The sequence below is a fragment of the Peribacillus sp. NPDC097197 genome, from assembly GCF_050278025.1.
Classification (GTDB): Bacteria; Bacillota; Bacilli; order Bacillales; family DSM-1321; genus Peribacillus.
This window is the reverse complement of the sequence record NZ_JBNNST010000003.1, coordinates 115,343-230,685: the sequence shown is the minus strand read 5'-3', so window position 1 is coordinate 230,685 and position 115,343 is coordinate 115,343. Positions and strand designations below refer to the sequence as shown.

The following is a 115,343-nucleotide window of genomic DNA, read 5'->3' as shown; positions in this document are numbered from 1 at the left end:
AATTAATCGTCACAATGGTCGAATTAAGCTCATTTTTGAAGGGATGGTCCTTCAAAGATGAGCTTTTTGTTCGTACATGCTCTATTTCCTAACACAATCCAAAGTGTAACAGCTTGATTAAGGTTAAAAGTGAGATATATCACTGCAATTGAGCCCGACTACCAACCACTTATGGCGATAGTCCACGTCCTAGCAGTAAAAAGACGGAAGGCATGATCTGCTTTCCATCTCGTTCATTTTTAATCAGAGCCAGTCTTTAACATAAGCAACTAGCCCAACTACCGCACCTATTCCCATTCCAAAGAAAACAGGAAGAACAAGACTGGATTTATTTACCAACTTAGGCCTATCCAATAAAATACCTCCTCTGTAAATAATTTATAATAGATAGTACGGAAAGAGTGAGGAAAAGTTTCAACTTTCTTGTTGTTAATAATAATCCCAAGCTCTTTCATATAAGTCGAGAAGGTCGGGTCTATTTAATGAATTAACGGGGATCTCAAAATGCTTACCCTTGATGGTTATATCTTGATCTTCATCTTTGCCGAAGTAAAAGAGAGATGGAATCATTTCATCCCCAAGATAGGTAGTTTCCACTTTTAGTTCAGCAGTTTCAATATCAAACTTTTCCCTGGAGGCTAATGTGAAACCCCAATTACCAAACGAAGGAATATCTAAATGATAATTATCCACATATAACCCTGTCGATTTCACGGTGTTACTGATCGTCCAGAAAGCCGCTGTAGCAAATACAGGGGAAGTCGATTGAATAGAAGTAAAGCCAGTTGGTGTCAGGTGGTTCCTAACTAAGCTATAGAATTCCCACGTATAGAGTTTATTCAAGGACTCGTTATTCGGATCTGGTAAATCTACAAGGATGACATCATATACGTCATCGGCATTCTTCAAATAACTAAAGGCATCTTCATTAATAATATGAACTTTTTTAGAGTGAAAGGAGTTTTGATTCAACTTCGTCAAAAGTGGGTTCTCTTTGGAAAGGGTCGTCATTTCAGGATCCAAGTCTACCAGGGTAATGTTTTGAATCTCTTTATACTTCAATAATTCCCTTGTCGCCAACCCATCACCACCACCAAGGACCAGTACATTCGTTTTCTTGTCGGAAAGCGACATTGGAATATGAACCAGCGCTTCGTGGTATCGATGTTCATCTGATTCAGCGAACTGAAGCTGTCCATTTTGGTATAAACGTAAATCTCCTGTATCTTTCGTCATGATAATCTTCTGGTATTTCGTATCTTTGGAAAAAACGATGGGGTCTCTATAAAGTTTCTGCTCCAATGTATGGGCATACTGTTCCCCATATAAAAAACCTAAGCCAATCACGATGGTTAATAAGATCCCCGTCAGTCTGATATACGTTTGTTGAATCTCTTTTTTAAATGCAAAGCTTATCCAGAGGGCCACGATGATATTGATAAAAGCGATAAAAAATCCGGTCTTGATCAGTCCCAGCATCGGTTTTAGCCAAAAAGCAAAAGCCACGGTCCCCAATAGACTACCAACATAGTCCCATCCCAGTACATTAGCAGTCGATTCCTTTAAGTCGGCATCAATTTCTTCGGATTTCCGAATAAGTAGGGGCACTTCCAATCCTGTAAGATAACCGGTGATAATGATGATGGCAAATAAAAAGACCTTGGATGTTCCATCCCCGAAATTTGCTTGTATGTAAAAAACGGAGAAGATGGAGAAACCACCGATTAAGGCAATCAAATATTCCGTTATCACGAATTTGGACATCAAGTGGCGATGGAATTTACCGCTATGCATGGCCCCAATGCCCATCCCGCTCAAAAACAAGCCAATGGTTAAACAATAGAATAATGTGGAATCCCCGAAAAGATAGCCACCAGCGGCTCCATATAGTACCTGGTACACAATCCCACATATAGAAACAATCCCGGAAGACGTGAAGATTCTTCTTTTTTGAATGTGGCTTGCTCTTTCTGACATACTGTTCTCTCCTTCACAATCTATAATGATCCATCAAAAAAGAACCTGAAAGAACTCAGATTCTTCATGTTAGTCCGTCTTATGAAATGGCACCTGAAATGATAAAGGCGATAGCGAGGGATATAGCGGCTGCAATGATTCCAACCGATACTTTCCCTTTTTCAATCTCTTTTCTCACATCTAATTTCGGTGTAGCGATCTCAAATATAAAATAACCGATCATCATCAAGATAAAGCCGATGATGCCCCATATTGCGGCACCCAGTAAGGAATTATTTGTGTCAACGGCAGTACTCATGATATAGGTGATACCCAAGATTTTCCCCGCAAACTGAATAGCGACCGCACTGTTCCCGTTTCTGATCAGTTCAAAATCATTGTACGGTGTGATTTTTTCGAAAATCCACATACAAACAATGGATACTACACCCAATACCAAAAAGTAATAGATTGTTAGTAACACTTCCTGTACGTCTATAATGTTTTCAAACATTTCTTATATCCTCCTTGTCATTTCCCGGTCCCCGGACCGCCACCACGTACAACATCACCATTTCGAATGCTGTCCGGATCTGATGATTTTTTCACATTGCCTGTCCCTCTATAACCGCTACCCGTGTATGAAGATCCGGATTCGTCTCCCTCTTCATCCTCCATCAAAGAATTAGTGGGGATACTAGTGGAGTTATGATTTCTAAACGCGTTAACATAACCCTTATAGCCCAGCCGTTTCTTTAATGTTTTCGAGTCTACTTGATTCCAGCCATACAAAGTGGTAGCCACACTTAAAACGCCGAGTGTTTCCATAAGAGGAAAGTCATAGCTATTTTCGGCAAAATCCTCTTCGACGACTTCAATGATCGTATTAGCTGGGTTTAGTTCATCTTTCATAATATGTATGACTTCATCTGTTGAGTCTTCTGGATAGAGGAGAAACATCTCTTCCTCACTGCTTACTGAAGCATGATCGGGTTCTGTGTCCGTCCGGATCTCACTAGCAACCTCTGAAACACTTTTACTATAAGCCTGATAAACCGTTCCATGATCCCCTAAGTCATTTTCAATCGTATCAATTTCTTGATATTGAGAAGAAATAAAGGAATTTCCACAAGCAGCTAAAAATACAGATAACGAAGTAAGTATGACGGCCATTTTCTTCATGACTTTCCTCCTTGATTGTTGTCTTTAATATAATAGTATATTTTAGTGAAAAATTGTAAAAAATAATAAATGGGAAGATGTAGGCATCGTTTTTTTTTAGCGTATTGGTTGTAAATTAGTTCCTTTTTATGGTAAATAAAAGAGAGGAATTATAATCAATAGATAATAAAGATACCCGTTGAGAAATGGAATAGGGGGATAAGATGTGCATAGGTGTAAAAGAGTAATGATTGGATGGCTGATGATAGGTAGCCTTGTTGCATGTGAAGAACCAGCCATCCAAGAAGGAAAGTTCCAAGTGCAAGAAACAAAAGAGGGGAAAGACTTAGTGGAAACGAGCGATGTTCCTTCTTATAAGACCCCTAAGTATTTTGGTAGCCAATTGTACAATTATTGGATATCGAATGACACGTACCTTATTATCATGAGGGATGAAATCAGTACGTATACCCTTCAGAGAATCACAAAAAACGAGATTGATCCACTTAGGCATTTTGAAATCGTGAATCCGACTGGTTCCACAATCACGGGTATCCTATATAATGAAGAAAATCGAAATCGCACTACCCTTTTCACTTTGAAATTAAGCGAAGATAAAAGGAAACTAACCATTACGATGCCAAATGAAAAGCCGATTACGTACAAAGAAACGGACCTGGACCCGAATGAATTTAACCCTCGTTTTATTTGGGAAGACATTAAGTTTGAGTAAGTAAGTGTTTTAACGTTTAATAGAATGCGGCTGGCTTGACTTTAGTGCAAAAAGTGCAAGATAAAGTCTGAAATCATTTACTGACAAGAGGCGGCCTAATCACAACTCTTCTCGAAATGTTTCCCTTCACTGGGGCTTTTTCCTTCTGGTGGCGACCAAGAGCCTTGGCACAACTCATTGCTCAAGGAATACGAATACGTCCACCCTTTTTCGTTTTCAAATTCTACATTTACGTGATACGGATTATAGTTTCTCCCAATGTCCCTACTGAATTGCCATCTTTGATTCGGATATTTGTCCTCAAGATAGTGGTTGAGTTGTTCAGTCTTCTTGGATACTTGATAATCAACCCAATAGGGGCGAATAACAAAGAATGCAAGCACGAATACGGTAATGGAAGAGGCCATTAGTAAACTCAATTTCCTGATCTTTTGTGGCAATAATAAGGCAGTGGCATACAGCATAACTACAAAAATAGTAGACCCTATAATTTCTAATACTGTTTGTGGATACAAGGGAAATCACTCCTTCAAGGAACTATTATTTTTGTGGGAAATCATTGAATATATAAAAAAGACGAAAAAGCACCTTTGCTTTTCGTCTTTTTTTTCATTTATAAGAAACGCTTCCTGATACTTGGTGAAGGCAACATGCAGCTTTCTTCCTTTTTCCCGAACCATTTATAACGGTTTTTGGCAATGAAATCATAAGCGGTGTTCCGAATGAAACGTGGGACAATGACCAAGCCATAAAACAGCTTCCAAGCGCCTTTCAAATGGCTACATATCCTTAGTGCTGCAGTCGATTTATAGTAGGCCTTGCCATTCTCAAGCAAGACGATGCTATCGATATTCCCGGGAACCTGATACTTCTTCTGAAACTCTTGTCCAGTTGGACTTTGAAGGGAAGCAAAACGAAACAGCCCCTTCGGATCGCGCTTTATGATGAATTGGACACTCGAATCGCAAAAGTTACATTCACCATCAAATAAGATGACAGGATTCATGAACTTTCCTCCTCAAAAGAGACGTGTAGAGAATGCCTCATCCTTTCTCTACCCACATTACTGTGATGGAAACGTCTTTGGTTTTCGATGTTCTTTCTTTTATTTTACATGATTTATTCCATATTTACGCATTTTATGAAAAAGTTTTACCCGCCATGCTACTTTTCCCGCTAAAAAGTTTATATAGAGTGTGAAAGGGGGTGAGCGACATGGCAAACCAAATCAAATTATCGACAACGTTACGATTGGATTTCGAAACGGGCCTCAATGAAAAAGGCGAGATCGTTTTTAAACGTAAATCCTTTTCTAACATTAAAACGAATGCACTGGTCGATCAATTATCGGCGACAGCCAAGGCCATTGCGAGTGTGCAGAATTATCCGATGGGTGAAGTGAACCGCGTCGATACGAACGCCATCATCGGGTAAGTAGTGTGATGTCAAAAAAAGAGGGAGGTGACAGATATGGCTAAAGCATTGGAAATGATCTTTGTAACAGAAGAAGGAAAGTCGTCGACGATTTCTGTGGATAATCCAAAGGAACCGGTGGACGTGAATCAAGTGAAACAAGCAATGCAGCAAATCATCGCGCAAAATGTTTTCATCACCTCTTCAGGAGATTTCGTTAGCATCAAGGGAGCACGCGTGGTCGAGCGTAATGTCGAGGACGTTGAAGTGCTTTAAAATTAGTAACGGTTGAATTACCTCTTGTGACGGTCGAATTATCCGTCGTAACGGTTGAATTAATGCCCACAATGGTCGAATTATTTGCTAATGTGGTTGAATTCATGGTGATTCAACTCCATTCAGAGGCAGGCTCATCTTGAAGGACAAGTCCGGAAGCGGTGAGCCTGTCCTTTTTGATTAAAACTACTCAAGGCAGGTGAATAAAAGTGGACCAAATCCTACCGTTTGTCAGCGATATCGGGTTTCCCATCATTGTAACCTTGTACTTGCTTCACCGGATCGAAACAAAGCTGGATACATTGAACGAAACCATTGTCGAGCTGCCAGAACGCTTGCGAGAAGGATTCCAAAGTCAATTCAAAGGATAAAGGGAAACACCGTGGATGATTGCATTCACGGTGTTTTTATAATTGTTCATTGGAAATGCCATATAAACGAATATCCATCACCAAGAAAAAACGTTACTCATCCTTAATTTTCCATTATACTTAGACAAAAAGGGGTGGCGGCATAAATGGATATATTCATAGAGGAGTTACGAGATTCAGATAAGGAAGAGTTGTTAGCGTTCGAACTGGAAAACAGAGCTTTTTTTGAAGAAATGGTCCCGTCTCGTGGAGATGATTATTATATCCCTGCTAATTTCAATAAAAGGCATAAAGCGTTACTCGGTGAACAAACACGAGGAGCTTCATTTTTCTATTTAATCAAGGATAACAGCCATTCCATTTTAGGAAGAATAAATGTAGTAGATATCGAAGGAAATCAAAGAATAGGGCATCTTGGTTATCGAGTGGGGCAAATGCACACGAGAAGAGGGATTGCCAATAGGGCTCTGCAATTATTACTAAAGAAAATCGTCGATAAAGATATCAAACAAATCCATGCAAAGACGACCACTACTAATATTCCCTCCCAAAGAGTTTTGGAGAAAAACGGCTTCAAGAAGGTGGCTACCAGTGAAGAAGGCTTCGAAATGAATGGACAGAATCTCCATTTCGTTTATTATACGTTGACCATCTTGTAGAAAGACTGTGTGGATCAGTTCAGTTTTATATATATTTCTAAATTCTCATTTGTCCATAAATAATTACTAATAATTACTAATAGTTATCAATGTGAACTCAGTCTTTCTCATTTATATTCACTATAGAACCCAAGAAATAGGATGAAATACAATTCTCGTTTCACCCTCCGATATAGCCTTCTATGGTATAGGTTTTTATGTTTAAACATTCCGGTTAAAGGAGACCTATGATGAATACTGGCCAATTCTCAACTAATAAACTATTAGATATGGTTTTTGAAAGTGCATATTATGGAACTGTAATTGTCGATAGTAATGGGAAAATACAATATATTAGCAATAAATATTGTGAATTCTTAAATGTTGAACGCAATACAGTGATTGGTGAACATGTTACAAACGTAATTGAAAATACTAGGCTACACTTAGTAGTGCAAATAGGCAAATCAGAAATCGCAGATATACATTTTATTCGTGGTGATTTTGTTATCGCTAACCGTATTCCTATCATCGAAAACAAGAAAATAATAGGTGCAATTGGGACAATCATGTTTCGTGATATTGATGATTGGAATAAAACGAATAGTCACATTAAGGAGATACTGACAAAACATAATTTTTACAGAAGTGAAAAGGTTGTTACAAATGGAGTAAAGTATTCTTTGCACAATTTAATTGGAAAATCTAAACAAATACAACAGTTAAAAACACGTGTGAAAAGTGTGGCTAGAGGTGATATCTCTGTACTAGTTAGAGGGGAAAGTGGTACAGGCAAAGAAATTATAGCACATAGCATTCATCAGTTAAGTGAGAGAAGCGACAAACCACTTGTGAAAATAAATTGTAGTTCAATCCCAGAACATTTATTAGAATCTGAACTTTTTGGGTATGAAGAAGGTGCTTTTACAGGGGCAAAGAAGGGAGGTAAAATAGGAAAGTTTCAACTTGCCGATGGGGGAACTGTTTTCCTTGACGAAATTGGTGATATGCCTCAGCAAATGCAAGTCAAGTTATTAAGAGTCCTTCAGGAGAAAGAAATTGAGCCTGTAGGTTCGCTTTACCCTAAAAAACTAAACGTTCGAGTGGTTGCAGCAACAAATCGTCCTTTAGAAAAATTGGTAGAAGAAAAGGAATTTCGTGAAGACCTATTTTATAGAATTAATGCTGTCCAATTATTTGTTCCTCCCTTATGCGATAGAACGGAGGATATCCCTTTACTTGTTGAATATTTTTTAAAAAAAGTTACCGCTAGAATAGGGAAACGAGTAACCTCTATTCACCCTGAGGTACTATCATTAATAGAGCAATATAACTGGCCAGGAAATGTAAGAGAATTAGAAAATGTGATAGATGCAGGTGTTCACCTATCAGATGATGAGGTAATGAGAAAAGACTCTTTACCTGATTATCTAAAGTGTTATAAGGCAAAAATAAAAGAAGCAAGTTTAAAGGACAGTGTGGAGGAGGTTGAAAAGAAGACAATCGAAAGTGCTTTAAGGAGGTTTAAGTTCGATAAAAAAAGGGTTGCTGAAGCTCTTGAAATAGGAAATTCTACCCTTTACGATAAAATTAAAAAATATAAAATCAATCAATAAAAAAATAAATCCGAGATTTCGGAATTCATTCCGATATTTCGGATTTATTTTTACCCCTGTATTCCTCCACTTTAATCCTACCTCAGCTTCTTTTTCAAAAAAAAATTTTCTGAAAAGCAAGAAAATATTTCCCGTATATATTTAAAGAACTAAGTATTATAGGGCTTTTTTTTTGGTATGAATCTTGCATTGATAGTTAGTAATCCATTAGAAGAAAGGAGAAGATCAATCAATAAAGACTTTTGCTATTGATTGGAGCGTTTTGTATTAACCTGCATCTCAAATTTTATAAAGGGGGAATTTCATTGGATATCGGTTTTATTACAAGAAAAATGGCTACTGATTTAAATAATATAAATCCTAGAAAGATAGCGATAAAAGAAGAAGTAGGAAAGTCATGGACATACATGGATCTCCACTTAAAATCAAATGCGTATGCAAATAAGCTTTCCGAGTATGGAGTAAGAAAAGGGGATCGTGTTGGTATTTTGCTTTACAACTGTCTTGAATATTTTAGTTTATATTTTGCCATTGCAAAAATAGGTGCAATAGCTGTTCGGCTTAATTTTAGGCTTTCAAGTTCTGAGCTTGAGTATGCACTAAATGATTCACAGACAAAAATATTGTGCTTCCATTCGAACTTAGCCAATCATCTGGAACCAATTTGTAGTCATGTTTCTGTTGAGAGTTATTTTTGCCTTCCTCATAAACAGGGCTCAATCCCAAAGTGGTCCAATTCATGGAGTGTCTTAGAGAGTGGTTCAGTAGATGAGGTCAAAGTCGATAACATTAGATTAAATGATCCCGTCATGCTTATGTACACCTCAGGCACAACGGGAAGACCTAAAGGTGCGATTTGGACTCATGATACAACTTTTTGGTTTTCTACGATTCAAGCACTCAAATGGAAATTTACTGGGCGAGAAGTTGCGATGACAACAGGCCCACTATACCATGTTGGGGCATTGGAAGATATCGCACTTCCCATTCTTATGATGGGGGGGAGCGTAATCATTACAAAAAGCCAAGAGTTTGAGATTGAAAGAATTCTTTCCGTTATTGAACAGGAAAACGTGACCGATTCTTTTTTATTTCCTTTTATGATTTATGAAATGCTAAATTCGCCTAAAATTAATGAGTATCAGTTAAAATCTTTAAAGACCATTTATACAGGTGGTGACCCTCTAATGCCGTGGGCTTTAGAACAATTAAAAAAGAGATTTCCTCATATTGGAGTTGTTCAAGTTTACGGGTTAACTGAAGGACAACCAATTGCGGCTTCACTTGAACCACATGATGCTTTTACAAAAGGTCATACTGTTGGTAAGCCAATGCCACTTACAGAAATTAATATTATTGATGAAGATGGGAAATGTTTACCTGTTGGTGAAATCGGTGAAATTTCAATTAAAAGTCCAGCGGTTTCTGAGGGTTATTGGAGAAAACGTGATGCTACAATGGAAACGTTTGAGCATGGTTGGTGTAAAACTGGAGATATGGGAAAATTCGATCACGATGGGTATCTAACAATTTCTGGTAGAAAAAAAGACATGATTCGAAGCGGTGGTGAAAATATTTACTCAGCGGAAATTGAAGATGTATTATACCGGCATGAGGCAGTGAAGGAAGTCTCTATAATCGGTATACCAGATCCGAAATATATTGAGGCTGTATGTGCTGTTATTGTAAAAAAAGAAGGGGCTAAACTTACGGAAGAAGATGTTATTAATTACTGCAAAAAGCATCTTGCTAGCTACAAAAAACCTAGAAAGGTCACGTTTGTTGATCAAATACCACGCACTCCATCTGGTAAGGTTCAAAAGTTCATACTTAGAAAACAATATAGTGGTATGGAATAAATGGTGACTTTTATGAGGTTAATATAATCCTTTTTCTATTAAATCATGTTTCACTTTGTTTCTATGGGTTTCGAAAGTTACCTACTGATGCTTTTAATAATACCAGAACCTCGGAAGTGAAGGAGGAAGGTCAATGAAGAATAAAGTTGTTTCGTGGTCAAAACAGAATAATATTGCAACAATTATTATTGATAATCCACCTGTTAATGTATTAAGCGCAGATGTTTTAGAACAGTTGAATCTTGTGGTCAGTGAAATTGAAAACGATTTCAGTGTGAAAGTAATTATACTTACTGGGGAAGGTGAAAGAGCTTTTGTTGCTGGAGGGAATATAAAAGAATTTCCAGCATGGATTGGAAAAGGAGTGGAAGAAGGAAAGGGGAAATCACTCTGGCTTCAGGAACCCCTTAATAAAATTGAACGCTTAACTCGACCAACTATTGCTGCTATCAACGGATTAGCATTAGGTGGAGGATGTGAAATTGCCCTATGTTGTGATATTCGAATTGCAGAGGAACAGACGAGGATTGGGCTTCCTGAAATTAAATTAGGTTTGTTTCCAGGTGCAGGGGGAACTCAAAGACTTCCTAGATTGATTGGTAAAGCCAAAGCAAAAGAAATGATCTATACTGGCGAGCCATTGAACGCAGAAGAGGCCAAACAAATAGGACTTGTAAATCATGTTGTTCCAAAGGGAAAATCTTTAGAAAAAGCAATGGAACTTGCAAAATGTATCTGTAATTATTCTTTACAATCTTTAACTTTTGCAAAACATTCTATCGATTACGGTTTTGAACAAACACTTGAAGATGGACTCGTGATTGAAGCAGAAAATTTTGGTCATGTTTTTCAGACGAAGGATGTTAAAGAAGGCGTTGAAGCCTTTATTAATAAAAGAGAACCGAATTTCGTTGATCAGTAATCCTATACGACCTTAAACCGGCCACAAATGCTAATATATAAGGCTTTGAGAAAAAGGGGGAAAGTTTAATGGATGTAATGATAATTTTTATATCACTAGGTTTACTAATGTTTCTAGCATATCGAGGATTTTCTGTTATTCTTTTTGCACCATTGTGTGCATTATTTGCTGTATTTTTAACAGATCCTAGTCATGTTTTACCCTTCTTCTCTAACGTTTTTATGGTTAAGTTAGTTGAATTTGTAAAATTGTACTTTCCGGTTTTTTTATTGGGTGCTATTTTTGGGAAATTGGTTGAAATAAGCGGTATTGCAAAGAGTATAGCCAAAATTATTGTCCGTTTTATCGGGGCAAAGCAAGCCATTCTTGCAATTGTAATAATGGGTGCAATTCTGACTTATAGCGGAGTCAGTTTGTTTGTTGCAGTGTTTGCCATCTATCCATTTGCTGCCCAGCTATTTAGGGAGGCGAATATCCCTAAGCGTTTAATTCCGGCGACAATTGCAGTTAGTGCTTTTACCTTTTCTATGGATTCGCTTCCAGGGTCTCCCCAAATTCAGAATGTCATTCCAACAGCTTTCTTTAATACTGATATCTATGCTGCACCAGTACTGGGGATTATTGGGGCAATATTTATCATTTCCTTGAGTCTATTATATTTAAATTACTGTCGACATAAGGCAGCTAGAGATGGAGAAGGGTATTTTGGAGTAGGCGATAAAGCTATTGATAGGGAAGCTGCTGAAGAGGAAATGGCTGCTAGTTCTGCTATGCCCGTAGAAGTGAGTAATAAGGTAGGTATGAATTCTCAAAAAAATATAAGTAAAAAAGACTGGCTTGCTTTTATTCCATTGGTGTTAGTGGGAGTGATGAATAAATATTTTACTGAGTCTTTTCCACAATGGTATGATAAAGGATTTGACTTTGCTAATATTGGGTTAAAAGATTATGGAAATGTTGATATGTCTAAAGTTATCGGTGTTTGGTCCGTAGAGATGGCTCTTATTCTTGGGATAATAGCAGTCATCATATTGAATTTTAAAGCAGTCAAATTGAATTTCAAATCTAGTATGAACGTAGGCATTAATGGGGCACTGCTTGCAACCATGAATACCGCAACGGAATATGGTTTTGGGGGTGTGATTGCAGCTTTACCAGGTTTTACTGTGGTACAAGACTATCTCACAGGGATGTTTTCAAATCCTTTAATTAATGGAGCAATTATGACAAATGTATTATGTGGAATTACTGGTTCTGGATCTGGTGGGATGAGTATTACGTTGAGTTTAATGGCGGACACCTATATACAATCGGCTGCTAATTATGATATCCCGTTAGAAGTTTTGCATCGTGTCATTGCAATGTCAGCAGGAGGGTTTGATACTTTGCCGCATAACGGAGCGATAATAACTCTTCTAGCTGTTACAGGACTCACTCACCGCCAGGCATATAAGGATATTTTTGTTATTACTATTATAAAGACCCTTGCTGTATTCTTTATAATTGGAATATTCAGTATCTTTTCTATTGTTTAAAAATGTGTTGCTGAGTGTGTGGGAACATCCATCATTCTTAATGAAGAACTTTTATTCTGAATCTGTCATTATTATTCCTAATTATTATATAAAAGGAAATCTGAATTTTCGTCTGGTGAATAAATCCTAAAAAAAGGAGGATGAAATAATGTTTAATAAATATTTCCACCAATATGAATTGGGAGAAACATGGGTATCGAAAGGACGTACTATAACCGAAACAGATTTAGTAATGTTTTCTGGATTTAGCGGTGACTGGTTTCCACTCCACACTGATAAGGAATATGCGGCCAATTCACAATTTAATCAACGGATAGCACACGGAATGCTTATACTTTCGGCGGCTACTGGCTTATTTCAATTTGAACCAGGGATTGTTGTTGCATTTTATGGTATGGAGAAAGTTCGATTTACTTCCCCTACCTTTATAGGGGATACGATACACGTAAAATTAAAGGTAATTGAACTAGTTGAAAAGGGCTACCAAGGGATTGTAACCGTTAACCAAGAAATAAAAAAACAAAACGGAGAAACTGTGACCATAGCAAATATGAAAATTATGGTCAATTGTAATGGTGATTCTTAGGAGCACATGTAAATATGTAATTCACGTAATTAAGACTACTCTCCCTCTATATATTTCATCTTATCTATACTATCTATCCTAGATTTAAAATATAAGATGAAATATAATATTATTAGAATATTCAAAAAAATAATTCAGTCCACATCATGACGCTTCTCTCCATCTCATCCGTTTGTTCCTCAACTAGGTCCATTGCAAAAATATGATAACGCTTCCAACCATTTGTGATTCTTTTAATAGGAGGAATGGATCGTGAAATCAATGACTAAGAAAAGCTGGCCAAAAGGTGTTTTGGAAACCTTGCATTACCGCTTAGGGGAAAAGCCGCTTCATGAGTACTTGATGGATAATGCGAAGGAACGTCCGGAGGAAACGGCGTATGTGTATTATGGGAACAATCTGACTTGGAGCCAGCTTCAGGATGACACGGGGAGGCTTGCCCAGTTTCTCAAAGACCAAGGTGTGGGTAAGGGTGACCGGATCGCTTTGTTCATGCAGAATTGTCCGCAATACCTCATTGGACATTACGCCATCCAAATGCTTGGTGCTATAGTGGTTCCCTTGAATCCGATGTATAAAGAAGCGGAACTGGAATATTTGATCAATGAGGCGGATATAAAGGCCGTGATTGCCGGCCAGGAGTTATATCCAACTATGGAAGCGGTGAAAGGCAAGGCAAAATCTTTACAATTTATCATCACCACCCATTACGCTGACTTTCTTTCGGAATCTCCCACTTTGCCGTTGCCAGTCGAGTTTTTGGCGGAGAAAGTGACAATGGAAGGAACGTTTGATCTTCTTGAAATTCTCTATACGAATGAGGTTCTAAAAGAAGTGGAAGAAGTGAATATATGGGAAGATGTGGCCTTGATGGTCTTCACTTCGGGTACGACGGGGAGGCCGAAAGCGGCGATGCTTACATATGGGAACGCGTTGTTCAAAACGGCAGCGACTGCTCAGAGTTCTTTCATCACGCACAGCGACAAAACGCTGGCAGGCGCTCCATTTTGCCATATTGCCGGGATGGTGATGGGCGTCAATATTCCTATATATAGTGCCTGCATGTGTGTGGCATTGACAAGGTTTGAGCCAGAGGCGGCAATCAGTGCCATAGAGACGTATAAAGTGAATAAATTATATACGGTCGCCCCTATGAATGTAGCCATCTTGAATACTCACGGTATCGAAGGAAGAGACTTAACTTCACTTGAATTGAATTTCGCGACTAGTTTTGGCATTCCGGTCGATGAAAAGCTTGCAAAGGCATGGGGGGAATTGACCGATGGTTGTCTTTTGTATGAAGCCTCGTATGGGTTAAGTGAAACGCATACATGTGATACATTCATGCCGATTGATAAAATCAAGTTTGGTACTTGTGGCATTCCGACATTCGATACCGAAATTTGCATCGTTGACATCGAAACAGGAGAAGATTTACGGCCGGGTAAACGAGGGGAAATCGTGTTGAAGAACCCTGGCGTATTCAAAGGATATTTGAATAGGCCAGACGCGACAGCCGAAACATTAAAAAATGGCTGGGTCCATACAGGTGACATTGGAATGCTGGATGAGGAAGGTTATCTGCATTTTCTTGGCCGTACGAAAGAGATGATTAAATCCTCCGGATACAGCATTTTTCCAGAAGATGTGGAAGTCTTGATGAAAGACCATGAAGCGATTTTACAAGTTGCCGCAGTTGGTGTGCCAGATGGGATCAGGGGCGAAAGCGTGAAAGCCTTCATCGTATTGAAACCGGAGTACAAAGGGAAAATCAGCGAGGAGGAGATCGTCGATTGGTCAAGAAACAGGATGGCGTCCTATAAATATCCCCGCTACGTTGAATTCCGAGATAGCTTGCCAACAACCAGTTCAGGCAAGGTATTACGGAGATTATTAAAAGAATGATAGAAAGCCGATAGCGGCAAGTGGCTATCGGCTTTGTTTTGTAGTGAATGTTGAATTAATGGTGTGAATGTTGAATTATTGCCACGAATGTTGAATTAATGAGGCTGAATGTTGAATTAATGCAAACGAACGTCGAATTAAACTATTCTAGTAAAAGGGCATATTGTTATTAGCATAATGAGGTATGATTCCACTATCATCTTGGTATAAAATGGATAGTGAAGGGAGCTGTTTTAATGAGTAATATTGGGGTACCAGGAATTATTTTGATGATCATCGTATTTGCACTTATCGTTTTATTCTTCGTCTCATTTTCTGCGTTTATCAGTAGGCTGCTTAAGAATTCAGGCAAGAATCATAATCAATCGGATATAGATAGTAGGCTCACACGGATTGAAGATGAACTCCGGTCCATTAATAAGAAAATGGATCACCGGGATAGTTGATTGAAAGAGGGTGCAACCGAAATAGCGGGGGGCAAAATGAAGATATTACAAATAATCATGCTTATTATTTTTACCCCAGTCATTGTGCTGGATTATTTCCCGAATCTATCGTTTGTATGGGTGATTCCAGATGGTATTTTCCTATGGCTGATGTTCGTCATATATGTGATCAGTTTTTTGTTTAAGAGATTCAGTGATGGGAATCCTAGGGAATGGCTCCAGTGGCAAGTGCTTTCCCTCTTTTATTTACTCTCATTACTAGCTTTGTTGACCATTCTCGGAGGCCAATCGCCTGCGGGAATTGCATTTGATAGTCCTTTCCTATGGCTGATTCTATTGATGTCGTGTTTGGATATCTATTCCCGGTGGAAGAAATTGAAACAGGAACAAGCTGCTCATTAGAGGAGGACTAGAATGATAAGTGCATCGACTTGGTTTAATCCTTACGTCTTAGAAGTGCTTATCCTCCCGATTGCTTTTGTAATAGGAACAGGATCAGCGTTGGTTACAAAGAAGTGTATAGTAGGACCCATCATTCATGTAATCATATCCGTGCTTTTCTATTGGTGGAATTTCACTTATTTTCACGACGAGGATTACCATTATAATAGGATTGATTCTGAATGGATACTTATTGACTTAATCTTTGTAGGAATTACAGGCTTGTTATCTTGGGGGTTACTAAAACTCAGGAGGAAATAGCTCATATCATAAAATCTTACTCTTCTTATTTAATAATAGAAGGGTAGGATTTTTTTTATTTTCATGTATAGAAAAGTAAAATCCAGTTAATCATGAGAGTAAGAGAAGGGAGAGGGGAACGGTTCACAAAAAACGATGTCTTACTACTAATGTATATTTTTAAGAAAACATAAAGAATGATACTAATTTTCAAGTTGTCCAATATAATAGAAAAAAGGTGAAGGAGTTGGTTTCGAATGGAGAAGCAATTGCCTATAACACCACTAGAACCTGAGATGATGGAAACGTTGGCAGAAATGGTACTTATCAAGGCCCTCAGTGATTACCGGAAAACTCAAATCGAAAAAGAAATCGATCATTCGTTGGAAACCCGTGATAAGCAGGAATTTATAAGATTAACCAATGAATTGAAGAGTCTCTGTTAGATTGGCCTTATGAATCAGGCTTTTTAATATCTGTATATAATGAAGGACCAATCTTCTATTGAAATTGGTCCTTTGTTTTTCTTTATTTTAATTGTCCCTGATAGGAAATCTGTTATGCATAGCTAAAATCACATTCTGATAAGCTATAAAAAAATAACCTTCAACATCCCATAAATAGCATAATAAATCATAAGGGAAGCAAGTAACTGTAAAATAAGGGCGATTAGAAACAAAAACTTTCGAACAAACCAACTATATTTGCTAAGCCTTAGATAAATGTAGTAACCGGAACCAACGAGAAGGAACATGAATAAGTTTATGAATTTTTGATAAGGGCTACTAGGTTTTTCATAGATGGCTAAAGCGTAAAAGCTGGTCATCGTTCCTTCTAATAAAAAATACAGAAGCCATAGGTAAGTTGTATGGTTAGATAACCTGCTAATAAATTTCTTATCTCTTCTATAATGCTGTATGCCATTCTCATCTTCTCCCTAACATGAACGGTACTTATAAAAATATAACTTTCAAAACCCCATAAATGGTTTTATAAATCAGAACAGAAGCGATTGCCTGTAAAAACAGGGCAACCAGGAATAATAATTTTCGAACAAGCCAGCTGTAATTTCTAAGTCTAAGATAAATATGATAGCCTGAGCCAATCGTTATCAACATGAAGAGATTCGTTATTTTTTGAAAAAGATTATTAGGCGGTTCATAAATACCTAAAGCATAGAAGTTGGACATGGTATTTTCTAATAAAAAGATGGAGAAGCCATATGCAAGTTGGATTGAAAGTAAATATGCTAATATGTTGCCGAATAACTCTAAATTTCCTGATGACATGTAGGTCCTCTTTCTAAGATTATAGGAATATACCTTTCAAAGCCCCATAAATAACGTAATAAATCAGAACAGAAGCGATTGCCTGTAAAAACAGGGTAAATAGGAAGAGAAACTTCCTAATAAACCAATTGTATTTTCTGAGTTTGGTGTAAATGTGATAGCCTGAGCCAATCGTTATCAACATGAAGAGATTCGTTATTTTTTGAAAAAGATTATTGGGCGGCTCATAAATACCTAAAGCATAGAAGTTGGTCATGGTTTCTTCGAACAAGACAATTAAGAATCCATACATCAGTTGTCCTGAAAGAATACATAATAATAAAATTCTTATACCTTGAATGATGTCGTGCACATAATCTGCCTCTTTTCAAAACGAAAGGCCAATCTCTATTGAAATGGCCCCTCCGCTTTACTCAATCTATTAACTTTTTTATATTGATTGTCCCTGATAGGCGGCCAAGTCACCTATGCCAGATAATGTGGCTTCCCATTCATCATGGTTGGCTAAATGGATATGTACAGGGGTTTTTGGATCATCCGTATATTCTGCAAGCCATATTCCACGATCAGAGGGTAAAAAGAATAGAATGTTCTCTAAGTATGCTTCTTCTTCATAACTCGTTAAACTAAAGTTGGAAATGTTGAACAGAGTCCAGTCATAAGTGCGCAGGTCATCAGAGAATAAGTAGAAACTGTCTTCTTCTTGCTGGGTAAACTTGGACTTCTTCCGTACTTTATCAACTTTTTTAGGATTACTTAACCAATCAAATGCTTGCTCGGTCAGAGAGAAAGCTTCCTCACCTTGATATTTGTCAAAGGAGATTCCATAATATTCTCTAATAATCATCTGGATTTCAGAAGAGGGGATAATCGCGAATTCATGAATGATATCTCGATCGATCAAATGGAAAAGCCATTCATCCTCTTCAAAGTGATGAAGCATTAATACGGACTTTTGAGGGAAATTGGAGCAGCGAATCATTCGTTTTGAGCCAATATACTTTTCGATGAAACGCTGAGTTTCCTGCGTTAATGGTACTTCTTCCCGAGATTCTTGCTCCTCACTCCACATGTTTTTCATGATCAATTGATTTTTCGTCACTTCAAGAATGGTCAACCACTCTTTTTCGGACTTATCCCCAATAGCCGTTTCGGCAATACCTTTTGCGATTTCATGATGTCCGGCAACACTCACCATCAAGGCTAATTCTTCAGTCGTACAGGTTAACAAATGATTCATTATGATGTCACGTCCTTTTAAGAACTATGGTTATGTATCCGCTTTTTGATAAGTTATAGAAAGATAGCTTTCACTGTCCCATAAATGATCTTGTAAATAATAATGGAAGCAATTCCTTGTATAATAAGAGCGATAAGGAAGAAAAATTTCCGTACAAACCAATTGTATTTACGAAGTCTGAGATAAATATAAAAGCCGGCACCCATCATGGCATACATGCAAAAGTTCACGGTTTTTTGATAAAGGTTACTGGGTTTCTCATAAGTTCCTAAAATATAATAGTACCTGATCATGGCGCTTTCGAATAAGAAGATTACAAAGCTAGATCCCCATTGGATTGAGAGGAGATATAGTAATAAAATTCCTATCCATTCAATTGTACTGTATGTCATTATTGTCCTCTTTCAAAAAAATGGAATGTAACCCTTATAGAAAAATAGCTTTCAACGTCCTATAATAAATGATGTGATAAATAATAATAGAAGCAATTCCTTGTGAAATAAGGGCGATTAAAAATAAGATTTTCCGAATAACCCAATTGTATTTGCTGATTTTAAGGTAAAGGTTGTATCCAATCCCGGTTAAAGTGAACATAATAAAATTAATGGACTTTTGAAAAAGGGTAGAAGGTTCTTCGTAAGTCCCTATCGTGTAAAAATTAATCATTGCTCTTTCTAATAAAAAAATGGAGAGACTGTAAGCAAATTGCGTTATAAGAATACATAATAATAAAAGTCTTATACCTTCTATTATGCTATATATCATGGTTCTCCTCTTTCTAGGTATAAAAAATAAACCAGTTGTTACCTCCTGAATTTAGGAGGTTTACTATACAAACTATAAAAGTAATTGTATAGAAAATCACATGCTATCCTATAAATTGTGTTATGAAATATATTTATATAAGAATTATTGCTTCTAGAATACGAAGCAAGGCTATATAAATAATAACGGACACCAGTGCTTGTAAAACAAGAGCAATAAGAAATAAAACCTTTCTTACCAACCATTTATGATTTCTAAGTTTAAGATAAATGTGATAACCGGTACCCACGGTAACAAGCATGAAAAGGTTTGCGAACTTATGGAAGAAATTATTAGGTTTTTCATAGGTTGCTAGAGCATAATAATTCGTCATAGTACTTTCTAATAAAAAGATTAAAAAACCAAACATAAGTTGAATGGAGAGTATGTATCCAATTAAATTGCTAATTATTTCAGATGTTCCTGGTGACATTTTATCCTCTTTCTAAAACTATAGAAAAATAGCTTTCAACATCCCATAACTGATTTTATAAATAATCACGGAAGCAATTCCTTGTAAAAGAAGCGCTATTAGGAATAGAAGTTTCCTAACAAACCAATTGTATTTCCTGAGTTTTAGATAAATGTGAAATCCAGTACCAATTAAAGTGAACATGAAAAAATTCACGAATTTTTGATACGGAGTACTGGGTTTTTTATAAGTTCCCATAGCATAATAGTTGATCATCGCACTTTCGAATAAGAAAATAGAACAGCCAAATGTAAATTGTGTTGAGAGTATACATGTTATAAAGATCCTGATGCCTTGAATTATATCGCCTACCATGACATTCCTCTTTTTAAGTTATAGAAAAATAGCTTTCAACGTCCTATAAATGATTTTATAAATAATCACGGAAGCAATTCCTTGTAAAAGAAGGGCTATGAGGAATAGAAATTTCCTATTAAAATTCTCATACCTATTAGTGCAGGGTTTTACTATACAAATTTCACAATTTTAAAAAGCCAGTGTACAGAAAATAACACGCTATGAGAAAAAATATGACTGTGGCTACGTTCGCTATAAAATTTTTAATGTGTTTTCTCATTTTAAACTCTCCTAAACCTTTTAAGTAATTTTATTCTTCTGCAAAGACATACAGTGGATAGCCGCCGTTATAGAAAAATAGCCTTCAACGTCCCATAAATGATTTTATAAATAATCACGGAAGCAATTCCTTGTAAAAGAAGAGCTATTAAGAATAGAAGTTTCCTTAAAAACCAATTGTATTTCCTAAGTTTAAGATAAATATGATAACCTGAACCAACGAGAAAGAACATGAAAAAGTTTACAAATTTTTGATAGCGGTTACTGGGATTCTCATAAATGGCTAGAGCATAAAAACTTGTCATTGTACTTTCTAGTAAAAAGATGGTGAAACCATACGAAAGTTGAGTTAATAGAAAACCTGTTAATAATACTCTTATGCCTTCAATTATGTTGTATACCATTATTTTCCTCTTTCTATTAATCAGAATATAAATTTGAGAATACTAAAATTCCTCTTATTTAGATGAGAATTAGAAAAGTGTATTAAATTCTTTGGATATGGTTTTTTAATTTTAATTAAACCAACTAGAAACCGAATTTTTAATATTACTACCAATGTCATCAACTAATGCACCTGATTTTTTGATAACCTTTCCAGTAACTTTTCCAACTTTTCCTCCAACATCTTTGATTTGATCACCAAAAGTAGAGCTTACTACACCGCCAGCTAAGCCTCCTACTGCACCGCCTATAACGATTCCCACCGGACCGCCAATACTGCCTATTGTAGCTCCTATTTTAGCGCCACTACCAATAGCAACCATATCTGTCGTGAAACCAAATGCGAATCTTCCAGCATTTTCAGAGAAGGATTTATTTGAGTTTTCTGGATTAGCAAACTCACCGAGATTAGAAGCAGCTGATATTGGAATTCCGACCAATGGAATCCTTTTAGCGGCAGATGTTAATCCTCTAGCTCCTGCTGCTTTACTTAATAGGCCTGTTGTACCATTTGTTTTTATTCTTTCAGTTGTTCCCTTAACTAAGTCTTTACCGGTTGATCGTTCGAAGTTTTTCGGGAAACCGGCCAGGTGTTTTAACATATGGGAAGGACTTGTGTAAGAAGCAGCAAATTTCTGTAGTTTCTGCATCACTGGATTAGTAGGTGTGGATCTGGAAAAGTCCAAGAGCCATTTAGAAACCTTTGAACTATGTTTTCCTTTTGATGTCCAAGATGGATCTGACTTTACAGAAAACTCATAGTTTCCTTTTAGTTTTTGCCATAGTGTCGGTTTACTACCAAAGTAATGGATACTTAATTTTTTTGACAAATACATGGTAGATATAGAGGAAGCCGCTTGATACCCTACTAAGACATTATCGCCAAAACTCATTTTCCCGTTAATATAGGCAAAAGGAGAGGTAAGCATTTGTCCAAATGTCATCTTATCTTCTGAAGCTACTTGCTTTTTTACCTCTGAAAATGTCGGCTTATCCTTTAATTGATTCACATCATAGTTCTGAATGTTGAAGTTTCCGCTACTGAACATCCCTAGAATTTCATTGAGGTATTTGTTCATCAATTGTATGTCATCCTCTACGGATGCTAGTTCTTTTGTTTGGCTTGTATCGAACGTACCCAAGTTATCAATCGTTTCCTTTATTCTAGAAGTAGCCCTTTGATAATGGGTGAGAAATGTCTGGTCATTGAGCTTTTCGATGGCAACGATATCACGTACCTCATCCAGGGTAGTGTTGGCTTCATCGACTAAATCAATCGTGACATTATGTGCATTTTTTAAGCCTGTCGTGAGTTCGCCTTCAAGAAAACTTTGGCGGATAAAACCGCTTGAATCAGACTCCAGTTGAGTAGAAGCCTCTTTAAGAGCCGTCAGGACTACTTCATAGTTTTTAAGAGAAGAGTCATAGAATGAAAGGAAAGGGATATGCCAATCTTGATAAAAGGCGCGTATCGCTGAACCACCTTTTCCTTTTAAGGAATCATCGAGATTGGAAAATTCATGAATAACCTTCTCCAATTCATTCGCCTGTTTCCTTTGGGCTTTTACTTTGCTTAGTAATCCATCTATTCCACTATGTAAAGATTGAGAATGAAGTGTCCTCATTGTATCCTCCATATTCTAATGTGCGTTTATAGAAGTTGAAAGCTGTTGGTCAACCTGTTCTACCTCTTGTATGGCCGTTCGTACGGATTGGTTATTAGCTTTTAAGATTTCTTTATAGGTTTGGCCAATCTTTTCTAATTGATGGTTTAGTTCCTTGATTTTTTTTACAACGTCTAATTCATTTCCGGCTGCGAAATCTTCGGTTAATTTCGTTTTGAAGGATTCCATTGTACGGTCCATTTTCGAGATGGCTGATTTTACATCTTCACCATTCACTTTTATTTCTTGACTCAAACCATTCAATCCTTTCTTAGCTTTTCTTGTCTTCGTTTTTCTTCTTCTCTAGCAAGTCGTTCGATTTCAGCCGTAATCCTGGTTTCTAATGAAGTAATTTCTGATTGAAGGCTCATTATTTTATTTTCGATGGCCGTTATCGCTGCATTCAACTGAGATTGAGATAGATCTTTATAGGCTAATTCTAGGTCTTCACGAACTTCCGTAAAATCAGTGGCTAAGGTTCCATGCCATGTTTGGGAAGAGAGCGCTGGTTTCGTTACTACTCTTTCGTTCTGAAGGAATTCTCCTTGTAGACTGTCTAATTCATGCTTGCAGGTTTTTAACTTTTCGACTTGTTGTTTCTTCAGGGTTAATTCGGATTGCAAATCGGTTAGGTAGGACAATGTTTTCAGCCCCTTATGCTTATAGGTATGGTGATAATAGTCACGGTATCTATATGGTAACACGTGGAAAATAACTTAATAAATGGGTATATATTACCTAAAAAAGTGTGAGTATAGTCAATTATTCCTGCATTAAATTGTTTTTGAATGGTGATGGAACAAGTTGCATTAGTTCATATTCTTAAAGCAGCATGCTAGGGTTTTCAAGATTCCGTTTCTTTTTTAACATTCTTATGGTGGAATAGTAAACTTTTATTATAATGGAAATTCCTGCTTGATAGATGGGCGGCAAAAACAAAGAGGCGAGGGGAAGTTTTGAAAAAGTTCATGATCGTATTAGTGGGGGCTGTTTTGTTGGGTGGTTGTAACCTGGACAACGATGCCAATTCAGAGGCAGTAGATCGTGCAGAACATGTCGATAGTACTGACAATACTATAGAAGAAACGGGGAAGGAAGAAGTCCATTCAAGTTATACGGTTGCCGACTATATAAAGTCCGTAGAAGGTAACCTTGAGGCGAATTCGGATGATTTGATCGAAAGGCTTAAAAAGGTACAAACATACAACTTTTACTCTGAAGTGGAGCTCTTGGATTTCGTGGCTGATCGGAATGATTTTTATTTATCCATCACGATGTTTTCCATGGATCGAGTAGCTAATGAGGTCTTTTATGAGGGAAAGGATTCTAGCATTTTTTCAGGTAGTGTGGGAATTGTAGAAGATGTACCATTTTCTATCGTCTTAGGTAACGAGATAGATGATTTTTGGAGTTTTTACGAGGAGAACGATGAAGAACTGGATACATTAGAGAAACAAGCCATCACACAATGGTTTGCAGAGTGTTGGGAAAAAGCGAATGGACAAATGATTGAGTTGCCTTCCTACTTTTGTTTCCACGATGAGTATGAGTCCTTTGATTTGAAGAAAAGAGAACAGATTTCCGATGATGAGAAATGGGCTGAATGAGACGCAAAGAAGGTCACCAATGCGACCTTCTTTTTTTCGTTTTCTGTTAGAAGTACCATATCAACCCGGCAATGCCTAATGACAGTATGCCCATAATCCCGGTATACAATAATCTGAACTGCCGATGTTCACTCGTTTCCGAATGGAAATTAGCTCTTTGTTCAGGCCCGGTCGTCCAGGCCCCTATAAATATTCCTGAAAGGCTTATTCCTACCACACCAATAATCATGAATAACTTTAGCAATCGCCCCACCCCTTATTCATCTTAGGTAACTCTATGTTTCAAAAGGTAAATGGTTCCAATTATTCAAAAAAGGTAGAAGTGCCCAACAAATGGGGTACTTGAAGGGAGGAAGAGGTTCTTTATTCTTCCATAAGGAAACACCTAAGAAATGAAAGTTGTGCGCAATTCCTTCATGACAAGGTGTTTTTTGTTGTCTCCTTAGATTTCTTTTTCTAATAGGCGCAGGCAGGTGTTGACGTTTTCCTCGAATTGTTCCATTTCTTGTTTGGACTTGGAGGCATATTGGGTCTTTATAACATGGAGTAAGCTTTCTATTAAAAATACCCGTGGCTTACTGGTTTGCATCAGCTCTTCTTGAATGAAGTCGATTAGTTCATTTGCTTTTGATTGATCTTCTCGACAAGGGAGCGATCTGTGTGTTGCCTTTTTTAGGGCCAAGGTGGATTTCATTAACTCATTATGACATTGATGTAAATTATTTTTAGAGGTTGGAAGCCATGTATTGATTAATTCCGGATTAAGTATTTGTTCTTTGCTTTTGGCTACTCCGTCAACTAGATCGACGATCCGGTTCATGCAATAGCGGATGACTTTAATTTCTGGTGTAACGGTATCTTTGGCATGGAAGCTGAAATAACTCATATGGGCCATCATTCCGTTAAAGAGAATGGCGGTATCCAATAAATAAGGTTTTTTACTTTCCCCAAAGATATCGATAAAACGACCATACATCCAACGTATGCTTAATAATTGGATGCGCTTGATGAATCCTTTCAATTCTTCGTCGTTTGATACACGTACTTCTTCAATTAAGACGAGTAATTTACTTTGTATATTCACCGTCATTTGTATTTCTAGCTGTTTAATGAATATTTCAATATCCGCCAAATCCTGACCAATCAATAGTTCTTCCCGGTCATAGCGGATCTTTTTATAGAAGGAACTGAAAATGGCCATAAATAATTCTCCCTTGGAGGGGAAATAATTATAAAATGTACCTTTGGAAATGCCACTGCCATCTAAAATATCTTGGATGGATGTCGCTTGATAGCCTTTTTCAATAAACAATTTATGAGCTGTATCGATGACATTCTGCTTGCGTTCATTCATATGATCACCCTTAGTCAATTATAATGCCTGTATAAATGTAATCGTATACTATTTTCCATACCAGCACAAACCCAATATTCACGTAAGAAATTTATATTGCAAAATATGGGCGAGGAGTATATTATATATTTTATGCAGAAAGTTAGACTTACCGTATAAGAAAATGAACCAACAGTTTGAATGGAGGAATAGATAAAAAGTGAGTACTACTCAAACGATAGAAAAAAAGGCCCCTTATGGCATTTTAGCCATCTTGATGATCGGGGCATTCATATCCATACTTAATTCAACTCTTTTGAATATTGCACTACCATCCATATCAAAAGATCTTGAAATCGAGACGGCAACCGTCCAATGGTTGGCAACGGGATATATGCTGGTGAATGGTATCATGATTCCTACAACAGCCTTCTTAATTAGAAAATATTCTGTGCGGAAGCTGTTCTTGACAGCGATGTTGCTATTTTCAATCGGGACGATTGTTGCAGGTGTAGCACATGTATTCCCATTGTTATTAGGTGCACGGATGGTTCAGGCGGCTGGTTCAGCGATCATGATGCCATTATTAATGAACGTTCTTTTAACGTCATTCCCTGTTGAAAAGCGTGGATCGGCAATGGGGTTATTCGGTTTAGTCATGATGGCTGCCCCTGCTATCGGACCAACGCTATCCGGATGGATCGTGGAACATTATGACTGGAGAATGCTTTTCCACTTTATTACTCCACTTGCGTTACTAGTTCTTATTCTTGGCTTCTTTAAACTGAAAGACAAGAAAGAAAAAGTAGATATTCGAATAGATATTCTGTCTGTCATTCTATCTAGTTTAGGTTTCGGCGGATTGCTGTACGGCTTCAGCTCAGCGGGTAGCAAGGGCTGGGATAGTCCTTGGGTATACGGAACATTAGCCGTCGGTGCCGTTACACTGGTTCTTTTCATTGTACGCCAGCTTAAAATGGAAACGCCGATGCTTGAATTCAGGATTTTTACCCATCCAATGTTCGCCTTATCAGCGGCCATTTCCATTGTCCTGAATATGGCAATGTTCTCGGCCATGATCTTGATGCCGATGTATATCCAAACGCTTCGTGGCATTTCACCGTTCGATTCGGGACTGTTGATGCTTCCAGGAGCAATCATCATGGCACTCATGTCACCAATTACCGGTAAGCTATTTGATAAGTTCGGAGCACGCGTTCTTGCTGCTGTTGGTTTGCTTATCACCGTTGTTACCACTTATTACTTTAGCGAGTTGACTATGGAAACATCGTATGGAAATATTATGGTTCTGTATTCTGTACGGATGTTCGGGTTGTCCATGGCAATGATGCCTATCATGACAAATGGTTTAAACTCATTGCCGGCCCGTATGAATCCACATGGTACTGCGATGAATAATACACTTAATCAAGTTTCAGGTGCAATCGGAACAGCATTGCTCGTTACGGTCATGTCTAACCGAGCCACTTCGTCTGGCGAAGACCTAATGACTGCTGCCATGAGCAAATTAACAAGTCAGCCTACAGCTGAGATGATGGCTCAAATGCAAGCGCAAGTTGGTATGCAAGCGATGTTAGATGGCATTAACTTCTCTTTCCTTGTATCAACCTTCATCGCTGGATTGGCGCTAATCTTAACATTCTTCATTAAGCGTGCTTGGCCTGCAGAAGATAAGCTAGCTAAAAGGGAAAAACAAACATCATAAGATAATAAAAACGTGATCATGGTCATCTCCTTTTGGGGGAGAGGCTAATGATCATGTTTTTTTATTTTTTTATGGTAAAAATAGGATAATTGCAAATTGATGTAGAAATATCTAACAGGTATCCAAAAAGGAGCTATTAAAGGAGGAGTACATGAGTAAATATGGATTGATTGGAAAGTTCATTGTGAAAGATGGCGAACGTGACGCAATGGTAAATATTTTGTTAGAAGCAGCAGAATCCCTAAAGAGCCTGGACGACTGTGAAATCTATCTCGTCAATATTTCCGAAGAAGAGCCTAACTCTGTTTATGTGTATGAAGTGTGGAACGATGAAGGTGCCCATCAAGCATCCCTCGGTCTTGAAGCGACTCAAACATTAATAAAACGAGCAAAACCAATCATGGCTGGAATGGAGAGGATCGGTACATTACAAACAGAGGGAGGGAAAGGCTTATTGGACTAAATGTGTGAAAGTGAAATTATAGGGTTTCTAAAGGTCCTTCTTTATCCTGTTAGAGGTGTTATCTGATCGTAAATACCAATTGGATAATAAATACTCAAGGAGGGAATCAATGATTTATGAAATGACCATACAAATTCGGGTTACCGATATAGAAGAAGGACGCCAGTGGTATGAGTCCTTCATAAAACGCAAACCTGACTTTATGCCTCATGAAGGTTTTATGGAGTGGGAACTCATTCCAGGGAGTTGGCTACAAGTATCGGAAGGAACACCATCAGAAGGATGTGGTCCGTTACGTATAGGTGTGGTTAGTCTGGAAAAAGAACGGGAAAGAGTCATGCAAGAACTTGGAGTGGAATTTTTTGAGATTCATTCAAGAGCGGAGGTTCCAGTTAAGTGGGGAACGTTTAGTGATCCTTGGGGCAATAGGCTTGGCTTCTTTGAATATGTAAGTAAAACGGAAAAAGCATGAAGTGTGGATATACGTTTTGGGCTTACCATTCGTAATCACAAAAGGGTAAGCAAGGTGTTTTGAAAGCTAAACGGTAAGAATGGGTTGTGTTTCGAAACCTGACTTTTCAAATAAAAGAGGATGGGCATGCTTCTAGATTGTAGAAGAACATGACCCATCCTTTTTCATATTCGATTCGACATTAGTTCATATCTACATGGGGTGGTGTTTTTTCAATGTTGATTTTGGACAATTTCATTCCTTTATACGATGTGATGCAAGGAACCAAACATAAGATGGCCATTGGGACGCAATAAAGAATGTAGAAGTGTCCTCCTTGTTGTATAAAAGGTAAATAAGCAAGTGCTATGCAAAGCAATGCAGCGAATATGATTAAGAAGATTCCGAAAGACTTATGATAAAATGAATAGACAGCTTCTCTTTCTACGCGCTGTTTGTATAAGGTCTTTGCAACTTTATCAGTGCGGATAAAGAAGTATAAGGACACTAAAAGAAATACAGCCGAGAACGGTAAGGCTAGGGCAAAGTAGGAAACATCAAGAATGCTGAGATAGAAGCTGGTTAAAAAAAACACTTCCGATATACCTAATGCAAAACCATAATTGAAAACGCTTACTTTTGAAGGTTGCTTAATCATGGAAATTCCTCCCTCTTTATATATATATTAAACGATATCCATCTTGTTCACAAGTTAGACACATTTATTTTTTGAAAAATAATCCATTTGGCAGGGGTTTTTGTGGGATACAAAGTTTCCTGGGGAATATAAGTGACGAACAAAAAAGTGGCGGGGTGTAAGTAATACATGAAACTCGCCATCCTTAATTGGAACGGCGAGTGTGGGTGTTCTTATCCAAAGCCAGGGTGGCGATAATGGGGTAATGGTCAGATCCTGGAGTATAAATCACTTTCGCTTGAGATGTTTTTATCTCCTTTGAAGTGAAAATATAATCAATCCTTTTGGGGATGCCCTCAGCATCATAAGTATAAGCATCGTTTTGTTCGGCGAATGTATCATGAAAATGAGAGGCAAGAGTTTTCATTTCCGTGCTTTGTGGTGTTGTATTCAAGTCACCCATGATGACCTTGTGACCTTTTTTTCTATTTGAAATTTGGATGATTTCGTTCAATTGAATGTGACGCTCGTTAGCAGTTAAAGCTAAGTGTGTATTATAGATGTTGAGTTTATGGCCTTTTATATCGAGGGCAATTTCCAATAGTCCTCGTTGCTCCGATTCGCCAATTTTCGTAAGAAGGTAATTTTGCGCTTGAATGATTGGATATGTGCTTAATATGGCTGCCCCATATTGTCGGCGGTTTTTTCTTGATTTAAATGGGGGACGATCGATATTGGCCATATAGATATAATGCATGTCGAGACGCTTAGCCAACCAATCGGCTTGATCTTCAAAGCCACTTCGTTCTGACCAATGATTGTCCACTTCTTGGAGTCCGATGATATCGGCGCCCTCGGCTTCTATTATACTGGCAATCCGTTCCATATCCAAAATCCCATCCAAACCTACAGCATGATGGATATTGTAGGACATGACCTTCACGTTTTTCACTTTCTGCTTGGTGAACAACCGTCCAAAAGGAAGACCTTCCCGCAAAACGAACACTCCTTTCCGTTCATTATTACCTATTAGTATACCTTTTGAAATCATAATATAAAGTGATTCGGATTATTCAAATCCTAGACAAGTTGGTGAAAGGGGAAGTGGTGTATCATTTTTCCCCAAGTGAAAAAGCACAAAAGTTGTAAGACCAACATTTCTGGCTTTCATTCATTTATTCAATCTTCGTGCGGAAGGTACTTTATCTTTTTAATGTAATCTTAGCCGTCAATGGGAGATGGTCAGAAGCTAGGGTGGATATGATTTTTGGATTTGATATTTTAACGTTTTTTGATGCGAAAATATAATCAATTCTTTTAGGAGTGCCATCCGCGGAGTAGTACGTATACGCATCATTCAGATTGGCAAACGCATCATGAAAAGAAGAGGAAAGCGTCGCTATTTCTTTACTTTCTGGGGTTGCATTCAAGTCGCCCACTATGAGCTTGGGCCCTTTGGCTTCAAGGGAGATAGCGATGACCTCATCCACTTGTTTTTGTCTTTGTTCCGGAGCTAAGGCCAAGTGTGCATTATAAACAGTAAGATGGTTGCCCTTCACTTTGATTGTAGCTTCTAATAACCCACGCTGCTCTGTATTTCTAATCTTCTTAAAGAAATGGTTTTGTGCATGAAGGATTGGATACTTACTTAATATGGCCGTTCCATATTGACGTCGGTGTTCCCCTGGATTCAAAGGATCACGTTCCAAGTTGGCCATGTATGCATAATGCATATTCAAGCGTTTGGCCAACCATTTTGCTTGATCTTCGAAAAGGCTCCGCTCTGACCAATGATTGTCCACTTCCTGTAACCCAATGATTTCGGCATGTTCTCCTTCGATTGTCTTCGCGACCCGGTCTATATCCAGAACCCCATCGATTCCAACAGCATGATGGATGTTGAAGGTTAGAACTTGTATGTCCACTGTCTTTCTCTTACCATGCGGCTGTTCACCAGCCAAGATATGACGTGCGGGATCCATGGTTACAAGAAAGAGCAATATCGTAATGAAGCCAATTATCTTCCTCAAACTATCACTCCTTTATGAAACGAATATTAATGAAGATATCATTTGACTATTTCATGAACTTTATTAGTCATTCCTCTTTTCGATCCAAGTATAGAGTTAGTCCTTAATACAAATAGTATTAGGAAAGTTAGGGGGAGGGATTTCATGACAAAAAAGATCGTGAAAGGAGCACTGTTTGTATGTCTATTATACGTCCTTTATGCAGTGGCTACGGCGGTTATTCTGTTCTATTTTCCTTTGGATAAAAAAGGGGAGGCACCCCCTAATGATATAAGTGGTTTTATGGGGCAGGGAGATTCTTCAGATCGAGTGTTGCTCCTGGAAAATGGGTATGAATCGGGACGTGCACGGATGCAAATGATTCAGGAAGCCACTGATACGATTGATATCGCCTATTATTCGATAGCAAAAGGTAAGTCGACCGAGCTGATTCTTGGTGCCCTTATTGATGCGGCGGACCGGGGCGTTAGGGTCCGGGTCCTTTTGGATGGGATTAGCCATGGTCTGCGATTTAAAATGAGTGATGCCCGTTTCGCCTTGGTAACGCATGAAAATATTGAATTAAGGTATTATGAATCGTTCAAGATATTCAAGCCTTGGACATGGAACAACCGGCTTCACGACAAAATCATGATGGTCGACGGCCGGTTGGGCATCATTGGAGGGCGAAATATAGCCGATAAGTATTTAGCGAAAAAACCACCTAAGAATTTCGTCCATGACCGTGATGTCATCATCTTTCATGCCACACAATCTGGAGAAAGCGCGATTGTTCAGATGAACAAGTATATGAATGAATTATGGAACCATCCATACACGAGCGACCCCTTCTCGGACCTTTCAAAAAGGCAGAGTACTAAAGGGAAAAAGGAAAAAGATAAGCTAACCCGTCAATACAAAACCGCCATTCAAGAAAATGAACATTTTGTTTCACCATCGATGAACTGGATGGCCATCACCACCCCAACAAAACGGGTGAGCTTTTTGCACAATCCGATCGAGCGCTTCAAAAAACAACCCGTTGTCTGGCAAACGCTTATTGATATCTCGACGGAAGCGAAGAAGTCCGTCCTGATTCAGAGTCCATATGTTGTCCCTACAAAAGAAATGAAGGGATATGTACCAGAAAATATGAATTCGACTGCCAACTGGACCCTACTCACCAATTCCGTGAAATCCACTCCCAATGTTATGGCCTTCTCAGGATACTTGGATTTGAGAGACGACATTATAAAGACTGGGGTAAGACTTTATGAATATGCCGATAAGCATTCCTTACATGCTAAATCGGTGGTCTTTGATCAACGGCTAAGTGCAGTTGGTTCCTTCAACCTTGATTCACGATCATCGGTTTTAAGCACGGACTCGATGGTGATCATAGATAGCGAGGAATTCGCGGTACAGTTGACAGAGGCTATTCATGACAAAATCGATAAAAGCACGTTAGTGGCGGATAAGAAAAAGAAGATAGACACGCCTAAAGATGAGAAAAAGGACAAGTCTTATCGGGCTATTCTATTAAATGCACTCTCGAAGGTGTCCATATTATGGAGAGGATTGGCGTAACTGGTTTCGGAATCGAATATAACCATGAGCATTTTTTTACAAAAGGGAAATTACTCCAACTTATTCTGCGAATATTGTGATATTCTATTGTGATATCATCTAGAAAGTTTGTGGATTGGTAGGAGGATTCTTGAATGGAGATACAAAAAACCGTTGTTCAAAAACAAAAAAAGTCATTATTCTTATTTTTTTTCACCATGGGAATCGTTCTTGTTGCCTTCAATTTACGCCCAGCCATCACTTCAGTGGGACCGTTAGTCGGGGTGATTCAGGCTGATCTTGGACTTGCCCATTGGAGTGCAGGGCTTTTGATGAGCGTTCCATTAATTACGTTTGCCATCATGTCGCCTATCGTTCCGAAAATCGCCAATCGCTTAACAAACGAGAAGACATTGTTGTTGGGGTTGTGCGTTCTTCTGATCGGGGTTTGCATTCGGTCGGTTTCGATGTCATTCTTTCTCTTTTTTGGTACCGTTTTCATTGGTATGGGAATCTCCATCGGAAATGTTCTTTTGCCTGTCGTGATAAAAGATAAATTCCCGCAGAAATTCGGTTTGATGACCAGTATCTATTCTACGTCCATGGGGTTGGTTGCTTCTCTGGCATCAGGACTCAGCGTACCATTAGCCAGTGGTTTGAACCTTGGTTGGCAAGGGGCTCTGATTGTCTGGGGAATCCCGGCCGTCTTGGCCATATTGATCTGGGTGTACCTCATCAGATTAGATCAAGGAAAAGGTAATCCCATTAAAAGTGTGAGCTTAAGCGCTACGAAGATCTGGCGCTCACCACTTGCTTGGCAAATCGCGTTATTCATGGGATTTCAATCGTTTTTATTTTATGTCACGATTACATGGTTACCTGAAATCTTGATTAGTCATGGGATAAGCAGGGGGACGGCTGGATGGTTGCTATCATTTACCCAAATCATCGGGTTGCCTTCAAGCTTCTTCATCCCTGTTCTCGCCGCACGACTTAACTCCCAGGTGTGGGTAGCTTTCGCGCTGGGGTTATGCTCGGTTGTCGGATATGCAGGGTTATGGTTTGGATCTTCTTTTCCTATCCTGATCATCAGTATCACGTTAATCGGTATCGCATTGGGAGGGAATTTCCCGTTGGCGCTAAGTTATATAGGCATTCGCACACGGAGTGCGAAGCGATCTGCCGAGTTATCGGGAATGGCCCAATCAACAGGCTATCTACTTGCAGCCGTAGGACCGATATTCATTGGATACTTGTTCGATATGGCTCAAGATTGGACCACTCCGCTTTTTGCACTCATCCTTATCTCTGCATTAGTCATGATATTCGGGGTGAGTTCGGGAAGGGCCCGTCATGTGGAATAAACCAAAGTAAAAGGGGCTGGCCCAAAAGGGGTAATTACACCGAAATTGAATAAATAGTAAAAGGCAGAAACGTTGATTTAACAACATTTCTGCCTCTTTATTTTTGCAAAATTCACTGGAATAAGGACTTATTAGACAGCCCCTTTTATTTATTTATTTAGTAAATCTTTATTTTTGTTGTATACACTTTTGAATAAAAGATACAAAGGTATCAATATGACAATATAAACTAGCAAGTACATAGTTGGTACGATGTTAATTTGTTGGTTGATGGTTAAATTAGCTGCATACATTCCAAAAGCTAAGGCAAACAAAATCAAGTAAGCTTTTGATGTGAATTGTAAGGTTTTGACCCTAGATTCCTTCATATTCTTAGAATAATAACGATGAAAAATGATTTGGGCTACTATAAAAAAGAATATCCAGGGTATGATTTGGGCTAATTCTATGTATCCTTTCAAAATAGGTGCGGTTAAAGCGCCAAGTGGCCCTATACATAAGACCATAATTAAATCGAACCCGAAATCTCTTTTGCTTTCGTACTTATTTTGGTTGAGGTATTCTTCTTGTTCTGCAAGCTCGGTAAATGGATGTGGGTCTTCTTTGAAATTTGCGATTGTTTCTTTAATGGCTGTGGTTTCTTCTTTTCCATTTGCGATTTTATTTTCCACCTCGGAATACATATGATCTTTCATTTCATACATTATTTTTTTCTTTTGTGTGAAGGAACTTCAATGAATTTTTTTTCGATATCATTTAAGAATAAATCGATAATAGTACGGTTATTCGTCATCAGTAATGGTCTCCTTCTCTTTGAAGTAAAAAAAATTATATATAATGACCAAGACCTAAGGTTAATGCTGGGCCTTTTCCAACGCCAGTTTCATTCCAAAGCCGATTAGCACAATGCCTGTGATGCCTTCAAAAACCTTTTGAGTCCGTGGTCTTTTCATGAAAGCACTGATCTGGTTAAGTAAGTAGATATAGAAGATGAACCAGAGCGCTGTCAGTCCGGTGTAAGTGGCACCCATCAATAGAAATGGCAGGAATGTATCCTGTCCGGGATTCACGAATTGTGGGAGAAATGTTAGAAAGAACACGGCCACTTTCGGATTGAGCAAATTGGTCAGGAACCCTTGTTTAAAACAAGACTTGCTTCCGTATTTATCTTCATCCTTCCTTTCATCGGTTACTGCCACTTCCTTATTCCTCAATCCCCATAATGTCTTGATGCCTAGATAAATCAAGTACACGGCCCCGACATATTTAAAGATGGAAAATAATAAAGCTGATTTGACGATGATTGCTGAAAGTCCTAAGACAGCGGCGGATGTATGAATGAGCAAGGCACAACACGTACCAAGCATCGTTTGGAGGCCACCCGTTTTTCCAATCGAAAAGGTGTTCTTAGTCGCAATCGCCGTATCAGGACCGGGCAATAGGATGAGAAGAATGCACATCATGATAAATAAATAATAGTTTTCCATGTGAGAAACCGCCCATCTTCATTTGATTATTCTGATAATTCATCATTTAATGTACCATAGATCATTCTGGAAGAGGATAGGTAAATGAAATATTACATCGTACCCTGTATTTGTTTGCTATACTGTAAGCAAACTGATTGAAGAAGATAATCCGACGTTCCAAAGGAGAACTTAATCCATGCAAACTTTAGAACATGTATCCAACCATATCGTTTACCTGACGCGAGTGGAGGTAAACGACCGGCCAATTTTGGTCGCTGTTTCAGGAGCGAAGAAAACGCTCATCATTGATGCGGGGAATTCTGTTTCACATGCGCAACTTTTTCAAGCTGAATTGGCGAAGATCGATTGGAGTGGGGACATGCTTGTTCTTACTCATTCTCATTGGGATCATGTATTCGGATTGGGACATGTGGACATTCCCGTGATTTGCCAGGAACGAACGTACCGAAACGTGAAAGAGATGCAGTCTCTTTCTTGGGACGATCACGCATTAGATCAACGGGTCGAGGAAGGAATCGAGATTCCATTTTGTGCCGATGCCATTAAATTGGAGTTCGGTTCGAAGCGGGATATCTCGATGAAGCTTCCTGATATAGTTTTTGAAAAGTCACTAACGATTGATCTTGGCGATATCACATGCATCGTTGAACACGTAGGTGGAGACCACGCCGCTGATTCTTGCATCGTGTATGTCCCAGAGGAAAAGACCTTAATGCTGGGAGATTGCCTGTATGCCAATCTTTATGCGGATAAATGGAATTATACCGCTGAAGAAGCCTTGAGGCTCGTTGAGAAGATTGAATCCTATGATGCCGAAACGTATATCCTTTCCCATCATGATCAGCCTTGCACGAAACAGGAAATGGAGCAGGAGTTCAAGTTATTCAAAGATTGTGCCAGCCTTGTCGGCAAACATCAGGGGGATCAAGCAGCAATGGAGCGGGAACTGGCGACGAAGCTTAAGCGTGATCTAACCGAAAGTGAAAGGGAAACAGTGACCTTCTTTGTAAATGGCTATAAAGGTTGAAAAAGACACAAAAAAGTCGAATTCCTGTAACAGGAGTCGACTTTTTTTGTGTCTTATTCTGCTTTCACCAGAATCTCTTTCTTCCCATAAATCCGGTAAAGAATCAAGGCGAACACCATTCCGACGAATGAGATGGAAGAAATCGAAAGATAAAGGACTTTTCCTCCAAAAGCACCGTAGATGGCGCCCCCTACATATGAGGCGAGAATTCCCGATACCCCAAAGAACAGCAAGGCCAATATCGTCTGACCAGTGGCACGCCATTCGGCTGGGACGATCCGGTACAAATACTGTATGGCCGCCGAGTAGAAAATCGGGAAGGTTAACAGTTGCAGGATCTGCAAGTAAGCTAACAGGTGCGGGTCGGTTAACCAGGCCGAGACGAAGTACCGAATGAAGAAAAATGCGGCAGCGAATGAGATGATGATGATTTCCTTCCCTTTGCGAAGCCACCAGAAGCTTAAGGCAAACACGACAATTTCACTTCCAGCCGCCAAGAACCAAGTGAGTCCAACGAGAGTGGTACTTCCACCAAGTTCCCGAATGTACACACCAAGGAACGTATCGTTCATCCTGGCCGGAACGGCACATATAAAGACCAGTAAAAGGAATAGCAGCGTTTCTTTATTACTGAAAAAGTGCTTGAGCGTTTTCATCGTGACGGGCTTCCCGGAGACGGGCGCATCGGGCATCATCCAGATGATGACAAAACCGATAATGGCAATGCCAGAAAAGAGCCAAGCTAGACTAGTAGCACCGAAATGGGACATGACATAGCCGGTAATCAATGAGATTACGGCATATCCTAAAGCACCATATGTACGGATGGAGCCATAACTGATTCCATTCGATTCTGCAATCGTGAAATTGAGGCTTTCCGTAAGCGGGTCAATCGGCATCAGGAAAAAGTATAGCAACATGGCAAATAGAATCAGGTGGAGATAGCTTCCCGTATCGTACAAGAAATACCCGAGTATGCTTGAGCAGAGAATCAGCAACAACAGGACTTTGCGAATGGTCTTTGTTTTGTCGCTGATCATTCCCCACAAAGGTTGAGTGATCAAAGTCACAAACCCGCCCGTACCGATGATGAAACCGATTTGACCTGGCGATAGACCTTGATCATCTAGATAGACCGGAAGAAAGGGAATGAAAATGGCAAGTAAACCAAAGTATAAAAAGTTAAAGCTTCTTAGTAGTCGTAATGTTTTCATAAAATGTAATAGTACCCCACATATTCTATAGATTGATGTCCACTCAACTTTTTTATTGTAACATTCCTATAATTAATTGAAATCATAGATTTATTTATTCCTATATTTAGTTCAATATTGTAAGTATTTTTTACCATTTTATACTTTGTATGGGGACTCATGATATAATTAACGACAGAAAATGAGGCAGGGAGTTGGGGGTTTGGACCAAAATGCAAAAGTTGTTCAAGAGTTACAGGAACTTAAACAAAAGGTTGCATCTCTTGAAGACTTATTAATTACGGAAAGAAAAGAGAAAGCAGGCCCCGGCCGTACTTTTATGGATGCTATTTTATCATTATTATTCGGATTGTTTGTTGTAGGACCGGTTGCCGTAGTAGTTATCGGGGTTTTAATGATAGTCATGTCATGGTTAGGGAAAGGGTTTTAAGTACCTTTTTTTAGCTTGTCACGTTATAAATTTTTCTTGTATAGGGTTTTGTCCTCCAAGAATAAAGATTTTGACATAATCATAGCTTTTAAATACGATAGATGAATACATGATTCATATGAAAAGATATGGGGTAAATCCTATAATATAAATTCAATAAAAAAACGGAGTAAGCTATGAAAAAAAACATGAAAATCCTTTACCCATTAAGTTATTTATTATTGTTTATCCTTACTAGTTTTATATACTCCATCATCAACCAATTGCCGAGTGATGCGGTCGATGTCACGACGAAAATAGATGAGGGGATTCCCTTTATCAAGGAATTCATCATTCCTTACTTACTTTGGTATCCGTTTATGTATGGATTATTGATTTATTATTGCTTTGTTGACCGAAAGCAATATTTCGTGGCGATAAGCAGTTTGATATCCGGTAAATTGATTTGTTTTGTCGTCTATGTTTTCTGGCAAACGACTGTACCGCGGCCGGACGTTGTCGGGGACGATATCTTTGCAAACCTGGTCCGTTTCATTTATATGCATGACCAGCCTGTCAACTGTCTACCTAGTATCCATGTAATGACGACGTTTATCATGATGATCATCGTATATAACAGAAAAGAAGACTTCAAGCGGGAATACGCATGTGTGACGGTCATGGGTACCCTTATTATCCTCTCCACATTATTCACGAAACAGCATGCCATCCTGGATGCATTGGCAGGGATTCTTGTCGCCTGTGCGGTATATGCTGCTGCCCAGTTTATGTTCAATGGTGGAATGAGCGTTCAGGTTAACCACATTAGAACAGCTCGAATGAAAAAGAGAATGAAAAATAGTGACCTATAAAAAAATAGTAAGGACTGTCTTCATAGTGGGCAGTCCTTTTTGCGATTGTTGCAAGCCTTCGATGGGCAATCATCCTAAATGAAGTTGTTTCTTTGCGCCGCGTCTATATAGTTCCTTGCAGAGGTCTTTGTATTGGAAAATAGATAAATTCCCGCTCACGTATTCTTTTTGAATGTAATCTAATAATTCATCAGCATGAAAAGGCTTTTGGCGTGTTTCTTGAATATAGTGCAAAATTAAAACTTCTATTGTCAGTTCACTCACCTAACATTTCTATTGGATTTTTTATCTTTAACAATATAACATGGAAAATATAGTAAGATTAGTTTTTAGAAAATTTAAACTACCGACATTTTCATACAATTAAAGACAGAAAGAGTGGTGGGGATTTAAATGGATGAAAAAGGCCTGGTTATTCAACCAAGCCTTTTTAGTACTTCCTTCGTGTATATTGTAGTGTTTTTTAGTTATTGCTCTTCTTAATGGGAGAATCGCCTTTTTCCCATGACGTAGGGCCTTCATCGCTCGGGACGAATTTATTCCAATATGCCCCTGACGTCTTATCAAAGATGATCATATTATTTTCATTTACAGGGACTAATTCATATCGATCTTCATGTCTTGCACCCTTTGAATCTTCTTTAGATGAGGCCATCAGAAATAAACCTAGGATTGTAAAACCCATGATGATGGCCACCCCGATGATTAATGAGGAACTATTTTTCATACTCACCCTCCATATGTATCCATTATCTAACATTTATTATATAGTCTTTCCACCCTTTAGAGTGGATTTTCTTTTGAATAACTTCATGAAAAACTTCATGAAAAACAAAACCCCCATCTCAGTAACGAGATGGGGGAGAAGTAATTACATTTCAGTGTCTAGTTTAACAGATGTTTCGTTGTATTGTTCTTTATCCAGGTCATGCGTGATTTTACTAGTCAGCACACCTGACGTCATGCTTCCGCTAACGTTCAAGGCGGTTCTACCCATGTCGATTAATGGTTCAACCGAAATTAATAGTCCTGCCAAGGCTACCGGTAAGTCCATTGCGGAAAGGACGAGGATGGCTGCGAATGTTGCACCGCCGCCGACACCTGCCACTCCAAAGGAACTGATGGCCACAATAAGGATCAAAGTGGCGATAAAGGATGGAGAAAGCGGATCGATTCCCACTGTCGGTGCAATCATGACGGCAAGCATGGCTGGATAAATACCAGCACATCCATTTTGTCCGATGGATAACCCGAATGATCCGGCAAAGTTGGCAATCCCTTCAGAGACACCCAGTTGCTTTTGCGTTTGAATGTTCATAGGTAGTGCACCTGCACTCGATCTAGCCGTGAAAGCGAATGACAAGACAGGGAATGCTTTTCTTAAATAAGTGATTGGATTCAATCCTGCAATCATCAGCAATAGCAGATGAATCAAGAACATCACGATAAGGGCTACATAAGAAGCTCCCACGAATTTCCCTAATTTAAGGATGGCATCGAGGTCACTCGTAGCGACCGTATTCGTCATGATCGCCAAGATTCCATAAGGAGTCAAGCGTAAAATTAATGTCACCACACGCATAATGATGCTATGCAGGGCATCGACGATTTTAGAGAAAAACTCTGCGTGTTCAGGCTGTTTTCTTTTAACCCCTAGATAGGCGATTCCAAGAAATGCAGCAAAGATGACCACTGAAATCGTAGAAGTCGAGCGAGCACCCGTTAAATCAAGAAACGGATTGGCTGGAATTAACTCGATGATTTGTTGTGGCATCGACATTTTATCTTCGATGGTACCCGTTTTTTCCGTTATTTCAGCACCACGGCTCGTTTCTGCATCCCCTTGTTCAATTTGAACAGCTTCCAAATCGAAGACTGTGGCCGATGTAATACCGATGGCTGCTGCAATGGCAGTCGTTCCAAGCAAGATCCCGATGATCAAGACACTGATTTTACCGATATTGCTTGTAAGCTTCAATCTTGTAAATGCTGACAAGATCGAAATGAATACAAGTGGCATAACGATCATCTGTAGGAATTTCACGTAACCCGAACCTACAATGTTAAACCAATCGGTCGATTTCACAATCGCAACCGAACCAGGTTCATAGAAGTACTGCAAAAGAAGACCGAATATGATCCCTAACCCAAGTGCCGTAAAAACTCTTTTAGTAAAGGAAATATGTTTTTTGTTCATATAAAATAGAAGGCCCAACAGGACGATCATTATGGCGATATTCAGAAAAACATAACCAATCATTTTAATCCACTCCAATTCCTATTAATCTACTCTGAATAATAAATACTAGAGTATGATACATCATTTATTACTATTTTACCAGCGATAAATAGTATGATTTAAAGATATTTTTTGGAAACATAGGGATTTAGGGTTTTCGATAAAGAATTAGAATGTATTTATACAGGTTTTTTGTAGGATGGAAATGTATGAAGAGGGAGAATGACGAATGAACACGGCTTATTAGATGTAAAAGAACTAGAGAACGGAAAAGCTTGAAGCGCATTGCACTCTAAGCTTTCTGATTGGAGGATATGTCATGGCATCATTTCGTTTAACAGATACAGATTATAGATTGCAGGGATCAACAATCCAAGGGCTATGGAAATAACAGCCGCTAATTTATTCTGCCTGATAATACGGACATCGCCTGATCGTAAGCTTTGAAAAAAAGTAAGGGTGAAATAAAAGCCAAGGATGAATAATATCGTAGAAAGAATGCCTAACCAGTTTCCTGTCCCCATTAATGTAGAGAAGTTATTCATTTGTACACCTCCTAGATGGATTGAATTATTTTTTAGCAATTTTCATATGAGTGCCTATTAATAAAACTAAATTTCTATTTAACGTAGGAAAGAATATTGAGAAAATTTAATTACCTCTTATAATGATATATTATATTGTGCTTAAATGATAATTGCAGGTAAAGAAGGATCGTAATTGAGATTACGTTTTAACCTAGACAGGGACCCTTTAATGTAAAGAGCTTTTCAGTCAATCATATGATCATACAACTGGTGAACAAATCGAAAAATCGCAGATTATCAAAAAAATCAAAGGGGAGATTAAAATGGGTAAAATTCTTATTACTGGAGCAACAGGTAATCTCGGTGGCAGGACGCTAGAGCTTCTTCTAAAAAAAGTCCCGTCAAATCAGGTCGCTGTATTGGTACGTGATTCGAATTCTGAAAAAATGGCAAGGTTTGATAAAGAAGGTGTCGAAGTGCACCAGGGCGACTATTTTGATTATAACTCCCTTCTGAGAGCTTTTAACGGTGTTGAAAAAGTTATGCTCATTTCCGCGCAAGCATTTACTGACCGCAATACACAACATTTCAATGTCATCGCGGCTGCAAAGCAGGCTGGTGTTAAACAAGTGATCTTCACGTCGATTATACGAAGAGAAAATTCAAATCTTATTGTGCCCGAAGTATCGATTTCAAACGTATTTGCTGAACAAACGCTTAAAGCATCCGGATTAGCTTATACCATTCTGCGGAATCCACCGTATCTTGAAGTCATGCATTCGTATTTCGGAGATGCTCAGAAAGTCGGCGTGCGAGTACCAGCAGGTTCCGGTAAAGTAGCCGCTGCATCTCTGAATGATTTGGCGGCAGCCAACGTGGCCGTTCTCACCCAAAACGGGCACGAAAATAAGACATATACTCTAAGTGGCAGTGAGGGAAGCTCTTTTGCAGACATTGCTGAAGCCCTCTCGGAGATTAGTGAGAAAAATATCCCTTATGAGGTAATTAGCGAAAAAGAATATATAGACACTATGGTAGCGAATGGCTTGCCTGTTCACATGACTAATTTCTTATTAGGTTGGGTGCGAGGAATCAATACTGGAGAATTCTCAGAGACATCCAGGGATCTTGAACGTCTGATAGGCCGAAAACCCATGACATATAAGGAATTCTTTAAAATCAAATATTCGTCTTCTAAAGTTGAAGATTGAAGCTGGCATGATACTATCTTAACTCAACAAAAAATATAGAGTTATTTGCAAGGCGGATATAATGTATCATCACTTCGGACCATATGTAATTTTCAAGAAGAAACAGATTTCTTGAGTAAAGAGATCGATGATATATTTGTGGATAATTAATAATTTCTTATAAAAAAAGCTTATCTCTTCAAATAAACTTCTTTTTTTAGATGGTACCAAGATTCAGGATTAATTAAAAGAGGACAATGCATTTATGATGTATATTAAAAACCTCCACAATAAGCGTGGAGGTTTCTCGATATATACCATTAATTGCTTAAAAGCATCTTCTATACATAGTTAACTAAATGATTTTAATACGTTATTCGTTTCTTCTTCGGTAATACCGAAAAAGTTGAATTATGTTAACGGGATACTATTTTGCCATCTATTAAATTTCACAAAAAGTCCGGCCATTACAATGAGGGATACTGGTTTATTGTTTAGTCCCGATTCTTTCACAATCGTTTAACTATTTCTTTAGGTGATAAAACCAAACATACGCGAATATTCGGTGCTAAATTATGATGGACTATCATAGCTTACTCATTACTTTTGGAAAGTTGACTAACGGATACTAGGCTTAATTAAAAATGAAACAACTAAACTAATAACCAGAAGCAAAGACAATCTTTCAAATGTTAATTGATAACTGCCTGTATTTATAAGTGCCTGCGTTGCGATTGGTCCCAGGCTAGCACCAATAAATAAGAAAAAAGTAAAAAGAGAAACAGTAGCACCGCGCGCTTGATTGCCAAGTTGACCTACTAATGAAATAACTGTTGGTACTGTTACTGGGGGAGACCCCGCAGGCGAAAGCCGAGGAGGCTCCCCGACCGCCCGCGGAAAGTGAGTGCCTGAAGTGGAAATCAACGTTCAAATTGTACAAGCTATAAAAATAGACAAACTCGATTTTCATAGAGTTTGTCTACAGTCTGAGATACTCCCTTAGTTAAAAGGAGTATCAAATCATTTAGTTCCCTAATTTTTCAATTTGGTTGGTCAGGCTTGTAATGTTATCAATCGTCTTCATGATTTCCGAATCTTCAAGGACCGCAGGATCCAATGTCCCATCTTCCATATTTTTTAGATATAAATCGATTCCGTCTTGAAGCTGTTGGTTGGAACTGACGATTTTATCGTGAATGCCATCAGCGATTTGGGGCGGTTCGGTTTCATTGAATTCTTCGATTTCCGTTTTCATCGTTTGCAGTTCATTCTCAAGTGTCTTCATTGCCTCCTTGTCGGTGACAGCATCCTTAGAGAGGGCGGGTACTTCATTGGCAAACTCTTTTACGGTACCGACATAGCCTGTTGCGGTATCGGCATAGTCTAATGATGAATTGACTTCCCCTAAAAGCGAGCAGCCGGTTAATAAGATAAGTGATGTACATAGCATAAGTATTTTTTTCATGGTTTTCCTCCTGTATGGTTTATTAAATGGGCAAGAATCTTTTCTTATAGATGGCCGCAATGGAATTGAGAATAAAGGTAGGGATTTTCTTGGGAAAGTAAGGCCTCCTATAGAAAAGGTGGAATACGCGTTTTAAATCATGCCATTGCTTGCAGGATTTTTTCTGTCGGAACCGCGCAAGATCGATAATCTTCACTTTCTTATCGGACGTTATCAAGATGTTCCGTAAATGGATATCGGATGGATTCAAGCCTACCTTTCTGGCCAAGTTCAGGGCATGATCGATTTCCTTCACCTTTTCTTCCGTTACCGGGATGCCCATCGTCAAATGTTCAAAAAGCGTGTGACCCTCGATGTAATCAATCACGAGGTAACGCTCCCCTGCATCGAATAGGGTCGGGTAGTACTCGATATGCTGAACGGCCCGGTAAATATCCGCTTCTATTTTAGCCGTGTGGGTATGAGCCGGGAAAAATAATTTCAAGGCTAGGTCGGTATCTTGGATTCTAAATACATATGCGCTTCGCCCTTTGCCGATAAGCGACAATGAATCATCGGCCTCGATCAATGTATGGTTTTTATCGTTCGCGATTTTCACACTTTGAGCCAACCTATAATATTGTGACAACTCCTTCACACCTCTCCAAAAGATTGATGATACAAAAAAAGACGGTATAACCGATTATCTTGGTTATACCGTCTTAGATACGAAAAAGACCTCACCAAAAAATCGGCAAGGTCTTGCAAACAACTGTAAATTAGTTGCCAATAAAGCCGAGGATGGACATCCTGTACTGACGACTTTACTGTATAGCTACTCCCCTTAACAGAAGAATTCATTTATTTAGTTACATTACAGTAAGTATAGAGGATATCATGCTCATGGGTCAAATTTAAGAATCTGAAAAGAGTCAGTCCCAAATAGGAGATAACAGATTCTTGTCGAATAGAATAGATGTTGGTAATCATGTTGTTTGTAGATAAATATGAAGGGAAACCTATTTTGATTCCAAATCTAAAGAAAAAACATTCCCTTCACCAGTAAGGATAGGCAAACGATGAAAAAGGGGTTCCATTATGAGATGTAACTATGATATGAAGCGGATAGGATGGATGCTCTTTGCCTTTGGGGTATTTGTTTTCGTGCTATTCAAAACCGTTGAGAATTTCCAAGAATATAAAGAGCTGAAGCGAGAGGATGAAAGCGAACCGATGACGGCCGTGGTTTATGAAAAAACGGCGGCACAGGACCTATTGTATGGAAAAACGTATTACATGGTTTTACTCAATGAAAAACTCACAGGTAAGGTTGCTTGGAATTTGGATATTGGACAGAGAGCGTATGTGGAGAAAGAGGAATTTGACAAACTCGAAATCGGAGATACGGTTAGCGGGTTCAAAATCGATGGTACTTTTCATAATCAGGAGGATTTAAAGGGGGAGTATTCTTCCTATTATATTGGCCTGGCTTTCGTCAGCATTTATATCTTTGGTTATATCTCGTATTGGTTGAGTAAAGTTAAGTTTGTGGTAACCTTTTTTCAGCGGATGGAGAGAAAAAAACTTTTCAATTCATTCCTAGGTTTCCTTCTATATGGTTTGTTTTACGGGGGCATGCTTACAGGTCTATTATTCGGTTTCTATTATATGGGGCAAATGGGAATGAACGCATATGAGAAATATTCGGACGAGGATCGAATCGAAACGACGGCTGTTGTGACCGATCATTTTGCCGACCGGAATTTAGGCCGTTATGCAGATAGTGAGTATTTTTTGGCACTCAGCTTTGAGAATCAAGCAAACGAGACCGTGTACCTGACGAAGGAAGTCACAAGCCATGCCTATTATGCATATAAAGATCAGCGGGTCCCAATTTCTTACAGTGAAGAAACTCCATACAAAATATATCTGCAGGAAACGAGCTGGAAAGACGTTTTTCAAATTATGACCACTAATGAGTTGATGATGTATTATATTGTATTGTTTATTACGGTGGCACTGATTTACGTGTTCATATGCTGGAGACGCTTTAAAAAGACAGGTTCCTATTTTCCTGTAAAGAAGGGAGATCCCCCACTTTCTAAGTGAGGGGATTTTTGGCCTGGTACTTTTTCAAGCGATATTGGAGACTTTGCCGGCTTATATTCAAGGCTTTGGCTGCTTGGGAGATATTCTGGTTATGTTCTTTTAACACCTTTTCTAAATAGAACTTTTCTGTATGCGCCATATAATCATCAAGAGGGAGGGTCCCTTGATGAGAGGGAGGGGAAGGCGCTTTGGTTTCCATCTCTTCTTCTTCCCTATTCGCTTTCTTTTTGAAGAGAGTGGGAAGGTGCGAGATTTTTATGTGCTTATCGCCAGGTTCTAGCAAATTCATGGCCCCTTCGATGATATGTTCAAGTTCTCTTACGTTGCCATGCCATTCATAATCATAGAAAAGTTCGTAGGCTTCTTCGCTGATTCCTTCGATGTCCAATTCGAAAAGCGCATTGAATTTGTCAATAAACGATTGGGCGAGCAATGGAATATCCTCTTTCCGTTCCCGTAGCGGGGGTATGAATAAAGACACCACGCTTAAACGGTAATAAAGATCTTTACGTAAATGGCCGTTTGATATGGCATCAATCGGATCTTCATTGATGGTTGCGATGACGCGGACGTCGATATTCTTATCTTTCGTATCACCTACGCGACGAATCTTCCTTTCTTGAAGGGCCCGCAATAATTTTGCCTGCAAATTGGGGTTCAGGGAATTGATCTCATCAAGAAGGATCGTGCCGCCTTCTGCTTGTTCGAACAATCCCGGTCTTTCGACGGAGCCGGTGAAGGCACCTTTCTTCGTTCCGAATAGGATTCCCTCTATTAAACTATCGGGAAGTGCTGCACAGTTCTGGCTGATGAATGGGTGTTTAGAGCGACTGCTTCCATTATGGATGCTTTGTGCAAAAAGTTCCTTTCCCGTTCCAGTTTCCCCAACGATGAGGATGGTGGAAGAGGTTCTTGTCGAACGCTTGCTCTTTTCGATGACCTCCAAGAAATTCGCACTGACACCTAGGATGCTGTCAAAGGTATATTTGGTGTCGCCTTTATTTAATATATTATCCTTGATGATTCGTTCCAGGTTGGTAATATCCTTGGCTACTTCGATGGCCCCGATGATATTTTGCCTGGTGTCGAATATCGGATAGGTATTATTGATGGTCGAGATTTCCTGCCCCAGGCTATTGAAGTAAGTCTGTTTTGAGTTTTCGGTTGCATGGCCGGAGTGAAGGGCCCTGACCAGTGTGCTTTCCGTTTCTTCTTTGAACTTAAAGATGTCGTGAATCTTCTCTCCTAATACATCTTTTGAATCCATTCCCTCAATCTCCGCCATCTTTTTGTTATAGATGACCGTCAAGCCGTTCCTATCTATAATATGTATGCCTATATCAATCACATCCACAAGTGAATGGAGAATCGTTTGAAAACCTTCTTCTATTCTCATCATCTGGTTTAAATCCATGAGGCACCTCCAGGTTTTTCCTTTTGTTGAAGCTAATTGTAAAGTAAATCCAATATTGGTGCAATTATTATTTGCACTGCAAGAATGCATGGCGGAAAGGTGCCAAATATTTTTGCGGATTTTATGAAAAAAATGGGTGAAACCCCTTTCCTGAAATATATTTTTTCTTTGAGTTAGGGTGTTTTTGATAGAGGCCTTTATTTTTGGCATGGAACTTGCTAGTTGATAGATAGGGGAATCTGAACTGATTTTTCAATCCTGAAATATGCTACATCTTCATCTACAACGTAAATCATAGCGGAAACGCTTAAATCATAGGGGGGAATTTATATGAAAACTGTGACGGAAAAGGTTATTGAACAAACTGAACAATATGGGGCAAACAATTATCATCCACTTCCCATCGTCATATCAAAGGCAGAAGGAGTATGGGTAGAAGATCCAGAAGGAAACAAGTATATGGATATGCTTAGTGCCTATTCAGCCGTGAACCAAGGTCATCGGCACCCAAAAATCATTCAAGCGCTAAAAGACCAAGCGGATCGTGTAACGTTAACTTCCCGAGCGTTTCATAGTGATCAATTGGGTCCGTGGTACGAAAAGGTGGCCCGTCTTACCCAAAAAGACATGGCCCTTCCGATGAACACGGGGGCTGAAGCAGTTGAAACGGCCATCAAGGCTGTTAGACGCTGGGGCTATGATGTAAAAGGAATCGCTGAAGACCAAGCGGAAATCATCGCTTGTATCGGCAACTTCCATGGCCGGACGATGACAGCCGTTTCTTTATCTTCCGATGATGAATATAGAAGGGGATTCGGGCCGATGTTGCCAGGAATCAAGTTGATTCCCTATGGTGACCTTGAGGCATTGAAAGCGGCCATCACACCGCAAACGGCTGGATTCCTGATTGAACCGATCCAAGGGGAAGCGGGCATCATCATTCCACCAGCCGGTTTCCTGAAAGCGGCATTTGAACTGTGTAAAGAAAATAATGTATTGTTCGTTTCGGACGAAATTCAGTCGGGCCTTGGCCGGTCAGGTAAAACATTCGCCTCCGATTGGGATCATGTTGTTCCTGATATGTACATTTTAGGCAAGGCACTTGGTGGTGGGGTTTTCCCAATCTCTTGCGTGGCGGCCAACCGTGACATCCTAGGCGTCTTCAATCCTGGTTCACATGGTTCTACATTTGGGGGCAATCCATTGGCTTGTGCGGTTTCCATCGCTTCCTTAGAGATTCTTGAAGAAGAGAAACTTGCGGAACGCTCGTTGGAATTAGGCGAATACTTTAAAGAAAGCTTGAAGGAAATCAATAATCCAAAGATTAAAGATATACGGGGAAAAGGCTTATTTATCGGAGTGGAGTTAACCGTGGAGGCAAGACCTTATTGTGAAAAATTAAAAGAGGAAAACTTACTGTGTAAGGAAACGCATGATACCGTGATCCGCTTTGCTCCGCCACTTGTGATTACGAAGGAAGAACTAGATTGGGCTATTGCCCGTATTAAAAAAGTTTTAGCTTAATGTCGCTTACTGATTCTGAGTCATGAAAAAAGGGTATTCCAAAAAAAAGCGTAGGCTTATCCATTTTGGAATGCTCTTTTTCGTCTGTAAGGATAAAGGAAATCCAAAATCAAAGCGGTACAAATGAAATGTGTTCATATAGGGGGAGGAGAAAGAATGAATCATGACATCATTTATGTGAACGGAAAAATATTCACAGCCAATCCAACACAACCTTATGCAAGTGCTATGGTCATTCGTGATGGGCGCATACACTGGATTGGGGAAGAAGAAGAAACCAAAGGGATGACTGGAGAGCGCATGAACCTTCAAGGACGCCGGGTGTTGCCGGGGCTCATCGATGCACACTTGCATCCATTGTATCTAGCCGGGTCTTCCAAGCAAATTTCCTGTATGCCGCCTGTTGTCGAATCACTGGAAGATTTAATTGACGAAGTTCGTAAGGCAAGCGAATCACAAGATTCCGGGGGTTGGATAGAAGGATGGGGATATGATGAGGGGAAATTAAAAGAGCGTCGTTCGCCTTCACGCTGGGATTTAGATCAAGCCACGACGAAGGTTCCCGTTATCATCACGCGCACATGTACTCACATGGTTGTGGTCAACAGTAAGGCACTGGAACTCGCCGGCATCACCAAAGATACACCAGACCCAGTGGGTGGAAAGATTGATAGAGATCCGTACGGTGAACCGACGGGCGTTTTACGTGAAAACGCAAAAGGTTTAGTCCAACAAGTAATGCCCGTACAAACTGTTGAGGAAGAAATAGAAGGACTTGTGGAATTAAGCCCAAAATTGCTATCGCACGGAATTACGGCCATTACGGATTTGATGGCAAAGCCTAAACCTGCGGATTATTTAGACATGTATCGTGCTGCTACGGAAAAGGGCATGAAGCAGCGTGCAGTCCTGTATTACATATGGGAAACCATTAAGGACGATCCGATTTTAGCCAAGAACAAAACGAATAGAGACCAGGACAATCATATTGGAGGAATCAAGATATTCGCCGATGGAAGCGTTTCTGGCCAAACGGCCTGGGTCAATCCGCCATTTTTAGGGGAAGGCGAGAACTATGGCATCCCGATGACCACTAAGGAGGAGTTGCTACTTGCCAGTCAAGCAGCCGAGGAGAATCATATCCAATTGGTCATACATGCCATGGGTGAGCAGGCGATCGATTTAATCATCGATACCTTTCATGGCAAGAAGGGCTGGATGGAAGATGGCCCTTCCATCAGGATAGAGCATGCGGCCATGCCTTCTAGGAAGGCCCTTCAACAAGCGAGTGAAATGGGAATCGCATTCGTCCCACAACCGATCTTTCTTTACGCCGAAATTGAATCGTATCTTACTAACCTTGGGGCTGAGCGTACGAAGCAAACGTATCCGATTCGTTCCATGTTGGATAAAGGGATCCTGGTGGCCTTCTCATCTGATGCACCTGCAACGGCTTGGGCCGATCCGGTCAATCCATTTATCGGGATGATGGCAGCCGTCACACGTAAGGCCTATGATGGAACGGATACAGGGCAGGAACAACGCATAGACATTGAAACGGCTATCATGCTTTATACAAAAGCGGCACAGGAAGTCACGCGCATTCCGGATGTTGGCCAACTTGCACCGGGGTATCATGCCGACTTTATTGTCCTCGATCGAGACATTTTGACCATCAAACCTGAAGAAATAGGGGAAGTGCAGGTTGAAGAAACGTATATGGCCGGTAAACTGGTCTTTCAAAAAGGAACTGCAGTGTGATGTTCTAAAACAAGAGAATAAACTCTGTGTGAAAACGAAATAAGAAGGCTTTGTATACCGCTCTATGTCTGGGGCTTCCTCTCTGGAAGCCCCTTTTTATAGGTGAACGGAATACTAAAATTCTATATAAAATGGATGGGTGCTTTCATCCAGACAGCATTCAATTCTCTGACTGAAATTCCTGAAAGACACCATTTCCAAAGCTTGCTCAATGGGATAATACCCAACTTCCAAACTCTCTGGTGACGTTGTTAATGTTCCTCCAACTGGCTTAGCTAAAAACAGTGTATTACAGATGGACTCTTCAACATTTTGAAAGATCCCACAAAATTTCAAGACCTCAATATCCATACCTGTTTCCTCTTTCGTTTCTCTTATGGCGGCTTCTTTCAAGGACTCGCCTTCTTCGACTTGGCCCCCAGGCATTTCCCAACCTCGCCGGGGCCCCTTGATTAATAGAATTTCCCCTTGCTCATTGATTACAATCGTTGCTGCTGAGACGATGTGTTTTGGTGGTGAGAAGATTTTCTGCGTGCCATGTTCCAATCGACTTCCCCATTTCTGTTGTTTAGTAGTCTAGCTGTTTCCCGTTCTTCGGGCTTCCTGCCTGGTGCTTCCTCCATAATACCATCACATGTAAAAAAATTCCTTTTAAAGAGCGGGGCTCAAAAAGAAGGCTTCGAATAAATGAAACAATATACCTATATATAAACTTGGGGATTAAATCTCATGGAAGAACTATTATGGTAGAATAAAACCATAACCCAAATAAAGTAACATCAGTATGTTTTATGAATTTTATTGGGACATCTTACATATTCATGTAACAGTACTAAGTAATAAGGAGGAGTGTCAGTCAACTATGAAAATATCAGAACTCAAAAGAGAAGCAAGGCTTTCATTAAAAGGGAACTGGGGAACGGCAGTAGCACTTTCGTTAATCATGTTCTTGCTTACCATGGTATTGCAAACCGTCATTGAAGTGATTTTTAGTGGTGGATGGGCAGCATGGTATGAGCAGGATGTGGCACCTATAGGGGTATCCGCATTCAATACGCTTTTATCCATTTTATTAATACCGTTCTCAATAGGCGTTTACTGGTTTTATCTTGACCTGGTAAGAATGGAAAGCACATCGTTCGAGAAAGCATTTTCAATCTATAAGGATGGGAAAATGTTTTCAAAAGTGATCATTGCATCCATTGTGCAGGGAATATTCGTGTTCCTTTGGTCTTTGTTGCTTCTCATACCAGGGATTATCAAAGCTTTGGCTTATTCCCAACTGTTTTTCTTATTAAGAGATCATCCGCACTTGACGACGCTTGAAGCGATTACGGAGAGCCGGAGAAGGATGAAAGGCCTTAAATGGAAATACTTTCTCATGTGCTTAAGCTTTATAGGGTGGGGAATTCTTTGTTTATTCACGATAGGAATCGGATTCCTATGGTTGGTCCCTTACGTTGGGACAACGATGGCTGCCTTTTATAACGAATGGATAGCCTCTCAGGATGAAAGTGAAATCCAGGAAGAAAATGAAATAGTAGAATGATTGGTTAGCCGGTAGCATAATTGCTGCCGGTTTTTTCATGGGCGGCACGTGGGTAAAAAGTGGGAGTAGGGAAGGTTCATGGTGACTCTTGGGCATTTATCTTATAATGGTGTAGTTGCCTATTAAAGGTAAAATTAGAAATCACATAAATCGAACATGACGATTCTGGTAGAAATTTTGAAAAGATAGGGGTCGATATCATGACTGAAGTTATTGCCGTAAAAGAAATCCCGCAGTTTAAGACACGTACAGAGGAATTCAGTCCGTACGAATGGTGCAAAAGGATGCTAGAAAATGATTCTGTGATCTATCACGAGGGAACGGATACGTGGAATGCTTTTAAATATGAGCATGTGAAACTTGTGCTCAGCGATTACAAGCACTTTTCGAGCGTACGTAAACGGACCACGATTTCAGTTGGTGCAGATAGTAAAGAAGGGGCCATCCCTGACAAGATTAACTTGATTGGGGTGGATCCACCCTCACACCGAAAACATCGTTCGCTTTTAGCGGCTGCCTTCACACCCAGGAGTCTACAAAACTGGGAGCCCCGCATTCAAGAAATCGTGAATGAACTGATCGAGGACATAGGGGACTCCGAAATGGATATTGTCCAGTCATTGACAAGCCCCCTTCCTATCATTATTATGTCAGACCTGTTGGGGGTGCCTTCTAAAGATCGATTGCTCTTCAAAAAATGGGTCGATATCTTATTCCTTCCTTTTGAAAAGGAAAAAGAGGAAGAAGTTAATAAAAAGAAGCAAATAGCCGCAAAGGAATACTATGAATATATCTATCCTATCGTTTTGGAAAAGCGCTTGAATCCAGCAGATGATATCATTTCCGATTTATTGAAGGCGGAAGTGGATGGGGAAACGTTCACAGATGATGAAGTGGTACGGACGACGATGCTGATATTGGGAGCAGGAGTGGAAACGACCAGCCACTTGCTGGCCAACTCGTTTTATTCGCTTTTGTATGATGACCCTACCGTTTATGAAGAACTGCACCAAAACCCGGAATTGGTACCACAAGCGGTCGAAGAAATGCTGAGGTACCGGTTCAATTTAGTCAAATTGGATCGCACGGTCAAAGAAGATAATAATCTATTGGGCGTGGAACTTAAGAAAGGTGACGTCGTGATCGTTTGGATGAGTGCGGCGAACTTGGATGAAGCCATGTTTGAAGATCCTTTCAAGGTAAACATCCACCGACCTAATAATAAGAAACATTTAACGTTTGGGAATGGCGTGCATTTCTGTTTAGGGGCACCGCTCGCCCGACTTGAAGCCAAAATTGCCCTCACCACATTCGTGAAGAAATACGCCCGCATCGAACCAGTCGAATCTTTCAATTTAGAAGACAGGCTGACCGATGCCGCGACGGGACAAGCCTTGATGTCGTTACCGATGAAGGGGTATAAAGCCTAAGATAAACCGGGACTGTCGAATAGACAGTCCTTTTTCGTATTCTGGCTTTTTCCATGTTTTATGGAACGGAATGACGTTTCAATCGTATACGTAATTAAATCACTTCTTTAGGAGGCGGATAGGATGAAAATCAAGACGTTTTATGGCTGGACGGAAAAAGGAATGGATAAAAAAGTGAATGAATTCTTAGCGGCGGTCCCATCCATTAATGTTGTGGATATTAAGTTTGGTAGTCCGTTGTTTTTTTTAGTGCGATGGTCATATACAAGGAAGAGTTTCCATCACCTTAATAAATGGAAGATAGGGGGTCCACTTTTATGGAGAAAGAAGTTGTCATCATAAAAAAAGAAAGAAAAAAGAAGTATTATAAAATAGGGATGTTCCTTCTGATGCTATCTCTGCTCACTTGGCTCATTCCGGTTGTGGCGCCATTTACGCCTTTTTCGACAAACATAAAGGCGATGATCATTGGTGGAGCCATCATCATCGCCGAAATCATGTTTTGGGTAGGAGCCATTTTGGTTGGAAAAGAAGTGGCAGCGAGATATAAAAGTTACCTCCATCCAAAGAATTGGAGAAAGAAACGGGAAGGTGAGAATCATCGAAACTGAAATGTTGAAAATATTCAATGAAGACCGAACCCATATCGGTGAAGCAACGAGGGAAGAAGTGCATAGGCTCGGACATTGGCATGAGGTGTTCCATTGCTGGTTCGTCAGTCGGGAAGATGAAGTGGTTTATCTCTATCTCCAACATCGCTGTTCTATGAAAAAGGATTATCCGGATTTGTTGGACATCACGGCTGCGGGTCATTTACTGGCTCACGAAACGGTGGAAGATGGTGTAAGAGAAATTAAAGAAGAGTTAGGCATCGCGTTATCTTTTGATGAGTTGGTGTCAGTAGGGGTGATGGAAGACTGTGCGACGATGGAGAATTTCATCGATAAAGAACTGGTCCATCTATTTATATATAAGAGCACGAATCCGCTGAGTGATTTCACCTTGCAAAAGGAAGAAGTGTCGGGAATCGTGAAGGTTAAACTGGAGGATTTCGAAAAGCTATGGTTCGGTCCTATAGAAGAGATACATATTCAGGGATTCGAAATGAATGATCTGGGTCAGCGCGTTACCGTCGATCAATATGTAGGCAGGGATCGATTCGTTCCGCACGAAATTTCCTATTATGAAGGCTTGATCCAGTCACTTAAACGTGAATTAAATTAAGAAAAAAGTCAGGGATTTGATGGTTTTTGTCGAAAAATCGATATATGGAGGTTTTTCGACGAAATAAATCCCCTTTGGGAAGATATCCTTCCATTTTAAGAAGATAAACTCGCTCCTTTGATAGAAAAAAACGAGCTTATATAAGTCCTCCGGGGTAGTCAGTCCCCGTTTTGCGTCTCTAATTGCAGTAAGAATTCCTTCATTTCCAATCCGCCCCGGTATCCGGTGATTGCCCCATTTTTTCCGATGACCCGATGACATGGAACGGTGATCAGCACGGGGTTGGCCCCGATGGCCGTTCCGACCGCACGAACAGCGGTGGGTCTTTGAATCATCATCGCAATTTCGGAGTAAGAAGTGGTTTTCCCGTATGGAATCTGGTTCAATGCTTCCCAAATGGCTACTTGAAAAGCGGTTCCCCTCACATCCACAGGTAATGAAAAAGTCCGTCGTGTTCCCTCGAAATACTCATATAGTTCAGTAAGATAAGGATGTAACGCTTCTTCACTCTCCAAAAGAATCGACTGAGGAAACCGTTTTTGTATCCACTTTTCCAAATCTTCATAAGACTGACCAGGTGAACCGACATAACAGAGGCCTTTCTTCGTTTTCGCTATGTATAGATGCCATTTGTCGTATGCTAAAACCGCCCAATTAATGGTTTCTTTCATATTCCTCCTCCTTTTTTTAGAGATTTCTTCTCTTTTTAGTATACAAGAAAGTGTACTGTAACCAACAGTTCAATGAAAATTTACATACACTTAAAAAACAAATGGTAGTATAGAGACACGAAGAAACTTTGATATTCAGGGGGAAGACACATTGGGTCACAGTAAACAAAACAAATGGAAGGACATTAAAATAGCGGAAGTTCTTCAACTAGCCTTGAATACGGCCTTGATCTTATTGGCTTTATCTTTATGCGTGTTACTTGCTAAGGAAATCTTCTATTTCATAAAGATGGCGCTTTATGACCCGGAAATACGGATAGAATTCGAACTATTAGAACGCATTTTGATGTTCTTTTTGTATTTTGAATTCATCGCGATGATCGTGAAATATTTCAAAGAGGATTATCATTTTCCTATACGATACTTTCTCTATATTGGCATAACGGCCATGATCCGGCTCATCATTGTCTACCATGAAAACCCGGTTCATACCCTTCTTTATACGTTATCGATTTTAGTGTTGATTATCGGCTACTATATCATGAGCTCCGCGACGGCACGGAAGGGAAAACTTTAACGACAAGTATAGACTAATGATTTTAGGAGTGGGACTGGATGCCTAGGGGTGTCTGGTCCTTTTTGGCTGCTTACCGGATTGAGGAGCCTCCATATTCATCGTGACCTACAATTAAACTCAGTCGCTTTTAAATCCTACCAATCTCTGGGTAAAACCATGGTGCTTTTTTCCTTATTTAGAATGGGAAAGAAGAATGATGTAAAAAAAACTTGCAAACAGTAATGATTACGGTTTATGATTTAAATCGTAATCATTTTGATTTATCGATAAACTAAGAAAGAGGAGAGGCAGGTGGAGAATTGATATTCGTGTGATCGGTGGGTGATACATAAAAAAATTAAAAATGGAGGTTTATATGTTGCATACATACCGGGCATTGCCACTATTCCTTTTCATGGTTTTCCTTTTGGCGGCTTGTGCTTCTGAGTCTGCAAAGGAAGGGAAAAAAGAAGTGAATGTCTTATTTAACTTTTCGACGAATTCATTGGATCCACATGTCGATACAAGTTATGTATCGCTTCGTGCAGGGATCACGGAAACGTTGGTTCATCTTAATGACGAGGATTTATCGATTGAGCCGTGGCTTGCAAAGAGTTGGAAGAGTCAGGATGGGCAAGTGTGGGAAATTAGCCTGAAGGAGGGGGTGACCTTTCAAAACGGAAAACCAATGGATGGAAAGGCGGTGAAGGCATCTTTGGAGAGGGCGATGAAAGATAGCCTGGCCGTTAAGAATGCTTTGCGCATTGAATCAATTGAAGCGAAGGGAAATCTCCTGATCATCAGAACGGAGATGCCTTTCCCGGAATTCCCATCTGAGTTGGTCCATCCGAATACGTCGATCATTGATGTGGAAGAACGTGATTATAGGAACAAACCGATTGGGACAGGGCCGTTTGCCGTGGCGAATTTCATGCCGGGTACTAGGGTCGATTTGACACGATATGATTCTTACTGGGACGGGGCCGCAAAATTGGAGACAGCCAGGTTTTCTTTCAATGAAGATGCCAATGCACGCTCTCTTGCACTGAAATCGGGTGATGCAGATATCGTCTTTCGTCCGGAGGTGGAAAGTCTCGCTGATCTGGAAGCAATGGATACCATCAAGGTGGATTCCACTCCCACGTTCCGTGTCCATCAAATAACGATGAACTTGGAAAAGAAGGCTTTGCAAGATATCCATGTGCGGAAGGCAATCGATGCGGTGATCGACCGTCCATCGATCGTCGATACGATATTACAAGGGCATGCTGAGGTGGCAAAAGGGCCATTCCCCTCCAGTTTTTCTTTTGCGCCAGATTACCCCAAGAAGGAAAGTGGCATGGAAGCGGCTCAAATGTATCTGGAAAAAGCGGGATATAGGAAAGTGGGTGGAGTCCTGAAAAGAAACGGGAAACCGCTAAAATTATCGTTGTTGACCTACAGCTCGCGGGCCGATTTACCGTTAATCGCCCAAGTTTTTCAGTCGGATGCTGGCAGATTAGGAATTGATGTGGAGATTAAACAAATCGATATACCGGAAGAATACATGGCTGCGAATCGAGATTGGGATTTAGCGACGTACAGTAATTTAACCGCACCGCGCGGAGATGCAGGATATTACTTGAATGCGACATACCATCCAAAAGGTGCCTTGAATTTCAGTGGTGTGATTGACGATCATTTGACGACACTGATCGATACGTTAAACGTAACGGTTGACCAGGACAAGCGTTCGGAATTAGCAGAGGACATTGCGATGTATGTGGATGAACAGGTGTATAATTCTTTTATTTTACATCCCAATACACTTGTCGCCTATGACTCCGATAAAGTGAAGAACTGGGTCACGTCGCGGAGTGAGTATTACATGTTGACGAATGAACTGGATGTGTTGTAAATGTTCCGCATTTTCGGACGGCGATTTCTAGAAGTGACCTTGTTTATTCTCGCCATCACGTTTGTCAGTTTTCTCTTCGTGCGTCTCGCACCAGGGGATCCGGTGCTAACGATTCTTCAAGTGGATGATGTATCCATAACAAGCGACCAAGTCGATGAGCTCCGTGAAGAAATGGGGTTTAATGATCCTTTACTTGTGCAATATGGCCGCTGGTTCATGGATTTCATCCGGATGGATTTCGGTCAATCGTATATCACGAAACAGCCTGTGATGACCATGATCATAAGCGGCATGCCCGCGACGCTGGAGTTGTCGATTGGAGCCTTGCTTGTGATGGTTAGTGTTGCCCTCCCTCTTGGCTCGCTCGCCGCATTGTACCGGCAAAGTTGGATCGATCAATTTAGCCGGGCTTTCTCGATGGTGGGGGCCGCCATTCCGAGTTTTTGGCTGGGCTTCCTTTTAATTGACTTATTGGCGGTGCGATGGGGTTTGTTCCCCACGATGGGAAGGGAGGGGATTCAATCCATGGTCCTTCCTTCCGTTACGTTGGGTCTTGCAATATCAAGTGCATATGTCCGTTTGGTCCGTTCAAGTTTAATAGACTCGCTCAGTCACGATTTTATTAGAGCAGCCAGGTCTAGGGGGATATCAGAAACAAGAATATTCTTCTCCCATGCTTTTCGCTATAGCCTACCACCGGTCATCACGGTTTTTGGTGTAAGTCTTGGCAGCTTGATAGGCGGCGTAGTCGTGATTGAAGTGATCTTTGCTTATCCTGGTATGGGCAAGATGGTCGTTGATTCCATTCGTTCGCGTGATTACCCGGTCATCCAAGGATATATGGTGATCATGGCCATTCTGGTGTTCATCGTGAATAGCGCTGTAGATGTGTCATACCGATATGTAAACCCGGAACTTAGATTAAAGGAAAAGGACGGATTGTGATGGAAGCATTATGTGGACACCAAATCAAGCGAAAAAAGAAAGCGGCCGTTATAACCACCACAGTGATTTCATTGCTGGCTGTTGGTATTTTTGTGTATGTCTTTCACTACTTGAAGCATGATCCAGCACTCGTCAATTTGGAAGAGAGACTACGGCCTTCAAGCCTGGAACATCCGCTTGGGACGGATCATCTAGGACGTGACGTGTTAACGCGCCTGTTACTTGGTGCGAAGTTGACGGTCGGTTATGGGGTACTTGCCCTTTTGGCAATCGTGGGGGTCGGTGTGCCGTTTGGTATGATTGCCGGATTCAAGGGAGGGCTGGTTGATCGAGTCTTCATGAGGATTGCTGACGCTTTTCTTTCGTTTCCGGATACGATCGTGGCCATTGTCCTGAGTGGATTATTAGGTCCGGGAATCGGAAATCTGCTCCTTGCGATTGTCGCCGTGAAATGGGTGAATTATGCAAGGCTAGTGCGTGGTACAGTCATTGCTGAACGCCAAAAGGATTATGTCACGATAGCGAAAATAAATGGGTTGAATTCACTCCGTATTTTGCGAAAACACCTGTTGCCGCACTTGATTGGCCATGTACTTGTACTTGCAAGCCTCGATCTGGGGAAAATCATCTTGCTTATTTCCTCACTTTCCTATATCGGCCTTGGCGCACAGCCTCCCGCACCGGAATGGGGGGCGATGCTAAATGATGCCCGTCCCTATTTTCAGAACAACCAATGGCTGATGATCTATCCGGGGCTTGCGATTGCAGGGGTTGTTCTACTTTCGAATCTACTCGGTGATTATTTGCGTGATAGATTTGATGTGAAAAAGGAGGTGGGTTCATGAGTATTATAAAGATTGAAAATCTTTCGGTTAGTTCTAAGGAAAATAGAATCGTTAAGGATATTTTCTTGGATATCCGTGAGGGGGAATGGCTCGCACTTGTTGGGCAAAGTGGGAGCGGCAAAAGCTTGACGGCCATGGCCATTGGACAATTATTGACTCCTAAACTTCAGGCAACAGGGGTGATCAGTTACAGAGGGGACAATCTATTGACACTATCACATTCTCAAATGCGTAAGCTCCGGGGAAAAAGTCTAGCTTATATTTTTCAAGATTACCAAGGTTCATTCACTCCGTTTCTAATGATAGGAAAACATTTTGAAGAATATCAAAAGGCGCATCTGTCGCTGTCTAAAAAAGCTCGGCGGCAACAAGCGGTACATGCACTGAAAGCGGTGGGGCTTTCCGAAGAAATCTATCATAGATATCCCTTTCAACTTAGTGGAGGGCAGCTCCAACGGGTCTCGATTTCGCTTGCCTTGCTACTTAAACCCGATATCTTGATAGCGGATGAACCGACAACGGCATTGGACAGTGTATCCTCTTTCAAGGTTTTACAGGTTTTATCTCTGCTGCAAAAAGAAACCGGGTGCGCCATCTTGTTCATTACCCATGATCTACGCCATGTAAGGAACTATGCAGACAGAATTGCCGTCATGAAGGATGGGAAAATTATTGAAACCGGTGATAAGGACCAAGTGTTGAGCCACCCGAAGCATGCTTATACGAATCAATTAATTCGATCATCTCCATCACTTAGATCAAAGCATGGATTAACCAAGCGTGAGGTGATGGGATGAGTCTGTTGGAAGTGAAACATTTAACCAAAACCTTTAATGGCGGAACGGACGTACTGAAGAACATCTCTTTTGCGTTGGATAGAAAGGAATGCCTAGGGATCGTCGGGGAAAGTGGATGTGGGAAGAGTACACTTGCCCGTTGCCTTTTGCAAATTGAAGCTTTCCATTCAGGAAGCGTCGTCTTCGATGGGGTGTCACTGCATGACAAAAATGAACGCCAGCTAAGACCATATCGAAAAAACATTCAGGCAGTTTTACAAAACCCTACAGCATCGTTGAATCCAAAGCTGAGAATAAAAGAGTCATTACTTGATCCTTATTTACAATACGGAAGCCAGGTGAAGATGAACCATTTTCCGTATACGGGTGAAAGGGCATTTGTCACTCAATTGTTGGAGGCCGTTGAACTTACTAAAGGAATTGCGGAACGCTATCCGCATGAACTGAGTGGAGGACAGAAGCAGCGGGTGACCATCGCCCGTGCCATAAGCATAGAACCGTCGCTTATTGTATTGGATGAACCGACTTCGAGTCTTGATGTCATATCTCAAAGGGCTGTACTAAGATTATTGGATGAACTGCGGCGAAAACTAGAAATGGCTTACTTATTTATTTCCCATGATTTAGCGGCTGTACATGAAATGAGCCAAACCCTCCTCGTGATGAAAGAGGGCACGATTGTGGATAGATTTGAAAAAGAACAACTTTTCTCGCGGGCACGTCACTCCTATACACAAGATTTGATCTCCATGTTTGAGTGATTTTTTTAAGGTGTAAATCGTAATCATTTTGATTAATGAGGAACTAACAAATTGAGGAGGAGGTTATTTTGAACCATCGGTCATATTTGGCAATAGCGCTTCCCCTGACGCTTTCGACAATCACAACACCACTTTTGGGAGCAGTGGATACGGCTGTCGTGGGGCATTTACCTAATCCTGCTTACCTGGGCGGTGTGGCTGTAGGCACGATTATTTTCAACACCATGTATTGGTTATTTGGATTTTTGCGTGTCAGTACGTCAGGATTTGCCGCACAAGCACTTGGAGCAAATGATGAAAAGCAAGGGATGTTCGCTTTTACAAGACCATTTTTACTCGCGATTGCTGTGGGGTTATTCTTCATTCTCCTTCAAGGACCTATTGAAATGGCTTCGTTAGCCTTAATCGGCCCGGGAGCTGACGTGCGACAATACGCTTCTGATTATTTCACCATCAGAATATGGGGTATGCCATTTACTTTGATGAATTACGTCATTTTGGGATGGCTGATGGGGATGTCCAAAATCAAGGTTTCTTTAATGCTGCAAGTATTCATGAACATCATGAACATTGTCCTTGACCTGTTGTTCGTCACAGTATTTGCATGGGGAGTATCGGGAGTGGCCATCGCAACGCTATTATCCGAAGTGACAGCCTGCTTCATCGGGCTATTCTTCATCGTAAGAGCATTGCCAGGTATCCAAATCCCTTCATGGAGAAACCTGTTTGACCCGTTATCCTTTAAAAAAATGATGGCGGTGAACCGCGATTTATTTATCCGGACGCTCTGTCTGTTAATGGTGTTCAATATCTTTACGGCAAAAGGAGCTTCATATGGCACGGAAGTATTGGCGGCAAATGCCGTTCTCATCCAAATCCATTACATCATGGCTTACTTTTTCGATGGATTGGCCAACGCCTCAAGCATTCTTGCAGGAAAGGCAATTGGCTCGAATGATCGGTCTTTATTTAAACGGACCATTAGATTGTCATGGCAGTGGGGAATTCTATCTTCCCTCCTAATTGCAGGCAGTTATTTCGTAGGGAATAGTTGGATTATATCCTTTTTCACGAGCACACCGAGTGTTGTGGACCTAGCTACCATTTACAGCCCATGGTTGCTCTTATTTCCACTTTCAGCAAGCATGGGCATCGTGTTTTATGGCGTTTTTACAGGGGCAACTCAAGCAGGACCGGTCCGAAATTCCATGGTGTACTCCTTACTTGTCTTTTTACTGGCTTTATATTTGTTGATTCCTGAATTTCAAAACCATGGAGTGTGGCTGGCGTTCATCCTATTTAGTTTAGGACGTTCAGTATTCTTGGTTCTCTATATTCCACAGTTAAGTCGAAAATTATTTCCTAAGAGGAGTGTTGAATTTGAAGACAATAGAATGTGCTAACAAACAAGAAAAAATCATCCATATGTATAAGGATAGTTATCGAATTTTGGTAGAGGAAGAAGATTTATCTCCCCGTAATGAGACCATCAACCGCGTTTTATCCGAGTTGGTTTCCACTTTATCTAAACCGATGAAGCAATCGGAAGCTGACGAAATTCTATGCGATGAGGGAATCAAGCAGATACGAAAAGACATGCTGCAAAAGCTGTCTTTGGCGGAGTGCTTGATGGAAGAGTACTATGCCCAAACATTTAGGGATAAAGTGCAATCGATACATGACTTTGGTTCTTTCATCTATTGGGATAACTATGTAGAACTAATCAAGACGGAAATGGAAGAATTGAAAAGGATAAACTGGGATGTGAATTCCTTTGCATTTGTAGGGACAGGCCCTTTACCTTTAAGCCCCTTGTTGCTCAAACAGGAAATGGGGGCTGAAATGACGTGCCTCGACCTGGATGTCCAGGCCCATGAACATGGGCGACGTTTCATTCAAGACCTGGATAGGGATGGAACGTCCGACTACATTTTGAAAGATGGAGCGCTGCATGATTATAAGGGATTGGATCTCGTTTGGATTGCCAGCCTCGTACCGAATAAAGAGGAGATAGTAAGAAGGGTTTTTGAAACGAATCCGGAAGCACTTGTGGCTATCCGCTCTGTTGATGGGATTCATCAATTGCTATATGAACCAGTTGATGCAACGAAATTCCAGACGGTTTCATGTGAAGAAGCAGGCAGGACCGTTGCAGATTCCTTCATTATTAATTCAACGGTATTTTATACATATAAGCAGTAACCGGCCGTATTCTAAGGGAAAATCTGAATAAATATACTGGAATCACCTTTGTGCTTTCATATCAATCTAGAAACCGCCTTGACAATTATAAGTTACTAAAATATAATTACTTACATAAAGTAACTAGATAGGGGGAATGGAAGTTGACTAGGAACGAATTGGGTTTGATTTTTTTACGCATTATTTTAGGACTGATTTTTTTCATTCACGGATATTCAAAGTTTCAAGGTGGAATCGATAATACGGTAGGCTATTTCGAAGGTCTCGGAATACCAGGGTTCATGGCTTATATGGTCGCAAGTATAGAATTAGTTGGTGGCCTTGCGGTGATACTAGGCATGGGCACACGAATTATTTCTATTTTATTTGCGGTCATCATGGTTGGGGCCATCTTCACAGCAAAATTACCTGATGAGTTTTTTGGTTACGAGTTTGACTTGGCGTTGTTGGCTATGTCCCTTTGCCTCGCCTCTGCAAATCGCACTCGTTTCTCACTTGGTTATAGACTTTTTAAAAATAAAGAAGGGGGTGTAACGATTGAGTAAATTTCATAGAAAACCAGTAACGTTTGTTGGGGAAGTGAGTATCAATGTCCTGAATTTGGCGGATGCCATTGCATTTTATGAAGAAATAATCGGTTTTCGAGTATTGGAAAAGACGAATCGTAAAGCCGTGTTAACGACGGACGGAAAAACGCCTCTATTAACACTGGAGCAGCCGGAAGATGTTATTCCAAAGGAAGGACGGACATCAGGGTTGTATCATTTTGCCCTTTTGCTGCCCACACGTGCGGACTTATCGGTCTTTTTACGGCATTTGCTTACCACCCAATATCGTTTCGGGGCGGCGGATCATGCTGTGAGCGAAGCACTATACATTACGGATCCGGATGGAAATGGGATTGAAGTGTATTATGACCGTCCATCGTCCGAATGGGAATGGGCTAATGGGGAAGTTAAAATGGTGACAGACCCGTTAGACGGTAATAGTATTCTGGCAGAAAGTGATGCCGCCGCATGGAGTGGTTTGCCCGCCGGAACATTGATGGGGCATATTCATCTGCATGTAGCCAATCTAAAAGACACGGAGAAATTTTATACATCGGGACTTGGATTCAAGGTCGTGACCCGTTACGAAGGGGCACTCTTTACATCAACCGGGGATTATCACCATCATATCGGGTTAAATGTATGGAACGGTGTGGGTGTACCTACTCCTAAGAAAAACAGTGTAGGGCTGAACTGGTTTACTCTTGTTTATGCAGACGAAGAGGCGCGAAATAAAGTGATCGGACAGCTGAAACAAATAGGAGTAGAGGCCATACAAAATGATGAAGGGTATGTCATTACTGATCCATCGGGAAATGAAATCCATTTAGTGATCAATTAGGCCCTCTAGAAGGATACGATCCATTCTTTAGAAAAGGAATTCCACCAATGAAAAGAAAAAAATCACCTTACCTTGAAATCTCAAGATAAGGTGATTTTTCTTTTCATTTGGACTTATTTATCTCCATTTTGGATAACCATTTGCTTTGAGAGGATTTCTTCCTGAGAATACAAACCTAGTAAGTCCGATTAAGGAGTTTTTGAGAAATTGAACTTATTTGCATCATCGGGATAGACAATGGGATAATTCTTCATACGACTCGGTTTTGGCAGTGACAGGTAAGATCGTTCGCTCAAAAAAAGAGAACTATGGTACGATTGAAGAATATGAATACATTCACCACGCACAAAAGTGTATAGGACCTCAGGAAGGAGCAAGGCATTGAATACCAAATTGAACGTGAACATCATAAAAGATATGTGCGGTACGGTCTCCTTCAAAAGAGGGGACGCTTTTTATCGTGCTAATAAAGTATTGTTCGACTCATATGGCCCTAGTGGCTGCGAAGCGACGGTTTCAGGAGTCGAGGATTTTCACGTCACCATTGATGTGGATAAAATCGGGGGCTTCCATACGAAGTGCAGTTGCCCTACACTCGCCTCTTTCTCCAAGGATTGTCAGCATATTGCGGCCGTTTTACTTGCGGTATACCATCATCAACGTCAAGGGTCCGTCCCGACAACTCAGTCCGGGTCGAGCCAGGAGCTGACGGATGGATTGCTGAGCCTTTTCACTCATCAGCCGGTGCGTTCAAGCGGACATCAACTTCACTTTGAAAATAGGGAAGTGCTTGATACGGAATTTATATGTAAACCTGTGTTGGTATCTAAAGGGCAGTATATGTTCGGGATTGAAATGAAGATTGGATCGATCGATGTGCCAAATATCAGGGATTTCTTGATGAGGATAAAAGAAAGGAGGCGTTCCACCGTCTCCCTATCCTTTCAATATGACCCAAGCCTGCACTGCTTTCAAAAAGAAAATGATGCCGTCATTCAGCAGCTGATCACGGTCATTTCTGATGAAAAGGTCTATCTGGATGCTTCCGGACAATCAGGCTACACACAGATTCATTCCTTATTGCTTCTTCCGCCCTCTTCTTGGAAAAGGCTTTTTCCACTTCTTCTCCAAGCTCCCATGGTGAAACTTCGGCATGAAGGGATAATCGTGGACGGACTGCAAGTATCGGAAGACTTACTGCCGCTCCAGTTTGATTTTACCAAAACTGAAAGCAAGGGCTACCAGCTGAATATCAAGGGGTTGGATTCGGTAATCGTGATGAATGCCTATGATGTTGTTTTGGCTGATGGCAAGCTGTTTTCTTTGAAAAAAGAAGACTGCCAACGCCTTATCGAATTGAAATCGATGCTGGAGACTTCCGGGACGAATCGAATTCCGATTGCTTGGGATCAATTGGATGTATTCCTTGAAAAAGTGGTTCCGGGGTTAAAAAAAATAGGAATTGTCCATATTTCGGATTCGATTACCGAGCAGTTTGTGAAAACTCCCCTGATTGCCAAGTTATACTTGGATCGTGTAAATAACAAATTGCTTGCCGGGCTCGAATTCCACTATGGCAATATTGTGATGAATCCCTTGGAAAGCCGGGAAAACAAAGCGGTCTCCATGCTCATAAGGGATGTGGAGAAGGAAAAGGTGATTCTAACGTTGATGGAAGAAAGTCAGTTTGCCAAGAATGAGGGCGGCTACTTCTTACATAATGAAGAACTGGAATACGAGTTTTTGTACCACAGTGTGCCAAAACTGCAAAAGCTCGTCCAACTTTATGCGACGACTGCCGTAAGAAGTCGGATTGCCAGAGGGAATCCACCTCCGCAGGTGCGAATAAAAATTAAAAAAGAACGGACCAACTGGCTCGAATTCAAGTTTGAAATGGACGGGATCCCTGACAAGCAAATACGGGAGATCCTAGAAGCCCTAGAAGAAAAACGGAAGTATTATCGTCTTCGAAATGGTTCGTTACTGTCATTGGAAACAAGGGAATTCGAAGAAATTAACCGATTCTTGAATGCCCTCCCGGTTCAACATGAAGATCTGGAAAGCGGCTTAAATGTACCAATCGTGAAAGGACTTCAGCTTCTTGACTCCGCAGATGATGGCACATTCACGATGGAGGAGTCGTTCCGTCAGTTCTTGGAGAATATCCGCAACCCAAGCAATCTGGAGTTCGAGTTGCCGGAGCGTTTGCAGCCGATCCTGCGGGACTATCAAAGAAACGGCTATAAGTGGATGAAGAGTCTTGCAGGATACGGGTTTGGAGGGATTTTGGCAGATGATATGGGACTTGGTAAAACGTTGCAAAGCATCGCGTTCATCCTTTCTGAATTATTCGCCATTCGACAAAGGAAGCTTCCGGTCCTCATCGTTTGCCCCTCTTCTTTGATGTATAACTGGCTGAGTGAATTCATGAAATTCGCCCCGGAGATACAAGCTGTTGTCATGGATGGCAATCAAAAGGAGCGATCCAAGATGCAGAAGGAACTGGGCGAGGTGGATGCCCTAATCACGTCTTATCCGTTATTGCGCAAAGATATTCTCTGGTATGAAAAGCAGGAGTTCCACACGGTGTTTTTCGATGAAGCCCAGGCTTTCAAGAACCCTGTGACACAAACGGCACGCTCCGTGAAGAAAATCAAGGCGGACCACCGTTTCGCTCTCACTGGTACGCCAGTCGAAAACTCTTTGGAGGAACTATGGTCGATTTTTCACGTCGTCTTTCCAGAGCTCTTCATGGGCTTGAAGGAATATAGTCATCTTTCCCGAAAACAGATTGCTCGCAGAATCCGGCCGTTTTTGTTACGCCGGTTAAAGGAAGATGTGCTGGAGGAGCTTCCGGAAAAAATCGAGACGTTGGAATCGGTGGAATTGCTTCCAGACCAAAAGAGACTGTATGCGGCCTACTTAGCGAAACTGCGTGAAGATACGTTGAAGCATTTGGACAAAAACACGCTTCGGAAAAACCGGATTAGGATACTGGCCGGTTTGACCCGGTTACGGCAAATTTGTTGTCACCCTGCTCTATTTGTGGATGGCTATAAGGGGAGTTCGTCAAAATTCGAACAGCTGATGAAGATTATGGAGGAATCGAGACTTTCCGGTAGAAGGGTTCTGATTTTCTCTCAATTCACGAAAATGCTTCAAATCATCGGCAAGGATTTAGCCATACAAGGGCAATCCTTTTTCTACTTGGATGGACAGACCCCATCAAAAGAACGGGTTGAAATTTGCAATCGGTTCAACGCGGGCGACCGTGACGTCTTTCTCATTTCCTTGAAGGCAGGCGGCACGGGACTCAATCTGACGGGTGCCGATACCGTGATTTTATATGATCTATGGTGGAACCCAGCCGTCGAGGAACAAGCGGCGGACCGAGCACACCGCATGGGCCAGAAGAATGTAGTCCAGGTCATCAAGCTTGTGGCCCGCGGCACGATTGAAGAAAAAATGAATGAACTGCAGGAGAAAAAAAGGCATCTGATCGAGGAAATCATCGACCCTGAAAATTCATCGTCATCTGCCCTAACTGAGGAAGACATCAGGGAAATATTGAAGATATAGATAAAAGAGGTAGTAGCTTTTGCCCTCATAAAAAAAACGGCCGTCAGAAGTAAAGAACTTCTACGACCGTTTTTTATTTGAAGTGTTTCTATTTTTAAAACTAAAACCTTGGAAAATTAGATAAATCGAACTTGAAATGCATCCAATTGTTAGACACAACTACTTTTGGGTACAGTTATTTTAAACTAAAACTAAAGTTAAAGTTTTGCTTCAAATGTATTAGTACGACCAACTAGTTGCCTGCCGAAACATTGTGCCTAACCCTTAATATTAGGGTTTCTTCACTTTTATAGTTTTTATCTTCCCTTTATTTCCGGCTACATCCTTGGCATAAATTTTTAGGGTGGTATCTTTCTTTTGTTTTGGGATTTTCACAGAATATGTGCCAGAACTTGATGCGGTTGCTTGACCAAGTTTTGTCTGGCCTCTATATACATAAACAGTAGCACCTTTTTCCGCTTTACCTGTCACTTTTGTAGATTTCGTTGTTACTTTATTGACTGTTGGAGTGGCGGGTGGCGTAGTATCTCTTTGTATAACTTTTAAAGTATAAGGAATTTTATTGGATTCACCATCGTATCTTCGAAGTTTAATATAATAAATCCCTTTTTTTAGATTGAGGTTTTTTATCGTTTTAAGCTTTCCATTTCCGTAATTGGTATATAAACTTTCGTAAACGGAATTATCTTGATTAAATATTTGTACATCATAACTTGTATCCTTTGAGGCTGTTAATTGTACAGCGATATTCATATTTTTGGTCAAGTTCAAGCTATAATAATCTGAATCACTTCTTGAACTGATTACACCATTCATAGCTTTGCTAACTTTCAGAGTATCTGCTAGAGACATTGAATCATTGTCTTCCGTTTCAAATAAAGAGTTCGCCTTAAAGTTCACTTTAAAGCGGTAAGGAATATTATCTCTATCCCCATCAGTTGTTCTGATTTTTATGTAATAGGTACCTTGAGGCAATCCTGTATGTATAACAGGAATCATAGAATCCTTACCGTAGTATGTATACCAACTTTCCATTTCACTTCCTGCACTATTGTACAAAGAAATTTCGTAGCTCGTTTTCAAGGTTCTATTCATTTCGACTTTCACTTCACCACTTGATGGTACCTCAATCACATAGTAATCACTATCGTAATCTGCCCATCCGTTATACTGCTTATTTAGATTAATTAGGTTAGCGGTTGAACGATCATTATTAAATTCCTTTTCGTAAACACTACTTTGCGTATAATCGACCTGCAGTTTATATGGAACGCTTTCACCGTTACCGTCATAATGTTCAACTTTTACATAGTAAGTCCCCGCATCTAAACCTTGTGAAAAGAGCTCTTTTACTCCCTTATTTACATTATACGTAGTAGTATAATCCTCTAACGTTTCTTGTTGCGCATTTATAAGCCTTACTTCGTACCTTGTATTCAGATTATGATTAATTTTCAATACAACTTTTCCTGGTTCAGTTAAAGTGAAACTAAAATAATCATCGTCATACCTGTCGCTCAGTATGCCGTCAACATCTGCTTTACTACCCTTAAAACTAATTGGCGTAGCTGTAGAAAGTGAGTCATTCGACTCATATTCCGTTGCAGCCTCTGCAATAGGTACATGTAAGAAAATTGTAGCAATAAATAAAAATGCCGTGAATAAAAACGAGTTTTTAACCATAATAAATATCTCCTCTTTCTCTATTTATCAACCTAAAGTCACATAAATTTTAACATAAAAAGGAACGGTTAGTATATATGGCTTATTTTATTTAATTTTTTTATTTTTCTATAGAAGAACTTTTAAATGTTAACGATGGGTGAAGAATCTCTTGCGGCTAATGGGGATTTTCGATTGGACGAGTTCTTTTTTTCTCTACAAGAAGGGAGAAAAAGAGAAAACCATTTTGGAGGATCCCATGATAAAAAAGCTCCTGTTCCTTTTAACAGCTTTATCCCTTTTGCCTGCCCCTGCTGTTGCTAGCGGCCAGTCCGGACAATTTTATCCGCCATCCCATTCAGATTTCTATAACAAGAAATTTTCATGGCAGCTTTTCTTATCACACGGTGTGAAAAGAGTGGAGTTTACGCAATACGATGTAAAGATGAAGAAGCGATCTGTCATCTACCATAATTCGGTGAAGGAGAATTCTTTTCTATGAGTGGACTTCTATTGTCAAGGGACGGTGAGTGTGGAGTTATTTGATAAGCATGGCACAAGGTAGTCGAGTCGTTCATTAGACGCACGGCTGAGAAGTACTTGGATAATTCTTCTTGTTCCTATCCATATGCCGTCGCATTTTCCGATTATGATGATAAGAAGGGAAATATATAAGCGATACGTTCAAGAGGAAAAAGAAAAAGTGAACAAACAAAAACCCTATCGTTAAATAGGGTCAAATCGATTTCTTCATGCCGCATTCTCTGCATGTACGAATATATACATAATCCTTAACGGAACTTTTGAACTGAGCATTGCCGCAATTATCACAACGACCACTGACTATGTCAGGAAACTCTGCATAATCATAAATGATTGTGGTGTCATATACCTTTTTTTCTTTTGGAGTTTCTTCAGACAAAGTAAATCACCTTCATTATGTTATTTAACACATTTATCATACCAAAAAATGAGGGCAGTAGGAAATCAATCAGGAAATAAACCTAGCCATTATATATTTTTGCCCTGTTAAAAATATCCCCCAGGCCACGAGTCCGAGGGGGATGGCCAGCCCTACATGAATGGATTGCTTTAATGCCATATAAATCACAACTAGCATGGCCACTGTAGCGGGAAAACCTGCCAGAACGCCCAGTGTGAATGTATGGATATTCTGAGTGGGCTCTCCCTGAACCGTTAGCCAAATTATACTGAGGATACTGATTAATGGCAGAGCAGCCACAATCCCGCCATATAAAGGGAATCGTCGGGCCATTTCCGTTACAAGTCCAATGATGACCGCGGAACTGGCTATTTTAATGAACAAATACATTAAGTAGATACCTCACTTAATAACCGGAATGCTTCTCTTATTTGATCCCTTTCAGAAACGGATAACTTGCTAAGCGCCTGTTGTAGTTTTTCTTCATCCAATTCCGTGTTCTTTTTTAAAATGGTTGCACCGCCATCCGTTAAATGTAAATACACCTTACGCTGGTCATCTTCCGGCCGCTCCTTAAGCACCCATCCGTTTTGTACCAATTTTTTGACATGCTCAGAAGCGGTATTGTGGGAAATCGATAATTGTTCGGCAATATCCCGGATCATAACATCTTTCTTTTTTTGAATCGTTTGCAAGACTCGTACGCTTTGATGGGAAATGGCTTCTTGTTGTTGCGGATGTAAATGAAAATAGATATCCGTGAAGTAGTCATTGATTTTCTGTATCATGATTACCTCTCCTTTTTAAATCGCCTAAAACGAATATATCGTATTATACGATATAACGTCAACAGGAAAATGCCCATTTTTACCAACTATCCGCATTCGCCCTGAACCTTTCTAGCATCCATTACTTAGAATATCAAAGGAACTAGGATAGATGACCATCTAGAAAAGGGGTATACCCATGACACTTGAGTATAAAGTGAGGAAAAATGTTCTACACCTTACGGATAAGGAAAAAAAGAAATACATCACTGCCGTTTTAGCCTTAAAGGAAAAAGGGATCTATGATCGATATGTCGCCTGGCATTTGGCAGGAGGGGCCTTTCAAACTCCGCCGGGAGGAAATCCAACCACTGAAAGCCCTGCACACAATCATGCTAATCCAAGCGCAAGGAGTGTCGCGGAGAATTTACATGGAACTCATAGAGACCATAGAAGTGCCGCACATATGGGGCCAGCATTCTTGCCATGGCATCGCGATTTCCTTTGGCGCTTTGAACGTGATCTCCAAAAGATTGACCCAAGTGTGACCATTCCATATTGGGATTGGGCGGCGGATTCGGAACTGGAAGATCCGTCTTCATCCCCAGTTTGGGACGATGATTTTATGGGGGGTAACGGAAACAGGAGAAATGACTTTCTTGTCACAGAGGGACCTTTTGCAGCGGGACAGTGGGAAGTCATCGACGAACAGGGGAATCCTGCAGGGGGATTAAGGCGAAACTTTGCTGCAAATGAACCGGTAGCGACCTTACCAACGAAAGCGGATGTGAAGGAAGTGCTGAAGGTCACTCCATATGACTCGCCTCCTTGGAATACGACGAGCACCCCGAGTTTTCGCAATCAACTTGAAGGGTTCATAGATGGACCTCAACTTCATAATCGTGTCCATGGCTGGGTTGGGGGCCATATGGGCTCTGTCCCTACCTCACCGAATGATCCTGTTTTCTTTTTGCATCATGCAAATGTAGACCGGATATGGGTAATGTGGAAAATCCTTAACCGGCAGGAAAGATATTTGCCAAGAAAAGGGGGACCATTCGGCCACAATTTACATGATCCCATGTTTCCATGGGACACGACGCCTAAAGATATGATCAACCATCGGAAGCTTGGGTATATTTATGATATGGAGAGAAAGGCTGTCAAAGGAGAGCATTGATACGAAAAGCGGTAACAAAAAAAACGCGGTGAATACAATCACTGCGTTTTTATAGTGATCAAGCGCTCTCGGAAGAAGGATCCGCTCTCTTTTCTCTCGTGTGTGAAACGTAGCTATGCAGGATCATTCCAAGAATCACGATGAAGATTCCTAACCAGGAAAGGGCGGAAGGAATTGGGAGCGATAAAAATACCAGTTCACCAGCTAAGGCGAATAGGACCTCCATTGATTGTGTCGCTTCAACGGAAGCTAGTTTCTGCATGTTCCCCCGCACCATATCGGTGGCCTTGAAAAACAGGACCGTTGCAATCACACCTGAAAAGAGGGCAACCAAAAGTGATTGGAAACTCTGCATCATCGTTGGCGCCCCAACGGTGAAAAAACCATACAACGAAAGTAAAAGCCAAAACGGCAGGCTTGCCAATGTCATGCCCAACACCCGTTGGTAGGCATCCAAACGTCCCCGAGAAACGTCCATCATTTTACGATTCCCTAGTGGGTAAGCAAAGGAAGCAAGCAGGACCGGAACGATACCCAACAAGAGATTGCTGAATGTAATATGCTTGGTATGCTCCACCTGCATCAATATAATTCCCAACAGAATGATCAAGGACATGCTAAGCCCTTTCAAGGAGATTTTGCCCCTTTGCCTTAGGAGCCCATCCTTTGTTTCAACCATTTCAAAAAATAGCGGGGCGAGTAAAGCACCGGATATGATCGTGACTTGCCAGGTCCCGGCGATTAACCAGCCAGGTGAGTATGCCGAAGCATAGCATAATGGTGCATAAAATAACCCGAACCCAACAAAACTCCAAAGTAGCCAAGTTCCGGGTTGTTCTTTCATCACAAGGAGAAGAGGGCGAAGGTTTTTCCTGCTCAAAACGATACATAGCAGAAAAGGAACCATAAAGATATATCTTAAGGAAGCGCTCCAAATCCAACTGCCACCAGACAATTCCATCGACTGATTGAGAACGAAGGTAAACGCAAAGAAGAGAGCGGAACAAACCCCTATTAAAATCGGTCGCAATCGACTCACCTCTATCTGTTTTTTTGCCACCAACCACATCAAATCGGACGCATGATTCAATGGGTACCATAAAGATGTATACCCAGTTCGGAATAATTATCAGAATATTGAAACCTGATTCTTTGTTAAATTGTCTACCAGTTACCAAATAAAATCAACAACGTTTTCACTAAAATCATGAATCTACCTATTTTCGACAAAATACGACAATGTGTAATTGTTGGTATTTTTGAAGATAATTTGAATAAAAATATATTAATATATAAGAAAAGATAAAAAATACCCTCTTGAAACCTATAAAAATGCCATTATATCAGTGTTTATTCCGTATTTTTCGAATCTTCTAATAGAAGGTAGATAATATATTAAGATACGGTAATTGACGAAATTGGGAAGGGGTGGTATCTTTAATAAGAGAAAAGAATGTCGAATTTTGACGAATATAATAATGCATAATAAATAGTGAGGTAATGACAAATGAAATCTACAGGTATTGTACGTAAAGTTGACGAATTAGGCCGGGTGGTAATTCCAATCGAATTACGCCGTACATTAGGAATTAAAGAGAAGGACGCTTTGGAAATCTATGTAGAACAAGAGCGTATCATTCTTCAAAAATATAAACCGAACATGACTTGTCAAGTAACGGGTGAAACATCTGATGACAATATGAAACTTGCTGGTGGTAAGTTAATCCTTAGCCAAGAAGGCGCTGAACTTCTAATTAAAGAAATTCAAGCTAGCCTTGAAACAGCAAAATAATAGTTTTCAAGTAAAAAAAGTGCAACGGGAAGAAATTACCCGTTGCGCTTTTTTTCTTCTATTAATCTCCTATCATTCTTACTCGAACATAAAAAATGATGTTACCCATAAGAAGAATTCACATTGATAGTTTGCCCGACTTTCGGATTAATCATTTGGATTGATTATGGCTAATATCTGGTGATCTTCCCAGCGCCCCTGTATTTTTACACTTTGTTTTGCGATTCCTTCTTTGTGAAAACCGACCTTTTCCAAAACGCGTATGGAACCTATGTTATGTGGCATAACCCCAGCCTCAATCCTATGTAAACCAATCGTTTCAAAAGCATAATCCACCACCATTTTGGCAGCTTCTGTAGTGTAACCATTCCCATTGTTTTTTTGGTCTAAGTAATAACCCATGGTGGCACTTTGAAGGGGCCCGCGAATAATATGAAACAGGCTGATCGTTCCTATTAACCTATGATTAGTATTCAGGAAGATTCCAAACTCGTAACTACTATTTCCTTTTGACTTATGTCCCGAAGTTATGATTTCCTTTTGTTTTTCTAAAGAATAGTAGTTAGCTGGTTGGTCTGTCGAAAATGGTTCAAAGAACGGCCTATTTTCCACTAGCAATTGTAGTAAATTTTCAGCATCTGATAGTATAAGTTGTCTTACATATATATTTTTACTGGATAACACGATTGACCCCCTTCAGTTAATGGAATATATTTCATTATACACTATCGCTCGGTATACCATAGCAAAGACAAAGATAACCACGGCACGTATCACAGAGGCAATATTTCTACCATGCTACGCCAGTTGGGCCACTTATCCACCATGAACGACTACTCCTTTTTTGGAATCAGGAACTTGCGGAACTAATATAATTAGGGATGAAGGAAGAAAAGTACTTCCTGGAAGTAAGATGGAGATAGCTGCTTCAACAATCCGAAAAAAGGAGCGTGTTATAGTGGCAAAGAAACGTTTTGAGGACATTTATACAGAAGGAAAAATGGCTGTTACTAAAATAATTCGTGATAATGAAACAGGAGTCCTATATATGTTTCATTATGGCGGTCCTACTTCTGGGTTAACGGTTATGGTTGATAAAGATGGAAAACCTTTAGTTGATAAAGACTTTATAGCTGAGTCTGGGACTTCAGTTGAGTAATGGGTCGGCCACTTCCATATGGAGGTGGCTTTTTTCACACATGTCACAAAGAAATATTTAACAGGTGGCTAGATCCATTTATAACGAACACTAAGAAAATAAAATGTACGGGCATTGGAAACTCACTTTCTAAGAATGTAGAAGAGACTTTAGGTAATCCACATGTTCCCGGTCTTTATCAAGAATTCTATGGACTAGATTTAGACTTTCTTCATCTAATTTATCCCTTACTAGGTCCTCACTCATTCTTATTCCATATAGGTTTTCCCCTTTAATGGCATGTTTAATAATCTCTTCCTCTGAATTGTAATTTTCCACTACATTTACAATGCCTGCCTCGATCTTTCCAATGATCCCCTCACTCGTTACAGGTGTACCACCTAGATGCTGAATTCTCTCTGAAATGAGGGTCGCATGATTTTTTTGGTCTTTCTGAATTGAAATGAACGAGTCTTTTAAAGAAGAATGTTGCAGTTTTTCTATAAAACGTTCATAGGCGTGAATGCCCATGTATGTTCCCTGTAAGAATTTATTCAGTATCTTAATCGTTTGTTCTTGATCCAATCGTATCACTCCCTATAGATAATGATCTTAGTATGCGCTGTACAAATGAAAATTATCTGCATACTAAAAGGGGCCTGAAATTGGCCCCTTTTAGTAGATCACTCGAAATGTTAGATGGAATAATGATAAAAAAAGTTCGATTCTTTTACGAATCCAAATCTCTCATAAAGCCTTTGCGCAGTAACATTCTCCTTACCGGTCTCAAGGGATACCCCATTTGCTCCCGATTCTTTTGCAAAATCGACGGCGGCTTGTAATAAATTCTCACCAATTCCTCTCTTGCGGGCGCTTTCCTTTACGAATAAATCGTTCAAGATCCATGACCGTTTCATGCTTATTGATGAAAAGGAAGGATATAATTGAACAAAACCCAATGAATCGTTACCATCCCTTGCAATGAAGACGACCGATTCCTCGTTCTCTAGTCTTTCTCTTAAAAAATGCTGAGCCCCTTCAAGATTAGAGGGTTGCTCATAGAAAACCCTGTATGAATCAAATAACTCGCTAAGTGAATCAAGCTCTGCCATTGTGGCTTTTTTGATGACCATGCATGAAACCTCCAATTATATTCCGAATAATCCAATAATACCATTCAGGAACGCCTATTGTTCATTTTATTACTAGTCAAATGAATTCAGTTTCCCAAAAAAAGTGCTCTATGAGATCGCGAAGTTTTCTTTTATGAAGTCTCGGAATTTTGGATTGGTTAGGATTTGAAGTTGGAAATCATTTAGACTTCGGGTAAGCTTTTCTTGGTTCATGGAGGATAGATTATTTGAAAAAAGGGCGAGCTCTGTCCTATTTCCGTCTCTATCTGTTGCGTACATGGCCACCGTTAGAACGAAAGCGGTCGATCCTTCCTTTTGACCAGCATGTAAAAGCCATTTGCGATTACTGGGATTCTTCATCAATTGCTCCATGATGGGATCAAGGTGTTCATGAACATGTTGATCAAGATCCATCTTATTGTTTAATATCTTCATGATTGATACATAGTCTTTTGTAGTGGATCGTGACAAACGATCAGACCAAATTTTTTGAAAATCAAGAGACAGCAGTTTCGTTGCTTCTTTCTTCTCTTGTTCTGTAGGTGGTTTGCTTTTCCATCGCTCATTTATGGCAAGTGCCCAACTTCGGTACTCTGTCATTTCCATCTTTTCCATCGCATGAAGTGTCTCTTTTCTTGTGAATTTCTTTTCTTTCATGAGAGTGCTGGGTATGAAAAGGGAAGCGCTAATCGGATACAGGGGTTCGTGGTTCGGGATTCCTAAGCTTTTTGGGACGGAATTGATGCTATCCAGCCCTAGAAGGTTCATTAAATAATCTGTATTCGCATTAGAACTGTAGGCAATCATTCCATTCACGACCTCGCATAAAGGAACGTTCCCGCTCGTTCCTACCTGTGAAAGCCAGGCTTCATGTGCACCACCATCTGTTTTGGGTATGTAAAATTTCTCGATGTCCGCTATTTGCACTTTTTGATCAGGATCCATTAATCCTTCCGCAGCCTGTTGAGCGTATTCAATGGCCATGATGATTTTAACGGTGCTTGCTAATGGAAGCTGCACGGTTGAGTTAACCTCGGCAATCTTCTCATCATTATGATGGATGAATAAAGAAATATCTTTGCTCTCAGCATACTTTTTAATGAAATGAACGATATAGTCAGGGTTTGCCTCATATCTGGCCTTCATAAACTTCCAGAATCCAATTCCTGCAACCAGGCTGGGAAGTAGTAATTTTCCCCTATTAAATAGAATATTCCTCTTCAAAGAATCACGCCCCTACCTCGATTTCCTTTTTCTGTATATACGATTGTTAAAAGGGAAGGTTTCAAGTTTTCTGAATAAATTTACCATATATATCCTTTTTGAATTAAAAGATGATAGATTACACGATTTTCATTTTAATTCCGTTTTCCTTTAAGATATGGACTATATAACTATAAAAAAGAGTTGTATTAGTCATTGACAATGTTATTTTGGGTATATAGTATTGTTATGTGGAAAAATTAGGTGCCTGCTATTATCAAGCATGTTGCTTATCCTAAATGGCGATTTACTTTAAGGGACAATCAAGCCAACACGTAATCAAAAAGGGGAAATCATAATGGGGAATTCACCAACTGTTAAAAGGGAAAAAAAGCACAGAAGAATCTCGATCCGGGTAAAGTGGATGTTTTTTATTTGTCTATCCATTTTTCTGGCGATGGGTGTTTCTGTTTCAATAATGGCCTTCCAGGTTTCCAATGTGTTCAAGGAAGATAGTGTTGCCACAAATCAAAGCGCAGCCCAAAATGCTGTATCACAGATTAGCGCGGATTTGAAAGTCTATGAAGATTCAATAAATCAATTATCACAATTGGTATCGATCCATCTAAAGGATGGGGATTCACTGAAAGATATTCAGAGAACCATTGAATCTTTTCAACTGAACAATGAACACTTGCTATCGGCTTATTATATGGACGGTACGGACGGATCATTATACGCATCTCCTAAAATGGAATTTAAGGGAGATGCTCGAGAAACCGTAACGTATACGCAGCTATCGGAAAACCCGAAAACAAAATGGATGGATGTGTACCAAGATATCGTGAATGGCAGTATCATGACTTCCGTGGTCACGCCTTTTTTGGAAAATGGGAAAATGGTAGGGGCATTAGGCTATGATATTGATTTATCTACCATCGGAAAGATGCGTACGGAAATTGAGAGGCATTCTGATGGTAACCTTGTGATCCTTGATTCGCAAGGCATTATCGTAAGTTCGTTCATGAAGGAAATGGACGGCAAGAATATGAATCCAAATCAAAGTGGGAAGGTCGAAGGAGTGGGGGACCTAGTAACGGATGCGGATCAATTCAATTCCAAGTTCAAGTGGGTTTCGGACATGTACGATGGGTCGAAGCAAACAGCCCAGACGTTAGAGTGGAAAGACCAACAGTATACGGGTGAAGTGAATTCGGTTCCTGACGTGAACTGGAAAGTGGTGGCTTTGACATCGGATGAAGTTTTGCAAGGTAAGTTGCTTGATATTAATCGGACTGTATTCGTCTCTTTGGTTTTTGGTGTATTGATGGGTATCGTATGTGCCATTTATTTATCAGGAAAGTTGAAAAAGCTGATATCGGATCTTCGACATGTCATGAAGAAGACAGCGAGCGGGGATTTAGTAACCGAATTTCACCATGCCTCGAATGATGAGATGGGCGACTTATCCAAAAGTTATAATATCATGTTAAGTAAATTAAGAGAATTGATTAACGATGTGAAAGGAAATACGAATGCTGTAACGGAGGCAACTGCAGGATTGAGCCAGATTGCGATGGAAAATAGTACATCCATTACTGAGGTTTCACGTGCCGTGGAAGAAATTGCAGCAGGGGCAGCCAGTCAATCCGAATCGGTAGAAGAAGGAGCCCATACGATTCAATTGCTCAGTGATGAAATCGATGGACTATCCAAGTTATCGGATAGGACACAAAACGTTTTGGAGACGGCTTCGGAAAAAATCGAGTCAGGGAAGGAACAAGTCAACGAGTTGGAAGCGTCTTATCAAAAATTGGAGACAGCTTTTTCAGCCGTGACAAGCATGAGTTTGAGTCTTGTGGAGAAATCAAAAACCATTTCGAATGTGACGAATACGATTTCCCAGATTTCAGAGCAAACCAACTTATTATCCTTGAATGCCTCCATAGAAGCTGCAAGGGCGGGCGAATCCGGAAAAGGGTTTGCGGTCGTGGCGAATGAGGTTCGCAGCTTAGCCGAGGAATCGAAAGAAGCAACAAAAAACATCCAGGACATCATACACAGCATTTTTTCAGACACGGAAATGCTACTGAAGACGACCAATGAAACGAATCAAATTAGTGCGAACCAAAAAAGTGCAGTCATGACGGTAAGCAAGGCCATGAAGGAACTTGAGGACTCAGTTCGTAAAATATCCTATTCATTTGTTGAAGAAACCCAGTCCATATCATCGATTAATCAACAAAAAGAAACGGTTGTGAAAATGATGGAGGAAATAACTGCGGTCTCTCAGCAAACATCTGCTTCTTCAGAAGAAATTGCATCATCCATGGAGGAACAAGCCGCTTCGTCCAATGAGCTTGCAAAATATACAGAACATGTCACGCAATTGATTGATGACCTAGAGCATACATTGAAAGGGTTTCATATAAAGGAATAAACAAAAAGGGAAACCATCCATCTGGTTTCCCTTTTTGTTTTTTTACTGTAGAGGTGATACTAACGGATTTGGATGATTGATTAAAAAGCCATTGTCTTGAAAATCAATTTCGGTTTGATCCGTGAAACGGGCATCCGAAGGGTTCATTAAAAGCTTTATCCCATCTATAACTAGTACTTCCTCTAATTCGGTCTTATGACGCACAAGGTTCAAATAATAGTTCATCTGGTTGCAGCAAGAACTGGTTACCCCAAACCGTAAATATGTTTCCTCTTCCATATTCCGTTGCATCTCTTTAATGACTTCCTGGGCCTTTTTAGTGATGGTTATCAAGTTGTTCACTCCCAATGTTTAGACACTGCCTCATAAGTTAAGCGCAGTCATATATTCACTCTATCATGTTCGTGGCAAGAGTAATAACATTTTCTCTTGGATAACAATATTTCACAGCCCTTTTTTAGAATCCTTCCTTTTTCAAGGCCATTCTTACTGTTTTGAGGACATGTCCATCGAAGTCATCATCAAACTGAGAAACAACTTCAAAGCCTTTTGCCCGGTAAAAGGCTGTCCCCGATTCATTTTTTTCCTCAACGTTTATAAAAAGCTCATTCCAACCTTTGGAGTGGTCGATTCCTGTTTGCAATAAGGCTGTACCCATACCTTTTCCTTGAAACTCCGGATGAAAGTAAATCGCCACCAGTTCGACTTCTCCACCTTCCTTTACAGGAGAAAAGTCGGCAAATCCCACAATCCTTTCAGCCACTTCGACCACGAAAACAAAAGAGTGTTCAACCCTCTTTTTCATCATCTCGTCACTATAGGCCACATCTAAAAAACGTTCCTGGATGGCAAGGGGGATAATTCCTTCGTACGTACTATGCCAACTTGTCTTCGCGACATGCTGGACTTGTGGGATGTCGCCGACTTGCATGCTACGGATGGTGAATTCCATGTCAATCAACCTTTCTGGTTTCCAGTTTTTTTCTGAAAATTATAGCAGATTTCTCTTTTTAAACAAGGAAATTCAAAAACATGGTGGGCATGAGTCTAGGAAGTATTTCGTTAGGCCCTTTTCCATAGGAGACATGTTCACTAAAGTGGCAAAGGCACAATTTAGTGGACGTGGTTACTTGTCCCGCTCCTTATACCTAATGACGAATATATATATAAGAATCGGACAAGTAGGGTCCAATGGCACAAGGCCCAAAAAGGGGAGAACATCATGCATTTTGAAATCGGGGTGACCATTTTTGTCTTCGTCATGACAATGGTTGTCATACTATGGAGACCACGAGGGCTAAACGAAGCTTGGCCAGCTTCATTTGGCGCGGCAATCATATTGCTTACTGGCATAGTATCACGTGGGGATGTAATGGATATCATCGGTAAAATCGGGGGTGCCTCCATCACCATCATGGCAACGCTTGTCATGGCAGTCATACTGGAGAGTTTCGGATTCTTTCATTGGGCTGCTGCGAGACTTGTAACCCTTGCAAAAGGCTCCGGATATCGTTTGTATTGGTACATTCAATTATTATGTTTTTTAATGACGCTTTTATTTAATAACGATGGGAGCATCATGATCACGACACCCATCCTCATATTACTTTTAAAAAATCTTCGAATGAAGAAACACGAAACCATTTCATATCTCTTGAGTGGGGCCTTGATAGCCACTGCATCCAGCGCACCCATTGGAGTTAGTAACATCGTCAATTTGATTGCCTTGAAAATCGTCGATATGACGCTTTATATGCATACAGCCATGATGTTCGTACCTGCAACATTGGGGCTGTTATTCATGTCATGGTTGATGTTCATGGTCATCAAGAAAGATTTGCCTAAAAAATTGCCCTCCCATTCCTATGACATTGAGGAACGATTTTTCACTAAAAATTTTCATCCGTTAAAAGAGAATACGACGGTGGAAACAAAGAGGCAACGTACAATGTTCATGTTCAAGATCCTGACCTATGTCTTCATTGTCCGCTGTTTATTATTCGTGGCTTCTTATCTATCGATCCCTATAGAGTGGGTTGCGGTAATGGGGTCATTATCATTGCTGATTTGGAGATGGTATCACCTACGTACGAGTCCCGTAGATATTTTGAAGAAGACTCCATGGCATATTCTTATCTTTGCGTTCTCCATGTATATCATCATTTTTGGTCTTCAGAATGCAGGGCTTACAGCCATCCTTGTTCAAATCTGTGAACCGATTGTCAACAAAGGATTATTAAGTGCGAGTTTGGTGATGGGAGGGCTTGTTTCGGTCCTATCGAACATTTTCAATAATCATCCAGCCCTAATGATCGGGACCATTACGTTGACGGAAATGGGGTTAGATCCCATCACGTTAAAGACCATTTATCTAGCCAATATAATAGGAAGTGACATGGGCTCCTTGCTATTGCCCATCGGTACACTTGCCTCCTTGATCTGGATGCATATCCTGAAACAAAATAAAGTGAAAATCACATGGAAAGAGTATGTGAACGTTACCGTACGAGTCATTCCATTGGCTACGGTGGTGACATTGCTTTTACTATTTTATTGGGTCCATTTGGTCTTTTACTAATGAAACCCCAGGAGGAGTGACAAATGAGTGATGCTTCAGCATTACTTGGAAAACAAATTGAACTTCAACTCATTGGTCATAATCTGTTTACAGGCGTTCTTACAGACCTTAGTTCAGATATGCTCGTGTTATTTACTGAACAGCGGTTTTTCTATTTTCCAATATTGCATGTCCGTCGCTTAAACCTGAGTACAGATAGCCAGAAGAATTCCGACATATCACCCCCTATAGGGTTTTATATAGCGGAAGAAAAAACGGATATGTCCTATCGTAAAGTGTTGATGTATGCGAAAGGCATCTTTTCGGAAATCTATGTAACTGGGAAAATATCTCTACATGGTTATATAATGAATGTTTTCAACGATTACTTTACTTTCTACTCTCCGGTATATAAGCTCATGTATATTTCCCTCCATCATCTTAAATGGCTAACCCCCTATACTCAAGGGGAAAGACCATACTCGCTCACTCATGAACAATTCCCTATAAACCCAACCTCATTACCGCTCTATCGATCCTTGGAAGAACAGCTGAAAACGATCGAAGGAAAGCTCGTTGTTTTTGATGGAGGAGAGGACCCTAAGAGAATGGGGTTACTCAAAAATTCGGAAAATAGCATGGTTGAATTGGTTACGGCCAAAGGAGAACGTATATATTTAAACCTGACGCAAATTCAAACGGTGCATGTTCCATAAAAAGGAGAAGCCAGAATACCGGCCTCTCCCTTTTTTGTTTATAAAAAGGGTAGGCTGCCCCTTTTAGAAAACAAGCTCTTTTTTTGTTCTTCCGCCGTTATATTAGAAAAACTTTCTGGCTAGATAAATCTTATTAACTAGGCACTAAGTCCTTTCTTGATTTAGTATATAAATATATGAGTATAATATACTATTTAAATGTGTCATTTTTGTTAAAAAAGGATTAATATATATAAATTTTTTGTCATATATAGTCTAAAGGATATATAAGTATCACCGATATTATTGGAGAAAGTAAGTAAAAAGTCTCATTCTAATAAACTGATATATAGGATTACCAATAATCTGGAACTGCTCTATGTATGTATTTCCAGTCATAAAGGAAGGGTTCAAAATGAGAAGAAAATTATTAGTCAGCATGCTGCTTTTATTACTAGTCATGGTTGGAGTGACCTTTACACCTGGTACAAAAGTTGATGCAGCAGATCGGATTCATACAGTTTCCTCGCAAGAAACGGTAGAATCCATTGCATCGATTTATAATATAACGCCAGAACAATTGATGAATATCAATGGTTTACCGGATACCCAGTTATATGTAGGACAAAAACTTAAAATCATACAGACAGCATATACTCCTTCCATCTATCAGTGGGCGGAGAGAGGGAAACGAATTGCCAACTATGCAAAAACATTTGTTGGATTCAAAAAAACAGCAGGAGAAGAGACCCCTTCTAAAGGCTTTGATTCGAGTGGATTGGTTCATTGGGCCCTTTCTCAGCAGAATGTGGCTGTGGATCGTTTAACCGTAGACGGATTTTATAAACTTGGGATGGAAACGGCTGTTCCTAAGGCGGGAGACATCATCTTTTTCCTTGAAAAAGACACATCAAAAGTGGTGACGGCAGGGATTTATCTAGGAAAAGACAAATTCGTCAATTCTGGATATGGTGCAGAAACAGTTCAAATAAGAAATAGTACGGAAAAGTACTTTGCTAAATATCAAGTTATCTATAAAACGTATACACCTAAAGGGGAACATATCGTACAACCGGGTGAAACGCTAAGTAGCATTTCAAACAATTACAGCATTCACATGAACTCCATCAAAAAACGTAATGCTTTACCGACTAATGAAGTGATGGAAGGTCAATACCTTCAAATATACAGTGATCTTCTATTCCCGTTCTATGAAGGACAAGAAACAGCATATGACAATGCATACGATGTAATCAGATATGCTTATACTTTACGAGGGTTCACGTATGTTTTCAGTGGGGCTGATCCGCTAACGGGAATGGATTGCAGTGGATTCATTTACTGGGCCATGAAGGAGCAGGGGATTTCCATAAAACGTAGCTCTGCTGCTGACTACTATGAGTGGTTGCCGGCTATATCAGAACCAAAAGCGGGCGATTTAGTCTTCTTTAGGGATACAGGTACAAGACAAGGTGTAACCCATGTAGGGATCTATCTTGGGAATGGGCGTTTTATCCATACAACCGAGAAAGCCGGTGTCCATATATCTGACCTTTCTTCCGGGTATTTTGCCCAGAAGTTCGAAAGCTATGGCCAAGTACAACTTATCATGAATTAAATGCAAGAGACAGGATAGAGGGGGCTTGAAACTGGCCCTATCTATCTTCTTTTTTATATCCTCTTTTTCAATGAAGTTTTTCAGAGTTGAATGACCTTTATTATGAAAATGAGGCTTATGCGATAAATTTTTTTTTGTGTAGAAGTCACAGAATAATATTATGACTCAAAGGATGTGGGTATTTATCGAAAAAGAAGTAGTGGAGGGAGGGGACTTGAAACAATCTTTTAGACCCCCAAGAAGGCTCCTCTGAGGGTTGAAAGATTGTTTTAATCATAAGTGTGGAAGATGCAGGACAAGCTCCTGATAAGTGATCAAGCCATTCCAATCGCCGCACTAGAATTGCTTTTTATTCAGATTAAGCATGTAGTGAATGGTGGCTTTCTCCACAGCGGTAATAAATTGATTCAACACTTCGGTCTGGTTATGCCTGTTTGTCCTCTTAAGGTCACTGTCTAGGAAAAAATGTTTTCGTAAAGTCCTGGATATTTCCAATTGTACGCCAGCGCCGGTTTTGCAACGGTTGGTAATATTGTTTTCATTCATCCCCAACAGATGCTTCGGTGCTTCAGCTGTTTGAAATCCAGCTTCCTTTAAGGCTACTTGTATCACATGTTTATAGGTCTCGTTCCTGCCACCCATATAGATTAACGCTTCATTGGAATCGCGATAACCATGTATGGAGAGGATTGTTTTTGCGTTATTTGCCATCAGTATGGCGGTTGGCTCATCGAAGGAGGTGGAGGTGATGTGCAGTTTGCTGTTATCCCTTCGTTTATGTCCTTCAAATAGATACGTACTTGAATGGAGTCTTTCTCCAAGGGCAAAGGCTACTTCACTAGTTCCCGGTTCTATATTGCCGCCATGGATCGCAAAAATCGCTATTTCTGGATTACGATGAAAAGCCGTAATGCTATAATCGGTGTTTTCTTTTTCATTCTGCTGCAGTTCCGCAAAACTTGAGTATCCATTCTCCATCCTATATGCCTCCTCGTCCTGCAATCTCCTTGTATTGTATAACCATTGAAAAACAGGTTGAACCCTCATGAGGTTCAACCTGTTTTTTTACTCTTGGATATTTGTATACTGTTCTATTTTCTTTTGTTCATCGGGAGTCAGTGTTTCAGACCGTTTGAACGTATTCATTGTTACAAGCAGGACTGCTATCAGAACAACAGGGATAACCCAGCTTACTACTTTTTTTAATATCTTCATTTTCTCGTCCCCTTATAGATCTATAAAAATTTAGATGTTTTCAAGATGTATAGGCGTTTTCTTTATTGCTGTGCTTGCCAACTGCCATTTCTCCGAGGATCGGCTGCACCTGATAACCGACCGTTCTTTTCATTTCTAACGAGTACCTGTACGCCACCATAGAACACAGGGGCGACTTTTTGTACGACATTGTAACCGGCTCTTTCTAATGCAGAGGTTGTTTCAGGCGAAGGCCGGTATTCTGTATAGATGGTATTACCATCAAATACGAATCGATTGCGGTCTATGATATTCTGGAACGTATCCTCACCTTCTGTATATGAATACAGGACCTGCATGAGCACTTGCGGTATCCTATCACCACCGGGCGAACCGATTCCGATTGTCTTTTCCCCTTGTTTTTTAAGAATGGTAGGAGCGGTAAAGGTCCTTGAGCGTTTATGCTCATCGATTTTATTCAGGCCAGAACGGAAGTTTTTCAATTGGTCATTCAAGAAAAAGCCGTTCGTATAGGCACCGGAACCAAAAAAGTTACTGAGTGTATTGGTCGTAGAAACGACTGTGCCATACTTATCCATGACGACGAAATGCGTCGTGCTTTCATGTTCTTCAGACTGGAACTCTACATTTGACCAATCACCTTTATTTATCTCTTTTTTCAGGTTGTCCAAATGAAGGGGAGATACTAATTGTTCAGCTTTGTCTGCGCTGATTCCGTCCCCGGTATAGTTAATTCGATCTTTATAGGAGGCGTTGGTAATGGCTCCCAGTAACTCCATATAATCTGCCTTATTTGAAGCATTGCTTAAGTCGACTTCTTCAGCGAGATTTAACATTTCAAGGACGGTTATCCCTGAAAAGGGAGGGGGAGCGGTCCAAACATCATATCCGGCGAACTTGCCTTGGACGGGCTCCCGTTCTTTTACTTCATAATGCTTTAAGTCCATTAAGTCTACATCTGTTCTTTTTTTGATATTCCGTGCGATGTTCCCTTTATAAAACCCATCGGGCCCTTTTTGCTGAATCAGTTTCAATGTGTCAGCAAGATCTTCTTGTTCTAAAATCTTTCCTGGTTCAATCGAATCGTCATCAGGATAAAACAAGAGAGTTTTCTCTGAATAAATTCTTGCTTTGGCTGCCTTTAGGCGGGAGGCCAACATTTTATCGACTTCAAATCCTTCTTCAGCCAGGTCGATGGCCGGCTGAAGAAGGTCTTCCATCGGAATGGTTCCGTATTTATCATGGACAGCTTGCATCCCGGCTACAAAACCCGGGACACCGGTATTATGTCTCAAATTTGAACGTTCAGGAGCCGTTTCACGATAATCAATAAAATTAGGTTTCTCAGATTCGGATACAATCAGCATTCCGCCGCCGCCGCCAATTCCAGATCCAAAGGGTTCAGTTACACCCAATGCATAAGAAACGGCAATCGACGCATCGGCCGCTGTTCCACCTTTATCTAAAATATTCATCCCCACTTCTACGGCGATAGGGTTGGAAGAGCTAACTCCATATGATTTATCATTTAAAGATTCATTGGTATCATGCGTGTCAGAAAGAGGGTCAGTTTTTGAACATCCTGCTATAAAAATGAGCAAACAAAGGGAAAGGAGTACTTTCCGTGTGAAAGGATAAAACACTGATTGATCGCCTCTTTTCGGTGTGATCTTCTAAGATGTATGTCTTCTAGCATACCTGCTAGTAGACTCTTATTCACGTATTATCTAGTTGTATGATGGTGCTTCATGTTTCTATTCTTCAGTAGTTGTCTCTTCTTGGGTTACTTTCTTTTCTTTAGCAGCTTTCTTTTCTTGGGCTGCTTTTTCCTCTTGTTCACGCTGTTCTTTATGGTCTATTACACGTTTATGATCCAATTTAATCTCTATCTTATTATCTTTTTTAGACCATTGCACGTTATCACTTGTTTCTTTCGTCAACCAACGGAAAACTCGCGATATATCACTAGAAGATGTAGCGGGTCTTGGTGTAGCTTCCTTGATTTGCAAGGGAACCACATCAACGGTTGCTTGTCCGTCATCAGTTAAATGGTATTGTACCATCGCAGAATCTTTTGTACGTGTCCAGCCTTGGTCAAATACAAAGTTACCTAAGCTGTAGAAGATAAGTCCATCTTTATATACATCGAATGATTGGACGACGTGGGGGTGATGGCCGATGATGATATCTGCACCAGCATCGATCACCGCTTTCGCTAATTCTGTTTGACGACCTGTCGCAGAAGTTGCATATTCTTGGCCCCAGTGCATATTGACGACAACTAAGTCTGCATTTCCTTTTTTCGCATCCTTGGCGTCACCGATCATTTCAAATAATAAGTCAGGATTGGAATTCAATAATCCGGCTTGATTATTTTTGGCTACCGCATTTTTACCATATACATCGGTAAAGCCCAGAGTAGCGATACGTACGCCTTTAACATCCTGGTAATTGATGTTTTCTTTCGCTTCTGTAATATTCCGACCTACACCAACATAATCCATTTTGGCATTCTCGAATTCATCGATTGTGTCGAGCAATCCCTGTTCTTCAAAGTCCATCATATGGTTATTCGCAAGAGTCATGACAGAAAATCCAGCATTTTTAACAGCTTCCACGCCATCTGCATACGAATTTAGACGAATGGCTGTATCAGCTTCTTCATATTTCGATACATCTTTTGCTAGAGCAGGATGTTCATAGTTTCCACTTACATAATCCGAAGCATTGAAATAGGGCTTCATGTAACGGAAGAGGTAATCAAAACCATGGCTGTCTGTCACTTCCTCAACATAACGGCCCATCATGATATCTCCGACCATTGACATTGTAAGGGTATCGTTTGGTTTGGATGCAACAACCTCCACGTCTTTCGTGCGTCCCAACCAAGATGTTACGACTAAGACGATGATCAATATCGGTAGAACGATTGCAGTGTATTTGAGATTCTTTTTCTTCGTCCGCTTTGTAAAGATAAGTGTTTTTTCTTTTGCGTTTAAAGTACGTTTCATTTTATCCACCTCAGAATAGGTAATACACGTTCATTAGACCGAAAGTTACTCCGGATAATAAAAGCGTGCTGCCGAGTGTTAATGGCATTCCTTGTCTTTGAATGGCATTAGCGATCAAGCCAGGGACGATTATACCAATACCACGGAATTCATAGATTTCAAAAGGCATGACGGGGTAGACGAAATCCAAAACGAGTTTTAGACAAATCCCCGTTATCATCATTGCGGCAAACTTTCTTCTTCCATATAAGATTACCCATCTTGAAAGTCCGTGAGCGACAATGAAATACGTTAAGATACTTACTATAATAATAACCAGCATGACTTGCCATTGATCAAAAACTAATGCCAAATAACCTGGCACGATAAGTCCGGCGGGCACAACACCCGTTTTTTCTGAAAAAATAAGGCTCAGTGTTACCCCTAGTACTAGGGCTACGTATAAATCCGATCCAAACATTAAGGTTCCTCCTACTTAACTCGCTTTTTGCTTCGTTTTAGTTTTCATGATTGCGTCAATTAAGGGTTCTGCTGCTCCGTGAATGTTACCGACCCCATAAACGATTCGGTTTTTCATGACTGGGCGCAGTTTGGCAACGATTTCTTCCGTTGACCATTCTTCTAAATCCCAATACTCTACTGTATCCAATTTTCCTTGCTCAAATGCTTTCGTTATTGGTGAAGTAGTTTCACCGATGGCAATGACGATTTCGGACTTTATGTAAGGCAATACATCTCTTGCAAATTGCTCTGTACGGTCCACACGGTCAGGACGGCAGTTCATGATTACGATAGGAGCTTCCGTGCTGTATCCGAAGGTACTTACCCTGTCCCAAATATTCAATGTAGATGACGCATCATTGGCGGCAAATCCATTAACGAAGAAAGTCGGTTGCCTAGCATCTCCAAATTTAGTGATACGCATGGCCCCTGGGTCTGGATGTGCATTTAACATGCCACGGAATGCCGTTTTCTCATCGATGCCCAATGCTTCTGCAACAGCCAAGGCAAGGGAGGCGTTATCAGGGAATACCATATAGTCGAATTCACGTAGAAATTCTTCTGAGATCCTTGAGTTATCGGCTACGATTACCTTCGTATTACGTTGTTTGGCAATTTCTTTGTAATATTCTAAATGTTCGCCCTCGATGGTTATTAAATGCCCATTGTAGGGTATGGTTGCAGTGAATGCTTCTGCAACTTGATCCAATGTTGGTCCCATGACATCCATGTGATCTTCAAGAACGTTTACGATAACCCCAATGTTGGCCTGGATCATTTTATTTTGGAAGATTAGTTGATAGTCAGGCTGCACGGCCATGCACTCACAAACTAATGCTTCAGTTCCTAAGTCAGCTACTTCTTTAACTACGCGACGTTGTTCCCCGATATTCGGTCCTTCTGGACGACGTATGATCGGTTTTTCTTTGTCCGTAAACCAATAAATCATTCTTGCGGAAGTTCCGGTTGTTTTTCCTATTGTCTTGTACTCCGCTTCCTTGATCACACCTGTAATCAGACGTGTTACAGTGGATTTCCCTCGGATCCCATTTACGTTGACACGTACGGGAATGGAGTCGAGACGCTTTTGATGGCGTTTTTGTTCGACTATGCCATAGCCAAGCAAAAATAATGCACAAATAAATATCGGTGCCATTTTTTAACCTCTCTTTTTTTATATATTTGATTTACTGAATACACACTACATGATTTTAAACTTATTAAGCAAGGGTCGTTTTTCTATAGCAAGATAGCTTATTTTGATAATTTCCAAATTAAACTATAAATGAGTGTAATAGTAACTAATGGCTATAATATTCATGTAAGGACAAATACTCTATGGATTCCCCATTTCATGATGATTCTATTATGAGATGGAGAATAAAAAATAATGTTTATAGGATAATGAATTCTTTTTATAAGGATAAAAACCCAATTCCTAGTATCTACTGTAGGAGTTTAATGTAGATGATCCTTCCTGTTTTATAATTGTTTATACCTATTTGTGCGTTTATTTTCTAATCTACTAGTTTGTTTTTTCTTTATTCCTGTATTTTGATTCTAATGACTCATTTAGTGCTACTTTTTTGGGATTGGATAAAGATGAGTAAAATCACCCCCCATATTTTTTGGGTTTTTTTAATATGAATACCCGAGGGGCTATGAGGTGACATCAATAAATTGTCAAAATCCTTCTCTTAAAAGTTTTTGGAAACGAGGGTTTTTAAAAAAAGACTAGTTTCTTCTATTAATATAGTGTTAATAGTAGAACTAAAAAAAACCCAGAATAAATTCTGAGTTTTTGGAGTATTTTTACATTCGTTTATAATAAGGGATCAAATGAAATGTTATTTATAGATGAGAGTATTTTTTGTAAATTGATAGTCTCGAATCAATTTTAAGATGATGCTATCTTTAGCTAGATTTTATTCTATTTAAAAGCTCAGGATGTGAGTCCTTTTTACCGCCATCTATAACATAAAGCATAGGGGCTAATCTTCTGTTTCCTTTATCGGCAGAATTCATCTTCAAGTAATTTTCGTATTCGTTGCGAAAGAATTCGTCTTGGGCTTTCCCTTCGTTTAACTTTGCTATGAATTTGAAAAATCGTTTCATATGAATTCCTCCTTGTTTGGTTAAAAAGTATTAGGTTAATAGTAACATACTTTAGGTGGAAATTAACCACTTATTATAAAATAGGAAATAAAAAATAGTAAAGGTGATTATATAGACTTAGTTCTCTGGATTTGGAATACGATATTGATGTAAGACCATCTCGTCTGTTTAGAGAGTCTCCTGTTGATCGGGTTTCAAATGAGAGTAATTAAGAGTTGGTTCAAATGCTTTTTAAAAGTGTGCTGACACTTCTAGAGAGGAAGTAGTTATTCTACTATTTACTGATGTAAATATTACTGGAGTAATATTAATTATACATTGAATATTCAGAAAATAATAGTGTAAGTTGAATTATTTCTCTCTGTATAAGATTCATGGTGAATTTTTTATTATAGTTTGTTTTGTGTTGTTATTAGTTTATTCCCTGTATTCACTATATTGAAACAATTTTAATGAAGAGGATATATTTGTTATTAACTTCATAGGAATAGCTAAATGCAAGGAAAAGCTTCCCACAAGGTAGGTGTGGGAAGCGGCTTTCATCATAATTGAAATCTTTTAACCTGATCTGTTAACTGTTCAGCCGATGATGCAAGTTCACTGGCGTGATTGGTGATTTCATCCATTGAAGAGCTGGATTGCTGTGCTGAGGCGGACACTTGTTCAATGCCTGCTGCTGACTCTTCGGAAACGGCTGCAATGTCTTCGACAGCCTGGTTGATTTTTATGCTATTGGTAGAGATATAGTGTAAGTCATTGGTTATGTGTTGTAATTTTGTGCTCATGGCTCCCACTGAATGATTGATGGTTTCAAAGGTTTGGCCGGTAATGGTAATTTGTTGGGTGCCTTCATCTACTTGTGTATATCCATCTTCCAAGGAGTGAACGACGGTTTTTGAACCTGTTTGAATGGCTGCAACAATTCCAGTAATGTCACCCACAGAATCTGTAACTTGTTCCGCGAGTTTCCGAACTTCTTCGGCGACGACGGCAAATCCTTTTCCATGTTCGCCGGCGCGTGCCGCCTCGATGGCTGCGTTTAAGGCGAGTAAGTTAGTTTGATTGGAAATGTCCTGTATGACCTGAACGAGCTTTGAAATTTCCTGGGATTGCGAATCAAGGCCTTTTACCTCATCTACTGCCTGTTTCACAATCCTATCAATCGTTTGCATTTGTTGTACGGATTTGTGCATCATGGTTGTTCCTTCTTTTGTTAAGGACAGGATCTCGGTGGAGGTTTGGGAAATTTCTTCTCCTTCACTGTGTGCCTTTTGGATCTTTCCTGAGAATTCTTCCACCATACGGACGATTTCTGTTGCTTGGTTGGCTTGTGACTCAGAGCCTTCTGACAGCTCGTACATAGTGGTTGCAATTTGACTGCTTCCTTGTTGCACTTCATTTGCCGATTGGGTCAGCTCTTCGCTTTTGCTTGTAACGGATTCGGATACATTCAGCATGTTTTCGATGATATTGCGAAGGTTTCTCTGCATCTCGTTTGTAGAAAACGTCAATTCCCCGAGTTCATCGTTTGATGTCTGCTTAAGTGGTGCATGGTTCAGTTCACCTTTTTCCACTAGCTTCATCCTGTCTCGGATCCTAAGGATCGGTTTGGTAATGAGGTTGGCTGTCACAAGGGCAAGGCCAATCCCTGCTATGACTGTAATAATGGATAAAATGATACTCGTCGTTTTAACGGATTTTCCACTGCTGATGACGGTCTCTCCGGAAGCGACGATCAGTTTTTCACGCTCGGAAGCGAGCTCTTTGAAGCCATCCATTATTTCCGTGCTTATGGGCGCTACTTCATTCAGCAATATTTCTTTCGCCTGTTTTTCATCTCCTTGCTCATACTGGGTAAAGACGCGTTCTTCAATCATGGTTCTCCAATCAATGCTTGTTTCAATGATTTCTTTCGTTCTCTCAGAGTCGGATAAGGCTAATAGCTCTTCTTGTAGGTGTTTGCTTTCTTCGGTATAAGCTAGGAAATCCTCTTTATATTGTTCATCTCCAAATAGGATATACCCTCTAACAAATGCCATTCTTTGCGAAAGGTTATAGAGTAATTGTTCATCTTTAATAAGAAGAGGCAATTCATGGTCGATGATATCTCTAGAATGTTTAAGAGACTTATTGCTGCTGTAAATACTATAGGCTCCTAATATGATGCATAAAGATATGACTAGCATAAATGCTAACAATACCTTTGTTTTAATCTTTTTCAAGTGTACGGCCCCTTTTTCGGTAGATTAGTTTACCTTCTGTTTATCGGAAATGGGGACCGATATTTAAAGAGGAAAGGAGAAATTGAGCTGAAAAGACAGGGAATCTCTTTGTTTTTATGGAATATATTGATATGATTCCATATATTGCGTTATGATTATAGAGAAAAGATTATAAGCCGCTTTAGGCGGAAGAGGTTCTAGCTACCCTCTCAAAAAAACTAAGGAAAAGCAGCACTCTATTCTTAGGGTGCTGCTTTTTTCCGTAAAAAAGGAGTTTTTCATAATGTTGAAGAAAGAAAAGGCAGTAGTGGTGTTTAGTGGGGGACAAGACAGTACGACGTGTTTATTCTGGGCCATGAAGCATTTTTCGGAAGTGGAGGCAGTGACGTTTGATTATAATCAGCGTCATAGCTTGGAAATTGATTGTGCGCGGAATATTGCAAAGGAACTGGACATCCCGCATCATGTTCTGGATATGTCGTTGTTGAACCAGTTGGCGCCGAATGCGTTGACGAGAAGTGACATTGCTGTGGCGGATGGGGAAGAAGGGGAGTTACCGTCTACATTCGTACCGGGAAGGAATTTACTGTTCTTGTCATTCGCAGGAGTGCTTGCAAGCCAAATTGGGGCGAAGCATATTGTAACCGGTGTTTGTGAGACGGACTTTAGCGGATATCCAGACTGCCGGGATGTGTTCATTAAATCGTTGAATGTCACTTTGAATCTCTCAATGGATCAGTCTTTTGTTATAGATACGCCGCTTATGTGGCTGAATAAAGAAGAAACATGGGAAATGGCAGATCAACTGGGTGCCTTTGATTTCGTTCGTGAAAAGACGCTGACTTGTTATAACGGAATCATAGCCGATGGCTGTGGGGAGTGTCCGGCATGCAAGCTTCGAAAAAGGGGTCTGGATGACTATGTGATTAGACGGCAGGTGAAACTATAATGTATGGGTTCAAGATTGTCGATAAGCTTCAAAAAATACAACAGGACATTCATCGTAATCAATTGAACTATCATCAAAGACGGGTGCTCGTGAGCAAGGAATTCACGTTTGATGCAGCCCATCATCTTCATGATTATGAAGGGAAATGCAAGAATCTGCATGGCCATACGTATAAGGTCATTTTTGGCATCAGCGGCTATAATGATTCCCGTGGGTTGATGATCGACTTTGGCGACATCAAAGAGATCTGGAAAAATGAAATCGACATTCATCTTGACCACCGCTATTTGAATGAAACGCTGCCACTTATGAATACAACAGCTGAAAATATCGTCGTCTGGATTTATGAAAAGATGGCTGATGCCCTGCAAAACAAGGACTATAAAGGGGCTAGGGTTGAATTTGTCCGTCTTTATGAAACGCCGACGAGTTATGCTGAAGCAAGACGGGAGTGGATGGACTGTGAGTAAGCTGCCCGTCATGGAAATCTTCGGGCCGACCATTCAAGGGGAAGGCATGGTCATCGGGCAAAAGACGATGTTCGTCCGGACAGCTGGGTGCGACTATTCATGTGCTTGGTGTGATTCCGCCTTCACTTGGGATGGGACAGGAAAGGAAGATATCGTCCACATGACAGCTGAAGAAATATGGGAGGAGCTAAAACTCAAGGGAGGCAAGGGTTTCTCCTTCGTGACGATATCCGGGGGCAATCCCGGCCTCTTGAAGAATATGGCTGAGTTAATCACCCTTTTAAAAGAGAAGAACATCAGAATTGGCGTGGAGACACAAGGTAGCCGGTGGCAGGATTGGTTTCTCGATATTGATGAACTGACGATATCACCAAAACCGCCAAGTTCAAGGATGAAGACCGATTTTGAAGTGCTTGATGATATCCTATCTAAGCTTTCCAATAGAAGGGATGAAAATCAAATCTCTTTGAAGATTGTCGTATTTGATGAAGCTGATTATCAATATGCGAAGAATGTACATGCCCGCTATCCAGGCATTCCTTATTACCTGCAGGTAGGCAATGATGACAGCGTGACGACGGACGATCGGCAGCTGGTCAGTGAACTGTTGGGAAAATATGAACAGTTAATTAATCGGGTGATTGCCGATGACGAACTGAATGATGTGAAGGTGCTCCCCCAGCTGCACACGTATATCTGGGGAAATAAACGGGGCGTGTAAGGAAAAGGATGGGGAGGTCATACTTTCTATTAAATGCCGTTTCTCTTCTATTATATGTTCTTTACTTTTAGATACGCGAGGGGGTACTTTTATCCTTGATTTACTCCCGTATCCAAGATAAGATGAAAAAGGAAAAAAGATAATCCGCTTGAGGCGGAAGAGGTTCTAGCTACCCTCTCAAAAAAACTAAGGAGAACAGCACTCTTTCTTAGGGTGCTGTTTTTTCCTATAAAAGGAGATTGTAAGAAATGTTAAGAGTTCTATTGTATTTATTGTCCATTGTGACCGCGAATGTGGTCACAGCCGCTTTTATGCCATTGCAATTTGGTATGTTCATCATCCCGATGGGGACATTGTTGATCGGAGGGACCTTCATCTTCCGTGATTTAGTTCAAAATAAATTTGGCAGGGCAAGGACTTATCTGTGCATTATCCTGGCATTACTTTTATCAGCCAGTGTATCATTCTTGTTAGGCGATACATTATTAATCGTATTTGCTTCCGCCCTTTCATTCGTGGTGGCGGAAACGGCAGATACGGAAATATATACTCGATTGAAGCTACCATTAAGTTGGAGGGTATTTTACTCAGGGGTAGTTGGAGGATTTTTCGATTCCGCAATATTTGTGGTGATAGGGCTTAGTCCACTGGGGGCGAACATCTTGCCGTGGTCCTCTGTACCTGCCGCGATTGTTGGTCAGATTATTGTCAAAACGGTCATTCAGTCAATGGGGGCCATTCTATTGGGGAAAATCCATGTAAGGCTTGAAAAGCGGATCAATAATGGAGGGAATGCGCTTGGTGGATGATACTAAAGAAGAAGATAAGTGCTATTGCTTGGAGGCTTTTCGCGAGAAATATGGACCGCAAGTCCAGGGAGAATGCTTGAAGCTTTCTTGTGCCAACTACAGAAAGCATAAGCTTGATAAGCTAGAATCGAGAGAATGCGAGTAAACAAAACCCGTTGTTAAACGGGTTTTTCTTATAGGAAATTAGATTCCTATCCTGCGTAGTCAAACAAGGTTATCGATAATAAGAAGGGAAAAGGTACGGTATGATTACGTACCTTTTTATTAACATGATGTACCTCGAAATATAAGGTACATCATTGCTAAACTAAAAAAGGAAAATTCAGATTGCTAAATAAAACCAGTCATAGTAAAATGTCCTTCGGACCGCATCACTTGTCCTAAGTAAGGCATAGGTACTATAATCGGGGTAAAGAGGGTTACTTTAAATAGTTAATGATTTTATCAGAAATTTCAATATATACAACTTGAGGAAAAGGAGCAGATAGTATGAAAGTCATTGCACCTGAGTCATTCACATACAAAGGTGGAGAGAGAGCAGTTCTCTTACTTCACGGATTTACTGGAAGCACAGCAGATATGAAGAAGTTGGGTCGTTATCTCAATGACCGCGGCTATACCTGCCACGCACCTCTATATAAAGGTCATGGATTGCCAGCTGAGGAGCTCATCCATACAGGTCCAAAGGAATGGTGGAAAAACGTAGTGGATGGGTACCGTTTCCTTAAAGAAGAAGGGTACGAGGATATCGCCGTGGTCGGGATTTCCCTCGGTGGGGTCTTCTCTTTAAAAGTGGGAACGGAATTCCCTGTGAAAGGTGTCGTTTCGATGTGTGCCCCGATGAAAGGGAGAGACGTGAGTCGATTACATAATCGTATGATCAGTTATGCCAGGGCCTACAAAAAATTCGAAGGCAAAGACCCAGACCAAATCGATGCAGAAATTAAACGGTTAGAAAAAGAGCCTATGCACTCGTTGAAAGACGTTTTGCATATCATAGAAGATACTAGTGAAAATTTAGATTTGATTACGGCACCGACTCTTGTTCAACAGGGCCGGTTGGACGATTCCGACTATACGGAAAGTGCACCCATGATCTTCAATGATGTCGATACGCAACATAGGCAATTGATATGGTATGAGCAATCAGGGCATATCATCACATTGGGGAAAGAGCGGGAGCAAGTTTATGAAGATGTGCATCGTTTTTTAAATAACTTGATTTGGTAAAGTGGGAAGGCCGCCAGTTAAATTTGGTGGCCTTTTCTTAAATTAAAATCTTCTGTCTGATGAAATTCAGCTGTATAAGAACACTTTCACGTTCCCGTTAGTATCGATAGTTGCCAATAAAATATCGGCTATGTCCGCATTGTACATGGTTACTTTCCTTTTCAGCCATCCTTCATCCTTACCCACTCGGTTTAATTCGTGAAAATCAATCTTTCCCTCCTTAATAATGGTTATAGGAAAAGAAAATGGCTTTGTGGTCAACTTTATATCACCAGGGGTCACTGATTGGTATTGGGGAAGTAAGAAGAACGAAATAGTCCCATCAGGTTCCCAAAATGCCAAAGCAACTTTTTGAATTTCTTCAATTTTTGCCTTTCTTAATTCGGATAAAATAATATCGATAGAAATTCGTGCTTTGACTAAGTTTTTATGGATGACTTGTCCGTTTTCTATAAGAGGCAAAGGAGGGCTTTCAAAAAAATTCCGGAGTCTGCCCCAATGAAGACTCACAAATACACTGATTATATATAAAATAACTAGTACGACAGACGTGATCATCGGTCCCTTTAAGCCTAACTGTTCATCAGATAATGGGTGGGCAAGAATATTTCCAATGATCAATGCCATTAAAAAATCAATCAACCTTAACTGAGAAATGGCCCGGCGCCCCATCAATTTAACCGCAAAGAGTAAAAAAAAGAATGATATGATGGCTCTCAAAATCCACTGAAGGGTAGTAAGTGTTTCTTGGCTGTAGAAAAAATCCATCTAAGCTCACGTCCTTGGTTTTTGTTATCTAAGAATTAGTATGAGCGTTTGAATGATTTAGATGTAAAAATGAAAAAAAAGTGGACTCCTGGAAGTCCACTTTTTTAACGAATTTTTTGGGCAGGCTCGTCACTTGAGTTCTTCTCGATGAATTTCTTGACCTGTTCTATCGTTAGGCCAATTCTTTTGGCTTCCAATATAAGTGCCAGCCATATTTTGTCGAGTTGCTCCTGTTTCAATCTGTTCCCGGATTCCATGATCACCCTCCCAATCTACCTCTTGGATTTTTTATTCACTCAGAACAGCGCTAGTTAGAGAGTAAAATGACTTCTTGGGTTTTGGTGCTGTTCGTATTTTTAATTTCTTCTATGTGACTTTCCGGATGGTTTTTGTCAGGGCGCCCTATTCATAGGCTTTTCGAAAATGGGGTCTTTATTCGTGAGTGTGATTACTCATTTTCTTATGTAGTGATGTGGCTGCTATCCTGATTATTTTCCATGTTATTACTCTTATGTATTATCTTACAGTGATAAAGTAGGAGTCAAGTTAAAATACAGAATTAACAGAATATTAAAGAAAATAAAAAAAGCCGATCAGGCTTTTCCTGATTACGGCATGTAAAGTGGCTTATCTTTTTAAATAGTTTTCTGTGTAATAGGGCTTTTCATCTTCCTCAAAGGCGACGCCCACTCCCAGTGAAGAAAAGTCTTTTTGTAATTTATTTTCCCTGTGACCGATGGAATTCATTAAGCCTTCGTGGGCGAAGATACTGCTGTTCTGACCAGCGGCAAGGTTCTCCCCGGCCATGCGGAAAGTGATTTTGTCACTTTCCATCCGATCGAAGGGAGATTCCCCATCAAGATTAGTATGGTTAAAGTATTGGTTGACGGCCATGTCTTTACTGTGATCTTGGGCTGTCAATTTCACTTGCTTATCCCATGACAGGACGGAAAGATCATGATTGACCCTTGAGGCATTGGTCAAGTCGAATAATTGATATTCAAAGCCCTTTTTAAGCTCCGGGCTGGAGGGGGCAAAATAGGTGCTTTTTTGCTGTTCAAGACCTGCACTGATGATTTGGATCGATGTGACTGTATTATCCTCGTGTTTATCATAAAAAATCGTGACGAAGCTGTTATCCATCTTGAACGTATCATATTCGCCATTGCTTTGAATCTGGTAATATACATTTCCTTTAAGCAGTTTTGTTATCGGTTTCCCTAATTTTTCCGTCACCGTTTCTTTGGGTGTACTTCGTTTGATTCCTTGCTTGGATGAAATCAAATCCTGGTTTGTATAGAGACCGACGACTCTATTCTTGCTGTCGTAGGCCACCATGAAGAAATTTTGATAATTTTCATGATAGGCAAACCACTCTACTCCATATTCGTTCAGGGAATGGCGTTTGGCCTCACCTGCCTGCTTTTCGACGGATTCCTTTGTGTCGCCAAGCTCGATATTACGGACCGAAAAGGAGGATTCAGCAGGGGCCTTCAAGTCAGGTTTATCCACCTTTTTCGTTTCGGTTTGTTCCTCATCTCTTGCTTGATCGACTGTATCCGTCAATTTGCCGATCAACTGGTTGACTCCGGTATTCAGTTTTTCAATGGCATTTGATACTTCAGGTTTGGTTAAGAGGGAGCGAACATCCGTAGCGAAAGATCCGATTCCCGCCTTTAATCCCGACTCCTGAATGTCTTTTCCATACCCATACCAAAATCCGGCGAGAAGAAGAAAGAGAATCAATAGATTAATCACACTCCGCACATCGTTCACCCCAACTCACATATAATTACGTTCCCAATGATTAGCTCATAAACTGTAATAGGGGAGGTAAAGATAACAATACGATGGAGAATAAGAAAAGGACCTGGGTAACCCTTTTTGGCAGCTTTTCTTTTTTTCCTTTGTACCACCCACTGAATTGCAACTTGTTTCTATATAAAACAAACAATAATATAAGTATGGCCACAGAACCGAAGTAGCTATACTGATTATAATCTATTCCGAAACTCTGATACACATTCTCTAACAGAACGGAACACAATGCCCCGACAATACCGAATAATAAAAGAATCCGGATTAACTCAAATAGTACTCTCATGTTTTCCTCCTATTAATCATTTCCTAATGTTCCCCCGCTGTATATAGTTTTCTACATGGGACATAAGGGTTCCTTCCTTTGTCAATCTTCAGTTTCTCGCTCAACACTTTCTTTCAAGCACTGTAAATCATCATACGTCTTATCCTTTAAAGTACATTACTGTATTTTACTACTAAAATATATCATAATGGATGGTGGGGTGGATGATGCCTTAAAAGCAGTAGACATTTCTTATAGTGGATAATAAAAATTGGAGGTTTCTGATTATGGTCAATAGTTTACAAGCAACAACAACATTACATAATGGCGTCGAAATGCCTTGGTTCGGTTTAGGTGTATTTAAAGTGGAGGAAGGTCCAGAGTTGGTGAATGCAGTCAAAGTAGCCATTAAACACGGGTATCGTAGCATTGATACTGCAGCCATTTATGCGAATGAAGAGGGAGTAGGGCAAGGAATCCGCGAAGGTCTAGAGGTAGCGGGCATTACAAGGGAGGACTTGTTTGTCACCTCAAAAGTTTGGAATTCCGAACTAGGCTACGAATCGACAATCGCTGCTTACGAGACTAGCTTAAAGAAGCTAGGTTTGGATTATCTTGATCTTTACTTGATTCATTGGCCAGTCGAAGGGAAATATAAAGAGGCTTGGAGAGCAATGGAGACTCTTTATAAAGAAGGAAAGGTAAAAGCGATCGGGGTAAGTAATTTCCAAATCCACCATCTGAAGGATTTATTGAATGAGGCAGAAGTGAAGCCAATGGTCAATCAAGTTGAATGTCATCCGCGCTTAACTCAAAGGGAATTGCTGGAATTTTGCCGACAAGAAGGCATTCAATTGGAAGCTTGGTCTCCATTAATGCAAGGTGAATTATTAGATAATAAGGACCTTCAAGAGATTGCATCCAAGTATGGAAAATCCGTGGCCCAGGTCATCTTACGTTGGGATTTACAAAATGGAATCGTGACGATTCCAAAGTCGACAAAAGAGCATCGAATCGTGGAGAACTCCTCGGTATTTGATTTTGAACTAACGGAAGAAGATATGGCGCGAATGAATGAAATGAATCAGAATCATCGAGTCGGACCAGATCCTGACAACTTCGATTTTTAAGGAAAGGCAGAGATAGACGAGCTTGCAGTCTATCTCTTTTTTTCATTCAATCGTCCTTACTCGATGATTGACCATTCATGAAAAAAGCAAGGGCTGTACCCATGTCACTGTTGGATAATGATGTGTTAAGCGTTTCGTTAACCGTTTCCAACATTTCGCGAAGGCGTTGCTCACCCTTATCCGTGATGAGGGCACATACGCCACGTCGGTCATCTTCATATCCGAGCCGTTTTATTACCCCGCAACTTTTGTTTTCCATCCTGACGGAAAGCCTGGACATGGCACTTTGGCTTAACCCGACAAGCCGCTGTAATTCCAAAAGCCTCAATTTTTTTTCGGGTGCCTGAGATAAGTACAATAAAACGTAAAACTCATTCAAGGGCATTTGGTGCTTTTCCTGCAAGGCTCTATCAAGGTCATTGGAGAGCTCGGCATGTATATGTGTAAAGGATAACCAAGTATTTATAAGGGATTGTTCATGGGACATATCTTTTTGCCTCCCTCTGTTTACCTATTTTACATGTACCATTCGTTAAATTAAATGTACCAATAGGATGGATCAATGACAATAGCCGATTTGAGCATCGGTCGATTTGAATTAGTTGACACTACTTTTTGTGCATGATATAAATGCATGTGCATGCATTATAATACTTTGAGAAGGAGTTAGATACTATGAAAGATTTATTTTCCCCTTATTCTATAAAAAATCTCGATCTTAAAAATAGAGTCGTCATGCCACCTATGTGTCAGTATTCAGTCATGGCTGAAGATGGCGTACCGACAAGCTGGCACCAACATCATTATGTAAGCAGAGCGATTGGCGGCACAGGTTTGATCATCGTGGAAATGACCGATGTGGAACCGGATGGCCGGATTTCCAATCGCGACCTTGGTCTATGGTCTGACGATCAAGTTGGGGCTTTCACTAAGATTGTCGATGAAGTGCATCAATATGGAGCAAAAATCGGCATCCAAATCGCCCATGCAGGACGCAAAGCCGAAGATGCAGAGACACCTGTTGCCCCATCGGCGATTGCCTTTGATGAAACGTATAAAACGCCAAGAGCCTTGGAAACAGAAGAAGTGAAGGGAATGGTCGAGAAGTTCCGTCTATCTGTCAGAAGAGCGGTACAAGCTGGATTCGACGTCATTGAGTTGCATGGTGCACACGGCTATTTAATTCACCAATTCACCTCTCCACTTACGAATAAGCGGGAAGACGAATACGGGAAAGACCTGACCAAGTTCGGAGTGGAAGTCATTAAAGCGGCGAAAAGTGAAATGCCTGCCGATATGCCTTTGATCATGCGCATCTCTGCTAAAGAGTATGTGGATGGAGGATATGGAATCGAAGAGAGCATCAAGTTTTCGAAAGTCTTTAAAGAAGCGGGAGTGGATATGTTCCATGTCAGCTCCGGTGGAGAAGGACCGATTGGCGCTGATGGAAGACCGGGCACGCATGCCAATTATCAAACGCCATTAGCGAGAGAAATCAAAAAAGCGCTGGACGTCCCAGTAATTGCTGTAGGCCGATTGGAAGACCCGATTCTTGCCAACTCGATCATTGGCAACGAAGAAGCCGACTTGGTGGCAGTGGGAAGAGGGATGCTCCGTCATCCTTACTGGACATTAGAGGCTTCTAAAACGCTGAATAAACAGATTGAACTTCCAAAGCAATATCAACTAGCATTCAAACATTAAAAGTATGGACCGGTGGCCGCAGCATTTGCTTGCGGTCATTTTTTTGTATGGCACCAGCATTGGGTCATTTTTGTAAAAATAAGTGCTTGCAGGTAACGTTACGTAACCTTTTAAACTGAAGATAACGTTTAGAGGGGGAATGGTCTTGCATACATATTTCGAAAGTAGAGCATGGTCGTGGAGGGAACTTGTTTCCATCCTTGTACTTGTTTTAGTCCTGGTACCATTTTTTATCGAGTTTTTATTAGCGAATTTCTTATTGGAATTATTTCAAGACGATTTATATTCCGGAACATTGGTCGGTTTCATCATGTCAATCACCTTTATGATGGCCGTCTATTTACTTGTTTTACAGCCGAAAAGCCTAAGATGGAATGAAGTGGGGTTACGTAAGTTTCAGAGAAGCTATTGGAAGAATATCATCGGCTGGTCATTTGTATTGATTGTGGTCAGCATCCTGATTCTCATCGTGATGGATATAGTGGGGATAGGCTATGAAAATAGCAAAACGGAAAGTGTTCAGGCCCATGTGACACCCATCCATTTCGTTCTCGGTTTCGTGTCGGCGGCAATCATTTCACCTATTTACGAAGAAATCTTATATCGGGGTTTTCTTTATAGGTGGCTAAGGAGTAAATACGGCTTGAAGGCTGGATTATTTCTCAGTTCCTTCATCTTCATGATCGTTCATATCCCAAACTATAATGTCTTGCCGGTCACTTTTATATCCGGCCTCCTCTTTGCTTGGACTTATGAAAAAACCAAATCAGTCGTTCCCGGCATGATCATCCACGGTACATTCAATGCCATTGCCCTGATCCTTACCGCCTTTGGTTGAGAAGTGGTAAAAGAAGTGCTGTGCTCACAAGTGGTTGGAAAAATAAAGAGACTTTCAATGGAAGTCCCTTTTTTTTATTTTGATTACATTTTACCAATTGTTGTGATTTGGCAAGTTTTCATGTGAAATGTAAAGCATTTTACTTTATTGTTAAAAATGGATTCGAAGCCAATGTATGGGTTTTCCTGCCTGTTCATTGGTTTTGTTTGTGTCGTTATTTATGGGTTATGAATGAAAGGGGATAAGCGTAGATGTTTACAGCTAGATTCAATCATACAACCGAGTGTAATGAAATGGTAGGTGGAAAAGCGCTAAATCTAATCAAAATGTCGAAATTGGGCATGCCTGTACCTGATGGTTTCGTCATCACAAGTGTGGCCTTTTCACACTTCCTCGAAAAGAATCAATTAGATATAAAGAGCGAATCCATCCAAACGGAGGTTATGGAGGCGGTCATCCCGGATGATTTAGTAAGGGATGTATTGACCGCTTTCCAGGAATTGAGGAAACGTTATCCTGCCGTGGCCGTTCGTTCTTCTTCTGGTGCGGAAGATTTGGAAGGGGCCTCCTTTGCGGGTCAATATGAAACCTATTTGAATGTAAAAACGGAAGAGGATTTCTTAGGTAAAGTAAAATCATGCTGGGCATCTTGCTTTGAGAACAGGGTACAGCAATATACCGAGAATATTTTTGAAGGGTCAGATAGCATTTCAATGGGGATTGTCGTTCAAGGTCAAATCTATTCAGATATTTCAGGGGTGATTTTCAGTCAAGATCCTGTTACATATAACCCGGAGTGTATCTTGATCAATGCCAGTTATGGATTGGGTGAGGCCGTGGTATCGGGCTTGGTCACACCGGATACCTATTTGGTCAGTCGAGATGGTACGAAAATAGAAAGAGCCAAGGGCAGTAAAGAAATGAAAATCATTTCCGACTCCTCTGGAACAATGGAAGTGGCGACGGACCGGACTGAACGGAATGCCTATTGCTTATCAGATAAGTTGATTCATACATTAATAGAAATGACCTTGAAAGTGGAAAACTATTATAACCATCCTGTAGATTTGGAGTTTGGCATTCATGACCAACAAGTCTACCTTTTACAAGCAAGGCCGATTACGACTGAAGTGAAGAAAAAGGAATCCGTGCCAGAAGCCAGGAAAGGTTACCTGTTGGAACGGAAAGACGAGGATGAATTCTGGTTTTTGCTTGATACGTTTTTCCCGAATCCAATCTCGCCATTGTTCACTTCCATCGTCACCCAGTCTTTTTATGAAGGCATGGCCATGGCCGTTGATGCATTGAAGGAACCTACGGGGTATACCAATATGAAAGCTCAGAACGGATACTATTATGGGAAACAGACTTTCTTTGAAACCGACCCAAACCAATTGTTAGCAGAACAAGAGAAACTAATGGAGGAAATGTATCCGCGAATGAGGGATCGGATGTATGAAATCATCTATGATAAATTGATTCCCATCTATCGGTATTTAGATGGGGAAAGGGCTCAAGCATTTACGGTCGACAAAGTGAAAAAGGGATTAGTAGAGTTAGAGGCCTTTTATAAGGATGTGTATTTCTGGCACTTCATGATTGTCTTCCCGAGCAATCATATCAACAGGAAATTGGAGACCATTTATCTAAAAGCAACGGGAGATGCACCTTTACATGAACTCTATCAATCTTTGGCTGGCGTCATGAATAAGTCACTGGAATCCGACCATTTGCTTTGGGAGTTATCATTGAAAGTAAAAGCGGAACCTTCTTTGATGAAGGTGTTCATGGAATCGGAAGAAGGAAGCCTGTTGCAGAACCTCAACACCGTCGGCAGGGGCAAGGACTTTCTGAACCGTGTGGAGAGCTTCGTCAGCGTGTACGGATACCGTTCCACCAAGTCACATGATTTTATAGAAGATACATGGATTGAGAATCATGAGCATGTGTTACAAATCATCAAGAACTTAATACTGAATGAACATGATTTTGACAAAGAATTCGAGTCGGCTGTCACGGCCAGAAAACAGATGTATCATAAGATCATCAACGGAATCAAGGATCCCAACGATCTGGAAGCATTTGAAGAACAGTATAAATTGGCTTTGGATGCGGCTGTTATCACGGATGATCATCACTTTTATATCGATGCCATGTTTGACGCGAAGGCCCGGTTATATTTATTGAAAGTGAGCGAGCTTCTAGTGCAGCAGCAAGTGCTGGACGATAAGGAAGATATCTGGTTTGTATATAAAGATGAGATCCTCGCTGTACTGGATGAACCTCACTCCTTGATGGAAGTCGTGAAGGAACGAAAGAAACAATATGAGATTCAAGGTAAAATAAAAGCTCCTTCTTATTTTGGGAAACCGTCGGAAAAAGAGCGGAACTTCGTGGAAATGGTATTCGGCTCACTCGAAGAAGATAAGGAGAATACGGGGAATGTGATGAAAGGTATCGCGGCTTCCGGAGGTATTAGCGAAGGCCCGGTCCGAGTGATCTCCAGTATGCAGGAAGCATCCAAGTTTCAAAAGGGGGATATATTGGTCTGTAAAAACACGACTCCCGTCTGGACGACTTTCTTCCAGGATGCAGAAGCGATCGTTACGGATACAGGGGGCATGCTATCTCATTCCGCAATTATTGCAAGGGAGTATCAGATTCCCGCCGTTTTAGGAACGAAAGTGGGAACGGAACGATTACATGATGGGGATTGGGTCATTGTCGACGGCAATACAGGAACCGTTACGATGATTGGCTAATTACCCTTTGGATAGAGAATGTAAGAGGTGAAAGTATGAGTAAACAAAAAGAATTCCTGATGATAGCACTAACATTGATGGGGGCGTTCCTCGTGCCCATCAATTCAACGATGATATCCATTGCGCTCGGTTCCATATCGGGATTTTATGGATTGGATATACATAGTACGACCTGGGTGGTTACGATTTATCTGATTGTCATGGCCGTCACTCAGCCGATTGCCGGCAAATTGGGTGATATTTATGGAAACCGCAAGATCTATATAGTCGGTGCAGCCCTATTTCTTGTGGCTTCCATAGGATGCGCACTGGCTCCAAATATGATCATGCTTGTTGTCTTTCGATCTCTTCAAGCGATCGGTGGAGGATTGCTGATACCGAATGTGGTCGCCTTGATTCGACATACGGTGTCACGTGAACGTTTATCTAGCGTCATGGGACTATTCGGGATGGGGATGGGTCTTGGCGCAGCTGTCGGTCCTCTCGTAGGATCGTTGTTAATCGCGGTACTTAGTTGGAAAGCGATCTTTTGGGTCAATGTCCCCTTTTTAGTCGGTGCCCTTGCTGGCGGTATGTTCCTCATACCTAAGCTTGAGAAAAAGTCATCCAATAAACCGTTGGACGTACTCGGTTCCATCTATTTGGCCATATCAATAACCTTATTAATATCGTTGACGCATACAAACTCGACAAGGGTGTCTATCATTCTTGCAATCGTGAGCCTTTTATTCATTGTGCTATTCGTGAAGCGCGAGCGTTCCGTTCCGTCGCCGATCATCGATTTCCAATTGTTTAAGAGTCCTATCTTTGCGAATGCCAACATATCGGTCTTGCTAAACAATTTCATCATGTATGCAATCTTGCTTGTCATGCCGTTGATCATGACGACAAAAATGAACATGTCAACATCCATGAGCGGAATCATGCTATCCCTGTTCTCGATTTCCATGGCACTCAGCAATATGATGGGTGGGCAGCTAAACCGAAAATTCGTATCGGCAAAAGTCATCTTCTTTTCTTTCGCCGTAACGGTGGTATCGAATTTCTTATTATTTTTCGTGATTTCCTCCCAGTCTTTTATCTACTTGGCCATTACACTCGTGTTAAATGGGTTGGCTATAGGGTTGGGACTGACCAGTATGCAGGTTGCCTCGCTTGAAGCGGTGGATGAGTCAGTCTCCGGTTCGGCTTCAGGCATCTTCTCGACGTTCCGATATTTCGGAAGCATCGCCTCTTCCACGCTCATAGGGATTGTTGCGAGTTATTCCATCCTATTTGGCATTCTCATGATAGCAGCCTTGTTAGGTGCACTTTTGGCCAGGATGGTGTACAGGAATAAAGCAGTAAGTACGGTATAAAGATCATGTGTTACGGACTTCCACATTTTCCAACTACCTGTATAATTAAGGTTGAAACCTTTATATCAATGAAGGGGAAGTCCGTATCGTTTTGAATAAAAAAAAGTATATGGTATTAGCTGGTGTTTTAATATTTTTCTTGATTATGTCGATGCTTTTTGCCCGTACATATTTTACACATCGAGAATTCATGGAAGCAACCAATCAATGTTACGATAACGATGGCAGGCCAGAGGTGGAGAGAAATACTTTTTCGAATGATTGGTCTGTTATATGCCATCCATAATAGTCATGTTTTCCTGAAAGTTTTGTTATAATATACAAGACAAATTAAACGATAACTTGGGGTGCTTATAATGGAACAAATTAAAATTTTTACGCCAGAAGAAATTGAAGCAAAGGTTGAGGCAGGAGAAGCGATTGAGCTTGTCGATGTCCGTGAAGACGAAGAAGTGCAAGAAGGCATGATCGAAGGAGCGAAGCACATTCGCATGAATGATATCCCTGCCAACCTTGACTACTTCGATAAGGATAAAGAATATATCTTCATCTGTCGTTCAGGACGCCGCAGTGAGAATGTATGCCATTACCTTCAGGAGCAAGGCTATAAAGTGGCAAACATGGATGGCGGAATGATGCATTGGACAGGGGAAGTCATCGTTAAGTGATGGGGTTTTTCAAGAAGCCTTGTTACTTTTGCAAACGGAAGACGAAAGACGTCACGACCTATCTGAACGAAGATCGAAAAAAGATACATGTTTGTGCACAGTGTAAGGGGTATGCGGAAAGACGTGCATATTTCCGAGCTAAATGAGTGGGGCCCTTCTTTCGGAGGGCTCTTTTTTCTGGGGATATGTTAAAATAAGGATGTTTAAGTCAGAATATATAGACAAAGGGGAATCTGTCAAGTGCATGTACATAAAGTAGCGGTCATCTCGGGAGATGGAATTGGTCCTGAAGTAATTGATGAAGGTATAAAAGTATTGAATAAAGTAGCTGAATTAGCGGGCGACTTTTCGTTTGAATTCACCTATTTTCCATGGGGGTGCGAATATTACCTGGAGCATGGGAAGATGCTTCCTGATGATGGGCTGGAACGGTTGAAGGAATTCGAGGCCGTCTATCTTGGGGCAGTCGGTTATCCTGGTGTTCCAGATCATATTTCCTTACGGGAACTGTTATTGAAAATAAGGAAGCAATTCGATCAATACGTGAATGTCCGTCCCATTAAGTTGCTGAAGGGTGCGCCTTGTCCACTGAAGGATGTGACTCACGACCAAATCGATATGGTGGTCATCCGCGAAAACAGCGAGGGAGAATATGCCGGTGCAGGGGATTGGCTATTTAAAGGAAAGCCAGAGGAAGTGGTGTTACAGACAGGTGTCTTTTCCCGTAAAGGTACGGAACGGATTATCCGTTACGCCTATGAATTGGCACGGAAGTCGGGAAGAACGCTAACGAGCATCAGTAAAGCGAATGCCTTGAATTATTCGATGGTTTTTTGGGATGAGGTGTTCGAGGAAATTGGACAGGAATATCCGGAAGTGGAAACGCATTCTTACCTGGTTGATGCGGCGAGCATGTTCTTTGTCAAACAGCCTGAAAGGTTTCAAATCGTCGTCACCTCCAATTTGTTCGGTGACATCATCACCGATTTAGGCGCCGCCATTGCTGGAGGGATGGGGCTGGCTGCCGGGGCCAATTTAAATCCTGAACGAGCGTATCCGTCCATGTTCGAACCCATCCATGGTTCTGCACCGGATATAGCGCAGCGAGGCATCGCCAATCCGCTTGCCGCCATTTGGTCTGCGAGCCAGATGCTTGATTTCTTCGGTCATGAAGATTGGGGCAAGAAGGTACTGGGTGTCATTGAACAAGTGATGGTCGATAAAAAGGTGCTCACTCCTGATATGGGAGGAAATAGTTCTACTGAAGAAGTCGGCAATGAAGCGGTGGCTTTACTATCGGATTTATAAGTAACACGTATAATCCATGAATAAAATGGGCACCCTGCTCAATAACCATCAAACGTTAAAAAGGCAGGGGAAAGCCAATGATTCAAGTGAAGTTGTTTGATTATGAGCATGAAAAGGATTTGGAAGAGGAGATGAATGACTTTCTCGTCGATATCCGTGATAGTCAAATCGTCGATATTAAATACAATGTCGCCACGACCGGTGAAGAGGAACATGAACAGATTTATTGTTTTAGTGCGATGATCATTTATAAAAAAAGGTGAAATCCGACCCATATGACTTGGTGTCGGTTTTTTTTACATGTAAAAAACAGGCCATACTGTTCAAGGGATTTGTCTTCTGCGAAGAGAATAGGTAAAGTTAGACGTAATACAGTGTGATGGTGTATTAAAAGGGGAGATCCATTTTGGATAACAATATGAAGCAACTCATGAAAGAACTAAAGAAATCAAACGGAGGCCATGTGTTCTACTGTTTCGATGAACTGGAGACTTATATTCATAACGAAACCCTATTCATTATTTCCGGTGTTGAACAGGGAAACGATATAATGGTCGTCGAAAATGATCGGATCTTTCCTTTCGTATATAAGAAATTACAAGGACAATTAAATGACGAACAGCTGAAGAAAGTGCACCATATCAATAATTTTGATTTTTACTGCTTTGAAGGAGACTTTCATCCCAACACGATGGTCGAGTATTTTTTAAGGAATGTGGAGGGATACATGGCGAATGATGTTTCCCTGCAAACCTGGGGCCACGTTGAATGGGGGGGAAGTGAGGAAGTCGTGTTCGAGAGCATTAGCGAATATGAAAAGGGCGTCAATCAAATCATTGCAAAAAAGGGCATGGTTTCTGTTTGTGCCTATGATGAATGTAGGCTGACCCCGACACTGAAATCCATGTTAATGAAGCACCATGGCGTGTTCATGACGGATGAAACGTGCACAATCATAGCTAACTAAACCAGGCAGAGGTGAGATAGTTGGAGCGCTTTACTGAAGAGGTAATCGGTATCATACAACATATTCCCCCTGGGAAAGTCATGACGTATGGGCAAATCGGCCAACTGGCTGGACACCCGCGCGGTGCAAGGCAAGTCGTCCGCATTCTTCATTCAAGCAGCAAGAAATATAACCTTCCTTGGCATCGGGTGATCAATGCGAAGGGTGAAATTGGCTTAAAACAGGAAGGGCTGGCTTCCCAACAAACCTTCTTACTAGAGAGTGAAGGAATCCACATCACGGAACATGGCAAGGTCGACCTTGAGGTGTACCGCTATCACCCTGGGGAAGCCGAGGGATGGAATATGGATCGTGGTTGAAAAAACGCGAATCGTGGTTGAATTAAGGGTAGGCGTGGTCGAATAAATCGGCGTTGTGGTTGAATAATGGCCATTTGTGGTTGAATTCCTACCAAGGACAAATCATAGCTACACAAAAGAGGCTGATCCCGTAACGAACGGGATCAGCCTCTTTACATTCTATGAACGAGCATATAATGCAGCATTCATGCCGGCAAGTCGACCGGTCACTAATGCTGAAGTGATGTTATAGCCACCCGTGTATCCGTGGATGTCCAAAATCTCGCCACAGAAATACAGCCCGTCCATTAGTTTGGAGGCCATTTCCTTAGGTTGGATTTCTTTGACGGATACGCCGCCACCCGTTACGAAGGCCTTTTCAATCGACTGGGTTCCATGGACACCGAATTGGAAATCCTTGCATAGTTCGGCGAAGCGGCGGATTTTTTCATTGGAGATCGTCGCACCTTGTTCTTGAAGGTCGATTCCGCTCCGTTCCAGCAAGAAGTGGAGATACCGTTCCGGTACAAGTCCTTTTAACGTGTTTTTAATTGCCTTTTTCGGTTCGGACTTGATTTCCTTTGCGATATCTTGGAAGACTTCTTCTTTGTTTCGATCCGGAAGGGCATCGATTTTCATCGTCACTTCAGCGAGGTTCCACTTTTTCATCGCCTTGACGACGAATTGGCTGCACCGAAGAACGGCTGGTCCGGATACTCCGAAGTGCGTAAAGAGCATGTCCATTTTATGCGTAATCAACGTTTTGCCTTTTGGGTTCAGTACGCTTAATGAAACATCTCGAAGTGCGAGCCCTTGTAGCGTCTTTTCTTTAATGAATGTTTCATTACTTAGGACCGGGACTTCCGTCGGGAACAGCTCGGTGATTGTATGTCCGGCCTTACGTGCCCAAGCATAGCCGTCACCGGTTGAGCCTGTTTGCGGGACTGATTTCCCCCCGACGGCAATCACGACCGCATCCGTTTCGAAGATTTGACCATCTTTCAAGCGAACGCCGCTCGTTTTCCCATTATCATAGAGAACCTCAGCGACAGGGGAATTCTTATAGATCTTCACCTTCAAATCGGCCAGGCGCGTCAATAGGGCATCGACAACGCTTTGTGCTTTATCGTTGACCGGGAACATCCTGCCATGATCTTCTTCCTTTAGGGCCACGCCTAACTTTTCGAAGAACTGTATGATGTCTTCATTGTTGAATTCAGAAAACGCACTATATAAAAATCGCCCGTTTCCAGGGATATGCTGAATGATTTCATCGATGGAGAGCCTGTTCGTCACGTTGCAGCGCCCGCCACCTGATATCGCTAGTTTCCTGCCTAATTTCTCGCCTTTATCCACTAATAATACGTGGGCACCTTTTTCGCCAGCCGCAATGGCTGCCATCAATCCGGAAGGGCCACCGCCAATTACTATTACATCATATTTCAAAATGATCACGCCTTTATTTTTTTCAGTCTCTTCATTATATAGCAAGACCCTGTCAGAATGCGAACTACAATAAAAAGGAATGATTTGTTTGTATAAAATCCGTGAAAACGATAAACTTGAGTGTAGTTTTCTATAGAAAAAATCCTTTATTATGTTAAGATAAAGAGCGTGTGAAACGTAACTGAAAGAGGCAGGAAGGGATAAAATGTCGTCTAAGTTTTTAAAAGGGGCTTTTATATTAACCCTGGGAGCGATTATTTCCAAGGTTCTTGGTTTATTTTACGTCATCCCATTTGAACATATGGTTGGAAATAAAGGGGCCACACTCTATCAATATGGATATGTTCCCTATACGATATTCATTAGTTTCGCCACGGCTGGCATGCCGCTTGCCGTTTCTAAATTTATATCGAAGTATAATGCGCTCGAGGAATATGCAGTGGGGGAGAAGCTATTCAAATCGAGCTTGAAGTTAATGATGATCACCGGGTTCCTCGCCTTTGTGGTGCTTTTTACAATGGCACCGGTTTTCACTACCATGCTTGGCGTCAATAAGAACAGCGTGAGCGATATCACCTCTGTCATACGGGCGATCAGCTTCGCTTTGATCCTTGTGCCATTCATGAGCATCATCCGCGGGTACTTCCAAGGGCATGAAGCCATGGAGCCAACGGCGATTTCCCAGGTCGTCGAACAAATCGTCCGAATCGTATTTCTACTGGCCGGTGTGTATATTGTCCTGCATGTCCTTGACGGTGAATTGGTGAGAGCCATCCAGATCGCAACATTTGCGG

General features: G+C 40.6%; 122 protein-coding genes and 2 riboswitches (1 of these 124 cut by a window edge). Of the genes, 69 read left to right on the top strand and 53 right to left on the bottom strand.

Annotated features, from left to right (window positions below; all coding sequences use genetic code 11):
- Window positions 1-429: 429 nt before the first annotated feature.
- The 3 genes from ACQKL6_RS05785 to ACQKL6_RS05775 form a co-directional block, all read right to left on the bottom strand.
- The gene (locus tag ACQKL6_RS05785; protein WP_427650763.1) at window positions 430-1,977 is read right to left on the bottom strand and encodes a polyamine aminopropyltransferase; all 1,548 of its coding nucleotides are present in this window, start codon (window positions 1,975-1,977) and stop codon (window positions 430-432) included.
- Between the two features lie 79 nt (window positions 1,978-2,056).
- Window positions 2,057-2,470: a DUF350 domain-containing protein gene (locus ACQKL6_RS05780; RefSeq protein ID WP_402958021.1), complete on the bottom strand. Its 414-nt coding sequence runs from the start codon at window positions 2,468-2,470 to the stop codon at window positions 2,057-2,059.
- Window positions 2,471-2,487: 17 nt separating this feature from the next.
- On the bottom strand, window positions 2,488-3,138 hold the full coding sequence (locus ACQKL6_RS05775; protein ID WP_402873692.1) for a DUF4247 domain-containing protein: 651 nt from the start codon (window positions 3,136-3,138) through the stop codon (window positions 2,488-2,490).
- A 226-nt stretch (window positions 3,139-3,364) separates the two neighbouring features.
- Here ACQKL6_RS05775 and ACQKL6_RS05770 point away from each other — a divergent pair, with 226 nt between their 5' ends.
- The gene (locus tag ACQKL6_RS05770; RefSeq protein WP_427650762.1) at window positions 3,365-3,850 is read left to right on the top strand and encodes a hypothetical protein; all 486 of its coding nucleotides are present in this window, start codon (window positions 3,365-3,367) and stop codon (window positions 3,848-3,850) included.
- A gap of 95 nt (window positions 3,851-3,945) precedes the next feature.
- Here the strand turns inward: ACQKL6_RS05770 and ACQKL6_RS05765 are convergent, their stop codons facing one another.
- Entirely contained in the window at window positions 3,946-4,365 is a 420-nt protein-coding gene (locus tag ACQKL6_RS05765; protein WP_402958015.1) for a hypothetical protein, read from the bottom strand.
- Between the two features lie 98 nt (window positions 4,366-4,463).
- Window positions 4,464-4,856 (bottom strand): thiol-disulfide oxidoreductase DCC family protein, encoded by a 393-nt coding sequence (locus ACQKL6_RS05760; protein ID WP_402873700.1) that lies wholly within the window; start codon window positions 4,854-4,856, stop codon window positions 4,464-4,466.
- A 209-nt stretch (window positions 4,857-5,065) separates the two neighbouring features.
- Here ACQKL6_RS05760 and ACQKL6_RS05755 point away from each other — a divergent pair, with 209 nt between their 5' ends.
- The 13 genes from ACQKL6_RS05755 to ACQKL6_RS05695 all read left to right on the top strand — a co-directional run bounded on the left by ACQKL6_RS05755 (window position 5,066) and on the right by ACQKL6_RS05695 (window position 16,544).
- The gene (locus ACQKL6_RS05755) at window positions 5,066-5,284 is read left to right on the top strand and encodes a DUF1659 domain-containing protein (protein ID WP_402986835.1); all 219 of its coding nucleotides are present in this window, start codon (window positions 5,066-5,068) and stop codon (window positions 5,282-5,284) included.
- Window positions 5,285-5,320: 36 nt separating this feature from the next.
- A complete protein-coding gene (locus ACQKL6_RS05750) occupies window positions 5,321-5,539 on the top strand; it encodes a DUF2922 domain-containing protein (RefSeq protein WP_402873702.1) in 219 nt (72 codons plus the stop codon).
- A 209-nt stretch (window positions 5,540-5,748) separates the two neighbouring features.
- Entirely contained in the window at window positions 5,749-5,910 is a 162-nt protein-coding gene (locus ACQKL6_RS05745; protein WP_402873704.1) for a YvrJ family protein, read from the top strand.
- Window positions 5,911-6,056: 146 nt separating this feature from the next.
- The gene (locus tag ACQKL6_RS05740) at window positions 6,057-6,569 is read left to right on the top strand and encodes a GNAT family N-acetyltransferase (protein WP_427650761.1); all 513 of its coding nucleotides are present in this window, start codon (window positions 6,057-6,059) and stop codon (window positions 6,567-6,569) included.
- Between the two features lie 227 nt (window positions 6,570-6,796).
- Window positions 6,797-8,164, top strand: coding sequence for a sigma-54 interaction domain-containing protein (locus ACQKL6_RS05735; RefSeq protein WP_427650760.1), 1,368 nt, complete (start codon window positions 6,797-6,799; stop codon window positions 8,162-8,164).
- 305 nt (window positions 8,165-8,469) lie between these two features.
- Window positions 8,470-10,023 carry a long-chain-fatty-acid--CoA ligase gene (locus ACQKL6_RS05730; RefSeq protein WP_427650759.1) on the top strand — a complete coding sequence of 518 codons (1,554 nt, stop codon included), beginning with the start codon at window positions 8,470-8,472 and terminating at the stop codon, window positions 10,021-10,023.
- A 133-nt stretch (window positions 10,024-10,156) separates the two neighbouring features.
- A complete protein-coding gene (locus tag ACQKL6_RS05725; protein ID WP_427650758.1) occupies window positions 10,157-10,945 on the top strand; it encodes an enoyl-CoA hydratase/isomerase family protein in 789 nt (262 codons plus the stop codon).
- Between the two features lie 68 nt (window positions 10,946-11,013).
- Window positions 11,014-12,480, top strand: coding sequence for a GntP family permease (locus ACQKL6_RS05720; RefSeq protein ID WP_427650757.1), 1,467 nt, complete (start codon window positions 11,014-11,016; stop codon window positions 12,478-12,480).
- A gap of 148 nt (window positions 12,481-12,628) precedes the next feature.
- A complete protein-coding gene (locus tag ACQKL6_RS05715; protein WP_427650756.1) occupies window positions 12,629-13,066 on the top strand; it encodes a MaoC/PaaZ C-terminal domain-containing protein in 438 nt (145 codons plus the stop codon).
- Window positions 13,067-13,327: 261 nt separating this feature from the next.
- Window positions 13,328-14,971 carry an AMP-binding protein gene (locus ACQKL6_RS05710; protein ID WP_402987378.1) on the top strand — a complete coding sequence of 548 codons (1,644 nt, stop codon included), beginning with the start codon at window positions 13,328-13,330 and terminating at the stop codon, window positions 14,969-14,971.
- A 236-nt stretch (window positions 14,972-15,207) separates the two neighbouring features.
- A complete protein-coding gene (locus ACQKL6_RS05705) occupies window positions 15,208-15,417 on the top strand; it encodes a DUF4083 family protein (protein WP_402873710.1) in 210 nt (69 codons plus the stop codon).
- 36 nt (window positions 15,418-15,453) lie between these two features.
- Window positions 15,454-15,819, top strand: coding sequence for a hypothetical protein (locus tag ACQKL6_RS05700; RefSeq protein ID WP_402873713.1), 366 nt, complete (start codon window positions 15,454-15,456; stop codon window positions 15,817-15,819).
- A gap of 536 nt (window positions 15,820-16,355) precedes the next feature.
- Window positions 16,356-16,544 (top strand): IDEAL domain-containing protein, encoded by a 189-nt coding sequence (locus ACQKL6_RS05695; protein ID WP_402873721.1) that lies wholly within the window; start codon window positions 16,356-16,358, stop codon window positions 16,542-16,544.
- Between the two features lie 507 nt (window positions 16,545-17,051).
- On the opposite strand, the gene ACQKL6_RS05690 is transcribed toward ACQKL6_RS05695, so the two are convergent.
- From ACQKL6_RS05690 to ACQKL6_RS05665, 6 genes are all read right to left on the bottom strand, one after another.
- Window positions 17,052-17,387 carry a hypothetical protein gene (locus ACQKL6_RS05690; RefSeq protein ID WP_402957975.1) on the bottom strand — a complete coding sequence of 112 codons (336 nt, stop codon included), beginning with the start codon at window positions 17,385-17,387 and terminating at the stop codon, window positions 17,052-17,054.
- 430 nt (window positions 17,388-17,817) lie between these two features.
- Complete coding sequence (locus ACQKL6_RS05685; RefSeq protein ID WP_402957973.1) at window positions 17,818-18,627, bottom strand: hypothetical protein; 810 nt, start codon at window positions 18,625-18,627, stop codon at window positions 17,818-17,820.
- 1,920 nt (window positions 18,628-20,547) lie between these two features.
- Complete coding sequence (locus tag ACQKL6_RS05680) at window positions 20,548-20,883, bottom strand: hypothetical protein (RefSeq protein WP_402957969.1); 336 nt, start codon at window positions 20,881-20,883, stop codon at window positions 20,548-20,550.
- 111 nt (window positions 20,884-20,994) lie between these two features.
- Window positions 20,995-22,548, bottom strand: coding sequence for a T7SS effector LXG polymorphic toxin (locus ACQKL6_RS05675; RefSeq protein ID WP_427650755.1), 1,554 nt, complete (start codon window positions 22,546-22,548; stop codon window positions 20,995-20,997).
- A gap of 15 nt (window positions 22,549-22,563) precedes the next feature.
- Complete coding sequence (locus ACQKL6_RS05670) at window positions 22,564-22,842, bottom strand: DUF5344 family protein (protein ID WP_402873732.1); 279 nt, start codon at window positions 22,840-22,842, stop codon at window positions 22,564-22,566.
- Between the two features lie 5 nt (window positions 22,843-22,847).
- Window positions 22,848-23,291, bottom strand: a complete 444-nt coding sequence (locus ACQKL6_RS05665) for a YwqH-like family protein (protein ID WP_427650754.1) — start codon at window positions 23,289-23,291, stop codon at window positions 22,848-22,850.
- Between the two features lie 264 nt (window positions 23,292-23,555).
- Here ACQKL6_RS05665 and ACQKL6_RS05660 point away from each other — a divergent pair, with 264 nt between their 5' ends.
- Window positions 23,556-24,194 carry a hypothetical protein gene (locus ACQKL6_RS05660; RefSeq protein ID WP_427650753.1) on the top strand — a complete coding sequence of 213 codons (639 nt, stop codon included), beginning with the start codon at window positions 23,556-23,558 and terminating at the stop codon, window positions 24,192-24,194.
- Window positions 24,195-24,240: 46 nt separating this feature from the next.
- Here the strand turns inward: ACQKL6_RS05660 and ACQKL6_RS05655 are convergent, their stop codons facing one another.
- Both ACQKL6_RS05655 and ACQKL6_RS05650 read right to left on the bottom strand, forming a co-directional pair.
- On the bottom strand, window positions 24,241-24,438 hold the full coding sequence (locus ACQKL6_RS05655; RefSeq protein WP_427650752.1) for a DUF5316 family protein: 198 nt from the start codon (window positions 24,436-24,438) through the stop codon (window positions 24,241-24,243).
- Window positions 24,439-24,636: 198 nt separating this feature from the next.
- The gene (locus ACQKL6_RS05650) at window positions 24,637-25,548 is read right to left on the bottom strand and encodes a TetR/AcrR family transcriptional regulator (RefSeq protein ID WP_427650751.1); all 912 of its coding nucleotides are present in this window, start codon (window positions 25,546-25,548) and stop codon (window positions 24,637-24,639) included.
- 256 nt (window positions 25,549-25,804) lie between these two features.
- Between ACQKL6_RS05650 and ACQKL6_RS05645 the strand changes: the two genes are divergently transcribed.
- The 3 genes from ACQKL6_RS05645 to ACQKL6_RS05635 all read left to right on the top strand — a co-directional run bounded on the left by ACQKL6_RS05645 (window position 25,805) and on the right by ACQKL6_RS05635 (window position 28,188).
- On the top strand, window positions 25,805-27,253 hold the full coding sequence (locus tag ACQKL6_RS05645) for a DHA2 family efflux MFS transporter permease subunit (protein ID WP_402873934.1): 1,449 nt from the start codon (window positions 25,805-25,807) through the stop codon (window positions 27,251-27,253).
- A gap of 151 nt (window positions 27,254-27,404) precedes the next feature.
- A complete protein-coding gene (locus ACQKL6_RS05640; protein WP_402873747.1) occupies window positions 27,405-27,716 on the top strand; it encodes a putative quinol monooxygenase in 312 nt (103 codons plus the stop codon).
- Window positions 27,717-27,825: 109 nt separating this feature from the next.
- The gene (locus ACQKL6_RS05635; protein ID WP_402873749.1) at window positions 27,826-28,188 is read left to right on the top strand and encodes a VOC family protein; all 363 of its coding nucleotides are present in this window, start codon (window positions 27,826-27,828) and stop codon (window positions 28,186-28,188) included.
- Window positions 28,189-28,369: 181 nt separating this feature from the next.
- Here the strand turns inward: ACQKL6_RS05635 and ACQKL6_RS05630 are convergent, their stop codons facing one another.
- From ACQKL6_RS05630 to ACQKL6_RS05620, 3 genes are all read right to left on the bottom strand, one after another.
- Window positions 28,370-28,825, bottom strand: a complete 456-nt coding sequence (locus tag ACQKL6_RS05630) for a hypothetical protein (RefSeq protein WP_427590713.1) — start codon at window positions 28,823-28,825, stop codon at window positions 28,370-28,372.
- Between the two features lie 184 nt (window positions 28,826-29,009).
- The gene (locus ACQKL6_RS05625; protein WP_427650750.1) at window positions 29,010-29,801 is read right to left on the bottom strand and encodes an endonuclease/exonuclease/phosphatase family protein; all 792 of its coding nucleotides are present in this window, start codon (window positions 29,799-29,801) and stop codon (window positions 29,010-29,012) included.
- Between the two features lie 205 nt (window positions 29,802-30,006).
- Window positions 30,007-30,834, bottom strand: coding sequence for an endonuclease/exonuclease/phosphatase family protein (locus tag ACQKL6_RS05620; RefSeq protein WP_427650749.1), 828 nt, complete (start codon window positions 30,832-30,834; stop codon window positions 30,007-30,009).
- 144 nt (window positions 30,835-30,978) lie between these two features.
- Here ACQKL6_RS05620 and ACQKL6_RS05615 point away from each other — a divergent pair, with 144 nt between their 5' ends.
- Both ACQKL6_RS05615 and ACQKL6_RS05610 read left to right on the top strand, forming a co-directional pair.
- Entirely contained in the window at window positions 30,979-32,400 is a 1,422-nt protein-coding gene (locus tag ACQKL6_RS05615) for a phospholipase D-like domain-containing protein (RefSeq protein WP_427650748.1), read from the top strand.
- A 134-nt stretch (window positions 32,401-32,534) separates the two neighbouring features.
- Window positions 32,535-33,743: a CynX/NimT family MFS transporter gene (locus ACQKL6_RS05610; RefSeq protein ID WP_427650747.1), complete on the top strand. Its 1,209-nt coding sequence runs from the start codon at window positions 32,535-32,537 to the stop codon at window positions 33,741-33,743.
- A 149-nt stretch (window positions 33,744-33,892) separates the two neighbouring features.
- On the opposite strand, the gene ACQKL6_RS05605 is transcribed toward ACQKL6_RS05610, so the two are convergent.
- Window positions 33,893-34,414, bottom strand: coding sequence for a hypothetical protein (locus ACQKL6_RS05605; protein WP_427650746.1), 522 nt, complete (start codon window positions 34,412-34,414; stop codon window positions 33,893-33,895).
- A 183-nt stretch (window positions 34,415-34,597) separates the two neighbouring features.
- On the bottom strand, window positions 34,598-35,230 hold the full coding sequence (locus ACQKL6_RS05600; RefSeq protein ID WP_402957943.1) for a LysE family translocator: 633 nt from the start codon (window positions 35,228-35,230) through the stop codon (window positions 34,598-34,600).
- Between the two features lie 178 nt (window positions 35,231-35,408).
- On the opposite strand from ACQKL6_RS05600, the gene ACQKL6_RS05595 reads away from it, so the two are divergent.
- Complete coding sequence (locus ACQKL6_RS05595; RefSeq protein ID WP_402873774.1) at window positions 35,409-36,260, top strand: MBL fold metallo-hydrolase; 852 nt, start codon at window positions 35,409-35,411, stop codon at window positions 36,258-36,260.
- A 53-nt stretch (window positions 36,261-36,313) separates the two neighbouring features.
- Here the strand turns inward: ACQKL6_RS05595 and ACQKL6_RS05590 are convergent, their stop codons facing one another.
- Window positions 36,314-37,474: an MFS transporter gene (locus ACQKL6_RS05590; RefSeq protein WP_402957939.1), complete on the bottom strand. Its 1,161-nt coding sequence runs from the start codon at window positions 37,472-37,474 to the stop codon at window positions 36,314-36,316.
- A gap of 202 nt (window positions 37,475-37,676) precedes the next feature.
- Between ACQKL6_RS05590 and ACQKL6_RS05585 the strand changes: the two genes are divergently transcribed.
- Together ACQKL6_RS05585 and ACQKL6_RS05580 are read left to right on the top strand one after the other, a co-directional pair.
- Entirely contained in the window at window positions 37,677-37,904 is a 228-nt protein-coding gene (locus tag ACQKL6_RS05585) for a hypothetical protein (protein ID WP_427650745.1), read from the top strand.
- A gap of 176 nt (window positions 37,905-38,080) precedes the next feature.
- Window positions 38,081-38,755: a phosphatase PAP2 family protein gene (locus ACQKL6_RS05580; RefSeq protein WP_402873783.1), complete on the top strand. Its 675-nt coding sequence runs from the start codon at window positions 38,081-38,083 to the stop codon at window positions 38,753-38,755.
- Between the two features lie 69 nt (window positions 38,756-38,824).
- Here ACQKL6_RS05580 and yppF read toward each other — a convergent pair whose 3' ends face one another.
- The 4 genes from yppF to ACQKL6_RS05560 form a co-directional block, all read right to left on the bottom strand.
- The gene (gene yppF / locus ACQKL6_RS05575) at window positions 38,825-39,019 is read right to left on the bottom strand and encodes a YppF family protein (protein ID WP_402873786.1); all 195 of its coding nucleotides are present in this window, start codon (window positions 39,017-39,019) and stop codon (window positions 38,825-38,827) included.
- Window positions 39,020-39,218: 199 nt separating this feature from the next.
- On the bottom strand, window positions 39,219-39,482 hold the full coding sequence (locus tag ACQKL6_RS05570) for a hypothetical protein (protein ID WP_427650744.1): 264 nt from the start codon (window positions 39,480-39,482) through the stop codon (window positions 39,219-39,221).
- A 144-nt stretch (window positions 39,483-39,626) separates the two neighbouring features.
- A complete protein-coding gene (locus tag ACQKL6_RS05565; protein WP_427650743.1) occupies window positions 39,627-41,015 on the bottom strand; it encodes an L-cystine transporter in 1,389 nt (462 codons plus the stop codon).
- A gap of 296 nt (window positions 41,016-41,311) precedes the next feature.
- A complete protein-coding gene (locus ACQKL6_RS05560) occupies window positions 41,312-41,539 on the bottom strand; it encodes a hypothetical protein (protein WP_427650742.1) in 228 nt (75 codons plus the stop codon).
- 305 nt (window positions 41,540-41,844) lie between these two features.
- On the opposite strand from ACQKL6_RS05560, the gene ACQKL6_RS05555 reads away from it, so the two are divergent.
- Window positions 41,845-42,732, top strand: a complete 888-nt coding sequence (locus ACQKL6_RS05555; protein ID WP_427650741.1) for an SDR family oxidoreductase — start codon at window positions 41,845-41,847, stop codon at window positions 42,730-42,732.
- A 1,003-nt stretch (window positions 42,733-43,735) separates the two neighbouring features.
- Here the strand turns inward: ACQKL6_RS05555 and ACQKL6_RS05550 are convergent.
- The gene (locus ACQKL6_RS05550) at window positions 43,736-44,176 is read right to left on the bottom strand and encodes a DUF6376 family protein (RefSeq protein WP_427650740.1); all 441 of its coding nucleotides are present in this window, start codon (window positions 44,174-44,176) and stop codon (window positions 43,736-43,738) included.
- Window positions 44,177-44,198: 22 nt separating this feature from the next.
- Window positions 44,199-44,786 carry a protein kinase domain-containing protein gene (locus ACQKL6_RS05545; protein ID WP_427650739.1) on the bottom strand — a complete coding sequence of 196 codons (588 nt, stop codon included), beginning with the start codon at window positions 44,784-44,786 and terminating at the stop codon, window positions 44,199-44,201.
- A 467-nt stretch (window positions 44,787-45,253) separates the two neighbouring features.
- On the opposite strand from ACQKL6_RS05545, the gene ACQKL6_RS05540 reads away from it, so the two are divergent.
- The gene (locus ACQKL6_RS05540; protein WP_427650738.1) at window positions 45,254-46,264 is read left to right on the top strand and encodes a hypothetical protein; all 1,011 of its coding nucleotides are present in this window, start codon (window positions 45,254-45,256) and stop codon (window positions 46,262-46,264) included.
- Here the strand turns inward: ACQKL6_RS05540 and ACQKL6_RS05535 are convergent.
- Window positions 46,257-47,663, bottom strand: coding sequence for a sigma-54 interaction domain-containing protein (locus tag ACQKL6_RS05535; protein ID WP_427650873.1), 1,407 nt, complete (start codon window positions 47,661-47,663; stop codon window positions 46,257-46,259). The genes ACQKL6_RS05540 and ACQKL6_RS05535 overlap by 8 nt on opposite strands.
- A gap of 345 nt (window positions 47,664-48,008) precedes the next feature.
- Between ACQKL6_RS05535 and ACQKL6_RS05530 the strand changes: the two genes are divergently transcribed.
- Both ACQKL6_RS05530 and ACQKL6_RS05525 read left to right on the top strand, forming a co-directional pair.
- On the top strand, window positions 48,009-49,202 hold the full coding sequence (locus tag ACQKL6_RS05530) for an ornithine--oxo-acid transaminase (protein WP_402873802.1): 1,194 nt from the start codon (window positions 48,009-48,011) through the stop codon (window positions 49,200-49,202).
- 156 nt (window positions 49,203-49,358) lie between these two features.
- Window positions 49,359-50,963 carry an amidohydrolase gene (locus tag ACQKL6_RS05525; RefSeq protein ID WP_427650737.1) on the top strand — a complete coding sequence of 535 codons (1,605 nt, stop codon included), beginning with the start codon at window positions 49,359-49,361 and terminating at the stop codon, window positions 50,961-50,963.
- Window positions 50,964-51,077: 114 nt separating this feature from the next.
- Here ACQKL6_RS05525 and ACQKL6_RS05520 read toward each other — a convergent pair whose 3' ends face one another.
- Entirely contained in the window at window positions 51,078-51,509 is a 432-nt protein-coding gene (locus ACQKL6_RS05520) for an NUDIX hydrolase (RefSeq protein ID WP_427650736.1), read from the bottom strand.
- Between the two features lie 316 nt (window positions 51,510-51,825).
- On the opposite strand from ACQKL6_RS05520, the gene ACQKL6_RS05515 reads away from it, so the two are divergent.
- The 5 genes from ACQKL6_RS05515 (at window position 51,826) to ACQKL6_RS05495 (ending at window position 55,166) form a co-directional block, all read left to right on the top strand.
- Window positions 51,826-52,512 (top strand): DUF975 family protein, encoded by a 687-nt coding sequence (locus ACQKL6_RS05515; RefSeq protein ID WP_427650735.1) that lies wholly within the window; start codon window positions 51,826-51,828, stop codon window positions 52,510-52,512.
- A gap of 197 nt (window positions 52,513-52,709) precedes the next feature.
- Window positions 52,710-53,942: a cytochrome P450 gene (locus tag ACQKL6_RS05510; protein ID WP_427650872.1), complete on the top strand. Its 1,233-nt coding sequence runs from the start codon at window positions 52,710-52,712 to the stop codon at window positions 53,940-53,942.
- Between the two features lie 123 nt (window positions 53,943-54,065).
- Window positions 54,066-54,284: a sporulation protein Cse60 gene (locus tag ACQKL6_RS05505; protein ID WP_427650734.1), complete on the top strand. Its 219-nt coding sequence runs from the start codon at window positions 54,066-54,068 to the stop codon at window positions 54,282-54,284.
- The gene (locus tag ACQKL6_RS05500; RefSeq protein WP_427650733.1) at window positions 54,260-54,553 is read left to right on the top strand and encodes a transporter suffix domain-containing protein; all 294 of its coding nucleotides are present in this window, start codon (window positions 54,260-54,262) and stop codon (window positions 54,551-54,553) included. The genes ACQKL6_RS05505 and ACQKL6_RS05500 overlap by 25 nt, the downstream gene beginning before the upstream one ends.
- Window position 54,554: 1 nt before the next feature.
- Window positions 54,555-55,166, top strand: a complete 612-nt coding sequence (locus tag ACQKL6_RS05495) for an NUDIX hydrolase (protein ID WP_427650732.1) — start codon at window positions 54,555-54,557, stop codon at window positions 55,164-55,166.
- Window positions 55,167-55,324: 158 nt separating this feature from the next.
- On the opposite strand, the gene ACQKL6_RS05490 is transcribed toward ACQKL6_RS05495, so the two are convergent.
- Window positions 55,325-55,837: a methylated-DNA--[protein]-cysteine S-methyltransferase gene (locus ACQKL6_RS05490; protein WP_427650731.1), complete on the bottom strand. Its 513-nt coding sequence runs from the start codon at window positions 55,835-55,837 to the stop codon at window positions 55,325-55,327.
- A gap of 151 nt (window positions 55,838-55,988) precedes the next feature.
- Here ACQKL6_RS05490 and psiE point away from each other — a divergent pair, with 151 nt between their 5' ends.
- From psiE to ACQKL6_RS05435, 11 genes are all read left to right on the top strand, one after another.
- Window positions 55,989-56,414 carry a phosphate-starvation-inducible protein PsiE gene (gene psiE, locus ACQKL6_RS05485; RefSeq protein ID WP_402957911.1) on the top strand — a complete coding sequence of 142 codons (426 nt, stop codon included), beginning with the start codon at window positions 55,989-55,991 and terminating at the stop codon, window positions 56,412-56,414.
- Window positions 56,415-56,769: 355 nt separating this feature from the next.
- Complete coding sequence (gene nikA, locus ACQKL6_RS05480; RefSeq protein ID WP_427650730.1) at window positions 56,770-58,290, top strand: nickel ABC transporter substrate-binding protein; 1,521 nt, start codon at window positions 56,770-56,772, stop codon at window positions 58,288-58,290.
- A complete protein-coding gene (gene nikB / locus ACQKL6_RS05475) occupies window positions 58,291-59,235 on the top strand; it encodes a nickel ABC transporter permease (protein ID WP_427650729.1) in 945 nt (314 codons plus the stop codon). It begins immediately after the preceding gene.
- Entirely contained in the window at window positions 59,235-60,080 is an 846-nt protein-coding gene (gene nikC, locus ACQKL6_RS05470) for a nickel transporter permease (protein WP_427650728.1), read from the top strand. The genes nikB and nikC overlap by 1 nt, the downstream gene beginning before the upstream one ends.
- On the top strand, window positions 60,077-60,877 hold the full coding sequence (locus tag ACQKL6_RS05465) for an ABC transporter ATP-binding protein (protein WP_427650727.1): 801 nt from the start codon (window positions 60,077-60,079) through the stop codon (window positions 60,875-60,877). Before nikC ends, ACQKL6_RS05465 begins: the two co-directional genes overlap by 4 nt.
- A complete protein-coding gene (locus tag ACQKL6_RS05460; RefSeq protein ID WP_427650726.1) occupies window positions 60,874-61,638 on the top strand; it encodes an ABC transporter ATP-binding protein in 765 nt (254 codons plus the stop codon). Before ACQKL6_RS05465 ends, ACQKL6_RS05460 begins: the two co-directional genes overlap by 4 nt.
- A gap of 68 nt (window positions 61,639-61,706) precedes the next feature.
- A complete protein-coding gene (locus ACQKL6_RS05455) occupies window positions 61,707-63,041 on the top strand; it encodes an MATE family efflux transporter (RefSeq protein ID WP_427650725.1) in 1,335 nt (444 codons plus the stop codon).
- Complete coding sequence (locus ACQKL6_RS05450) at window positions 63,019-63,840, top strand: nicotianamine synthase family protein (protein WP_427650724.1); 822 nt, start codon at window positions 63,019-63,021, stop codon at window positions 63,838-63,840. Before ACQKL6_RS05455 ends, ACQKL6_RS05450 begins: the two co-directional genes overlap by 23 nt.
- Before the next feature lie 143 nt (window positions 63,841-63,983).
- Window positions 63,984-64,385 carry a DoxX family protein gene (locus ACQKL6_RS05445; protein WP_427650723.1) on the top strand — a complete coding sequence of 134 codons (402 nt, stop codon included), beginning with the start codon at window positions 63,984-63,986 and terminating at the stop codon, window positions 64,383-64,385.
- Window positions 64,378-65,229, top strand: a complete 852-nt coding sequence (locus ACQKL6_RS05440; protein ID WP_427650722.1) for a VOC family protein — start codon at window positions 64,378-64,380, stop codon at window positions 65,227-65,229. The genes ACQKL6_RS05445 and ACQKL6_RS05440 overlap by 8 nt, the downstream gene beginning before the upstream one ends.
- A 381-nt stretch (window positions 65,230-65,610) precedes the next feature.
- On the top strand, window positions 65,611-68,808 hold the full coding sequence (locus tag ACQKL6_RS05435) for an SNF2 helicase associated domain-containing protein (RefSeq protein ID WP_427650721.1): 3,198 nt from the start codon (window positions 65,611-65,613) through the stop codon (window positions 68,806-68,808).
- A 270-nt stretch (window positions 68,809-69,078) separates the two neighbouring features.
- Here ACQKL6_RS05435 and ACQKL6_RS05430 read toward each other — a convergent pair whose 3' ends face one another.
- On the bottom strand, window positions 69,079-70,491 hold the full coding sequence (locus ACQKL6_RS05430) for an Ig-like domain-containing protein (RefSeq protein WP_402986765.1): 1,413 nt from the start codon (window positions 70,489-70,491) through the stop codon (window positions 69,079-69,081).
- A gap of 238 nt (window positions 70,492-70,729) precedes the next feature.
- On the opposite strand from ACQKL6_RS05430, the gene ACQKL6_RS05425 reads away from it, so the two are divergent.
- Entirely contained in the window at window positions 70,730-70,972 is a 243-nt protein-coding gene (locus ACQKL6_RS05425) for a hypothetical protein (protein ID WP_402957903.1), read from the top strand.
- A 234-nt stretch (window positions 70,973-71,206) separates the two neighbouring features.
- Here ACQKL6_RS05425 and ACQKL6_RS05420 read toward each other — a convergent pair whose 3' ends face one another.
- The 3 genes from ACQKL6_RS05420 to ACQKL6_RS05410 form a co-directional block, all read right to left on the bottom strand.
- Window positions 71,207-71,392: a hypothetical protein gene (locus tag ACQKL6_RS05420; RefSeq protein ID WP_402873837.1), complete on the bottom strand. Its 186-nt coding sequence runs from the start codon at window positions 71,390-71,392 to the stop codon at window positions 71,207-71,209.
- A gap of 69 nt (window positions 71,393-71,461) precedes the next feature.
- Complete coding sequence (locus ACQKL6_RS05415; protein WP_402986764.1) at window positions 71,462-71,803, bottom strand: DUF3147 family protein; 342 nt, start codon at window positions 71,801-71,803, stop codon at window positions 71,462-71,464.
- On the bottom strand, window positions 71,803-72,201 hold the full coding sequence (locus ACQKL6_RS05410; RefSeq protein WP_402986763.1) for a MarR family winged helix-turn-helix transcriptional regulator: 399 nt from the start codon (window positions 72,199-72,201) through the stop codon (window positions 71,803-71,805). Before ACQKL6_RS05410 ends, ACQKL6_RS05415 begins: the two co-directional genes overlap by 1 nt.
- Before the next feature lie 178 nt (window positions 72,202-72,379).
- On the opposite strand from ACQKL6_RS05410, the gene ACQKL6_RS05405 reads away from it, so the two are divergent.
- Window positions 72,380-73,360, top strand: coding sequence for a tyrosinase family protein (locus tag ACQKL6_RS05405; protein WP_402986761.1), 981 nt, complete (start codon window positions 72,380-72,382; stop codon window positions 73,358-73,360).
- Between the two features lie 58 nt (window positions 73,361-73,418).
- Here the strand turns inward: ACQKL6_RS05405 and ACQKL6_RS05400 are convergent, their stop codons facing one another.
- On the bottom strand, window positions 73,419-74,390 hold the full coding sequence (locus tag ACQKL6_RS05400; RefSeq protein ID WP_427590695.1) for a DMT family transporter: 972 nt from the start codon (window positions 74,388-74,390) through the stop codon (window positions 73,419-73,421).
- A gap of 477 nt (window positions 74,391-74,867) precedes the next feature.
- On the opposite strand from ACQKL6_RS05400, the gene ACQKL6_RS05395 reads away from it, so the two are divergent.
- Complete coding sequence (locus ACQKL6_RS05395; RefSeq protein ID WP_402873851.1) at window positions 74,868-75,152, top strand: AbrB/MazE/SpoVT family DNA-binding domain-containing protein; 285 nt, start codon at window positions 74,868-74,870, stop codon at window positions 75,150-75,152.
- Window positions 75,153-75,299: 147 nt separating this feature from the next.
- Here the strand turns inward: ACQKL6_RS05395 and ACQKL6_RS05390 are convergent, their stop codons facing one another.
- On the bottom strand, window positions 75,300-75,836 hold the full coding sequence (locus ACQKL6_RS05390) for a GNAT family N-acetyltransferase (protein ID WP_402873854.1): 537 nt from the start codon (window positions 75,834-75,836) through the stop codon (window positions 75,300-75,302).
- A 111-nt stretch (window positions 75,837-75,947) separates the two neighbouring features.
- Here ACQKL6_RS05390 and ACQKL6_RS05385 point away from each other — a divergent pair, with 111 nt between their 5' ends.
- Entirely contained in the window at window positions 75,948-76,022 is a 75-nt protein-coding gene (locus ACQKL6_RS05385) for a hypothetical protein (protein ID WP_402958067.1), read from the top strand.
- Window positions 75,997-76,311: a DUF6440 family protein gene (locus tag ACQKL6_RS05380; protein WP_407406795.1), complete on the top strand. Its 315-nt coding sequence runs from the start codon at window positions 75,997-75,999 to the stop codon at window positions 76,309-76,311. Before ACQKL6_RS05385 ends, ACQKL6_RS05380 begins: the two co-directional genes overlap by 26 nt.
- Before the next feature lie 129 nt (window positions 76,312-76,440).
- Here the strand turns inward: ACQKL6_RS05380 and ACQKL6_RS05375 are convergent, their stop codons facing one another.
- The 3 genes from ACQKL6_RS05375 to ACQKL6_RS05365 all read right to left on the bottom strand — a co-directional run bounded on the left by ACQKL6_RS05375 (window position 76,441) and on the right by ACQKL6_RS05365 (window position 78,647).
- Window positions 76,441-76,875 (bottom strand): DUF2383 domain-containing protein, encoded by a 435-nt coding sequence (locus ACQKL6_RS05375; RefSeq protein ID WP_402957894.1) that lies wholly within the window; start codon window positions 76,873-76,875, stop codon window positions 76,441-76,443.
- 110 nt (window positions 76,876-76,985) lie between these two features.
- The gene (locus ACQKL6_RS05370) at window positions 76,986-77,423 is read right to left on the bottom strand and encodes a GNAT family N-acetyltransferase (RefSeq protein WP_407406793.1); all 438 of its coding nucleotides are present in this window, start codon (window positions 77,421-77,423) and stop codon (window positions 76,986-76,988) included.
- A gap of 108 nt (window positions 77,424-77,531) precedes the next feature.
- A complete protein-coding gene (locus ACQKL6_RS05365) occupies window positions 77,532-78,647 on the bottom strand; it encodes a serine hydrolase (protein WP_427650720.1) in 1,116 nt (371 codons plus the stop codon).
- Window positions 78,648-78,984: 337 nt separating this feature from the next.
- Between ACQKL6_RS05365 and ACQKL6_RS05360 the strand changes: the two genes are divergently transcribed.
- The gene (locus ACQKL6_RS05360; RefSeq protein WP_427650719.1) at window positions 78,985-81,066 is read left to right on the top strand and encodes a methyl-accepting chemotaxis protein; all 2,082 of its coding nucleotides are present in this window, start codon (window positions 78,985-78,987) and stop codon (window positions 81,064-81,066) included.
- Between the two features lie 42 nt (window positions 81,067-81,108).
- Here ACQKL6_RS05360 and ACQKL6_RS05355 read toward each other — a convergent pair whose 3' ends face one another.
- Together ACQKL6_RS05355 and ACQKL6_RS05350 are read right to left on the bottom strand one after the other, a co-directional pair.
- Window positions 81,109-81,399, bottom strand: a complete 291-nt coding sequence (locus ACQKL6_RS05355) for a HesB/IscA family protein (protein ID WP_427650718.1) — start codon at window positions 81,397-81,399, stop codon at window positions 81,109-81,111.
- A gap of 124 nt (window positions 81,400-81,523) precedes the next feature.
- A complete protein-coding gene (locus ACQKL6_RS05350; protein WP_427650717.1) occupies window positions 81,524-82,018 on the bottom strand; it encodes an N-acetyltransferase family protein in 495 nt (164 codons plus the stop codon).
- 270 nt (window positions 82,019-82,288) lie between these two features.
- Between ACQKL6_RS05350 and ACQKL6_RS05345 the strand changes: the two genes are divergently transcribed.
- From ACQKL6_RS05345 to ACQKL6_RS05335, 3 genes are all read left to right on the top strand, one after another.
- On the top strand, window positions 82,289-83,644 hold the full coding sequence (locus ACQKL6_RS05345; protein WP_427650716.1) for an arsenic transporter: 1,356 nt from the start codon (window positions 82,289-82,291) through the stop codon (window positions 83,642-83,644).
- A 23-nt stretch (window positions 83,645-83,667) separates the two neighbouring features.
- Complete coding sequence (locus tag ACQKL6_RS05340) at window positions 83,668-84,339, top strand: DUF2642 domain-containing protein (protein ID WP_427650715.1); 672 nt, start codon at window positions 83,668-83,670, stop codon at window positions 84,337-84,339.
- Window positions 84,340-84,733: 394 nt separating this feature from the next.
- Window positions 84,734-85,936, top strand: a complete 1,203-nt coding sequence (locus ACQKL6_RS05335) for a C40 family peptidase (RefSeq protein ID WP_402957882.1) — start codon at window positions 84,734-84,736, stop codon at window positions 85,934-85,936.
- A gap of 336 nt (window positions 85,937-86,272) precedes the next feature.
- Here the strand turns inward: ACQKL6_RS05335 and ACQKL6_RS05330 are convergent, their stop codons facing one another.
- From ACQKL6_RS05330 to ACQKL6_RS05295, 8 genes are all read right to left on the bottom strand, one after another.
- Entirely contained in the window at window positions 86,273-86,914 is a 642-nt protein-coding gene (locus tag ACQKL6_RS05330) for a poly-gamma-glutamate hydrolase family protein (RefSeq protein WP_427650714.1), read from the bottom strand.
- 87 nt (window positions 86,915-87,001) lie between these two features.
- Window positions 87,002-87,151, bottom strand: a complete 150-nt coding sequence (locus ACQKL6_RS05325; protein ID WP_402957878.1) for a CapE family protein — start codon at window positions 87,149-87,151, stop codon at window positions 87,002-87,004.
- A gap of 62 nt (window positions 87,152-87,213) precedes the next feature.
- Window positions 87,214-88,794, bottom strand: a complete 1,581-nt coding sequence (locus ACQKL6_RS05320) for a gamma-glutamyltransferase family protein (protein ID WP_427650713.1) — start codon at window positions 88,792-88,794, stop codon at window positions 87,214-87,216.
- Between the two features lie 111 nt (window positions 88,795-88,905).
- Window positions 88,906-90,162 (bottom strand): CapA family protein, encoded by a 1,257-nt coding sequence (locus ACQKL6_RS05315; RefSeq protein WP_427650712.1) that lies wholly within the window; start codon window positions 90,160-90,162, stop codon window positions 88,906-88,908.
- 10 nt (window positions 90,163-90,172) lie between these two features.
- Window positions 90,173-90,622, bottom strand: coding sequence for a poly-gamma-glutamate biosynthesis protein PgsC (gene pgsC / locus ACQKL6_RS05310; protein WP_402957872.1), 450 nt, complete (start codon window positions 90,620-90,622; stop codon window positions 90,173-90,175).
- Window positions 90,623-90,637: 15 nt separating this feature from the next.
- Window positions 90,638-91,819 carry a poly-gamma-glutamate synthase PgsB gene (gene pgsB, locus ACQKL6_RS05305; protein WP_402873896.1) on the bottom strand — a complete coding sequence of 394 codons (1,182 nt, stop codon included), beginning with the start codon at window positions 91,817-91,819 and terminating at the stop codon, window positions 90,638-90,640.
- 758 nt (window positions 91,820-92,577) lie between these two features.
- Window positions 92,578-92,778 (bottom strand): hypothetical protein, encoded by a 201-nt coding sequence (locus ACQKL6_RS05300; protein ID WP_402957870.1) that lies wholly within the window; start codon window positions 92,776-92,778, stop codon window positions 92,578-92,580.
- Between the two features lie 542 nt (window positions 92,779-93,320).
- Window positions 93,321-95,000 (bottom strand): methyl-accepting chemotaxis protein, encoded by a 1,680-nt coding sequence (locus ACQKL6_RS05295; RefSeq protein WP_427650711.1) that lies wholly within the window; start codon window positions 94,998-95,000, stop codon window positions 93,321-93,323.
- 185 nt (window positions 95,001-95,185) lie between these two features.
- A riboswitch (PreQ1 riboswitch) is annotated at window positions 95,186-95,228 on the top strand.
- A 58-nt stretch (window positions 95,229-95,286) separates the two neighbouring features.
- Here ACQKL6_RS05295 and queC point away from each other — a divergent pair.
- The 6 genes from queC (at window position 95,287) to ACQKL6_RS05265 (ending at window position 99,179) form a co-directional block, all read left to right on the top strand.
- Window positions 95,287-95,949: a 7-cyano-7-deazaguanine synthase QueC gene (gene queC, locus ACQKL6_RS05290; protein ID WP_402873943.1), complete on the top strand. Its 663-nt coding sequence runs from the start codon at window positions 95,287-95,289 to the stop codon at window positions 95,947-95,949.
- Entirely contained in the window at window positions 95,949-96,419 is a 471-nt protein-coding gene (gene queD, locus ACQKL6_RS05285) for a 6-carboxytetrahydropterin synthase QueD (RefSeq protein WP_427650710.1), read from the top strand. Before queC ends, queD begins: the two co-directional genes overlap by 1 nt.
- The gene (queE, locus tag ACQKL6_RS05280; protein WP_403080314.1) at window positions 96,412-97,140 is read left to right on the top strand and encodes a 7-carboxy-7-deazaguanine synthase QueE; all 729 of its coding nucleotides are present in this window, start codon (window positions 96,412-96,414) and stop codon (window positions 97,138-97,140) included. Before queD ends, queE begins: the two co-directional genes overlap by 8 nt.
- A gap of 153 nt (window positions 97,141-97,293) precedes the next feature.
- Window positions 97,294-97,336, top strand: a riboswitch (PreQ1 riboswitch).
- Between the two features lie 52 nt (window positions 97,337-97,388).
- Window positions 97,389-97,949 carry a VUT family protein gene (locus tag ACQKL6_RS05275; RefSeq protein ID WP_402986731.1) on the top strand — a complete coding sequence of 187 codons (561 nt, stop codon included), beginning with the start codon at window positions 97,389-97,391 and terminating at the stop codon, window positions 97,947-97,949.
- On the top strand, window positions 97,939-98,094 hold the full coding sequence (locus ACQKL6_RS05270) for a hypothetical protein (protein WP_427650709.1): 156 nt from the start codon (window positions 97,939-97,941) through the stop codon (window positions 98,092-98,094). The genes ACQKL6_RS05275 and ACQKL6_RS05270 overlap by 11 nt, the downstream gene beginning before the upstream one ends.
- Window positions 98,095-98,438: 344 nt before the next feature.
- Window positions 98,439-99,179 carry an alpha/beta hydrolase gene (locus ACQKL6_RS05265; protein WP_402957857.1) on the top strand — a complete coding sequence of 247 codons (741 nt, stop codon included), beginning with the start codon at window positions 98,439-98,441 and terminating at the stop codon, window positions 99,177-99,179.
- A 66-nt stretch (window positions 99,180-99,245) separates the two neighbouring features.
- Here the strand turns inward: ACQKL6_RS05265 and ACQKL6_RS05260 are convergent, their stop codons facing one another.
- From ACQKL6_RS05260 to ACQKL6_RS05245, 4 genes are all read right to left on the bottom strand, one after another.
- Entirely contained in the window at window positions 99,246-99,947 is a 702-nt protein-coding gene (locus ACQKL6_RS05260; RefSeq protein ID WP_402874656.1) for a DUF421 domain-containing protein, read from the bottom strand.
- A 104-nt stretch (window positions 99,948-100,051) separates the two neighbouring features.
- Window positions 100,052-100,204, bottom strand: coding sequence for an anti-repressor SinI family protein (locus ACQKL6_RS05255; protein WP_402874659.1), 153 nt, complete (start codon window positions 100,202-100,204; stop codon window positions 100,052-100,054).
- A 370-nt stretch (window positions 100,205-100,574) separates the two neighbouring features.
- Window positions 100,575-101,714, bottom strand: a complete 1,140-nt coding sequence (locus ACQKL6_RS05250; protein WP_427650708.1) for a CAP domain-containing protein — start codon at window positions 101,712-101,714, stop codon at window positions 100,575-100,577.
- A 40-nt stretch (window positions 101,715-101,754) separates the two neighbouring features.
- Window positions 101,755-102,051: a hypothetical protein gene (locus tag ACQKL6_RS05245; protein ID WP_427650707.1), complete on the bottom strand. Its 297-nt coding sequence runs from the start codon at window positions 102,049-102,051 to the stop codon at window positions 101,755-101,757.
- A 266-nt stretch (window positions 102,052-102,317) separates the two neighbouring features.
- Between ACQKL6_RS05245 and ACQKL6_RS05240 the strand changes: the two genes are divergently transcribed.
- Window positions 102,318-103,160 (top strand): aldo/keto reductase, encoded by an 843-nt coding sequence (locus tag ACQKL6_RS05240; protein ID WP_402957855.1) that lies wholly within the window; start codon window positions 102,318-102,320, stop codon window positions 103,158-103,160.
- A gap of 46 nt (window positions 103,161-103,206) precedes the next feature.
- On the opposite strand, the gene ACQKL6_RS05235 is transcribed toward ACQKL6_RS05240, so the two are convergent.
- On the bottom strand, window positions 103,207-103,647 hold the full coding sequence (locus ACQKL6_RS05235) for a MarR family winged helix-turn-helix transcriptional regulator (protein WP_402874668.1): 441 nt from the start codon (window positions 103,645-103,647) through the stop codon (window positions 103,207-103,209).
- A 188-nt stretch (window positions 103,648-103,835) separates the two neighbouring features.
- Between ACQKL6_RS05235 and ACQKL6_RS05230 the strand changes: the two genes are divergently transcribed.
- From ACQKL6_RS05230 to ACQKL6_RS05190, 9 genes are all read left to right on the top strand, one after another.
- Window positions 103,836-104,864 carry an NADH:flavin oxidoreductase/NADH oxidase gene (locus ACQKL6_RS05230; protein WP_407407396.1) on the top strand — a complete coding sequence of 343 codons (1,029 nt, stop codon included), beginning with the start codon at window positions 103,836-103,838 and terminating at the stop codon, window positions 104,862-104,864.
- Between the two features lie 139 nt (window positions 104,865-105,003).
- Window positions 105,004-105,702, top strand: coding sequence for a CPBP family intramembrane glutamic endopeptidase (locus tag ACQKL6_RS05225; RefSeq protein ID WP_427650706.1), 699 nt, complete (start codon window positions 105,004-105,006; stop codon window positions 105,700-105,702).
- A 251-nt stretch (window positions 105,703-105,953) separates the two neighbouring features.
- A complete protein-coding gene (locus ACQKL6_RS05220) occupies window positions 105,954-108,464 on the top strand; it encodes a PEP/pyruvate-binding domain-containing protein (RefSeq protein ID WP_427650705.1) in 2,511 nt (836 codons plus the stop codon).
- 35 nt (window positions 108,465-108,499) lie between these two features.
- Window positions 108,500-109,822 (top strand): MFS transporter, encoded by a 1,323-nt coding sequence (locus ACQKL6_RS05215; protein ID WP_403122232.1) that lies wholly within the window; start codon window positions 108,500-108,502, stop codon window positions 109,820-109,822.
- A gap of 356 nt (window positions 109,823-110,178) precedes the next feature.
- A complete protein-coding gene (locus tag ACQKL6_RS05210; RefSeq protein ID WP_402874682.1) occupies window positions 110,179-110,490 on the top strand; it encodes a rhodanese-like domain-containing protein in 312 nt (103 codons plus the stop codon).
- A gap of 240 nt (window positions 110,491-110,730) precedes the next feature.
- A complete protein-coding gene (locus ACQKL6_RS05205; RefSeq protein ID WP_402874685.1) occupies window positions 110,731-111,798 on the top strand; it encodes a tartrate dehydrogenase in 1,068 nt (355 codons plus the stop codon).
- Window positions 111,799-111,875: 77 nt separating this feature from the next.
- Entirely contained in the window at window positions 111,876-112,061 is a 186-nt protein-coding gene (locus tag ACQKL6_RS05200; protein ID WP_402874688.1) for a sporulation protein Cse60, read from the top strand.
- 143 nt (window positions 112,062-112,204) lie between these two features.
- Window positions 112,205-112,765: an MEDS domain-containing protein gene (locus ACQKL6_RS05195; protein ID WP_403122228.1), complete on the top strand. Its 561-nt coding sequence runs from the start codon at window positions 112,205-112,207 to the stop codon at window positions 112,763-112,765.
- 20 nt (window positions 112,766-112,785) lie between these two features.
- Entirely contained in the window at window positions 112,786-113,124 is a 339-nt protein-coding gene (locus ACQKL6_RS05190) for an MGMT family protein (protein ID WP_402986710.1), read from the top strand.
- 159 nt (window positions 113,125-113,283) lie between these two features.
- Here the strand turns inward: ACQKL6_RS05190 and ACQKL6_RS05185 are convergent, their stop codons facing one another.
- Window positions 113,284-114,549, bottom strand: a complete 1,266-nt coding sequence (locus ACQKL6_RS05185) for an NAD(P)/FAD-dependent oxidoreductase (protein WP_402874696.1) — start codon at window positions 114,547-114,549, stop codon at window positions 113,284-113,286.
- A gap of 205 nt (window positions 114,550-114,754) precedes the next feature.
- Between ACQKL6_RS05185 and ACQKL6_RS05180 the strand changes: the two genes are divergently transcribed.
- Window positions 114,755-115,343 carry the beginning of a putative polysaccharide biosynthesis protein gene (locus tag ACQKL6_RS05180; protein WP_402957837.1) on the top strand. Its footprint extends 1,013 nt past the window's final position, so the window shows 589 of its 1,602 coding nt (coding positions 1-589); the start codon lies at window positions 114,755-114,757; the stop codon falls past the right edge of the window.

Coding starts and splice junctions, on each gene's coding strand:
- nikC (WP_427650728.1), top strand. CDS start 59,235: ATGGAAGCATTATGTGGACACCAAATCAAGCGAAAAAAGAAAGCGGCC.
- ACQKL6_RS05615 (WP_427650748.1), top strand. CDS start 30,979: ATGACAAAAAAGATCGTGAAAGGAGCACTGTTTGTATGTCTATTATAC.
- ACQKL6_RS05680 (WP_402957969.1), bottom strand. CDS start 20,883: ATGGTATACAACATAATTGAAGGCATAAGAGTATTATTAACAGGTTTT.
- ACQKL6_RS05630 (WP_427590713.1), bottom strand. CDS start 28,825: ATGATTAAGCAACCTTCAAAAGTAAGCGTTTTCAATTATGGTTTTGCA.
- ACQKL6_RS05595 (WP_402873774.1), top strand. CDS start 35,409: ATGCAAACTTTAGAACATGTATCCAACCATATCGTTTACCTGACGCGA.
- ACQKL6_RS05465 (WP_427650727.1), top strand. CDS start 60,077: ATGAGTATTATAAAGATTGAAAATCTTTCGGTTAGTTCTAAGGAAAAT.
- ACQKL6_RS05405 (WP_402986761.1), top strand. CDS start 72,380: ATGACACTTGAGTATAAAGTGAGGAAAAATGTTCTACACCTTACGGAT.
- ACQKL6_RS05215 (WP_403122232.1), top strand. CDS start 108,500: ATGAGTAAACAAAAAGAATTCCTGATGATAGCACTAACATTGATGGGG.
- ACQKL6_RS05275 (WP_402986731.1), top strand. CDS start 97,389: ATGTTAAGAGTTCTATTGTATTTATTGTCCATTGTGACCGCGAATGTG.
- ACQKL6_RS05255 (WP_402874659.1), bottom strand. CDS start 100,204: ATGGAATCCGGGAACAGATTGAAACAGGAGCAACTCGACAAAATATGG.
- ACQKL6_RS05610 (WP_427650747.1), top strand. CDS start 32,535: ATGGAGATACAAAAAACCGTTGTTCAAAAACAAAAAAAGTCATTATTC.
- ACQKL6_RS05695 (WP_402873721.1), top strand. CDS start 16,356: ATGGAGAAGCAATTGCCTATAACACCACTAGAACCTGAGATGATGGAA.
- ACQKL6_RS05265 (WP_402957857.1), top strand. CDS start 98,439: ATGAAAGTCATTGCACCTGAGTCATTCACATACAAAGGTGGAGAGAGA.
- ACQKL6_RS05200 (WP_402874688.1), top strand. CDS start 111,876: ATGATTCAAGTGAAGTTGTTTGATTATGAGCATGAAAAGGATTTGGAA.
- ACQKL6_RS05460 (WP_427650726.1), top strand. CDS start 60,874: ATGAGTCTGTTGGAAGTGAAACATTTAACCAAAACCTTTAATGGCGGA.
- ACQKL6_RS05535 (WP_427650873.1), bottom strand. CDS start 47,663: ATGATGAGAATAGAAGAAGGTTTTCAAACGATTCTCCATTCACTTGTG.
- ACQKL6_RS05710 (WP_402987378.1), top strand. CDS start 13,328: ATGACTAAGAAAAGCTGGCCAAAAGGTGTTTTGGAAACCTTGCATTAC.
- ACQKL6_RS05350 (WP_427650717.1), bottom strand. CDS start 82,018: ATGGAATTCACCATCCGTAGCATGCAAGTCGGCGACATCCCACAAGTC.
- ACQKL6_RS05685 (WP_402957973.1), bottom strand. CDS start 18,627: ATGAATCATTTGTTAACCTGTACGACTGAAGAATTAGCCTTGATGGTG.
- ACQKL6_RS05700 (WP_402873713.1), top strand. CDS start 15,454: ATGAAGATATTACAAATAATCATGCTTATTATTTTTACCCCAGTCATT.
- ACQKL6_RS05315 (WP_427650712.1), bottom strand. CDS start 90,162: ATGAAACGTACTTTAAACGCAAAAGAAAAAACACTTATCTTTACAAAG.
- pgsB (WP_402873896.1), bottom strand. CDS start 91,819: ATGGCACCGATATTTATTTGTGCATTATTTTTGCTTGGCTATGGCATA.
- ACQKL6_RS05640 (WP_402873747.1), top strand. CDS start 27,405: ATGAGTAAATATGGATTGATTGGAAAGTTCATTGTGAAAGATGGCGAA.
- ACQKL6_RS05415 (WP_402986764.1), bottom strand. CDS start 71,803: ATGTATTTGTTCATTAAAATAGCCAGTTCCGCGGTCATCATTGGACTT.
- ACQKL6_RS05560 (WP_427650742.1), bottom strand. CDS start 41,539: ATGAATAACTTCTCTACATTAATGGGGACAGGAAACTGGTTAGGCATT.
- ACQKL6_RS05330 (WP_427650714.1), bottom strand. CDS start 86,914: ATGGAGAATGGATACTCAAGTTTTGCGGAACTGCAGCAGAATGAAAAA.
- ACQKL6_RS05565 (WP_427650743.1), bottom strand. CDS start 41,015: ATGATTGGTTATGTTTTTCTGAATATCGCCATAATGATCGTCCTGTTG.
- ACQKL6_RS05760 (WP_402873700.1), bottom strand. CDS start 4,856: ATGAATCCTGTCATCTTATTTGATGGTGAATGTAACTTTTGCGATTCG.
- ACQKL6_RS05635 (WP_402873749.1), top strand. CDS start 27,826: ATGATTTATGAAATGACCATACAAATTCGGGTTACCGATATAGAAGAA.
- ACQKL6_RS05245 (WP_427650707.1), bottom strand. CDS start 102,051: ATGAGAGTACTATTTGAGTTAATCCGGATTCTTTTATTATTCGGTATT.
- queD (WP_427650710.1), top strand. CDS start 95,949: ATGTATGGGTTCAAGATTGTCGATAAGCTTCAAAAAATACAACAGGAC.
- ACQKL6_RS05780 (WP_402958021.1), bottom strand. CDS start 2,470: ATGTTTGAAAACATTATAGACGTACAGGAAGTGTTACTAACAATCTAT.
- ACQKL6_RS05515 (WP_427650735.1), top strand. CDS start 51,826: ATGAAAATATCAGAACTCAAAAGAGAAGCAAGGCTTTCATTAAAAGGG.
- ACQKL6_RS05425 (WP_402957903.1), top strand. CDS start 70,730: ATGATAAAAAAGCTCCTGTTCCTTTTAACAGCTTTATCCCTTTTGCCT.
- ACQKL6_RS05540 (WP_427650738.1), top strand. CDS start 45,254: ATGAGATGTAACTATGATATGAAGCGGATAGGATGGATGCTCTTTGCC.
- ACQKL6_RS05230 (WP_407407396.1), top strand. CDS start 103,836: ATGAAAGATTTATTTTCCCCTTATTCTATAAAAAATCTCGATCTTAAA.
- ACQKL6_RS05260 (WP_402874656.1), bottom strand. CDS start 99,947: ATGGATTTTTTCTACAGCCAAGAAACACTTACTACCCTTCAGTGGATT.
- ACQKL6_RS05690 (WP_402957975.1), bottom strand. CDS start 17,387: ATGTCATCAGGAAATTTAGAGTTATTCGGCAACATATTAGCATATTTA.
- ACQKL6_RS05590 (WP_402957939.1), bottom strand. CDS start 37,474: ATGAAAACATTACGACTACTAAGAAGCTTTAACTTTTTATACTTTGGT.
- ACQKL6_RS05570 (WP_427650744.1), bottom strand. CDS start 39,482: ATGAAAAATAGTTCCTCATTAATCATCGGGGTGGCCATCATCATGGGT.
- ACQKL6_RS05770 (WP_427650762.1), top strand. CDS start 3,365: ATGATTGGATGGCTGATGATAGGTAGCCTTGTTGCATGTGAAGAACCA.
- ACQKL6_RS05240 (WP_402957855.1), top strand. CDS start 102,318: ATGGTCAATAGTTTACAAGCAACAACAACATTACATAATGGCGTCGAA.
- ACQKL6_RS05785 (WP_427650763.1), bottom strand. CDS start 1,977: ATGTCAGAAAGAGCAAGCCACATTCAAAAAAGAAGAATCTTCACGTCT.
- ACQKL6_RS05675 (WP_427650755.1), bottom strand. CDS start 22,548: ATGAGGACACTTCATTCTCAATCTTTACATAGTGGAATAGATGGATTA.
- ACQKL6_RS05525 (WP_427650737.1), top strand. CDS start 49,359: ATGAATCATGACATCATTTATGTGAACGGAAAAATATTCACAGCCAAT.
- ACQKL6_RS05220 (WP_427650705.1), top strand. CDS start 105,954: ATGTTTACAGCTAGATTCAATCATACAACCGAGTGTAATGAAATGGTA.
- ACQKL6_RS05410 (WP_402986763.1), bottom strand. CDS start 72,201: ATGATACAGAAAATCAATGACTACTTCACGGATATCTATTTTCATTTA.
- ACQKL6_RS05555 (WP_427650741.1), top strand. CDS start 41,845: ATGGGTAAAATTCTTATTACTGGAGCAACAGGTAATCTCGGTGGCAGG.
- ACQKL6_RS05775 (WP_402873692.1), bottom strand. CDS start 3,138: ATGAAGAAAATGGCCGTCATACTTACTTCGTTATCTGTATTTTTAGCT.
- ACQKL6_RS05325 (WP_402957878.1), bottom strand. CDS start 87,151: ATGAAGATATTAAAAAAAGTAGTAAGCTGGGTTATCCCTGTTGTTCTG.
- ACQKL6_RS05580 (WP_402873783.1), top strand. CDS start 38,081: ATGAAAAAAAACATGAAAATCCTTTACCCATTAAGTTATTTATTATTG.
- ACQKL6_RS05645 (WP_402873934.1), top strand. CDS start 25,805: ATGATCGGGGCATTCATATCCATACTTAATTCAACTCTTTTGAATATT.
- ACQKL6_RS05550 (WP_427650740.1), bottom strand. CDS start 44,176: ATGAAAAAAATACTTATGCTATGTACATCACTTATCTTATTAACCGGC.
- ACQKL6_RS05715 (WP_427650756.1), top strand. CDS start 12,629: ATGTTTAATAAATATTTCCACCAATATGAATTGGGAGAAACATGGGTA.
- pgsC (WP_402957872.1), bottom strand. CDS start 90,622: ATGTTTGGATCGGATTTATACGTAGCCCTAGTACTAGGGGTAACACTG.
- ACQKL6_RS05300 (WP_402957870.1), bottom strand. CDS start 92,778: ATGAAACGATTTTTCAAATTCATAGCAAAGTTAAACGAAGGGAAAGCC.
- ACQKL6_RS05495 (WP_427650732.1), top strand. CDS start 54,555: ATGTTGAAAATATTCAATGAAGACCGAACCCATATCGGTGAAGCAACG.
- ACQKL6_RS05500 (WP_427650733.1), top strand. CDS start 54,260: ATGGAGAAAGAAGTTGTCATCATAAAAAAAGAAAGAAAAAAGAAGTAT.
- ACQKL6_RS05740 (WP_427650761.1), top strand. CDS start 6,057: ATGGATATATTCATAGAGGAGTTACGAGATTCAGATAAGGAAGAGTTG.
- nikA (WP_427650730.1), top strand. CDS start 56,770: ATGTTGCATACATACCGGGCATTGCCACTATTCCTTTTCATGGTTTTC.
- ACQKL6_RS05210 (WP_402874682.1), top strand. CDS start 110,179: ATGGAACAAATTAAAATTTTTACGCCAGAAGAAATTGAAGCAAAGGTT.
- ACQKL6_RS05490 (WP_427650731.1), bottom strand. CDS start 55,837: ATGAAAGAAACCATTAATTGGGCGGTTTTAGCATACGACAAATGGCAT.
- ACQKL6_RS05505 (WP_427650734.1), top strand. CDS start 54,066: ATGAAAATCAAGACGTTTTATGGCTGGACGGAAAAAGGAATGGATAAA.
- ACQKL6_RS05705 (WP_402873710.1), top strand. CDS start 15,208: ATGAGTAATATTGGGGTACCAGGAATTATTTTGATGATCATCGTATTT.
- ACQKL6_RS05345 (WP_427650716.1), top strand. CDS start 82,289: ATGCATTTTGAAATCGGGGTGACCATTTTTGTCTTCGTCATGACAATG.
- ACQKL6_RS05735 (WP_427650760.1), top strand. CDS start 6,797: ATGATGAATACTGGCCAATTCTCAACTAATAAACTATTAGATATGGTT.
- ACQKL6_RS05750 (WP_402873702.1), top strand. CDS start 5,321: ATGGCTAAAGCATTGGAAATGATCTTTGTAACAGAAGAAGGAAAGTCG.
- ACQKL6_RS05755 (WP_402986835.1), top strand. CDS start 5,066: ATGGCAAACCAAATCAAATTATCGACAACGTTACGATTGGATTTCGAA.
- ACQKL6_RS05660 (WP_427650753.1), top strand. CDS start 23,556: ATGATCGTATTAGTGGGGGCTGTTTTGTTGGGTGGTTGTAACCTGGAC.
- ACQKL6_RS05430 (WP_402986765.1), bottom strand. CDS start 70,491: ATGGTTAAAAACTCGTTTTTATTCACGGCATTTTTATTTATTGCTACA.
- ACQKL6_RS05600 (WP_402957943.1), bottom strand. CDS start 35,230: ATGGAAAACTATTATTTATTTATCATGATGTGCATTCTTCTCATCCTA.
- ACQKL6_RS05225 (WP_427650706.1), top strand. CDS start 105,004: ATGGTCTTGCATACATATTTCGAAAGTAGAGCATGGTCGTGGAGGGAA.
- ACQKL6_RS05650 (WP_427650751.1), bottom strand. CDS start 25,548: ATGAATGAACGCAAGCAGAATGTCATCGATACAGCTCATAAATTGTTT.
- ACQKL6_RS05335 (WP_402957882.1), top strand. CDS start 84,734: ATGAGAAGAAAATTATTAGTCAGCATGCTGCTTTTATTACTAGTCATG.
- ACQKL6_RS05530 (WP_402873802.1), top strand. CDS start 48,009: ATGAAAACTGTGACGGAAAAGGTTATTGAACAAACTGAACAATATGGG.
- ACQKL6_RS05370 (WP_407406793.1), bottom strand. CDS start 77,423: ATGGTCATCAAAAAAGCCACAATGGCAGAGCTTGATTCACTTAGCGAG.
- ACQKL6_RS05360 (WP_427650719.1), top strand. CDS start 78,985: ATGGGGAATTCACCAACTGTTAAAAGGGAAAAAAAGCACAGAAGAATC.
- ACQKL6_RS05725 (WP_427650758.1), top strand. CDS start 10,157: ATGAAGAATAAAGTTGTTTCGTGGTCAAAACAGAATAATATTGCAACA.
- ACQKL6_RS05395 (WP_402873851.1), top strand. CDS start 74,868: ATGAAATCTACAGGTATTGTACGTAAAGTTGACGAATTAGGCCGGGTG.
- ACQKL6_RS05235 (WP_402874668.1), bottom strand. CDS start 103,647: ATGTCCCATGAACAATCCCTTATAAATACTTGGTTATCCTTTACACAT.
- ACQKL6_RS05340 (WP_427650715.1), top strand. CDS start 83,668: ATGAGTGATGCTTCAGCATTACTTGGAAAACAAATTGAACTTCAACTC.
- nikB (WP_427650729.1), top strand. CDS start 58,291: ATGTTCCGCATTTTCGGACGGCGATTTCTAGAAGTGACCTTGTTTATT.
- ACQKL6_RS05720 (WP_427650757.1), top strand. CDS start 11,014: ATGGATGTAATGATAATTTTTATATCACTAGGTTTACTAATGTTTCTA.